At 65.0% G+C, this 115,343-nt stretch carries 74 protein-coding genes and 18 pseudogenes (2 of these 92 only partly in view); 52 read left to right on the top strand and 40 right to left on the bottom strand.

Annotation, left to right across the window (positions count from 1 at the left end; translation table 11 throughout):
- The 6 genes from SHTP_RS10660 to SHTP_RS10685 form a co-directional block, all read left to right on the top strand.
- Positions 1-1,974, top strand: partial view of a type I restriction endonuclease subunit R gene (locus SHTP_RS10660; protein WP_231991367.1) — the 3' portion only. Its footprint begins 807 nt before the window's first position; 1,974 of the gene's 2,781 nt are visible here — the last part of the coding sequence; its start codon lies off the left edge, out of view; the stop codon is at positions 1,972-1,974.
- On the top strand, positions 1,961-2,695 hold the full coding sequence (locus SHTP_RS10665; RefSeq protein ID WP_096370574.1) for a M48 family metallopeptidase: 735 nt from the start codon (positions 1,961-1,963) through the stop codon (positions 2,693-2,695). The genes SHTP_RS10660 and SHTP_RS10665 overlap by 14 nt, the downstream gene beginning before the upstream one ends.
- A 74-nt stretch (positions 2,696-2,769) precedes the next feature.
- Positions 2,770-4,497, top strand: coding sequence for a KAP family P-loop NTPase fold protein (locus tag SHTP_RS10670; RefSeq protein WP_096370575.1), 1,728 nt, complete (start codon positions 2,770-2,772; stop codon positions 4,495-4,497).
- On the top strand, positions 4,497-5,369 hold the full coding sequence (locus SHTP_RS10675) for a Qat anti-phage system associated protein QatB (RefSeq protein WP_096370576.1): 873 nt from the start codon (positions 4,497-4,499) through the stop codon (positions 5,367-5,369). The genes SHTP_RS10670 and SHTP_RS10675 overlap by 1 nt, the downstream gene beginning before the upstream one ends.
- A gap of 224 nt (positions 5,370-5,593) precedes the next feature.
- Complete coding sequence (locus tag SHTP_RS10680; RefSeq protein WP_231991369.1) at positions 5,594-6,598, top strand: hypothetical protein; 1,005 nt, start codon at positions 5,594-5,596, stop codon at positions 6,596-6,598.
- Positions 6,599-6,627: 29 nt separating this feature from the next.
- Entirely contained in the window at positions 6,628-7,377 is a 750-nt protein-coding gene (locus tag SHTP_RS10685; protein WP_036426643.1) for a TatD family hydrolase, read from the top strand.
- Positions 7,378-7,576: 199 nt separating this feature from the next.
- Here SHTP_RS10685 and SHTP_RS10690 read toward each other — a convergent pair whose 3' ends face one another.
- Complete coding sequence (locus tag SHTP_RS10690) at positions 7,577-8,062, bottom strand: helix-turn-helix domain-containing protein (RefSeq protein ID WP_036426641.1); 486 nt, start codon at positions 8,060-8,062, stop codon at positions 7,577-7,579.
- Positions 8,063-8,130: 68 nt separating this feature from the next.
- Between SHTP_RS10690 and SHTP_RS28805 the strand changes: the two genes are divergently transcribed.
- A complete protein-coding gene (locus SHTP_RS28805) occupies positions 8,131-8,565 on the top strand; it encodes a hypothetical protein (RefSeq protein ID WP_231991760.1) in 435 nt (144 codons plus the stop codon).
- Positions 8,566-8,653: 88 nt separating this feature from the next.
- A complete protein-coding gene (locus tag SHTP_RS10700) occupies positions 8,654-10,186 on the top strand; it encodes an adenylate/guanylate cyclase domain-containing protein (protein ID WP_096370577.1) in 1,533 nt (510 codons plus the stop codon).
- A 721-nt stretch (positions 10,187-10,907) separates the two neighbouring features.
- Here SHTP_RS10700 and SHTP_RS10705 read toward each other — a convergent pair.
- Positions 10,908-11,444 carry a DUF6998 domain-containing protein gene (locus SHTP_RS10705; RefSeq protein ID WP_020787585.1) on the bottom strand — a complete coding sequence of 179 codons (537 nt, stop codon included), beginning with the start codon at positions 11,442-11,444 and terminating at the stop codon, positions 10,908-10,910.
- Positions 11,445-12,034: 590 nt separating this feature from the next.
- Here SHTP_RS10705 and SHTP_RS28810 point away from each other — a divergent pair.
- Together SHTP_RS28810 and SHTP_RS28815 are read left to right on the top strand one after the other, a co-directional pair.
- Positions 12,035-12,751 (top strand): annotated as a pseudogene (locus tag SHTP_RS28810) (PE family protein); the annotation flags it as partial.
- 72 nt (positions 12,752-12,823) lie between these two features.
- Positions 12,824-13,859: pseudogene (locus SHTP_RS28815) on the top strand (glycoside hydrolase family 64 protein); the annotation flags it as partial.
- A gap of 82 nt (positions 13,860-13,941) precedes the next feature.
- Here SHTP_RS28815 and SHTP_RS10720 read toward each other — a convergent pair.
- The 5 genes from SHTP_RS10720 to SHTP_RS10740 form a co-directional block, all read right to left on the bottom strand.
- Positions 13,942-14,694 (bottom strand): phosphatidylethanolamine N-methyltransferase family domain-containing protein, encoded by a 753-nt coding sequence (locus SHTP_RS10720; protein WP_096370578.1) that lies wholly within the window; start codon positions 14,692-14,694, stop codon positions 13,942-13,944.
- 259 nt (positions 14,695-14,953) lie between these two features.
- Positions 14,954-15,223 (bottom strand): hypothetical protein, encoded by a 270-nt coding sequence (locus SHTP_RS10725; protein ID WP_012394282.1) that lies wholly within the window; start codon positions 15,221-15,223, stop codon positions 14,954-14,956.
- A gap of 59 nt (positions 15,224-15,282) precedes the next feature.
- Positions 15,283-15,618, bottom strand: a complete 336-nt coding sequence (locus SHTP_RS10730) for a heme-binding protein (protein WP_096370579.1) — start codon at positions 15,616-15,618, stop codon at positions 15,283-15,285.
- 188 nt (positions 15,619-15,806) lie between these two features.
- Complete coding sequence (locus tag SHTP_RS10735; protein ID WP_096370580.1) at positions 15,807-16,451, bottom strand: hypothetical protein; 645 nt, start codon at positions 16,449-16,451, stop codon at positions 15,807-15,809.
- The gene (locus tag SHTP_RS10740; RefSeq protein WP_020787579.1) at positions 16,448-16,612 is read right to left on the bottom strand and encodes a hypothetical protein; all 165 of its coding nucleotides are present in this window, start codon (positions 16,610-16,612) and stop codon (positions 16,448-16,450) included. Before SHTP_RS10740 ends, SHTP_RS10735 begins: the two co-directional genes overlap by 4 nt.
- Positions 16,613-16,748: 136 nt before the next feature.
- Here SHTP_RS10740 and SHTP_RS10745 point away from each other — a divergent pair, with 136 nt between their 5' ends.
- Positions 16,749-17,702 carry an aldose epimerase family protein gene (locus SHTP_RS10745; RefSeq protein WP_231991375.1) on the top strand — a complete coding sequence of 318 codons (954 nt, stop codon included), beginning with the start codon at positions 16,749-16,751 and terminating at the stop codon, positions 17,700-17,702.
- Here SHTP_RS10745 and SHTP_RS10750 read toward each other — a convergent pair.
- Both SHTP_RS10750 and SHTP_RS10755 read right to left on the bottom strand, forming a co-directional pair.
- Entirely contained in the window at positions 17,699-18,901 is a 1,203-nt protein-coding gene (locus SHTP_RS10750; RefSeq protein WP_420811867.1) for an ISAs1-like element IS2404/ISMul1 family transposase, read from the bottom strand. The two genes, SHTP_RS10745 and SHTP_RS10750, sit on opposite strands and share 4 nt — an antisense overlap.
- Positions 18,902-19,020: 119 nt before the next feature.
- A complete protein-coding gene (locus tag SHTP_RS10755; protein ID WP_231991376.1) occupies positions 19,021-19,293 on the bottom strand; it encodes a RidA family protein in 273 nt (90 codons plus the stop codon).
- A 631-nt stretch (positions 19,294-19,924) separates the two neighbouring features.
- Between SHTP_RS10755 and SHTP_RS10760 the strand changes: the two genes are divergently transcribed.
- Both SHTP_RS10760 and SHTP_RS10765 read left to right on the top strand, forming a co-directional pair.
- Complete coding sequence (locus SHTP_RS10760; protein ID WP_172900534.1) at positions 19,925-20,824, top strand: polyprenyl synthetase family protein; 900 nt, start codon at positions 19,925-19,927, stop codon at positions 20,822-20,824.
- On the top strand, positions 20,824-22,179 hold the full coding sequence (locus SHTP_RS10765; protein ID WP_096370581.1) for a hypothetical protein: 1,356 nt from the start codon (positions 20,824-20,826) through the stop codon (positions 22,177-22,179). Before SHTP_RS10760 ends, SHTP_RS10765 begins: the two co-directional genes overlap by 1 nt.
- A gap of 41 nt (positions 22,180-22,220) precedes the next feature.
- On the opposite strand, the gene SHTP_RS10770 is transcribed toward SHTP_RS10765, so the two are convergent.
- A complete protein-coding gene (locus tag SHTP_RS10770) occupies positions 22,221-23,093 on the bottom strand; it encodes an alpha/beta fold hydrolase (RefSeq protein WP_096370582.1) in 873 nt (290 codons plus the stop codon).
- A 185-nt stretch (positions 23,094-23,278) separates the two neighbouring features.
- On the opposite strand from SHTP_RS10770, the pseudogene SHTP_RS10775 reads away from it, so the two are divergent.
- Positions 23,279-23,591 (top strand): annotated as a pseudogene (locus SHTP_RS10775) (GlsB/YeaQ/YmgE family stress response membrane protein).
- A gap of 204 nt (positions 23,592-23,795) precedes the next feature.
- Here SHTP_RS10775 and SHTP_RS10780 read toward each other — a convergent pair.
- Both SHTP_RS10780 and SHTP_RS10785 read right to left on the bottom strand, forming a co-directional pair.
- Positions 23,796-26,241 (bottom strand): annotated as a pseudogene (locus SHTP_RS10780) (glycogen/starch/alpha-glucan phosphorylase).
- 207 nt (positions 26,242-26,448) lie between these two features.
- On the bottom strand, positions 26,449-27,126 hold the full coding sequence (locus SHTP_RS10785) for a VldE C-terminal domain-containing protein (protein ID WP_096370583.1): 678 nt from the start codon (positions 27,124-27,126) through the stop codon (positions 26,449-26,451).
- A gap of 252 nt (positions 27,127-27,378) precedes the next feature.
- Between SHTP_RS10785 and SHTP_RS10790 the strand changes: the two genes are divergently transcribed.
- Together SHTP_RS10790 and SHTP_RS10795 are read left to right on the top strand one after the other, a co-directional pair.
- Positions 27,379-28,365 carry a linear amide C-N hydrolase gene (locus SHTP_RS10790; protein ID WP_096370584.1) on the top strand — a complete coding sequence of 329 codons (987 nt, stop codon included), beginning with the start codon at positions 27,379-27,381 and terminating at the stop codon, positions 28,363-28,365.
- A gap of 168 nt (positions 28,366-28,533) precedes the next feature.
- On the top strand, positions 28,534-30,090 hold the full coding sequence (locus tag SHTP_RS10795) for a succinic semialdehyde dehydrogenase (RefSeq protein ID WP_096370585.1): 1,557 nt from the start codon (positions 28,534-28,536) through the stop codon (positions 30,088-30,090).
- A 3-nt stretch (positions 30,091-30,093) separates the two neighbouring features.
- Here the strand turns inward: SHTP_RS10795 and SHTP_RS10800 are convergent, their stop codons facing one another.
- Complete coding sequence (locus SHTP_RS10800; protein WP_231991762.1) at positions 30,094-31,149, bottom strand: TolB-like translocation protein; 1,056 nt, start codon at positions 31,147-31,149, stop codon at positions 30,094-30,096.
- Between the two features lie 433 nt (positions 31,150-31,582).
- On the bottom strand, positions 31,583-32,443 hold the full coding sequence (locus SHTP_RS10805) for an SCO6745 family protein (protein WP_096370586.1): 861 nt from the start codon (positions 32,441-32,443) through the stop codon (positions 31,583-31,585).
- Positions 32,444-32,705: 262 nt separating this feature from the next.
- On the opposite strand from SHTP_RS10805, the gene SHTP_RS10810 reads away from it, so the two are divergent.
- Together SHTP_RS10810 and SHTP_RS29985 are read left to right on the top strand one after the other, a co-directional pair.
- Positions 32,706-34,217, top strand: a complete 1,512-nt coding sequence (locus tag SHTP_RS10810; protein ID WP_096370587.1) for an MFS transporter — start codon at positions 32,706-32,708, stop codon at positions 34,215-34,217.
- Positions 34,218-34,347: 130 nt separating this feature from the next.
- Positions 34,348-35,769, top strand: a complete 1,422-nt coding sequence (locus tag SHTP_RS29985; protein ID WP_096372421.1) for a PE family protein — start codon at positions 34,348-34,350, stop codon at positions 35,767-35,769.
- A 51-nt stretch (positions 35,770-35,820) separates the two neighbouring features.
- On the opposite strand, the pseudogene SHTP_RS30110 reads toward SHTP_RS29985, so the two are convergent.
- Positions 35,821-39,144 (bottom strand): annotated as a pseudogene (locus SHTP_RS30110) (protein kinase domain-containing protein).
- 100 nt (positions 39,145-39,244) lie between these two features.
- Positions 39,245-39,616, bottom strand: a complete 372-nt coding sequence (locus SHTP_RS10825; protein WP_011741014.1) for a SpoIIAA family protein — start codon at positions 39,614-39,616, stop codon at positions 39,245-39,247.
- 344 nt (positions 39,617-39,960) lie between these two features.
- On the opposite strand from SHTP_RS10825, the pseudogene SHTP_RS10830 reads away from it, so the two are divergent.
- The 5 genes and pseudogenes from SHTP_RS10830 (at position 39,961) to SHTP_RS10860 (ending at position 48,088) form a co-directional block, all read left to right on the top strand.
- Positions 39,961-42,416: pseudogene (locus SHTP_RS10830) on the top strand (plasma-membrane proton-efflux P-type ATPase).
- Between the two features lie 103 nt (positions 42,417-42,519).
- On the top strand, positions 42,520-43,779 hold the full coding sequence (locus SHTP_RS10835; RefSeq protein ID WP_096370588.1) for an APC family permease: 1,260 nt from the start codon (positions 42,520-42,522) through the stop codon (positions 43,777-43,779).
- Between the two features lie 92 nt (positions 43,780-43,871).
- Positions 43,872-44,609 (top strand): hypothetical protein, encoded by a 738-nt coding sequence (locus SHTP_RS10840; RefSeq protein WP_096372422.1) that lies wholly within the window; start codon positions 43,872-43,874, stop codon positions 44,607-44,609.
- Positions 44,610-44,837: 228 nt separating this feature from the next.
- The gene (locus tag SHTP_RS10850) at positions 44,838-46,616 is read left to right on the top strand and encodes a serine/threonine protein kinase PknE (protein WP_096370590.1); all 1,779 of its coding nucleotides are present in this window, start codon (positions 44,838-44,840) and stop codon (positions 46,614-46,616) included.
- 117 nt (positions 46,617-46,733) lie between these two features.
- A pseudogene (locus SHTP_RS10860) lies at positions 46,734-48,088 on the top strand (acyltransferase family protein).
- Positions 48,089-48,097: 9 nt separating this feature from the next.
- Here SHTP_RS10860 and SHTP_RS10865 read toward each other — a convergent pair.
- Positions 48,098-49,594 carry a potassium/proton antiporter gene (locus tag SHTP_RS10865; protein ID WP_096370592.1) on the bottom strand — a complete coding sequence of 499 codons (1,497 nt, stop codon included), beginning with the start codon at positions 49,592-49,594 and terminating at the stop codon, positions 48,098-48,100.
- Positions 49,595-49,840: 246 nt separating this feature from the next.
- Here SHTP_RS10865 and SHTP_RS10870 point away from each other — a divergent pair, with 246 nt between their 5' ends.
- The 3 genes from SHTP_RS10870 to SHTP_RS10880 all read left to right on the top strand — a co-directional run bounded on the left by SHTP_RS10870 (position 49,841) and on the right by SHTP_RS10880 (position 54,681).
- Positions 49,841-50,563 carry a potassium channel family protein gene (locus SHTP_RS10870; RefSeq protein WP_012394311.1) on the top strand — a complete coding sequence of 241 codons (723 nt, stop codon included), beginning with the start codon at positions 49,841-49,843 and terminating at the stop codon, positions 50,561-50,563.
- A 69-nt stretch (positions 50,564-50,632) separates the two neighbouring features.
- Positions 50,633-52,996: a Tex family protein gene (locus SHTP_RS10875; RefSeq protein ID WP_096370593.1), complete on the top strand. Its 2,364-nt coding sequence runs from the start codon at positions 50,633-50,635 to the stop codon at positions 52,994-52,996.
- 215 nt (positions 52,997-53,211) lie between these two features.
- Positions 53,212-54,681: a glycoside hydrolase family 183 protein gene (locus SHTP_RS10880; RefSeq protein ID WP_011741005.1), complete on the top strand. Its 1,470-nt coding sequence runs from the start codon at positions 53,212-53,214 to the stop codon at positions 54,679-54,681.
- An 8-nt stretch (positions 54,682-54,689) separates the two neighbouring features.
- On the opposite strand, the pseudogene SHTP_RS10885 reads toward SHTP_RS10880, so the two are convergent.
- The 4 genes and pseudogenes from SHTP_RS10885 to SHTP_RS10900 all read right to left on the bottom strand — a co-directional run bounded on the left by SHTP_RS10885 (position 54,690) and on the right by SHTP_RS10900 (position 59,003).
- A pseudogene (locus SHTP_RS10885) lies at positions 54,690-55,814 on the bottom strand (FAD-dependent oxidoreductase).
- The gene (locus SHTP_RS10890) at positions 55,811-56,698 is read right to left on the bottom strand and encodes a DUF1295 domain-containing protein (RefSeq protein WP_096370594.1); all 888 of its coding nucleotides are present in this window, start codon (positions 56,696-56,698) and stop codon (positions 55,811-55,813) included. Before SHTP_RS10890 ends, SHTP_RS10885 begins: the two are co-directional and overlap by 4 nt.
- A gap of 263 nt (positions 56,699-56,961) precedes the next feature.
- Complete coding sequence (gene uppS, locus SHTP_RS10895) at positions 56,962-57,711, bottom strand: polyprenyl diphosphate synthase (RefSeq protein ID WP_041324632.1); 750 nt, start codon at positions 57,709-57,711, stop codon at positions 56,962-56,964.
- A gap of 425 nt (positions 57,712-58,136) precedes the next feature.
- Positions 58,137-59,003 (bottom strand): NYN domain-containing protein, encoded by an 867-nt coding sequence (locus SHTP_RS10900; protein ID WP_096370595.1) that lies wholly within the window; start codon positions 59,001-59,003, stop codon positions 58,137-58,139.
- A gap of 628 nt (positions 59,004-59,631) precedes the next feature.
- Here SHTP_RS10900 and SHTP_RS10905 point away from each other — a divergent pair.
- Positions 59,632-63,306 (top strand): annotated as a pseudogene (locus tag SHTP_RS10905) (PPE domain-containing protein).
- 20 nt (positions 63,307-63,326) lie between these two features.
- On the opposite strand, the gene SHTP_RS10910 reads toward SHTP_RS10905, so the two are convergent.
- Positions 63,327-64,163 (bottom strand): SDR family NAD(P)-dependent oxidoreductase, encoded by an 837-nt coding sequence (locus SHTP_RS10910; protein WP_096370596.1) that lies wholly within the window; start codon positions 64,161-64,163, stop codon positions 63,327-63,329.
- 225 nt (positions 64,164-64,388) lie between these two features.
- On the opposite strand from SHTP_RS10910, the gene SHTP_RS10915 reads away from it, so the two are divergent.
- Positions 64,389-65,630, top strand: a complete 1,242-nt coding sequence (locus SHTP_RS10915) for an NRAMP family divalent metal transporter (RefSeq protein ID WP_172900662.1) — start codon at positions 64,389-64,391, stop codon at positions 65,628-65,630.
- 15 nt (positions 65,631-65,645) lie between these two features.
- Here SHTP_RS10915 and SHTP_RS10920 read toward each other — a convergent pair whose 3' ends face one another.
- Together SHTP_RS10920 and SHTP_RS10925 are read right to left on the bottom strand one after the other, a co-directional pair.
- Entirely contained in the window at positions 65,646-66,404 is a 759-nt protein-coding gene (locus SHTP_RS10920) for a hypothetical protein (RefSeq protein WP_011740997.1), read from the bottom strand.
- Positions 66,405-66,454: 50 nt separating this feature from the next.
- Positions 66,455-67,441: a zinc ribbon domain-containing protein gene (locus SHTP_RS10925; protein WP_231991390.1), complete on the bottom strand. Its 987-nt coding sequence runs from the start codon at positions 67,439-67,441 to the stop codon at positions 66,455-66,457.
- A gap of 491 nt (positions 67,442-67,932) precedes the next feature.
- On the opposite strand from SHTP_RS10925, the pseudogene SHTP_RS10930 reads away from it, so the two are divergent.
- A pseudogene (locus SHTP_RS10930) lies at positions 67,933-69,370 on the top strand (PE family protein).
- Between the two features lie 22 nt (positions 69,371-69,392).
- Here SHTP_RS10930 and SHTP_RS10935 read toward each other — a convergent pair.
- From SHTP_RS10935 to SHTP_RS10950, 4 genes are read right to left on the bottom strand one after another with little or no spacing between them, the layout of a single operon-like run.
- Complete coding sequence (locus tag SHTP_RS10935; RefSeq protein WP_096370599.1) at positions 69,393-70,883, bottom strand: acyl-CoA synthetase; 1,491 nt, start codon at positions 70,881-70,883, stop codon at positions 69,393-69,395.
- Between the two features lie 56 nt (positions 70,884-70,939).
- Positions 70,940-72,358 (bottom strand): WS/DGAT/MGAT family O-acyltransferase, encoded by a 1,419-nt coding sequence (locus SHTP_RS10940; RefSeq protein WP_096370600.1) that lies wholly within the window; start codon positions 72,356-72,358, stop codon positions 70,940-70,942.
- The gene (locus SHTP_RS10945) at positions 72,355-73,794 is read right to left on the bottom strand and encodes a wax ester/triacylglycerol synthase family O-acyltransferase (protein ID WP_096370601.1); all 1,440 of its coding nucleotides are present in this window, start codon (positions 73,792-73,794) and stop codon (positions 72,355-72,357) included. Before SHTP_RS10945 ends, SHTP_RS10940 begins: the two co-directional genes overlap by 4 nt.
- Complete coding sequence (locus SHTP_RS10950; protein WP_096372424.1) at positions 73,791-74,639, bottom strand: SDR family NAD(P)-dependent oxidoreductase; 849 nt, start codon at positions 74,637-74,639, stop codon at positions 73,791-73,793. Before SHTP_RS10950 ends, SHTP_RS10945 begins: the two co-directional genes overlap by 4 nt.
- Positions 74,640-74,741: 102 nt before the next feature.
- Between SHTP_RS10950 and SHTP_RS10955 the strand changes: the two genes are divergently transcribed.
- From SHTP_RS10955 to SHTP_RS10980, 7 genes and pseudogenes are all read left to right on the top strand, one after another.
- Positions 74,742-76,028 (top strand): PucR family transcriptional regulator, encoded by a 1,287-nt coding sequence (locus SHTP_RS10955; protein WP_096370602.1) that lies wholly within the window; start codon positions 74,742-74,744, stop codon positions 76,026-76,028.
- A 123-nt stretch (positions 76,029-76,151) separates the two neighbouring features.
- Positions 76,152-76,619, top strand: coding sequence for a 2,4'-dihydroxyacetophenone dioxygenase family protein (locus SHTP_RS10960; RefSeq protein ID WP_096370603.1), 468 nt, complete (start codon positions 76,152-76,154; stop codon positions 76,617-76,619).
- Between the two features lie 3 nt (positions 76,620-76,622).
- On the top strand, positions 76,623-77,006 hold the full coding sequence (locus SHTP_RS10965) for a DUF1330 domain-containing protein (protein WP_096370604.1): 384 nt from the start codon (positions 76,623-76,625) through the stop codon (positions 77,004-77,006).
- Positions 77,007-77,225: 219 nt separating this feature from the next.
- A pseudogene (locus tag SHTP_RS29775) lies at positions 77,226-77,567 on the top strand (MFS transporter); the annotation flags it as partial.
- A 22-nt stretch (positions 77,568-77,589) separates the two neighbouring features.
- Entirely contained in the window at positions 77,590-78,558 is a 969-nt protein-coding gene (locus SHTP_RS10970) for an MFS transporter (protein WP_265338816.1), read from the top strand.
- Between the two features lie 139 nt (positions 78,559-78,697).
- Positions 78,698-80,920: pseudogene (locus SHTP_RS10975) on the top strand (molybdopterin-dependent oxidoreductase).
- A 136-nt stretch (positions 80,921-81,056) separates the two neighbouring features.
- A complete protein-coding gene (locus SHTP_RS10980) occupies positions 81,057-82,487 on the top strand; it encodes a serine/threonine-protein kinase (RefSeq protein WP_096370605.1) in 1,431 nt (476 codons plus the stop codon).
- A gap of 28 nt (positions 82,488-82,515) precedes the next feature.
- Here SHTP_RS10980 and SHTP_RS10985 read toward each other — a convergent pair whose 3' ends face one another.
- Positions 82,516-82,821: a hypothetical protein gene (locus tag SHTP_RS10985; RefSeq protein ID WP_020725193.1), complete on the bottom strand. Its 306-nt coding sequence runs from the start codon at positions 82,819-82,821 to the stop codon at positions 82,516-82,518.
- Positions 82,822-83,176: 355 nt separating this feature from the next.
- On the opposite strand from SHTP_RS10985, the gene SHTP_RS10990 reads away from it, so the two are divergent.
- Positions 83,177-85,123, top strand: coding sequence for a primary-amine oxidase (locus tag SHTP_RS10990; RefSeq protein ID WP_096370606.1), 1,947 nt, complete (start codon positions 83,177-83,179; stop codon positions 85,121-85,123).
- A 60-nt stretch (positions 85,124-85,183) separates the two neighbouring features.
- Positions 85,184-85,462, top strand: a pseudogene (locus tag SHTP_RS10995) (amino acid transporter); the annotation flags it as partial.
- 20 nt (positions 85,463-85,482) lie between these two features.
- Here the strand turns inward: SHTP_RS10995 and SHTP_RS11000 are convergent.
- The gene (locus tag SHTP_RS11000) at positions 85,483-86,685 is read right to left on the bottom strand and encodes an ISAs1-like element IS2404/ISMul1 family transposase (protein WP_420872992.1); all 1,203 of its coding nucleotides are present in this window, start codon (positions 86,683-86,685) and stop codon (positions 85,483-85,485) included.
- A 144-nt stretch (positions 86,686-86,829) separates the two neighbouring features.
- Between SHTP_RS11000 and SHTP_RS11005 the strand changes: the two are divergent.
- Positions 86,830-87,513 (top strand): annotated as a pseudogene (locus tag SHTP_RS11005) (APC family permease); the annotation flags it as partial.
- Between the two features lie 12 nt (positions 87,514-87,525).
- On the opposite strand, the gene SHTP_RS11010 reads toward SHTP_RS11005, so the two are convergent.
- Positions 87,526-88,728 carry an ISAs1-like element IS2404/ISMul1 family transposase gene (locus tag SHTP_RS11010; RefSeq protein ID WP_420872993.1) on the bottom strand — a complete coding sequence of 401 codons (1,203 nt, stop codon included), beginning with the start codon at positions 88,726-88,728 and terminating at the stop codon, positions 87,526-87,528.
- A 140-nt stretch (positions 88,729-88,868) separates the two neighbouring features.
- Here SHTP_RS11010 and SHTP_RS11015 point away from each other — a divergent pair.
- Positions 88,869-89,525 (top strand): annotated as a pseudogene (locus SHTP_RS11015) (APC family permease); the annotation flags it as partial.
- Between the two features lie 24 nt (positions 89,526-89,549).
- Positions 89,550-90,995, top strand: a pseudogene (locus SHTP_RS11020) (gamma-aminobutyraldehyde dehydrogenase).
- Positions 90,996-91,052: 57 nt separating this feature from the next.
- Here SHTP_RS11020 and SHTP_RS11025 read toward each other — a convergent pair.
- On the bottom strand, positions 91,053-92,387 hold the full coding sequence (locus tag SHTP_RS11025; protein ID WP_096370609.1) for a DUF1254 domain-containing protein: 1,335 nt from the start codon (positions 92,385-92,387) through the stop codon (positions 91,053-91,055).
- A 140-nt stretch (positions 92,388-92,527) separates the two neighbouring features.
- Here SHTP_RS11025 and SHTP_RS11030 point away from each other — a divergent pair, with 140 nt between their 5' ends.
- The gene (locus SHTP_RS11030) at positions 92,528-95,161 is read left to right on the top strand and encodes an FHA domain-containing protein (protein WP_096370610.1); all 2,634 of its coding nucleotides are present in this window, start codon (positions 92,528-92,530) and stop codon (positions 95,159-95,161) included.
- A gap of 33 nt (positions 95,162-95,194) precedes the next feature.
- Here SHTP_RS11030 and SHTP_RS11035 read toward each other — a convergent pair whose 3' ends face one another.
- The 3 genes and pseudogenes from SHTP_RS11035 to SHTP_RS11045 form a co-directional block, all read right to left on the bottom strand.
- A complete protein-coding gene (locus tag SHTP_RS11035; RefSeq protein ID WP_011740986.1) occupies positions 95,195-95,710 on the bottom strand; it encodes a hypothetical protein in 516 nt (171 codons plus the stop codon).
- Positions 95,711-95,822: 112 nt separating this feature from the next.
- Positions 95,823-96,680: pseudogene (locus tag SHTP_RS11040) on the bottom strand (M48 family metallopeptidase); the annotation flags it as partial.
- Between the two features lie 186 nt (positions 96,681-96,866).
- Positions 96,867-97,388, bottom strand: coding sequence for a GNAT family N-acetyltransferase (locus SHTP_RS11045; protein ID WP_197706265.1), 522 nt, complete (start codon positions 97,386-97,388; stop codon positions 96,867-96,869).
- Between the two features lie 231 nt (positions 97,389-97,619).
- On the opposite strand from SHTP_RS11045, the gene SHTP_RS11050 reads away from it, so the two are divergent.
- Genes SHTP_RS11050 through SHTP_RS11060 form a run of 3 tightly spaced genes read left to right on the top strand, consistent with a single transcriptional unit; the run spans position 97,620 to position 101,342 of the window.
- Positions 97,620-99,266, top strand: coding sequence for a class I adenylate-forming enzyme family protein (locus SHTP_RS11050; protein WP_096370613.1), 1,647 nt, complete (start codon positions 97,620-97,622; stop codon positions 99,264-99,266).
- Positions 99,253-100,026, top strand: coding sequence for a class II aldolase/adducin family protein (locus SHTP_RS11055; protein WP_096370614.1), 774 nt, complete (start codon positions 99,253-99,255; stop codon positions 100,024-100,026). The genes SHTP_RS11050 and SHTP_RS11055 overlap by 14 nt, the downstream gene beginning before the upstream one ends.
- A gap of 47 nt (positions 100,027-100,073) precedes the next feature.
- Positions 100,074-101,342 (top strand): amidohydrolase family protein, encoded by a 1,269-nt coding sequence (locus SHTP_RS11060; RefSeq protein ID WP_015355430.1) that lies wholly within the window; start codon positions 100,074-100,076, stop codon positions 101,340-101,342.
- A 58-nt stretch (positions 101,343-101,400) separates the two neighbouring features.
- Here the strand turns inward: SHTP_RS11060 and SHTP_RS11065 are convergent, their stop codons facing one another.
- Positions 101,401-101,817: a CBS domain-containing protein gene (locus SHTP_RS11065; protein WP_096370615.1), complete on the bottom strand. Its 417-nt coding sequence runs from the start codon at positions 101,815-101,817 to the stop codon at positions 101,401-101,403.
- A 167-nt stretch (positions 101,818-101,984) separates the two neighbouring features.
- Here SHTP_RS11065 and SHTP_RS11070 point away from each other — a divergent pair, with 167 nt between their 5' ends.
- Positions 101,985-102,935 (top strand): alpha/beta hydrolase, encoded by a 951-nt coding sequence (locus tag SHTP_RS11070; RefSeq protein WP_096370616.1) that lies wholly within the window; start codon positions 101,985-101,987, stop codon positions 102,933-102,935.
- 38 nt (positions 102,936-102,973) lie between these two features.
- Here SHTP_RS11070 and SHTP_RS11075 read toward each other — a convergent pair whose 3' ends face one another.
- Positions 102,974-104,905, bottom strand: a complete 1,932-nt coding sequence (locus tag SHTP_RS11075) for a flavin-containing monooxygenase (protein ID WP_096372425.1) — start codon at positions 104,903-104,905, stop codon at positions 102,974-102,976.
- 246 nt (positions 104,906-105,151) lie between these two features.
- Between SHTP_RS11075 and SHTP_RS11080 the strand changes: the two genes are divergently transcribed.
- Both SHTP_RS11080 and SHTP_RS11085 read left to right on the top strand, forming a co-directional pair.
- Positions 105,152-105,949, top strand: coding sequence for an SDR family NAD(P)-dependent oxidoreductase (locus tag SHTP_RS11080; RefSeq protein WP_015355433.1), 798 nt, complete (start codon positions 105,152-105,154; stop codon positions 105,947-105,949).
- A gap of 59 nt (positions 105,950-106,008) precedes the next feature.
- The gene (locus SHTP_RS11085; protein ID WP_096370617.1) at positions 106,009-106,686 is read left to right on the top strand and encodes a hypothetical protein; all 678 of its coding nucleotides are present in this window, start codon (positions 106,009-106,011) and stop codon (positions 106,684-106,686) included.
- A 24-nt stretch (positions 106,687-106,710) separates the two neighbouring features.
- On the opposite strand, the gene fadD1 is transcribed toward SHTP_RS11085, so the two are convergent.
- Positions 106,711-108,303, bottom strand: a complete 1,593-nt coding sequence (fadD1, locus tag SHTP_RS11090; protein WP_096370618.1) for a fatty-acid--CoA ligase FadD1 — start codon at positions 108,301-108,303, stop codon at positions 106,711-106,713.
- 927 nt (positions 108,304-109,230) lie between these two features.
- On the opposite strand from fadD1, the gene SHTP_RS11095 reads away from it, so the two are divergent.
- The 4 genes and pseudogenes from SHTP_RS11095 to SHTP_RS11110 all read left to right on the top strand — a co-directional run bounded on the left by SHTP_RS11095 (position 109,231) and on the right by SHTP_RS11110 (position 113,679).
- A complete protein-coding gene (locus tag SHTP_RS11095) occupies positions 109,231-110,457 on the top strand; it encodes an alpha/beta hydrolase (RefSeq protein ID WP_231991394.1) in 1,227 nt (408 codons plus the stop codon).
- A gap of 444 nt (positions 110,458-110,901) precedes the next feature.
- Positions 110,902-112,131 (top strand): annotated as a pseudogene (locus SHTP_RS11100) (FAD-dependent oxidoreductase).
- Between the two features lie 44 nt (positions 112,132-112,175).
- Positions 112,176-113,174 carry a Gfo/Idh/MocA family protein gene (locus tag SHTP_RS11105; RefSeq protein ID WP_096370619.1) on the top strand — a complete coding sequence of 333 codons (999 nt, stop codon included), beginning with the start codon at positions 112,176-112,178 and terminating at the stop codon, positions 113,172-113,174.
- Between the two features lie 259 nt (positions 113,175-113,433).
- Positions 113,434-113,679 carry a hypothetical protein gene (locus tag SHTP_RS11110; RefSeq protein WP_096370620.1) on the top strand — a complete coding sequence of 82 codons (246 nt, stop codon included), beginning with the start codon at positions 113,434-113,436 and terminating at the stop codon, positions 113,677-113,679.
- 111 nt (positions 113,680-113,790) lie between these two features.
- Here the strand turns inward: SHTP_RS11110 and SHTP_RS11115 are convergent, their stop codons facing one another.
- Entirely contained in the window at positions 113,791-114,942 is a 1,152-nt protein-coding gene (locus SHTP_RS11115; RefSeq protein WP_096370621.1) for a glycosyltransferase, read from the bottom strand.
- Positions 114,943-115,044: 102 nt separating this feature from the next.
- A protein-coding gene (locus tag SHTP_RS11120) for a DUF4344 domain-containing metallopeptidase (RefSeq protein WP_096370622.1) crosses the window boundary here: on the bottom strand, positions 115,045-115,343 show its end. It continues 571 nt past the right edge of the window; the window shows 299 of its 870 coding nt (coding positions 572-870); its start codon lies off the right edge, out of view — the gene reads right to left on this strand; the stop codon is at positions 115,045-115,047.

The following is a 115,343-nucleotide window of genomic DNA, read 5'->3' on the forward strand; positions in this document are numbered from 1 at the left end:
AAGATACCCAAGGGCTTTAGGGCCAAGGGCAATCTGTTCGTGTTTGTCGACGAGGCTCATCGAACACAGTCGGGCAAGATGCACACTGCGATGAAGCAGCTGCTGCCGGCGGCGATGTTCATCGGTTTTACAGGTACGCCACTACTCAAGGCCGACAAGGCGACCAGCATCGAGACCTTTGGCAGCTTCATCCACACCTACAAATTCGATGAGGCTGTCGCGGACGGCGTGGTGCTCGATCTGCAGTATGAGGCACGCAGAATCGACCAGGAACTGACGTCGCCCAAGCAGGTGGACAAGTGGTTCGAACTCAAGACCAAGGGCATGACTGATCTCAGCAAGGCAGAGCTGAAAAAGCGTTGGGGCACAATCCACAAGGTCGTTTCGTCGGAACCGCGCGCCAAGCAGATCGTCCAAGACATCTTGATGGACATGGAGACAAAGCCCCGCCTAATGGATAAGCGTGGCAACGCCTTGCTGGTGTGTGCGAGCATCTATCAAGCGACGAAGTTCTATGAGCTGTTCGTGGCCGCCGGGTTCAAAGGCAAGTGCGCGATCGTCACCAGCTACGAGCCGAATGCGAGCGACATCTCCAAAGAGGATTCCGGCGAGGGCAAGACCGAGAAGATTCGCCAGTACGACACGTACCGCAAGATGCTGGCCGATTACTTTCACGAGTCCGAGGACGCGGCGGTAGGCAAGGTCGAGCAGTTCGAGAAAGAGGTCAAAGAGAAGTTTGTCGAACAGCCGGGGCAGATGCGACTACTCATAGTCGTGGACAAGCTACTGACTGGTTTTGACGCACCGAGTGCGACCTACCTATACATCGACAAGAAGATGCGCGATCACGGTCTGTTCCAAGCGATCTGCCGCGTCAATCGTCTAGACGGTGATGACAAAGATTACGGCTATATCGTCGACTACCAGGATCTCTTCAACTCGCTGGAGTCGGCCATCGATGACTACACATCGGGAGCACTCGACGGCTACGACAAGAAGGATATCGAGGGGCTGCTGACCGACCGTCTTGACCAAGCTCGCGACGACTTGGACGAGGCGCTGGAGCGTATCCGTGCGCTGGTGGAACCAGTTGCACCACCTAAGAACACGCTGCAGTACCAGCAATACTTCTGCGCGATCGAACCGGGGAACGCCGAGCAACTCAAAGACAACGAGCCAAAGCGCGTTGAGCTATACAAGGCCGTCGCCGCAGTTACACGTGCATTCGCCAACCTCGCCAACGATATGAACGCCGCCGGATACAGCGATGCCGAAGTCGAGGCGATCAGAACGGAGATTGACCACTATGTAGCAGTGCGGGCTGAAGTGAAGCTCGGTGCGGGTGAAGATATCGATTTTAAGCAGTATGAAGCCGGCATGCGCTTCCTGCTCGATACCTATATCAACGCCCATGCGTCGGAGGTTGTGTCAAACTTCGAGGATACCGGGCTGGTTGACCTGATCGTCAAACTGGGCGCACAAAACGCACTTGCGAAGTTACCCAAGGGTATTCAGAAAGATCCCGAGGCGGTCGCCGAGACGATCATCAACAACATGCGCAAGGTGATCATCGATGAGCGTCCGACCAATCCGAAGTACTACGATTCTATGAGCAAGCTGTTGGACGACATTATCGCGGAACGCCACCAGCAGGCACTTCAGTACGAGGCCTACCTCGCCAAGATTCTCGAAGCCGCTAATAGGCTTGGCACCAAAGAGCCATTGACTGACTACCCAGGATCGCTGGACACCGACGCCAAACGTGCGCTGTATGACTCTCTTGATCGCGACGAGCAACTTGCCCTCGTGGTCGACAAGGCGGTGCTTGAGAGCAAGCGTGCCTCCTGGATCGGCAACCCCCTTAGGGAGCGCAGAGTCGAAAACTCGAGTATTGAAGTACTACCCGACGACTTCGGTGAGCAGCGGTTAGAAGCACTGATGGAACTACTGAAGGCGCAGCATGACTACAGCTAGCGCCTACCTGACCGTTCGCGGGATCGATGTCGATGTCGTTTACAAGGACATCAAGAACCTGCATATCGGCGTCTACCCGCCGATGGGTCGAGTCCGTGTCGCTGCGCCACGCCGCCTCGATGACGAGCAGGTAAGGCTCGCAGTGATTCAGCGGCTGTCATGGATCAAGCGGCAGCGTGGACGGCTGCAATCGACACAGCGCCAATCCGAGCGGGAAATGGTCACTGGCGAATCACATTATGTCTGGGGTATCCGCCGTCGTCTGAAGGTTATCGAACGGCCAGGTCGCGCTCACTTTGAGACCGAGGGAGACCGGCTAATGCTGTACGCCCCCGAGGGCGCCACGCCGCAGCGTCGCCGTGAATACCTCGACGGTTGGTATCGGGAGCAACTACGCCAGGCGGTGCCGGCACTGATCTCGAAATGGGAGCAAAAGCTCCATCTCAAGGTGCCACGATGGAGCATCCGCCGCATGAAGACTAAGTGGGGATCGTGCAACCGCGAGACCCGACATATCTGGATCAACGTCGAACTCGCCAAGAAGCACCCAGACTGCTTGGAGTACATCCTCGTCCACGAGATGACCCACTACCTTGAACGCAACCACGGCGAGCGCTTTACAACACTCATGGACGGTTTCATGCCCGACTGGCGCAGTCGGCGTGACCAGCTGAACGACGCTCCGCTGGCGGAGGAGGATTGGGAACAGCGCCGTGCTTGAATCAATGAGTGACCATCGGGAGCGCACGCGGCGGTTGGTCCACGTAAACAACTTTCGGGGAGAGCTGCTGCCGCATGACTGACAACGTATTACGCACACCGCTCTGGGACGACAACCCCTCGGAAGTCGATCTGCTGGGCTTCGACGCTGTCGTTGCTCCCATCGTAGATGCCATCGTGGCGGAGGAACTCGATCCACTGACGATTGGGGTTCATGCGAAGTGGGGCGGCGGCAAATCGACCGTGCTGAACCTTATTGACGACGCGCTCTTCGACGTCGACGGTGTCCGCGTAGTCAGTACAAACCCGTGGGAGTTCGATGATCACGAGGATGTCAAGGGCACCATTATCGCGGAAGTGCTCGACGGTTTGCGCGAGCACTTTGATCAAGATGCCGGCCTAACCGAGAAGATCGGAGAGCTGCTCGGGCGGATCAGCTGGTCACGGGTTGGCACAGTCGTGGCGAAAGGAGTTCTCACCCAAACGTTGGACTTCGCGGGCTTGGCGGAGGCCTTGAAGCCGAAGTCGCGCAACTCACCTGAATCGATGGCTGGCTTCAAGACAGAATTTGGCAAGCTGATCGATTCATTGCCGGATACACGACGCATTGTCGTTTTGGTTGATGACCTGGATCGCTGTATGCCCTCCGCGACGGTCGCCACCTTGGAGGCAATCAAGCTCTTTCTCTCCGTGTCTGGCATGGTTTTCGTCATCGCAGCCGATCAGGACATGGTTCGTGATGCCATCGCGATGAACCTCGGGGGGTCGCCGGAGTCCAGCCGATATGCCCAGCGCTACCTCGACAAGATTGTCCAGCTGCCGGTTTCTTTGCCGGTCCTGCCTGCGCATGAGGCAGACGCGTACCTCGGGCTTCTGCTTGCGAAGGCCGGATTGGATGACGACGCATTCACGGCCCTCGTCGCCCACGCGAGCGACCGTCGCAAGGCGAACAAGGTTCCGCTGCTGTCTGAAATGGACGGCCTTGCGGCCAAGCCCGATGACGACACACTCAGACTCGCAAGTCAGCTCGTCCACGGCCTGCGAAGCGACAAGGTCGTCAATCCGCGTGAGATCAAGCGTTTTCTCAACGCTTTTCAAGTCCGAAACCGAATCGCGCAGGCACGCGGCGTAAGCGTTCGTGCGGATGTTCTCGCGAAGCTGCTCTTGCTCGAAGATCGCTTCAGGGTAGATTTCGAGAAGCTGGTCAACACGCCTGATCTGGAGCGAAAAACACTGCTGGACACCTGGCAGAAGTGGGCTTCGGGAGAGGGCAGCGCCAAGCCCGAGGGTGTTTCTGAGGATAGTAGAGAATGGGCTGCGGCTGAGCCCGACCTGTCGTCTGAGAAAATCGGCCCATACCTGACTCTTGCCGCGTCGCTTGCTATTACACGCCAGAGCGGCACGCCGCTTGACGCGGAGCTTGCTGCCCTATTGGCCGAATTGACCGGTGACTCAGAGACTCTGCGACGCACGGCGGTCGACAAACTCGTCGAGCGGTCGGAAGATGATCAGCGCATTGCGATTGAGGCGCTGTTCGCCCAGGCGCGCCGACAAGATGAGGGCGGGTCGACCATCAGCTCGCTTATCGACATCGCGGGAACGGCTCCCGCTCTCGCTCAAGACGTTGCCGCTGGACTGAAAGAGAGCTGCTGGAAGCAGATTGACGTGGGTAATGCCGTCGAGATGGGGAGTTCAAAGGTCCCCGAAATTGCGACCGTGGCGCGACAACTGGCTGAAGACGAGGTGATCGATGCAGAGGTGAGGCAGGCGGCCCTTAACGTGCTCGATGGAGGTACTAATTAATGGGCACTTCAGGCTCGTATGGCGGGAGTGCCAAGCAGGTTTGGAAGGACGCTCGGCAGCAGATTCTTGACCTCCCGCCGGGCGCTGGCAGTGGTGATTCGGGAGGCGGCGAGCAGCCAAGCGAGAAACCTCTGGAAGATCTTTGGGGATCGATCGGTGATGCGCTTGATTCCGACGATCCCTCGCTTCACCGGCCGATAGTCGACGAATCGAAGATCGCGTTACCCGCGCTGATCCCGTGGCTCGGCCGCCCCGGCAGAGGGTCCAGCGGCTCTGATGGCGGTAGCGACGGTGGAGGCAACGGACGGGTCCGCTCGGGAGCGGGACGCCAAGGCTCTGGTTCTCGCCGGCAGGTGACTCGGAGTGCTGCACGTGGCGGCGCCGCGCTCGGTGCCGCATACGCCGTTCGTAGGGGCGACGCCGACTACTTGAAGGAGCTTGGGCTCGACCTCACTCGTTTGCAGGGCCTTAGCCCGATACGGCAGTGTGCCGAGATTCTTGACGCGGTGCTCGGAGAAGGCGCTCATCCGGACGAAATGGCACTACGCAAGGCGTCACTTGAGGCTCTCAAAGATGTTCTGACGAAGGGTGAACCACCGGATGAGATGGTGTCGCTGCGGGCTTTCGTTGTGAGCTATGTCTTTGAGCTATCTCTGGTGGAGCTACAGCGACAGGTAAACGAGGGTGCTCTTTCACCTGATGGCGTGGCGAAGAAAGAGCGCACGATCCGTGTCTATCTCGAAAAGCGGGTCCAGGATCTACCTATTCCTGGCGGAGGAGTCATCCAGCCGCGTGATCTGCGAACGCGAGCGGCCGAGCTGACAAAGGAAGTGATTAAGCTGCTGCGAGCACGCGGCGGAGGCACGCCGTGAACCTGGAGGTCCGCCCGGTCCAGTCGTAGCCGATCCACCACGACTTCACGCAAGTTGGGTGGGGAGAGCCAGGGGAGTCCGATTCGGACGTCGACGCGTCGCTGAACGCGTGGCTGTCACAACTCGGTGATGTCAGTGACCGGGTCATCGATCTTGTTCGACTTGCAGGCGCGGCGTACATTGCCGACCGGCTTCGACCCCGTGGCGCCGGCTTCTCCCGAACGATGCGTGTCCATGTCCATCTCACCGATGTCGCAGCGTGGACGCCGCTACTCGCGCAGTTTGAACGATTGCTGGATTGGGTGTCGGGGGATGCGTGGGAACTGAGCGCATCCGATGCCACCGCGCCGCGACCAGTCCTGGGCCAGCAGCCGTTCATCCCGCCCGATGATGTGCCCGACGCCGTCTCACTTCTCGGCGGCGGGCTCGACTCGTTCAGCGGTGCTGTGCTGAAGGGCGCGCCCGGACTGTTCCTCTCGCACACCGACAATCCAACGGTGACTGGCGCCCAGAGGCGCACATGGAATTGGTTGACTAGCAACGGGGTCGAGGGCGAGTGTGTCCGACTCTCGCTGAATGAAGCCAGTCGCAAGCGTGAGAACACAACACGTACTCGCGCACTCCTCTTCTATGCCCTGGCTGTGGCTCTCGCTGATGCTCGTGGCATAGATCGCGTCGAAGTGTCTGAGAACGGGTTTACAGGGCTCAATCTTTCGCTTGGTAACGACAGAGGGGGCGTGTTGTCAACCCGATCCACGCATCCGTGGACCATGCACCTGATGCAAAGACTGCTCGATGACGCTGGGATCGATATTGAACTCGTGAACCCTTACGAATGGCAGACAAAGGGTGAACTGGTGCGGGCAGCGGCGGATGTCTGCCCGGCATTCGCTGAAGGGTTGGTGACAACACTGTCGTGCGCGAAGCTCGACGGGCGGACGTACAAGGGCGGGAATCCTAACTTGAACTGCGGTCTCTGCGTCGCTTGCCTTACACGTAGGGCTTCGATTCGTGCGGCGGGTCTTGAGGACAAGACTCCTTACCTTGCAACGATATTGACCGGCACGTCACTTGACCAGCTTCGCTCCCGACGTGGACTCGATGTCAGGGCAGTTATGAGCCGGGTGGAGGCCGAGATCGACGAATTCACGCTTCTGGAGAATGGTCCGTACCCTGATGACTTTGACCTCTCGGCAGCCGCTGAGCTCTGCCGTCGCGGATTTGCGTAGCTTGCGGTAGTGCTTGCGGAGCTGACGTAGTGGGCCTGCCTAGCTTGGATTGTCACGCGCATGTATCGCCTAGCGTCACGAACCGTCAGATCGCTCAGCTTGGTACGGCAATCGTCTTTGCCATGACCCGGGAGCCCGCGGAGGCAGTCGAGGCCGCGCAACGCCGCGACCACAACATCCTCTGGGGCTGCGGAGCACACCCCTCATACGTCGCGCGTGGCGGAGCTGTCGACCTCGACGAGTTCGCCCGTTGTGCAACGGGCTTCGCCATCGTCGGAGAGATCGGCATGGACCGTCGAAGCGGTAACCTGCATCATCAGGCGGAAGTGTTCGATGCACTACTCGATCGACTCAAGGACGAGCCAGTGCTCTTGTCAGTACACAGCGCAGGCTGCACGGCGGAAGTCGCCAAGATCGTCCGCCTACGCCGGACTCAAGGTGTAATCATGCACTGGTTTTCCGGCCGGCCCGAAGAGGTCGACGAGCTGCTATCGCTTGGGTGCTATTTCTCAGTGAACACAGCCATGCGCCGTGAAATCCTCACCGCTCTGCCGCTAGACCGGCTTCTACCGGAGACCGACTTCCCAGTTGCTCGAAGGCGTACTGGGAGCAAGCCTGGTGACACTGACCAGCTTGAGAAGCTTCTCGCCGAGATCCACGACTCTGATCCAATGCACGTGCGGCGTCAGTTCTACCGAAACCTCAGACGGATGTCTGTCGGCACAGGGGCGATCGATCGAATGCCGATGCACGTAGCGGACTTGCTGCTCGCCGCATAAAGGCGTGCTTCCGATCGGACGTGGCTGGAACCAATTCGCTCATGCGGCGGGGTTAACGATTGCGCCATCGACAGCCGCTACAACGACAAGCGTCCAACTCAGCGCGCCTAAGTTACCAGTATGGAGTGAGATCTGCTGCTGGCTGGTCTCGATCTACAGGTATTCCAAGTGCCAAGCGGGAGATTAATCCGAAAGTCGATCAGTGAGCCGCGCGCATCATAATGCCGCGCTCGTGAAGTGCCTTCCAGACGCTGCCCTTACTCTTGCCAAGCTGGTGCGCGATGGCGCGAATGGATAGGCCTTCTTCGACGTAGAGTGTGATAGCTCGGTCGATCTCCCGTTCCGTCATTGGTTGGTAGCGCATGGCGATGCCATGGTCGGCCAAAATCTTGAGCACTCCGCCCTTCGAAACGCCGTAGCGTCGGCAGAGTTCGTTGGTGGAGGTGCCGGAGCGATAGGTGGCAACTAGATCCGTGATGGCGTCGGGAGAGAGTCGCCGGTCAAGCCGATGTGGCCGTGCTGGCGGGTTTGTGCCGGTCAGAGGGCGTTTTGGTGTTGTATCGATCAGTGCAGCCAGTCGACGAAGACCTACTACGTCATGGTTTGAATAGTTTTGCAACAGGCCGACACAAGTCAGCGTGCATTTTTGGCCGTCTGACCGTCCGTTTCCGGTCGTTTGACCCACATGTTTGACCCAAACCAGCTCTGGAAGGCACCCCTAAACCCGTTTGCTGTGCGGCGGACAATCGACCCATGACGTGCGACGGATCTACCGGGGAGCCTCCCGAACCGGTGCAGGCTCGCGGCATCGTTGACCGGGCGACCGGGATTGAGAAAGCCCGCGCCTCTTGTCAGTGGCTCTTTGACGACGCGAAGGAGGTTCTTGGTCGCACGAACGACATGATTTGCGGCGGGCACCTTCTTGTGATGGGTCTGGCGAGTCGCGCGGCCGGGTTACACGACGGCGCGGTCCATGCCCTCGGCGCCGACAACCCGTTGGTCGCCTACACACTGTTGCGCTCGTACGTGGAGAACGCTGCCGCGGTGCTTTACGCCAAGGACCACCCGGCCCAGCTTCATAGGATTCTCGGATTTGGTCGTTCACGGCCGGTCAAGGTGGGCACCATCACGAACTACGCGGAGCAAGGCACCGACCGACTCGAATGCCTTGCCGAGCAATCAATTTGACTTTTGTCGGCCCTATTAGCCCAAGGTGACCACTTCGTATAGCTGGAAGTATCCGCAGGTCAAGGCGCTCGGCGTTTAGTCTACCGGCATGGACCGCATCTGGCAGTGGGCGTGGGATCGGTACGGTGCGAGGTACTCGTGGGCGATCTTTACAATCAGTATCCTTACGCTGCTCCCGGTCTGGATCGTGGCGTCGATGATCATTACCGCTTACGAGCACTCCAATCATTACTTCGAGACGGCTGCTCTCACCGTTGTGGCCGTGCCAGTGCTGGTGTACGCCATCGTTCTTCCTGGCCTAGGCCGACTCCGCTCCGTTGAGCGGTGGGCGGCGGCCCAGCAGGTCGATCGGGCGACAGCTCTGGCGGACACCTACAGGTACGTTCGGGAAACGTTCTTCCGAGCCATGGTCGTCACCGCCGTTTGGGCCACTATCCTTGCGGTCGTTGTCGGTGCGATCGCCGGAGCGACCTGGTGGCGGGTCGTCCAGTACGGCGTATGGGGTGCCGTCCTCGGAGCCACCACCCAGCTGGCCGCGAGCCACAGCTTCTCGGAAGTATCCCTACGGCCAGCGCGGGCCGCGTTAACCGGTGATACGGGGATCGGTGATTCCCTGCCGCGCTCTCGCCCGACTTTTGCCGCCTGGGCCAACATGTTCATGCTGGGCGTCGCTTTCGTCTTCGCCCTGGCGGGCGCGATGCTGGCGGCTGTGTTCCATCGGGTCGGTGAGGTTCCCCTGCTCGCTGTCGTCATCGCCTTTAGCTTGGCGTTTGGCATGGGGCTGCCGATCACCGTCGGCGCCGGGTTTTCGCCTTCCCTCCAACCGATTCGCGACCTTGCCGAAGGCACCAAACGTGTTGCGGTCGGTGACTACAGCCAACGCTTGCCCGTGGTTCAAGACGATGACCTCGGTGTGCTGGCCGCCTCGTTCAACCGCATGCAGGCCGGTTTGGCCGAGCGGCGACGACTTCACGCCGCGTTCGGCACTTACGTTGATCCAGCTCTGGCGGCCCGACTGCTCGAGCAGGGTGACGATGTGTTCACCGGTGAACGCCGCGAAGTTACCGTGATGTTCATCGACATCCGCGACTTCACCCCATTTGCCGAAGCCAACACCGCCGAGGACACGGTCGCCCGCCTCAACGCGCTGTTCGAGATCGTGGTGCCCGGCGTCGTCGACGTCGGTGGGCACGTGAACAAGTTCCTGGGCGACGGCGCACTGGCTGTTTTCGGGGCACCAAATGACCTTCAGGATCACGCTGACGCCGCAGTACGCGCCGCCGTGAAGATCCACCGTCTTGTTGCTGAGCGATTCGGCCAGGAGCTTCGCATCGGCGTTGGGATCAACACCGGCGTGATCATCGCAGGAACCATCGGCGGCGGGGGCAAGCTGGAGTTCACCCTGATTGGTGATGCCGTCAACGTGGCCGCCCGCGTCGAGCAACTCACCAAGACCACCGGTGACACGATCCTGCTCACCCAACAGTGCGTTGATGCTTTGGTGTCGCAACCCCCTGGACTCATCGATCGGGGATTCCATGTGCTGAAAGGGAAAACAGCCGCTGTCCAGGTCTTCGGCCTAGACCAGAAGACCGAGGCGCGAGTCGAACTGGCCCGCTGAGGGAAGCACTTTGGCTGCGGCTTTCGAGACGCTCACGACGAAAGAAATGCGACAGTCGGCCGCCCGGTTAGGTGCGGCGTTGCTGGCGACAGGCCAACACCATCAACGACGGGCCAACACCGTCAATGGGTCAGGTTGTCGTCCTCCGGTGGGTTCATGAAGCTGTTTCGTAGTTGCCCAATGGAGTTGCGAGAGCTGTCCAGACGATCGAACGAGTTCCAACACCTGGTCGCCATGCTGACTGCGCTTTCTTCCGACGGGGGCCGTCATCGATGAGTCGGTCGAGTTGATGGAGTGCTGCGGGGGTTGCACGGGTGGTGAAGGCGGTCAGGAAGGTGTCGACGAGGTCTGGGCCGGTGATGGTGGGGCAGGCGATGGCAGCGATCGCTAGGCGGGAATGGTCGTCGATGATGTTGAGGATTTCTGCGCCGCTGTGATCGGCGAAATGCCAGTGTGTGACGTCGGGTTGCCAGCGTCGGAGCGGGTCTTGTTTTTCGGGGGAGGGATCAGTCGGGGACCGAGTTGCCGAACAACGTCAGCCGAACACCGACGCGCCTGCCGCTCTGACTCCGTCGGCCTTGGCGTCGGCGGAGGCCTGACGGTCGCCGCCGCATTCCGGGCCAGTAGACCGTCGCGCGCCGCGCGCCGTCGAGGTCGGCCCGTAACCGCGCAAGATCTAATGCTTGGCCCGTCATGGCCCGACATCACAGGACCTCAGGGATTATTCGGGATCCAGAACGAGGGGGCCTCCTTGGCGGCGACGCGCGACACGGTCTCCGTCAGCGACGGATTCGTTGAGGGCGCGCAGCCGATTCAAGCTGATGTGTGCTTGCCCGTTGGACCCGACGGGTCCCGCAGCGGCGGCAGCGATTTCGAACGGGCCGTTGTAGACGACCTCAGGGTGTTCGTCGGACTTGCGCGACAAGCGGAGCACAATCAGGGCCGAGGCATGGTCGTGGGAAGTAGGCCTGATGGCGATGCCGCTGGTGCCGTAGGTGCCCTTGATCTCGACTGCGCGGTGGTCCTCGCTGATCGCATCATGTCCCGGTGTCGACGGCGGCATGAGCGTGATATCGAAGAGCGTCTCGGCCGCAGCTTCTGCCAACGACCCAACGAGGTGTCCGTCGAGGGGAAATTTCCGACCCGGATGCAATAGCTCGAGTTCCTCGACGATCGCGTGCAGGCGGTCGACCAGTGCCGCCGTCCGCTGCATCCGCTCTTCGCGATCCCGCCACTTGCCGCTGGTGGGTGCTGGCATGAGCAGTGTCCTAACTCCAAGGTGCAGTTCGGCCAACACTGCAAACCCTACTGATTTGCCGGTCACCTGAATTGCCCAAGCCTCAGGTTAAAACGACGGGGCGTCCGTCGACCACCACGGCCGTGATGACCAGCTGCGCCATCGACCTGGCTGACCTAGCGAAACGGAGAGATGCTGACGATGTCGCGCGACAGCTGCCAACGATGTCGCGGAATGCGACACGGTCGGCCCGACGAATGAGCGTTTTCGTTTAATGCGTCGCGCTTGAGGTCTGGCCGGTGCGTCACGGTTGTCTGGCCGACCGCACCGAAAACGCGCCCGGCCGCGACGCCACGATTTCCCCACGCCCAATCGTCACCGGACGCCATTGAGCTGCCTTTTCCTCTCGGCAGCGCAGTGCGATCGATTCTTACCGCTGAGATCCGTCTTCCCCGATTCCAGCTTGTCGTCACTGCTCTGGCGTCTGCGTGAGACGAACCCGCGGCGCAGAGCAAAAACGGGCTATCTCAACTTGTGCAACATCGTTGACCTGTGGCCTATCTCTGCAATTGTGGCGGGCAAGCGCACGCGGTTGGTCGGAGGGCACGAGAATGTCATTTGCGATGGTGAGGCCGGAGTGGGTGACCGCGGCAGCATCGGATCTGGCGGGTATCGGGTCATCGGTCGGTGCGGCAAACGCGGCCGCGGCGGGCTCGACCACGGCCGTGCTGGCCGCTGGCGCCGATGAGGTATCGGCGGTGATTGCGGGGTTCTTCGGCACCCACGCACAGGAGTATCAGGCGATCAGTGCGCGGGTGGCGACCTATCACCAGCAGTTTGTGCAAAGCCTCAACGGCTCCGCCGGCGCCTATGCGGCCGCGGAGGCGGCCAGTGCCTCGTCCTTGCAGACCCTCATGCGCGACGCCCTGAACCTCATCAATGCACCCACCAACGCATTGTTGGGACGCCCGCTGATCGGCAACGGCGCCAACGGTGCCCCGGGGACCGGTCAAGCCGGAGGGCCCGGCGGGATCTTGTGGGGTAACGGCGGTGCTGGCGGGTCCGGGGCGCCCGGGCAGTCCGGCGGTGTCGGCGGGGCGGCGGGCTTGTTCGGCAATGGCGGGACCGGCGGCGCCGGCGGTGCGGGCGGCACTGGCGGCGTCGGGGGCCAAGTCAACGCCGAAGGCGTGGTCGGTGCCGGCGGTCCGGGCGGCACTGGCGGCGTCGCGGGCGCGGGCGGCGCGGCCGGACTGTTTGGGAGCCCCGGTCACGCGGGCATTGGCGGGCAGACCGGCACCAATGGCGCTGCCGGCGGCGGCGGTTTCGGATTCCGCGAGGACTTCATCAACAACACCGGTCTGCCCGACAACCAGATCTACGTGACCGAAATCGGCCAGACGACACCCGGCCACTGGGCTTGGATCGACCAGAACGGGGTTGCCCACCCCATCGACCACAACGCCGCCGATGCCCCGGGCCACCTGACGAAGGACGGCGTGAACTACGCCAACATGTCGTTCACTCTCGACCAAGCGGGCAACCTGACGACGCCGTCGGAATTTCAGGGCGGCCGGGTATTCATCTCGATGAAGCAGCCGCTCTACATCGCCATCAGCCCCGGACAACATGGGCTGGGCGGGTCCCGACCCGGCCAACCCGGCCGATCCGAACTACAGCACCGTCTATGACTGGTATGAGATGACCTTCAACAACGGCGCAATCCCGTTCGGCGGCAACACAACACAGGTGGACCAGTTCGGGTTCCCGTTCTCGGTGACGGTGACCCAGGACTCCAGCGGCTTTGCGGGCACCAGCGGCCTGACGCTGTCGCGGGCTCAGGTGTTCCAGCAGTTTGCGACCACGGTCCCCACGGAGTTCCAGTCACTTGTCGTCCACGATGCCACCGGGGACCCGGTGCGGATCCTGTCCCCGCGGACCGCCCAGCCGGGAGGCCTGTCCACCTGCCTTGATCCATCGATCAATGACTTCTGGACGACCTACCAGACCAACCAGTTCAACTACGACGGGCCCGGGTACACGGTGCAGGGCAGCGTCAACGCCAGCGACCAGTTCGTCTACAGCGTGACCCTCACCGGGGGCAGCTCCACGACCTACACGATGGTCAAGCCGACGACGGCGGAAGTCTTCGCCGCCAATGGCCCGTTCGTGGGCACCGCCCAACAGGGTGCGTTCCTCGCCGAACTCGATGCGGCGTTCAACCGGGGTGTCGCGATCTCGCCCGACCAATGGTCCAACGTCGCCGACTACTACCCGACAGGCGGGCGGTGGAACAACTGGGCGGAGTTCTTCCATTCCGACAGCATCAACAACCTGGCCTACGGCTTCCCTTTCGACGACGTGAACAGCCAGAGTTCGGTGCTGATCCTCGACAACTCTCGGCCGCCGACCGAGCTGTCGTTCAACCTTGGGGGCTGATGCCTCCCAAGGCCGGTGCCAATGGGGCCGGGGCATCGGGGGTCTGTGCTGAGACGAAGCCGCGGAACCGAGCCCCGACTGCTCAGATCACCCCGGGTATCAAGGCTTTTCGCTCGGCGGGGTAGTCGGGGAACTTCTCGCGGTACCACTTCTGCGTGGCGAACGCTCGTGGAACCAGATTGCCTGCCGTGATCGCAAAGATGGCACCCCCGGCCAGCGACCAGGTCAGCAGGGCGAACCCGGCCCAGGCGATCAGCTCGCCCAAGTACGCGGGACTGGTGACGAACCGGAACCCGCCGCCGTAGGGGATCTGGTACTCGGTGGCACCCGGGTTTTTCTTGTCCCGCAGATTGCGCACGATCGACTCCGACCAGACCAGCAGGACGAATCCGGCCAGATACACGAGCGTCCCGAGCAGAAACCGCGGATCGGTCAGCCACTTGGTGTCGTACTGATGCCGGTAGTCGTGGCTGAAGAACGCCCCGTTGAGATATCCGTGCATCGAGGTGATCACCATTCCGGCCGCGAGCACCGAGATGTTGAAGCTGCTGCGCTTTCCCGGCACCTGCCTGATCGACAGGGGGAAGAACCAGCCCCGGTTGCCGTAGTGCAGCAGCCAGACGGCCGCAAGCACCAGCGGCGCGGCATCGAATCGTTGTGGGCCGGTGAGATAGAAGATGGCGAACACCACGGTTGCCGGGATCTCCATCAGCCACCAGCCCAGCTTCGGGTTCAGATTCACCCCGCCCGCGGTGGCGCCGAAGCGACCATAGGGACTCTGCATAAACAAGCCGCCGATGATGACCAACGCTGCGACGGCCAGGGCGATCGTCAAGACGGTGTCATAGGTCGTGTTGCCGGTGTTACCAGTTCAATCGAGCTCCTTCCGAGAGCGCCTGGCGCTGCTGAGGACCAACAAGAACACCTTGTACCTCACCGCATCAGCACGGCGCGTGGGGGCCCAGACCCCGCCAGAGGCGCGGGCCTTTGACGGCGCACTCGAGGGTCCATGCCGCACCGGCGCCATCAGGGCGGCCATCAACACCACGGCGTTCGATACCGGTGCGGGCAGCCGCTCGCGAAAAGCTGCGGCGTTACCGTCCGCGCCCCGGCGCACCGACGTGCCCCGGGTTCACCTTGACCTTGGGCAGGTTGATGTTCGGCACCGGGACGTAGGGGATGTTCTCCACCGCGTTGATATTGGGTACGCCAATGTCGACGCTGGTGCAGGCGGACACCCCAACCACGTCGACACAGCCCTCCACGCCGGGGGCGGCGCTGGCGCTGGCGGCGCCCAGCATCGCCGCCGCGGCGGCGGGGGCGGTCGCGAGAATCGCAGCGAGGCTCATCCGTCCGATTCGCATGGCAGTCATCCTTCCGACGGGCCGAGCGGGATCAAAGACCCAACCACTCGGCGCAGGGGTTATTGGCAGCGACCCTTGAAATCAACCAGCGGCTGACGGATGCCCTGCAGGTCGGCTTTCACCGACGGGTTGGCGTCGAGATAGTTCTGCGTGTTCGCGCTCATCGCATCGCGATCCTGGCCCCTGAGACCGGTGAAGAATTCGTTCACGTCGGGATGGTTGAACAGGTAGTCCGTCGTGGCGTTGGAAACACCGGATGCGGTGCGGGCCAGGTCAGCGGCCGTGCAGTTCGCCGGCGGATCCGCAACGGCGATAGCCGCGCTACCGAACAGCAGGGCGGCGCTGAATGCGCCGACTGCGATCCCGCGGTGCACCGCTGGGGCTGAGAGTGACATGGCAACCTCCTTCTGAGGTGTGGCTACGCCAACGACACTTCAGTCGGAAACTGCTGGGCACAAAGCGTCGTCGGTTTGTGTCTCGGGCAAGTCCAACACGGCAACCGTGCAGCTCGGGAGTGCCGAAAGTCCCGTACTGCGACGAAATCCGGGTGGAAGAAGTAGTCACTACCGGTGGATTGCCTCGGTCAGGCCAGTCGGAATAGGTAGGCGAACGCGGTCCGGGTGTAGGCGATCCCTCGCCCCTTGCGGCGAATCGCGTCGGGGTCGGCCGCCGTCGGCGTCTTCGGGGTCAGGTAGCTGTCGAGTGCGTCGGTGTCGAAGCGGTAGTGCTCACCGCGGTGGTGAACGGCGGCCACGAGCTCGAGTCGGGGGTCGAGCGCAGCGAGGCTGGCGTCACCGTGGCTGGTGTTGGCCAGGAAGAGGCCTCGGGGTTTGAGGTAGCGCTGGCGGTGGTCCCACAGTGGGCCTGCGTAGAGCGAGATGAGCAGGTCGAAGTGGGCCTGCGCCAGGCCGAGTGCGGTGGTGTAGTCGGCGTGCAGGAAATTCACATCGGGCTCGACGCCGGGGCGGGTGCGATCCCGCAATTCGGCGACGGCGAATTCGTGACTGGCGAAGTAGCGTGCGGCGCGGCGGTCGGTGTCGACGTAGGTAACCGAGGGGATCGCCGTCGAGGGCGAGATGTCGAGATAGCAGCCCGGATACAGTGCCTTCGCCGGCGCCCAGGCCGCTGCGAAGGTTGCGAACAGCCCGGATCTGTCTCCGATGCTCTGCCGGTAGGTCGCCCACGAGGGACCCGCCAGCGAGCGCTTTCCTTGAGGCGGCGGGTTCATGCGATCTCGTCGGGGCGTTCGACGAGTTCGCCGTTGCCGAACTTTGCCCCAGCGCGGACCAGCGCAACCAGATGCGGTGCGTTGACCGCGCGCCAGCGCGACCGGGTGGCCCCGATCAGCCTGTCGTCCCGGTCGCCGGAATCAGAGATTGCGCTGAGCACCCGACGTGCCTTCCCGACCAGCGTTGGCGCGCCGGTCTAGCTTGGAATCATCAAATCGGTCATCCGGGAAGGTACGCGCCTTCCCCCGGCGATCGACAAGTTTCAAGCATTGCTCGTACGAGTGCGAGGAGCGCCCATGCGCGGCAGACGAGGACTTCAACTGATCGCCATCGCCGGGGTGGCGGGCTTGGCGGCGTGCAGCAACACGGCAACCAACCCGCCCACGGGCCGCGGCAATGCATCGACACCGGCGGGGCCGCCGTCGATCACCAGCGAGCCGTTCGGTGAGGTCGATGCGACCCCGGTGAGCCGCTACACGCTCAACAGCGGGCGCGGAATGCGGGTGCGAATCCTGACTTACGGCGGCATCATCCAGTCGATCGAAGTCCCCGATCGCACCGGACGTATCGGCAATGTGGTGCTGGGCTTTCCGACCCTGGCCGGCTACCTGAACAACACCGGATCCGCCAAGACCTACTTCGGCGCGATCATCGGCCGCTACGGCAACCGGATCGCCGGGGGAGTCTTCGCGCTCGACGGCCACGAGTATCACCTGCCCATCAACGACGGCGGTAACAGCCTGCACGGCGGCACCGCCGGATTCGATACCAAGGTGTGGCAGGCCAGTGTGGAAAAAGGCGGTGACAGCGTGGGCTTGAAGCTCCACTATGTCAGTCCCGCAGGAGAAATGGGCTTTCCCGGGGCACTGAGTACAACGGTCACCTACACCCTGGATCAGAACAATCAACTGCGCATCAACTACCACGCCAGCACCGACGCGCCGACCGTGATCAACCTGACCAATCACAGCTACTTCAACCTGGCCGGTGAGGACGCACTTGACGTCTACGGCCACAAGGTCACCATCCATGCCGACAACTACACGCCATTCGACTCCACCCTGATCCCGACCGGGCAGATCACCGCGGTGCGGGGTACGCCGTTCGATTTCACGTCACCGACCGCGATCGGCGCGCACATCACCGACAATGACCCGCAACTGTTGCTGGCCCACGGCTATGACCACAACTGGGTGATCAACCGCGCCGACAACACCGAATTGATCCAGGGCTCCGGCGTTGTTGATTAGCAGGCTTGTGAGCTGGGGAATTGTGGATTGAGGAGGTCTAGGCGGCGGTTGGCGGTCAAAGCGGTGATCCGGCAGGCTTCGGCGATGTTGTCGGCGCCGTTGAGGCGGTGCAGATTGATCGCGGTGTTGCGTAGCGTTGCTAGGACCTGTGCGCCGTTTCCGGTATGTGCCCTTTGACGGTCTTCGTCGAAGGTGACGTCGCGTATCCAGTGCAGGCTGTTCTCGATTCCCCAGTGTTGACGCATCCAGGTCATGATCGCGGTAGGGCGGGCGTGCTCGAACGGCAGGCTGCAGATGGCATAGACCACCTCCACGCTGCGCTGGTCGGTGGCGGTGATCAAGCGTTCACGAGTGATCCGGATGATTTGTTTTGCGTAGGGGAAGCCGATTCCTCGTGCAGCGGTGATGATTTGCAGGGTGCGGGTCTCGACACGGCCGTGGCCGCGGGAGTCGTCGGTAGCGGCTGCGGGCACCTCGGCCCAGGGCAGCGCGGTGATACGCGCAAGTATTTTGGCTTGGTTGGACTTGACGATCATCAGGTAGTGCGACTTCAAGGTGGCGCAGATCAACTTCGCGGTGACGACCTGGGTATGCATCGCATCCACGGTGACCAGCCACCGCAAGCTACCCGGCAGCAGCGTGAGCAGGGCACGTACGCAGGGAATTTCATTGCTTTTCTCGGCGACAGCGAGTTGACCGAGCACCAATCGGGCACGGTGGGCGAACACCGACACGAGATGCGTGGCTGTCGCTTTGGCGCGTAAAGCACCACGCAGCATCTTGCCGTCCAACGCGATCGGCACCAATCCACTGGGGTCGCTGCTAGCCACGTGTGCAGTGAAGTAACTGCCCATCCTGGCGTTGAGGTCGGCGGGGTCTAGCCGAGACAAAACAGCGCGGAAGGTCTTCTCACTGGGCCGCCGGAACCGGACCCCTAATTGGGCCAACACATCATCGGGAGCGGTGGCCGCCCATGTGGCAAAACCAGCATAGCCGCGCATCCCCGCGGCAGTGGCCAGAACCGCGATCGCCAACAAAGCCATCAGCGAATACCTCCGACCGCGTGGGTCCCTCGGGTCTGGCACCGAGGCCAACACATCGAGAAACTCCGATCCGATGAGCTCGCTGCGCTCACCAGGACTCCAGCGGTCGAACACCTCTGGAACCGACGACACAGGCAATACTGAAACGGTAGGCACGGGCAACTCCAGACCAACGACGAACAGTAACCAACTCGATCGTTCTCCAGATAGCCCGTGCCTACATTCCGGCCCCAATAGCGCGGCACCAAAGATCATCAACCCAGCTCACAAGCCTGCTAATCAACAACGCCGGAGCCCTGGGTGAGGAAGGCGCGTGTCTGCACCACGTTGCCGAAACCGATGCCCAGCTCGCCGAGCACAATCTCGAGGTTGTGCATCACATTGCGGGTCTGGGCCTCGATCCCGTCCGGTAGCGGCTTCGCGTGGTCGTCGGGATAGTTGGGCATCTGCCCGGTGATCCATAACCAGCCGTCGCTTTCGACAACATGGCTATACGGTGCACACGCGTCAGGCGCCGCGTCGAACATCATGAATGTAGGAATACCCATAGCCTTGCCTCCGCTGCGAATTGTTTGAAAGGCGCGCAATTTGTGGTGGGCTTTTCCGAGCGTAACAGGCCGCCGGTACCGGATGGTATGCGTCGATGACGCAATTGCCGACACCGGAAGGCGCCGCGTCGGGTATCTCGCAACCGGTCCGACGTGGTGCTGGGCGGATCGACCACGCGATCTTGTGTTGCAGGCGTGAGACGGATTGCTGGGGCATTCGGCCTGTTCGCCCAGGTTGGACCGAAGTCGTGAGACACGGCAGGGCGGCCGCCGCCCGGAACCCATGTCAGGTTTGCTGATTGGTCGCGGGGATGGGCTGATATCGATTTAAAATGCTTGGTGAAGGCGCCATTAAAGCCGCCGCAACCCGCCGTCGAGAACCAAGGAATGAATTGAGACGTGTTGTGCACCAATCGGATAATTTTGGCAGGATCCGATGTGGTGATCGAGAGTCGAAAGCCGGTTCGCGGCGAACTTACACACTGGTTGTGAGTTTGCTGGCAACGCTGGGATCTGGACGTTCCCGTGGCGTTGGGGAGGCACGTTGACCGCGGACGGGACTTGTGAGAGCGATGTGCCCGCCGAGGTTGTGCAGCTGTTTTTGAGCAGCGCTTGAGCCGCGTGTGATCCGGTGTTGCGCAGGGCCGTCGAGTCGATGCCGGAACCGTTGGCGACGATGGCCGGCTACCACCTTGACTGGTGGGATATCGATAGATCCGCCCTAGCAGGATCGTCGGGCACGTTCGTTCGCGCCGCCCTGGTCTGGGCGGCCGCCGCGGCCTGCGGCGGTGATGCCGGCAACGCGGCGCCGATTGCGGCGGCGGTGGAGTTGGTGCACAACGGCACGTTGCTCCATGACGACGTGATGGCTGGGGAGGTGACCCGCGGCGGCAGGCGCGCGGTGTGGAGTATCTGGGGCATCGACAACGCGATCCTGTTGGGAGATGCGTTGCAGACTGCGGCTATTCGGACCCTGACCGACCTGCCTGACCCGGGCGTGGCGGTCCGGGCGGTCATGCGGTTGGAGACGTCGTGCCTGGACTTGTGTATCGGCCGGTTCGAGGATTGCGCATTCGAATGCGGTCAAGCCGGCCCGGTCGACAGTTACGAGCGGATGGCCGCAGGCAAGACCGCGGCCTTGATCGGTTGTTGTTGCGGTCTAGGCGCTTTGGCCGCCGATGCCGGCGATGCCACGATTGCGGCGTTGGAACGGTTCGGCCGTGAATTGGGTCTGGCGTTCCAATGCGTCAACGACCTTGGCCGCCGTAACGCGACACTGACGGTGGCGGCCGCACTGAACTCACGATCCGAAGCGGCCATCGAACCGGCGGCGCTCTGCCACTCCGGCAGTTTCATGGCAACCGGTGACATCGATCGCGCCGCAACCCTTGTCGACGTTGCCGCGGGACGCCACGCCGTGCAGCGATGCGCCGATCAACGCATTCAAGCGACTGTCGCGGCACTGCCCGATGCCGTGCGATCCCGCGATCTGATCGCGTTGTCGCAACTGATCTGCTGCCGGGAGCGCTGATGGCCGGGGAAAACGCCGTGGACATCGCCAGTTTTCGGCGCAACTCCCACGACGAGGTGCTGGACAACCTCACCAAAGGCATTGTTGGCGTGTTGCAGGATGCATTTGCCGACTCGCCGTGCCGCGACTTCTTCCTGTGGTGCTCGTCGCCGCAGAGTCCGGCGCAGCCCGAATGGCTGCGTCTCAGCGGCAGCGGAGCCACGCATGCGATGACGGAAAAGGTACTTCTGTACTCAATGGAGGACGCCCACGCCGAGCACCTGCTGGGACAAAGCCCCGCCCTAAACACGTACCTGGCTTTCGACGCTGTCGCCAACGATCTGGGCATCGGGCTCGGCATGGATCCTCGCCTCGACGGCCCCCACGAACGGCTGCGGCGCAAACTTGCGATCGATGTCAATCACGCGGCCATCCGTGCGCTATCGAGGCCAAGGCCCGCAGCGCCGATGTTGCTCGCCGATAGCCGCGCGAGCGCTCGTCGCATCGACTTCTTGATTCAGACGCCGAGTGGAGCTGCCTATTCACAGCTGGTCAAGGCCTTCAACGCACAATGCGGCCGGAATGTGCGAGCTGACGTGCGCGCCGCGCTGTGGCCGCTGCTCGTCGGCAACATCATCGCCGCTCGCGGGGTGCTGCGCGCCATCAGGGGACTGCGCTACGCCGAACCGGTGCGGCGCTATCTGCTCGGGCGCTACACCGGCGTCAATCGGATGATCGGCACGGGACTCAGGGGCGGAATCGGCCAGCGGCTGGAAAGCAGCGCCGATGCGATCTTGGCCTCCACCACCCTGGGGTACTACATCGCCTTCCTGCTGGACACACCCGAGTACCGCGACGTGCCGATGGAAGAGATCGATCTGCTCTTGTTCCGCGCACTTTCAGCGTGCAATCGTCTCGTCTGCCTGCTGAGCGACATCGGGCCCGAGTTGTTGAAGAATCAGTCCGGCCGTGAGGATCTGGCGAATCGGATCACCGATGCCACAGCGGCAACGGATTCCAGGTTCGATGAGGTGTTGGCCCGCGTGTGCGCCGACGACCCGATGACCACACGCTTGGAGAAGGACCTCACGCGCCGCCAAACCAATCTGGCTCTCGACTCGCTACATGCCTTGCCGGTGGCCAAGGCGGCGCCGGCCTTCGTCAAGCGATTGAACTATTTTGCCCATGCCTATGGCACGGCGGAGCGGTCGCTGATCGACGCATGTCAGGGTCTGCACCACCTCACTGGGCGTTCCGAGATTTCCAAGCTCGTCCTCAACTTCTTCAGCTTTCACGACTCGGACTACGCGAATTCATACAACTTGGTCGCCGGCGGATACAGCGGGGTTTCGCTGCGCATGGTCCCACCGGCCTAGATCACCGTACCCGCGAAGCGCTTGCCAGAGGCCGGCCGGTCTCAGCCGGGCCGGTGGGCGCAAAGATGCGGCGACATCACGTCGTTGAAGGTCTGCGGGTTTTCCAGGAATGGGAAGTGCGTGCCACCCCGCCGTCCCGGGACCCGGGCAAATTGCGCGCCGGGGATCTGCCGCCACATCCATCGTTGGGAAGCGATCGGCACATTGACCGAGTCGCCGGCCAGCACCAGCGTTGGCAAGCCGATGTGCGCCATCAGCCCGCGCCAGTCATGGGTTGCCACGTCAAAGATCAGGTCGGCGGCGCAGCGGCGGTCCAACGTCTGGCCTTGCTCCACGAGCCAGGCCAATTCATCTGCTCCGATGCCTTCGGAGACAACCTCGGTGACGAAGTCCGGACGCGGGTCATCGCCATCGGCGCACAGCCGATCAGTGAACGCGAACAGTCCGGTGGGGTCCATCGTCGCTCCGGCCTCGAGAGCCTGGGCACCGGTCCACGCGGGATTTCTTAGCGCGCAGGGCATCTGGTCGACCAGCAGCAGCGAGGCGAGCCGTTCGGTACCGAATAGCTCGAGGTAGGACCAGATCACCGCGCACCCCATCGAATGTCCGAGCAGATGGACCTGATCGAGTTGGTGCGTCTGCAATACGGTTCGCAGGTCGGCGGCAAGGCGGTGGATGTGATAGCCGAGCTGGGGGGTTGACGAACGACCGTGCCCGCGATGATCGATCGCCAGCACCCGCCATGTGTGCGACAAACCAGCCAGCTGATGGCGGAAGATCTGCGCGGTGAGCGACCAGCCGGGCAACAACACCAAGGCCGGGCCCTCGCCGGCCGCCGTGTGGCCGATCACGGTGCCGTCGTTGCAGACGGTTTCTCCCACTTCGATCCGGTGGGGCTGCGCAGCGGATTCCATAAGCTTCGACCCTAGGGCCGAGATTCGATCAACCGGGTGAATTTCTTGCGACCGACGTTCACCGCACATCCGGGCCAGTGCCGGCCGATTCGGATAGCGGTGGGCGGTGTGTACATCGCGCCGACGTTTATGTGGCCGGCGCCGAGGGTATTTCAACTGCACCTGCAAACCCCCTTGGAGGACAGATGACTATCACCGGCGTTATCACTGATATTCTCATCGGCACGGTAATCGGCGTGCTCGGCCGACTCGTCGTGCCAGGCCGACAATCCATCGGAGTGCTCGTCACCATCCTGGTCGGCATCGTCTCCGCGTTCATCGGGACCGCGATCGCAACGGCTGTCGGAATCCCGACCGCGACCAGTGGCGTCGACTGGCTCGAACTGCTGGTCTAGGTCATCGTGGCCGCTGTTGGCGTGGCCGCGGTTGCCTCGCTGATGGGCAGGCGGCACTCCGTCCGGCATCACCGGCGGTCGCCGTTCCGGACTGCTGCACTGACAGCCAGCCGACCCGTAATCCCGGCTGATCGTCTACGGCCGGGATTACGGCAGTCCTGCACCGGCTCCGACGACACCGCGGCGGTCAATAGTCGCTAATGGTGATGCCGCCCAAGGTTATTCAAGGGGGTACCTTGGGCGGCATCCAGTGCGGACGGGAGTGCTCGCCGCGCAGGTGTCGGCCACTCGCCGGCGAGCCGGGCAGTCAGTCCGGGCGGGACCCAATGGTCACCGCGGCGATGTTCCAGATATCGTCGCAATATTCGGCGATCGCCCGATCTGAGGAAAACTTCCCGCTGTATGCGGAGTTGAGAATCGACTTGCGAGTCCAGCTTTCGGTGTCTTGCCAGGTGTTGCTGACTTGCTGCTGGGCGCGCAGGTAGTCGGCGTAGTCGGCATTGACCAAGAACGGATCCCGCTCGCTCAGGTTGGCGATCAGCGGCGCAAACACCTCGGGGTCACCGCCGGAGAACGCTCCCGAACCAATCAAACCCAAGAGCCGCCGAGAGTTCCGCGTTTTCGCGGATGTAGTCCCGGGGACGATAGCCCGCGGCCGAAACCCGCTGCACGTCCTGGACGGTCAGGCCGAACAGGAAGAAATCCTGCGCGCCCACCTGCTCGCGGATCTCGACGTTGGCCCCATCGAGGGTGCCGATGGTCAGTGCACCATTCATCATGAACTTCATGTTGCCCGTGCCGGATGCTTCCTTGCCGGCCGTGGAGATCTGCTCGGAGAGATCGGCCGCCGGATAGATCATCTGGCCGCTTTGCGCATTGAAGTTCGGGATGAACGCGACCTTCATCCGGTCGTTGACGTCGGGATCGGAGTTGACGATTTCCGCGACGGAGTTGATCAGTTTGATGATGAGTTTGGCCATGATGTAGCCGGGTGCCGCCTTGCCGCCGAAAATGTATGCGCGCGGAGCGGTTTCCAGATCCGGATTGAGCTTGAGCCGGTGGTAGGCGGTGATGATGTGCAGCACGTTGAGATGCTGGCGCTTGTATTCGTGGATGCGCTTGACCTGGATGTCGAAAAGCCAGTCCGGGTCGAGCTCGATATCGGTGCAGGACCGCACATAATCCGATAGCCGGGCCTTGTTGGTTCGTTTGACGGCCCGCCACCGCTGCTGAAACGCCGGATCACCGGCCAACGGCGCCAGCTCGCTCAAGCGGTCCAGGTTGCGCAACCACCCAGGGCCGAGTGTTTCATCGAGCAGTTTGCGCAGGCCGGGATTGGCCAGGGCAACGAATCGGCGCGGGGTCACCCCGTTGGTCTTGTTGCTGAATCGCTGCGGCCACATCTCGTAGAAGTCTTTGAGCACAGTGGTTTTCAACAGCTCGGAGTGCAGGGCCGCGACACCGTTGACCGCGTGGCTGCCCACGGTCGCCAGATGCGCCATGCGGATGCTGCGGTCGCCGTCCTCGCCGATCAGCGACATCCGCCGGACCCGGTTCTCATCGCCGGGAAACCGTGCCCGTACCTCGTCGAGGAAACGCCGGTTGATCTCGTAGATGATCTCCAGATGTCGCGGCAGGAACCGTTCAAACATCGACAGGGGCCAGGTTTCGAGAGCTTCCGGCAACAGGGTGTGATTGGTGTAGGCCAGCGACGCCACGGTGATCCGCCAGGCCTCCTCCCAATCCAGGTCACGTTCATCGACCAGCAGCCGCATCAGCTCGGCCACGGCGATCGAGGGGTGGGTGTCGTTGAGTTGAATCGCCACGCGGTTGGGCAGCTCCTGCACGGGCAAGCCGGCGAAGTCCTCGAGCAGGTGCAGGATGTCCTGCAGCGAACAGGACACAAAGAAGTACTGCTGGGCCAGCCGCAGTTGTTTGCCGACTTCCGGCTCATCGTTGGGGTAGAGCACCTTGGTGACGGTTTCGGACACCACCTGGTCATCGACCGCCCGGTAGTAGTCGCCGGCGTTGAACGCATCCAGCGCCAGTGACTGGATGGCCCGGGCGCTCCACAGCGTGAGGGTGTTGCAGGTGTTGACTCCGTAGCCCTGAATGGGCGTGCCGTAGTAGACGCCCTTGACCGCGCGCTGGGGAATCCAGCGCACCCGGTATCTGTCCCGCTCATCGATGTAGGACTCGGTGCGGCCGCCCCAGCCGACCCGGTAGTTCAGTTCGGGTTTGACGATCTCCCAGGGATTGCCGTCGGCCAGTCAGTTGTCGGTCTTCTCCACCTGCCAGCCGTCGCGGATCTCCTGGTCGAAGATGCCGAACTCGTAGCGGATCCCGTAGCCGACCGCCGGGCGCTGCAGGGTGGCCAGCGAGTCCAGATAGCAGGCCGCGAGCCGGCCCAACCCTCCATTGCCCAGGCCGGGCTCCTCCTCGCAGGCCAGTACCTCGTCAAAATCTTGCCCCAGCGCGGTCAGCGCGGCGCGCGCCTCCTCCTCGATCTGCAGGTTGAGCAAGTTGTTGCCCAGGTGCGGGCCGAGCAGAAACTCCGCCGACAGGTAACAGGCCACTTTGCGGGAGAGATCCAGATAGGTCTGGGTGGTCTCGATCCAGCGCTGCTGCATCCGATCGCGCACAGCCAGCGCGAGCGCGCGGTAGTAATGCTTGGGCTCCAGCAGGGCCGCGGGACGCCCGAGCGAATAGCGCAGGTGGTCTTCAATCGCCTGACGCAGGGCATCGGAACTCATTCCGGTGCGCACATCGCCGACATTCGTGGCTGCGGTGGCCGCCTGGGCCGCGGGCAGAATGACATCACTCATGGTCGCGCTTCCCCCATTGGTTTCCAGCCGTCCTGATGCCTGCGAGTATCGCACCGGAGCGTGAATCGCTTCATGAATATCTGACGCCGCGACACCGCCGCGGCAGCACGGCGATGGCGGGCAGCGCCGAATCGATCATTCCCGCGGCGTCGGCTTCATCGACCCGATGAAGTAGGTCTTCTGGCCGGTCGGGTATCCGCCGCCGTCGGTGGCGATATGCACGTGGTCGTAGTGGTTGAGCGTTTCGGAGCCGTAGTCCGCCGTCCAGCTCGGCGCTCCGATGCCCGGGTAGATCTTCTGCCTCCAGATCACGTGAAGCACACCCCAGCGCTTGGCGTTGGCCAACGCGTAGCCGGCGATCTGGTTGCCCAGCTCGATTCCCTCGGGGCTGGCGTGGTCGGGGATCATCACGTCGATGGCCAACCCGTTGGGATGCCACTTCAACGGATCCTGCCGGAACCCGCCGATGGTGGTGATCTGGGGAAACAAGACGCTGATGGCGCGGGCCGCCCAGATGGTCTTGACCTGCAACCCACTTTCCGGCGCGACACCGGAGGGCAGGGAGAACTGGAATTCCTGAGCTGCCACCGGCGCGTTCGCCGCCAGCGACTGGGCCTCCACCGGACTGGCGGTGTGCGGCGCGCTGACCGGTGCGGGTGCCGGGGATGCGGGGGACACCGGAGCGGCCGCCGGCGGCTCGACGCAACAGGGAGGCTTGGCGTTCTGGGCGTAGATCATGGCGGCCGACAAGGCCAGCGAGGCCGTGAATGCCAACCACCGGCCCCGGCCATTGCCGAAGACGTTAATGCCCACGAAACAGCACTCTAGTGTCGGGTGGGACGGATGGGACAGTGTTTTGGTCGTTGGTTTTCTGGCTTTGTGCGCCGGCGGATGCTCGACCGGATCGGGCCGGTGCCGCCCGCGGTCTGGTCAGAACTGCGACGGTCCATAATCGGCTTCGACGCCAAAGCATCGGCACCGGTTGGTCGATGACGGCGGTTTGTTCGGGATCAGCTTGAACCAGAACCGGTTTCGGGGTCAGTCGCTTCAGGAACGGGGAGTCGCATGTGTACACGCATTCTCTACAGGACCGGCACGGGGACCTACGTCACCGGACGCGGCATGGACTGGAACGACCTGGACATGCAAACGGACTGCTGGGTGTTTCCCCGCGGCATGCGCCGCGACGGCGGGGTGGGGGCGGGGTCGATCACGTGGACCTCAAAGTACGGCTCGGTGATCCTGAGCATCTACGACCTGGCGACCTCCGACGGCGTCAACGAAGCGGGGATGGTGGGCAACCTGCTCTACCTGACCGAGTCCGATTACGGCGACCAGGGCGCGCGGTCCAAGCCGACGATCTCGGTGGGGGCCTGGGTGCAGTACCTGCTCGACAATTTCGGCACGGTCGCTGAGGCGGTCGAGGCGATGAGTGCCGATCCGATGACGGTGGTCTCGGCCGACGCGCCGAACGGACGTGCCGCCTCGGTGCATGTCGCGTTGTCCGAAGCCGGTGGCGATTCGGCGATCTTCGAGTACCTCGACGCCAAGCTGGTGATCCACCACAGTCGTGACCACACGGTGTTGACGAATTCGCCGGTATTCGAGCAGCAGCTCGCCATCAACACCTACTGGGATCTGATCGGCGGGCACAACATGCTGCCCGGAACCATCACCTCCGCGGACCGCTTTGTGCGCGCCAGCTACGCCCTGAAGGCGTCACCGCAATTCAGTGATCGGCGCCAGGCGGTGGCGGCGGTGTTCTCGCAGATGCGCTCGATCGGAGTACCGCTGGGCATGAGTGACCCCGACAAGCCCAACATCGCGTCCACGTTATGGCGATCGGTGGTCGACCACGACGCTCGGCGCTATTACTTCGACTCGGTGATCAACCCGTCGGTGATCTGGGTCGATCTCGACAAGGTCGATCTGACGCCCGCCGCGCAACCGATGAAGCTCACCGTCGGTGTCCCCGACGATCAGGGCGGCGATGTGTCGCAGAAGTTCGAGCCGGCCGCGCCGTTCCACTTCCTGGCACCGAGTCCGCGCTGAGCGCTGCGCCGCCTCGCGGCCCGACTCGGCGGCGGTGCCCGGCCGGATTCGGGCTACTCGTCGCCATTGGGTTGAGCAAATTCATCGGCGGCTAGTCTGTTGTTATAACTGGCTTACATTTGCCCTATAAATGTCCAACGAATCTGTGCGTCTTCGAGAGGTAGCGATATGCCTGTTCCGTCATCCGCGGTCTTCGAGCGTCTACTGAGCCTTGCCGCGATCAAGGACGTCGATGCTCGTCCGACCCGGACCATCGACGAGGTCTTTACTGGCAAACCGTTGACCACCATCCCGGTCGGCACCGCCGAAGACGTCGAGGCAGCGTTTGCCGAAGCTCGCGCGGCACAGGCCAACTGGGCGAAGCGTCCGGTCAGCGAACGCGCGGAGGTCATCCGCCGCTACCGCGATCTGGTCATCGAGAACCGCGAGTTTCTGATGGACCTGCTGCAGGCCGAGGCGGGCAAGGCGCGCTGGGCGGCGCAGGAGGAAGTCGTCGACCTGGTGGCCAACGCCAACTACTACGCACGCGTGTCCGCGGGCCTGCTAAAGCCCCGCACGGTACAGGCGCTGCTGCCCGGGATCGGCAAGACCACGGTCGGCTACCAGCCCAAAGGCGTGGTCGGGGTGATTTCGCCATGGAATTACCCCATGACGCTCACGGCGTCGGACTCGGTTCCCGCGCTGATCGCGGGTAACGCGGTGGTGCTCAAGCCGGACAGCCAGACGCCGTACTGCGCACTGGCGTGCGCCGAGCTGCTGTACCGGGCCGGCCTGCCGCGCGCGCTGTATGCGATCGTGCCGGGCCCGGGCTCGGTGGTGGGTACCGCGATCGCCGATAACTGCGACTACCTGATGTTCACCGGTTCGTCGGCGACGGGCAGCCGGCTCGCCGAGCACGCCGGCCGTCGGCTCATTGGTTTCTCGGCCGAACTGGGCGGCAAGAACGCGATGATCGTGACGCGCGGCGTCAACCTCGACAAGGTGGCCAAGGTGGCCACCCGCGCCTGCTTCTCCAACGCGGGCCAATTGTGCATCTCGATCGAGCGGATCTACGTCGAGAAAGACATCGCCGACGAGTTCACCCGCAAGTTCGGCGATGCGGTGCGAAGCATGAAGCTCGGTACCGCCTACGACTTCTCGGTCGACATGGGCAGCCTGATCTCCGAGGGACAGCTCAAGACCGTGTCCGGCCACGTGGATGACGCAACGGCCAAGGGCGCCAAGGTGATTGCGGGTGGCAAGGCTCGACCCGATGTCGGGCCGCTGTTTTACGAGCCGACCGTGCTGACCGATGTCACCCACGAAATGGAATGCGCGGACAACGAAACGTTTGGGCCGCTCGTCTCGATCTACCCGGTTGCCGACGTCGAGGAAGCCGTTGAGAAGGCCAACGACACCGAATACGGGCTCAACGCCAGCGTATGGGCGGGCTCGTCCGCCGAGGGGGAGAAGATCGCCGCCCGGTTGCGGTCGGGAACGGTGAACGTCAACGAGGGCTATGCCTTCGCCTGGGGAAGCCTGAGCGCACCGATGGGCGGCATGGGAATCTCTGGGGTCGGCCGCAGGCACGGCCCCGAGGGGCTGCTCAAGTACACCGAATCGCAGACGATCGCCACCGCGCGGGTATTCAACCTCGATCCGCCGATGGGCGTCCCGCCCACCCTCTGGCAGAAGTCGCTCTTGCCGATCGTGCGCACGGTGATGAAGCTGCCCGGGCGGAAGTGACCGCTAGCCGCCGCTGGTTGCCGTCGCGGCTTGGGGTGGCCAGGCGAACGCATCCACCCCGGTGTCGATCTGTTGGCGGGTGCGCTTGTCCAGATCGGTGATGACCAGCGGCTTGCCCGGTGAGCTCTCCAGGTAGGCGACCACGTCGCCGGCTCCCCACCGGGGCCCCTGGACCTCGGCGGCGACGTTGGCGGCAATCGTTTGCGGCGCGCCGCCCGAGACATCGAGAACCTGCAGGCTTTTCGACGATTCGCCTTCGCCGCTTCGGGTTTCGGTGAAAGCCAGCTCGCCGGAGGACAGCGCCGCGAGATCGGAGTAGTAGGAGCCGGCTCTGGCGAACACCGTCCTGGGAGCTCCGGCCGGATCGGTGCCGGTGCCGCCGGGTGCGGCGGCGGAATAGATGCCACCGTCGCGAAGCGCAAACGGGATCTCGGTGAAGTTCGGACCGGAGGCATCGCCGTTGGTGAACAGGATCGACCGACCGTCGCTGCCGTAGGCCACCGAATACGCGTTGGTGTCCATCGCGACCGGAGCCGAGGCCGCGCCGACCTCGAGGGCATTGACGTCGATGGGGGACACGTCGCTGCGCGCGTTCGCCCACGCGATGTGGTTGCCGTCCGGCGCCCACGCATATTGGTCGGCCGCGGCCGGGCGCTGCGGCGGCGACAGCACCGAGCCGGTGTCGGCGGCCGCGACGATCAGCAGGCCGCCGGCCATGGTGCCGTTGCTGTCGTTCTGCAGGAACGCGATCTGCTTGCCGGTTGGTGACCAACGCGGGTTGACGATCTGCCCGAGTCGATGCCCGGGGGGCGGCGGGAGGGCGGCGGGGTCCACGAGTCGGTGGGGCGCCCCCGCCGGCGCATCCTCAGCCAGGTCGAGCACCCACAGCTCACCGCCGTAGTCCGAGGCGCTGTTCTTGTGGACATAGGCCACCCGCGTGCCGTCGGGGGACGGCGCCGGCTGCGTGTCGGCCGGTCCGTCGGTGAGCTTGCGTCCGGGGGTTCCGGCGGGATCGCTCACATACAGCGAACCCGCCTTGGCATAGAACAGCGCCGGCATCGAGGTTCCAGTGTTGGCGGTGGAGCGCTTGCTTGACGGCGGTGACCCCGAATCGGCCGCTGGACTGCAGGCCGCCACCATCAGTACCACAAGGTATGCCACTATCGGGGCGGCTGAGCGACGCCAGGCCATGCATCCCACCTTATCGGTTCCCGGAGGCTGCGCATGCGGTGAACAGCGGCGCGGGCGTCATCGGTGGGTGCTTCGGCCGTACCGCCGTTGCGCGCGTCGGTGTTTGGAACTAGCGTTGACGGGCGAGCCGAAATCATCTGCTGTACAACGGAGTTCCGTCGCGGGAACGGATGCCCGACGAGGCCGCGTGGCAGCGGGTTTCGGCATCGGGCGCGAAAGTTCAACGAGGACAGGGGCCTTGTCGCGGTCCGCTGTTTCGCCCGCGCGAGGTCACCTCGCGACCATACGATCCGAGCAGTAGCTAAAAGTCGCGCCGTATACTCATCGGCGTCACCGAGGGCAGGTCACCCGCGGAAATCACGGTCTTTGCGACCTGTGTCAATGCCTGGAACAACGCGTCCAGCTCGGCGTCGTCGAGACCGTCAAAGGCGCGCAGCGCCAGCGCATCGGTGGTGTTCTCCAGGTGCTCATGCAATTCGCGCCCGGCGGGCGCCAACGATCCTTCTTCGGTGAGCAGGCCGCGGCCGACCAGGCTGTTGACACAGGCTTGCCACTCGGCGTCGTCGTAGTGGCGGGTTAGTTTCATGTAGTCGTTGGGGACTCCGTCGGCCGCGCAGTGGAACACATTTGACTCGCGTCCGGAGACGCCGGCGGCCACCAGCACCGCTACGTGGCTGTCCCCGCGATGCTCGCGCAGCAGGGTCGTTGCGTGCCACAGCGCCGCGACCGGATCCTCTGGCCACGGCAGGGCGCGATTGGCGGCAAACAATGCGCGCCCCTCCAGCGAAGCCCGGCTGGCGGCGCTGCCGGCCAGCCGGCCAGCGCTGCGCACGTTGTCGTCGTCGGTGAGCCCGTAACGCCGTAGGGCAGCCACCGCCGAATCTTGGCGAGCCTGCAGCGCCAGCCGCGGCTCGGCGATGTCCCAGGCCGCGTGCAGGGCCTTGGCCACCCGTGCGGGTGCGAAGTTGTAGAAGGCGGCTGTCACGACCTCCGGCGCCACCTGGCCCAGCGGGGCCGATCGGGCGGCGAAATAGCCCATCCAGAATCCGCGGTACCCAAGGTTGGCCAGGGCTGCCCGGGTCTCCGAAGCAAAATATGTGACGGCGTGGATGGGTTCGAAGCGATCGTATAAACGCCGGGCCAACTCGGGTGTGCGTTGCATTCCCGAAGCTAACCACTTGGTGGCGCCCCGCGGGAGCGCACCCGCCCCGACGGGTCCCGCGGCGGCCGCCAGCACCGTGATCGCCCGGACTCGGGTCGGAAGGTCGCCTACGAGTTTTGCCGATTGATTGGCTAATGTCGCTGGACGGCGCCTTTGGTTCCGGTGAGCCCGCGGTATGTCCCGGCACCGAAGACGTCGCGCTCGAGGCCTGTCGATACGCGCCGGTGCGTACCCGACTGCCCACCCAGAAACGGAGTCAGCGATGAGCGCACGCGCGCAAACCGGGACCATCTCGACGCACGTACCTGCACGGCTGGACCGGTTGCCGTGGGGACGATTCCACTGGCGCGTCGTGATCGGGCTTGGCGGCGTGTGGGTCCTCGACGGGCTCGAAGTCACCATGGTCGGCAACGTGTCGGCGCGGCTGACCGAGCATGGCAGCGGGATCAACCTGACGCCCGCGCAGATCGGCGTGGCGGCGTCGTTCTACATCGCCGGGGCCTGCCTGGGGGCACTGTTCTTCGGCCACCTCACCGACCGCTTCGGGCGGCGCAACCTGTTTCTGTTGACCCTCGCGGTGTACCTGACGGCCACCGTGGCCACCGCATTCGCCTTCGCACCTTGGTATTTCTTCATCGCGCGTTTGTTCACCGGCTCCGGCATCGGGGGAGAGTACGCCGCGATCAACTCGGCGATCGACGAACTGATACCCGCCCGCGTGCGCGGCCGCGTTGACCTGATCATCAACGGCACCTATTGGCTGGGTTCGGCCGCTGGAGCGGCCGGGGCGCTGGTCCTGTTGGACACCTCGAATTTCGCGCCCAACATGGGGTGGCGGCTTGCCTTCGGCTTGGGTGCCATCTTCGGCATCTTTGTGCTGCTGGTCCGGCGCAACGTCCCGGAAAGCCCACGCTGGCTGTTCATTCATGGGCGTGAGCAGGAAGCCGAGCAGATCGTTCGGGAGATCGAGGAGGAAGTAGAACGCGACACCGGCCAGCGGTTACCTGACCCGCCGGGGCGGCCGCTCAAGATACGTCAGCGTCAAAGGATTTCCTTGTGGGAGATCGCCCGGGTCGCGTTTACCCGCTATCCGCGGCGGGCCTTTCTTGGGCTGGCGCTGTTCATCGGTCAAGCGTTCCTCTACAACGGGGTCACGTTCAATCTCGGCACGTTGCTAAGCGGCTTCTACGGTGTCGAATCCGGACACGTGCCGCTGTTTTTCATCGTGTGGGCGCTGAGCAACTTTGTCGGGCCCCTGGTGCTGGGGCGGCTCTTCGATACCGTCGGCCGCAAGCCCATAATCACGATGTCCTACATCGGATCCGCGGTGATAGCCGTGGTGCTCGCGGTGATATTTGTGAACCAGACCGGCGGTGTCTGGACGTTCATCATCGTGTTGGCGGCGGCGTTCTTCCTGGCATCGGCGGGCGCGAGCGCGGCCTACCTGACGGTCAGCGAGATCTTCCCGATGGAGACCCGAGCCCTGGCCATCGCCTTCTTCTACGCGGTGGGCACCGCGATCGGCGGCATCAGCGGCCCGCTGCTGTTCGGTCAGCTGATCGAGTCCGGGCAGCGTAGCCAGGTGTTCTGGTCGTTCATCATCGGTGCCGCGGTGATGGCCGTGGCCGGCCTGGTCGAACTCTGGCTCGGCATCGCCGCCGAACAGCGCCCGCTGGAAGAGTTGGCGCTGCCGCTGACGGTGGCCGACGCCGAGGACGACGACGAACCGGCCGATGGGGCGGGCGCGCGGGGCGCGCAGCACCCCGGGAGCTGAGGCGGCGCCGCCGAAAAGCCGCGGGTGGCCGGCCGTGGGACGTCACGATCGGCGTCTGATCTGCCTTCAGCATCAAGGGCGCTTTCCGGGTGCGAAGCCAGGCCTTGACCGGGCCGACGAGAGGCGCGTGATGTCGTACGTGAGCGCGGTGCCCGAGGCGGTGTCGGCTGCGGCCACCGATCTGGCCGGCATCGGTTCAACGATCGCGGCGGCCAATGCCCTCGCCGCCGTCCCGACAACCGATCTGCTGGCCGCGGCTGCCGATGAGGTGTCGACGGCCATCGCGTCGCTGTTGGGCACGCATGCCCAGACCTATCAGACCCTCAGCGCCCAGGTGGCGGCGTTTCACCGCCAGCTGGTGGCGGGCTTGCACTCGGGCGCGGCCGCCTACACCGCCGCCGAGGCCGTCAACGCCGCGGCCGCGCAGAACCTGGATCTGGCGGTGTCGTTCAGCGGGGTGCAGCTGCTGCAGCGGGGCAGTGCCAATGCCACCACCGCGGGTTTTGGCTCGCTGGCGGTCGCCGTCGGCGAGAACAGCACCGCCCGGGTCGGCGGCGGCGTATTCAACGGTGCCTGCGCCATGGGGGCCGACAGTTTCGCGGCGGTCAACGACGTCACCGGGGGCGCTGCCGCCTCCGGCGGCTTCAACATGGCCGGAGCCTTCGGCGCCAGTGTCGCGTCGGTGAACACCGCGGGCTCCGACAACGGGGCCACCGCGAGCGCGGACGGCAGCTTCAACAACGCCTGGGCCTTCGACGGCAGCACCGCCGAAGTCAACACCGCCCGCGCGGACGGTATGGAGGCCGTCGCGGAGGCCACCGGCAGCTTCAACACGGTCGGAGCCTTCGGCGGCGGCGCCGCGCTGGTCAACGATGTGACCGCCCAGACGTTCACCGGCGCTGCCAACGCCGACGCCACCGGCAGCTTCAACCGGGCCTGGGCCTTTGACCAGTACAGCGACGCCGAGGTCAACCAAGCCATCGCCAACGCCAACCTGAACGGCACCGCCACCGCCAGCATCGTGGGCGACTTCAATGTGGCCGGGGCGGTCGGCAACAGCCTGGGCACCGTCAACTTCGCCGATTCCGCCGCCACCGGCGACACCACCAGCGGCGTAGTGACCGGCAATTTCAACTCGGCCTGGGCCATCAGCGACATCCAGAACGCCGACGTGGCCACCGCCAACCCCGCGCTGGCGATGGACGACGGCACCGCCGTCTCCCACGGCGACTTCAACGCCGTATTCGGCGTCGGTGGTGGCGGCGCTATTGCCAATGGCGCCACGGCGGTGACCGCGGGCACCGCCGCCGTCAGCGGCGGCGTTTTCAACACGGCCGCGGCGATCGGCTCGTCGACCCTAGCCGAAGTCAACCCCGCCAACGGCGGTGTGGCCATCGGTGCCGGAAACAATGCCTGGGTACTGGTCACCGATGCCCAGGCCAGCGCCGGTGCCGGGAACTTCAATCTCGCGCTCGCTCGCGCGTGCAAGGCGGTGGCCGACGCGACCGGCGGCAACGGCATCGTCGATATCCAACCGCCGTTTTTCTGGTGAGCAGCAACCTGGACGGCGCCGGAAACCAGGTCCCGAAACTAGGTCCCGAAACTAGGTAAGGCCGGCTTCGACGGCCAGGAGCACCAGCCCCAGCTCGTTGCAGCGTTGTGCGAGGCCGGCCGACTCCGGATCGGGTTGCAGTCCCGCTGCGCGCAGCGTTTCGGCCAGCAATAGCTGAGCGCGCAACGCCGCCCACGGTCGTAGCGTGGCATCAATACCGGTCAACAGATCGCGAGCGCGTCGGTGGGCGTCAGCGCGGTCCTGCTCCGAACCGCCGGCCGACAGCAACCGAATAGCGGAGGCTTCATCGAGTTCGTAGGTGAGCGTGACGATTCCGTCGTCACTCGAGTTGTGGCGGGTATCGCGCAGCCGGGCAGAAACCGGCGGCGAGAGGCCGATGCCCAGCCTGACCCGCTCGTGGTTGATCGCCGCTGACAGTCGCGGTAGGTGCAGCTGGTCGGCGACCGCCATCCCAGCCTCCAGCCGCTCCGCCGCTGCGGCGCAATCCCCGTGCGCCGCATTGACTCTGGCGCCGGCCACAAACCGCGCCACCAGGTAGTCCACTCCGCCGCCCTCCGGGCCCAGCCGATAGCTCTCGTCGAGCAGGAGCTTGGCTTCGGTCAATTCGCCGACATCGTGCAGCATCTCACCGAGGAAGGCGCCGGCGATCCGCGTCGCGTTGGAGTTCGTTCCGCAACTCTGTGCGATCTCCACGGCTCGCCGGAACTCGGCGACCGCGGTCGCAATATCGAGCGCAAACTTGGCGGCCAAGCCCAGATAGCACCGCGCGTAGACGCTGACGAACGGGCCCATCATCTCTCGGTAGGGTGTTGCCCACGCCAAGAGGCGGCGCACTTGGTCGAACTGGAACCGGTAGAGCGCGGCGAACGCCGATACGTTTCCGGCGACCGCGGGCACCCGCGGATGAAACGTTTGCGGCCTCGAGAGTGCCTCGGCGACAAGCGTGTCCACCCGGTCGATGGTCGGCGAACGTGTCCGCGACCGCCTGTAGCACATCGGCTTCCACCCGCAGGTCGGCTTGGGTGGCCGGGTCCGCGTGATCGAGCGCCTTCGTGAACAGATTGAGCGCGGCGTCGGCGGGCACCTTGCGTTGCAGCAGGATGTTCGCCCAAACGATGGCCAGTTGCAGCCGCTCCCGGGAGACGATCAGCCGTGGCGGCAGCTTCTTGACGATCTCGAGCAAGGTCGTCATCTTGGACTGTTCGAGCAGGTTGGTTTCGTCATCCTCGACGAAGTCGACGGCAAGAGCGGGATCGCCGGCCGCCAACGCGTGCTTGACGGCATCGTGGAGCCGGTCGTGTTCTTTGAGCCACAGCGCCGCGGTGCGATGCAGCTGCGCGACCCGCTGCGGATCGTCGCGCTCGAGCCGGCGGCGCAGAAACTCGGCGAACATCTGGTGGTAGTGAAACCAGCCCGGTTCCCCGTCGACCAGCTGCAGAAACAGGCCACGCTGGGCGACCTGCTCCAGCAACGCTTGGCCCCGGGGCACCTGCGCCAGGGCCGAAGCCAGATCCGCGCATATTCGCTCGGGAATCGAGGTGGCCAGGACGAAATCGACGATCTCGGGTTCCAGGGAGGCCAAGACATTCTCGGCGAGGAACTCACCGATCACCTCGCTGGTGCCGCAGAGCTTGCCGACCAGCGTCGACGCGTCGGCGCCGCCTCGCACGGACAGCCCGGCCAGTTGCAGCCCGGCGGCCCAGCCATCGGTTGACTCGGTCAGGGCGGCCACATCGTTGCCGGTCAGCGATAACCCACCGAGGCTGTCGAAGAATGGCGTCGCCTCGCCGGAGTCGAAACGCAAAGCCGCCGAGTCGATCTCGACCAGCTCATCGGCCAGCCGCAGTCTGCTCAACGGCAGTCCCGTCCGGGACCAGCTGGTGACGATGATCTGCAGGTGATGGCACCCGTGTTCGAGCAGAAAACTCAGGGCGGCGATGGTTTGGCTGTCGGACACGCGCTGCCAATCGTCGACGATCAGGGTGGTCGGCTCGTCGACGTCGTGCAGGGCGTCGATGATCGACGTCAGTAGGTAGCGGCTCCCGTCGTCGCCGTGCTCCTCGAGTACGTGGTCCAGTGACTCGGCCACCCCGGGATGCACCCGCCGGATCGACTCCAGCAGATGCGCCAGAAACCAGACGGGGTTGTCGTCATCGTCGATCGTCAGCCACGCGACCGCGACGCCCGCGCGCACCAGTTCCTCGCGCCACTGGGCGGCCAGCGTGCTCTTGCCGTACCCCGAGGGCGCGTAGATCAGAATGAACCGGCGCCGGCCGGCCGCGCTGAGCGCGTCGGTCAGCCGCCGGCGGCTGACCCGCGACCGGGCGGGAACCTGGGGACGATACTTGGTCGCGGGGGTGGGCGGTGCCGGGGTGCATGGGTGTCGTGTCCGTACGTCGACCGGGCGGTGGCCAGATCGCTGCGGGGCGCCCCCAACTCGACCGGGTGCGCCATCTCGTCGACGGCGACGCCATGTTCACGCTGAACTTGGCGAAGTTGCTCACCAAAAGCGGCGGCACTGTCGGGACGATCCGCGGGATCGCGCGCCATCGCCTTTTCGATCACCGAGGCCACGTCGGCCGGCAGGCCTTCCCCACGCAGATTCGGGATCGGTTGCGAGGTGATCCGCAGAAACTGGGCCACCACCTTTTCACCGCGGCGGCGCTCGAAGGTGGCATGACCGGTGATGGCGGAAAACAGTGTCGCACCAAGTGAATACACATCCGACTGCGGCGTCGGCGGTGCACCCTCGAGCACCTCGGGGGCGGTGAAGGCCGGGGAACCCGTGATCACCCCCGTCGAGGTCTGGAAACCTCCGGCGATCCTGGCGATGCCGAAGTCGGTGAGTTGCGGCTCGCCGTAATCGGAGATCAGGATGTTTCCCGGTTTGACGTCACGATGCAGCGTGCCTACCCGGTGCGCGGCCTCCAAGGCGCCGGCCACCTTGACCCCGAGCCGCACCACCTCGCCCCAGTCCAGCGGCCCGTTGCGCCGGACCAGCGCTTCTAGCGAGTCGTTCTGGTGATACGGCATCACCAGGAACGGACGGCCGGTCGCGGTGGTACCGACTTCGAGGATGGTGACGATGTGCGGGTGCCCGGACAATCGGCCCATCGCGCGTTGTTCACGCAGGAACCGATCGAGGTTGTCTGGATCGAGGTCAGCGGTCAAGACCTTGACCGCGACGGTGCGATCCAGGGACGGCTGGAAGGCGCGATAGACGATGCCGAAGCCACCGCGTCCGACTTCGGCGACGTTCTCGTATCCGGCATCGATGAGCTCGCCGGGGATACCCGAAATGCCACCCCGCTGGGCAGGGTGTGCCTGCGTTGTGTACGGAGCATCCTCAGCCATCGATGGTCACCATCCCTCGCTGAAACACCACCGTAACGCCCAGTGGCTCGGGTGCACAGGCCCTTTGCTCCAGCGCGCCCGAACGGCGTTGAGCGTGGGTCTAGCCGGATTCTGCGCTGACCCAGGCGCGGGCTTCCTCGGCTTGCGTCGGGGTGAAGGTGCGCAGCTCGCCGGGCATCAGGAACCCGACGAATTTCACTGTCTGCTTGATCCATTCGATGTTGGTGACCACGGCGAACCGCTCCCACCGGAGGAAGTGGCTGAATCCCAGCTTGGTGTCCTCCCACATGGCGCCAGGGTCAAAGCCGCCGAAATCCGAACCGATTTCGTAGTAGATGCGCACCTTGTCGTGGTTGAGCAGCCGCTTCTCGATATCGGGGATGACCACCGTCTCGTAGTCGTCCTTGGTGACATGCCCGTGACACACGAATGCCGCTACCTCGTCAGGAAAATCCGTCAATACCTCAATCATGCTGTCCTCCTCGTCGAGTGACTCGCACCCGTCCGGCCGGGCGCGCCGGTGGATGCAACCTCGACGCTATCCGGTGCGCGGTAGCCGAGTCAGGAGCAAATAGTCCCGACTTGACGAGGCTCTCTTCCTCCAGGCCGACTTCGAATCCCGCCAAACCGGCACGACGGTCGGCTGTTTGGTGTGTCGAAGCCCAGGCGGGCGCGGCTCGGCGTGACGGATGGCCGACATCGGTGTGGAATGGAGTCATTCGGCCCTGTTGCGGCGCGCAACGGCGATGCGAACGTGGGTTCAACAGATTGTGCGGTCGTGGGGCGGTGTGAAAACCGAGGTGGGAGGTGCGAGGGGTGACGGAGGCCACCGACGAACTGACGACACTGTCATTGGGACAGCTGCTCGATGAATTGGACAGCTCTGCACAAGGTTTGACCGCGACCGAGGCGTCGCAGCGATTGCAGCGATACGGCGCCAACGAGATAGCCGAACAGCGGCGCAACCCGGTGCTGGTTTTCCTCGGATATTTCTGGCCCCGATCCCATGGATGATCGAGGCGGCGCTGGTGCTGTCGCTGGCGGCCCGGCACTGGACCGATGCCGCGATCATCGCGGGGCTGCTGATGATGAACGGCGGGGTGGCCTTCGTCGAAGAACATCAGGCGGCCAACGCAATCGCCGCGCTCAAGCAACGACTCGCCGCTTCGGCTCGGGTGCTGCGGGACCGCGCGTGGGTGACCGTTGCGTTGCGGGAGCTGGTACCGGGCGACGTGGTGCGGGTCCGGCTTGGCGATGTGGTGCCCGCCGACGTGCGGGTACTCGATGACGTGACGCTCGAGGTGGACCAATCGGCCCTGACCGGTGAATCGCTCGCCGTGTCGCGCGGGCAGGGGCAGGTCTTGTATTCGGGCTCGGTACTGGTGCGCGGCGAAGCCGACGCGGTGGTCTATGCGACCGGCGCCGCCTCATATTTCGGGCGCACCACCGCGCTGGTCGGTGAGGCGGGTACGGTCAGCCACTTTCAGCGCGCGGTGCTGCGTATCGGCAACTATCTGATCGTGCTGGCCGCGGCGCTGGTGGCGTTGACGGTGGCGGTCTCGCTGATCCGCGGCAACGCGGTGCTCGAGACACTGGAGTTCGCGCTCGTGGTGACCATCGCCTCGGTGCCGGTGGCATTGCCGGCGGTGCTGTCGGTGACCATGGCGGTCGGTGCCCGCAAGCTGGCCCGGCACCAGGCGGTGGTCAGCCATCTGCCCGCGGTCGAGGAACTCGGCGGTGTCGACCTGCTGTGCTCGGACAAGACCGGCACTCTTACCCAGAACCGGCTGGCGTTGACGGCCCAGTGGACGGCACCAGGTGTCGACAACCACGATCTACTCGGGGTTGCCGCCATGGCTTCGCGCTCCGAGAACAACGACGCCATCGATCTGGCCGTGCTGGCCGCCGCGGGTGCGCCGCCCGAAGTGCACGTGCAGGGGTTCACCCCGTTCGACCCGGTGAGCAAGCGCACCGAAGCCGCCATCGAGGACTCCGACGGGCGGCGATTCCGGGTGAGCAAAGGAGCACCGCAGATCATCGCCGCGTTGTGCGGGCAAGACGGGGTCAGCAGCCAGGTCAGCGATGTGGTTGATGGATTCGCCAGCCGCGGGTACCGCTCTCTTGGCGTGGCCCGCACCGATGGCGACCAGACCTGGCGGCTGCTGGGAGTGCTGGCGCTGGCCGACCCCCCGCGTGCTGACTCCGCCGAGACCATCGCTGCGGCAAGGGAACTGGGTGTCGAGGTCAAAATGGTCACCGGTGATCAGGTGGCGGTCGGCCGCGAAATCGCCGGTCAGGTGGGCCTGGGGGAGCAGCTCCTGGACGCGGGCACGCTCGACAGCGCCGTTGACGACGACGAGTTGACGGTTCGGGTGGAAGCCGCCGACGGGTTCGCCCAGGTGTTTCCCGAACACAAGTACCGCATCGTCCGTCTGCTTCAGGGGCGCGGGCACATCGTGGGCATGACCGGTGACGGTGTCAACGACGCCCCCGCGCTCAAACAGGCCGACGCCGGCATCGCCGTTGCCGGGGCCACCGACGCCGCCCGCGCCGCCGCCGACGTCGTGTTGCTGGCCGAAGGGCTGTCGGTGATCGTGCACGCGATCCGCCAAGCCCGCGAGATCTTCGCCCGGATGACCAACTACGCCACCTACCGCATCGCCGAGACGATCCGGGTGCTGCTGTTGATCACTCTGGCGATCGTCTTCATGAACTTCTTCCCGGTCACCGCGGTCATGATCGTGTTCCTGGCGCTGCTCAACGACGGCGCGATCTTGGCCATCGCCTACGACCACGTCCGGGGCGCGAATCGGCCCGCCGCCTGGGACATGCGCAGCGTGCTCACCATCGCTACCGCGCTGGGCATCATGGGGGTCGCCGAAACCTTCCTGCTCCTGGCGTTGGCCAAGCAGGTCTTTGGGCTGGATCAGGACCTGATCCGCACGCTGATCTTCCTTAAGCTGTCGGTATCGGGCCATCTGACCGTGTTCGTCACCCGTACCCGGCATGCGTTCTGGTCCAAGCCCGCGCCGGCACCCATACTGTTGGTCGCGGTCATCGGCACTCAGACCGTCGCCACCCTGATCGCCGTCTACGGTGCGCTCATGACACCGCTGGGCTGGCGTTGGGCCGCACTGGTGTGGGCATATGCGCTGTTCTGGTTCCTCATCGAAGACCGGGTCAAGCCGGCCACCCACTACTGGCTCGACCGCCACGTGCGTCCCGACCGAACCCCCGGGCGCCCGAATCTTGTTCGAAACGCTGACAAGTGACGGCGCCGGCGTCGCCCCCGGCCAAGGGCAGCAGAGATTCCCCGGCGGGGCGCCAACGCGCGGGTGGACAGCCCGAGGGGGTGAGCTTGGGGTCAGCGCGCTGGTGTCGATCGGTATCGGCGGCATGGTCGGTGGCGGGATCTTCTCGGTTCTGGGGTTGACCGTGCAGATCGCCGACGCGGGCGCCTACCTGTCGTTTGTTGCCGGCGGCGTGATCGCGGCTCTGACCGGACGGTCCTATTCGTTGTTGTCGGTGCGGATTCGCAGCCGCGGTGGCACCGCGTTCTTCCTGGACAAGTGCTTCGGCACCGCGATCGGTGGGCCACTGAACGTGCTGCTGTGGCTGAGCTATTTCGTCATGTTGGGGCTGTACGCGGTGGCCTTCGGCAGCTACGGGGCGGTGTTGCTGGGAGCAGACCCGGACGGGCCCTGGCGCCGCGTCCTGGCCAGCGCAGTGGTGGTGGCGTTCGCCGCGTTGAACCTGGCCGGCGCGCAGATCGTGGGCCGGGCCGAGTCGTTTCTGGTGTACGGCAAGCTCGCGATCCTGCTGCTGTTCTGTGTGGCGGGGCTGGCCTTCGTCGACGGCAGCCGTGTCTCGCCCGCCCACTATCCTTCTTTCGGGGTGATCGTCTACGCCGGTGCATTGATCTTCTTGGGGTACGAGGGTTTTGAGCCGATCGCAAACGCCGCCGAGGACGCCCGGAATCCACGTCGCAGTCTGCCGTTGGCATACCTCATCTCGATCGGCGTGGTGATCGTTCTGTACGTGCTCGTGGCGTTCGTCGCGGTCGGCAATCTCGATGTCGCGCAAATCGATCACGACCGCGACTACGCGCTGGCCGTCGCGGCACGCCCGTTCCTGGGCTCGGCCGGCTTCGAACTGATCGGGATCGCCGCGGTGATTTCCACGGCCAGCGCCATCAACGCAACCCTCTACGGCACAGGAAAATTCACCTACCTGATGGCCCGCAATGGAGAACTGCCGGCCGCCCTGGGAAAGCCGGTGTGGGATCGGCCCATCGGCGGTCTGCTGGCCACGACCGCCGGCACCCTGGTCGTGGTGAATGCCGTTGACATCGAAGGCATTAGCCTGATGGGATCGGCCGGATTTCTGCTCATCTTCGCGGCCGTCAACCTGGCGGTGCTGCGACTGCGCATCACGCGCCTGACCCGCGTGCTGGCCGTCACGGGTGCGGTGGCCTGCGTCGCGTCTTTCGCGGCAATGACGGTCTATGCGGCCGCGACGACGCCCGCTCACCTTTGCGTGCTGGGCGGGTTCTTGGTCGGTGCGATTGTCGTGGAAGGCCTGGTTCGATTGCGCGGGCGGCATGTGAGTCATCCGCCGATGCGGCCCGAGCACTGATCGTCTTTTGCTGACCCGATCCGTGGCCGCCGGAAATGGTGTTCGATTACACCGATGAGCATCGACCAGGCCCCGGCACGGAGTCGCGCGCGATGAGCGCCCTGTTGGACGAGGTGCTAGACGCGCATGGGGGTCTTACCCGGTGGCGCAACGCCGCAACCATCCACGCTCGGGTGCGCACGGGAGGCCTGCTGCTGCGGACCCGTGTCCCCGGAAATCGGCTAGCCGATTACCGCATCACGGTCACCGTTGCGCGGCAGCGGGTGGTCTTGGACCCATTCCCGCGCGCCGGGCAACGCGGTGTCTTCGAGCGCCCGCAGGTGCGGATCGAAAGCGACGACGGGCAGGTCCTGAGTTCACGAACGAACGCGCGCGCGGCGTTCTTCGGTCGCTCGGGCCTGCGGTGGAATATCCGTTGGGATCCGCTGGATTCGGTCTACTTCGCCGGCTACGCCATGTGGAACTACCTCACCACCCCTTACCTTTTGACGTGCGAAGGTGTCGAGGTCAGCGAGGCGCAACCGTGGCAGCAAGGGGGCCAGACGTGGCGCCGGCTCAGGGCCAGCTTCCCGGCCACCATCGACACCCACTCACCGCGGCAGACCTTCTACTTCGATGGTGACGGTCTGCTTCGCCGCCATGACTATGTACCCGAGGTGATCGGACACTGGGCACGGGCCGCCCACTATTGCGTCGAACCGATCGAGGCCGACGGGCTGGTGTTCCCGACGCGTCGGTGGGTCCACCCGATCGGCCCCCGAAATCGCTCGCTGCCCTTCCCGGCGCTGGTCTCGATCCAATTGGCTGATGTGCACGTCGACACCGAGTAGTTCGGGCGTCGGGCACCGCGGTTAGCGCGCAGACGTGTGGGTGCGGGTGCCGGGGGCCATCGCAGGGGTCGGTCTTCTCGCCATTCACCGCGCCCCGGCAATCCCGAAACGATTAGCCTTATGCCTACACACCACCGCGTACTCGTATCCGGCGCGGCCAATGCCCAGGGGGGAGAGGACGCTTCGAATCGGTTTGCGGCGTGCGGAAGGCGGGGTGAGGAGTCGGCGATGAGTGACGCGACCGCGGATTCGCGGGAGGGTTCGCAATTCGGTCCGTATCGGTTGCGGCGGATAGTCGGCCGCGGTGCCATGGGCGACGTCTACGAGGCCGAGGACACCGTGCGCGAGCGGGTTGTGGCGCTCAAACTCATGTCGCAGACGCTGTCGAACGACCCGGTATTCCGTACCCGTATGCAGCGCGAGGCTCGTACCGCGGGGCGGCTGCAGGAACCGCACGTGGTGCCGATCCACGACTACGGCGAGATCGATGGCCAGCTGTACGTGGACATGCGACTGATCGACGGCAAGGACCTGGCGGCCATGCTGAAGCGGTACGGCCCGCTGCCCCCGCCGCGGGCGGTGGCCATCACGCGCCAGATCGGTTCCGCCCTCGACGCCGCGCACGCCGCCGGGGTGACCCACCGTGACGTCAAGCCGGAAAACATCCTGGTCAGCCACGACGATTTCGCCTATCTCGTGGATTTCGGCATCGCCAGCGCTACCTCGGACGAGAAACTCACCCAACTGGGCAGCACCGTGGGAACGCTCTACTACATGGCCCCCGAACGATTCAGCAGCGGGGACGTGACCTACCGGGCCGACATCTATGCGCTGGCGTGTGTGCTGTACGAGTGTTTGACGGGCTCTCCGCCCTATCGAGGTGACCAGCTCAGCGTGATGGGCGCGCACCTCAGCCAGCCGATTCCGCGGCCGAGCGCCGCGCGACCGGGTATTCCGGCGGGTTTCGACAACGTGATCGCCCGTGGCATGGCCAAGGACCCGGCGGACCGGTATGCCACTTGCGGGGACCTGTCCGCGGCCGCCTACTCGGCGCTGGCCACACCCGACCAGGATCGGGCCACCGACATCTGGCAGCGCAGCCAGGTGGCACAGCTGCCGGCCGGATTCGCGAGTACCCCGCCCGGCGGTTTTGCGCCCAGCTCGCCGGCGGTCCCGGTTCCCGGGTCCGCGCCAAGCACCGGATGGCCGGCGCCGTCGGTTCCCGGCGCGCCGGTTGCGCCCAGCGCACCCGTGCCGACGCCGTGGGCCGGCGTCCCAGGCTGGGGCGTGGGACACACCGGAACCACCGGGGCGCCGCCCTGGGGGCAACCGCCGCCGCAGCCCACCGTCGCGGCCAAGACCTGGCCCTGGATCGCCGCGGCCGTCGCCGTGGTGGTGGTCATCGCGGGTGTGCTGGGTGTGGTCATCGCGCACCCTTGGCGCTCGCCGGGTCCGCCGACGGCAAGCGCCCCGCCTCCGCCGCCGCCCGACGCGGTGCAGCTTCGGGTGCTCAATGACGGCGTGTTCATCGGCAGCTCCGCCGCGACAACCACCATCGACATCTTCAATGAGCCCATCTGCCCGCCCTGCGGCGCGTTCATCAGGTCATACGCCAGCGACATCGACGCCGCGGTGGCCAACAAGAAGCTGGCGGTGCGCTATCACCTGCTCAACTTCCTCGACGAACAGTCGCACACCAAGACGTACTCGACTCGGGCGGTGGCGGCCAGCTACTGCGTCGCGGCTCAGGACGATCCCAAGGTCTACACCGACTTTTATGCCGCCCTGTTCGCCAGCGACTTTCAGCCCCAGGAGGCCGCCGCATCAGATCGCACCGACGCCGAACTGGCCCATCTGGCGCAAACCGTCGGCGCCAACGGCACCGCGACCAGCTGCATCAAGGCGGGAAACGACATGGGTACCGCCCGTACCAAGGCGGCGGCCGCTGACGCGACGCTGTCCGAACTGAACGCCAGCGGCACGCCCTTCGTGTGGGACGGGAGCTAGTCCATCGACCTGCAGAATCCGAGCTGGCTGACCAAGCTGATCGGATAGTTCCAGCACCCCGGGAAACGCGTAGTCCTACTCATTCGCGCCGGCCCACGGCTACGCATGCTTGGTTGCATGCGAAAAACGTCGCTTACCCCTGACCCCGCCGCACTCGCCAGATCCACCCCGCCCGGGCGGGACCGCGCTGTCGACGTCGCACGCCTGTGGGCCCTGGTGGTGGTGATGTTCGGGCACCGCGCCCTGCTGCTGGCCACCATCGACTCGCACGGGGTGCGCATCGGCAACCTGCTCGGCGAACTTCCAGCGTGACCCCGTTGACCTGGCTGGTTCAAGTCATGCCGTTGTTCCTCCTGGCCGGCGGCGCGGCGGGCGCATACGGTTGGCATCCGACTGAGCCCGCCGTGCCCTGGGGCGCCTGGCTATTGACTCGGGCGCAGCGGCTGTGCCGGCCGGTGTTCTGGTATCTCGCGGCGTGGACGGGTGCCTTGGTTGTCGTGCGCGCGACGCTGGGTGCGCAGTCCGTGGCCGGACTCGGGCGAGAATGCGTCGCGCTGTTGTGGTTCCTCGGTGTCTATCTGGTGGTCCTTGCCTTCGTGCCCGCCTTGACGCGACTGCGGACGGGGTATGGGATCGCCACCGTCTCGGTGACCCTGCTGGTGCTGGCCGCCGCGGTAGATCAGATTCGTCTCGCGGTGGGAACCGCCGAATCGGGGGCCGCAAATTTCTTGATCGTGTGGCTGATCCCCGTGGCGCTCGGTGTGGGCTACGCGCGCCGGCTGATCGGCCCGCGCGCAGCCCTGGTCGCCGCCGTCGCCGCGTTCGCCGCACAGCTGCGCCTGGCAGGCACCGGCGTCTACGACGTCTCGCTGGTCGTGACCGGAGCCGACCGGATGTCGAACGTGGCGCCACCGACACTGCTGCTCGCGCTGCACTGCACCTGGATGTCCTGCGCGTTTGTTGCGGCCGCGGCAGCCATCCGGCGCTGGGCGGCACGGCCGCGGGTCTGGCAGCTGGTCGCGATGGGCAATGGGGGAGCCATGACGCTGTACTTGTGGCATATCCCGGCCATCGCTGTCGCCGCCTTTGTGTTGCATGCGGTCGGGCTGGACGCTTCCGACGTGCACACACCCTGGTTCTGGTGCCTGCTGGCGCTGCGTGCCGTGGTGTTCACCCTCGTCATGGCGGCGACGTTTTGGCTGCTGTCTCCGCTCGAACATCGTCGGCTGCCTTGGTGGGACGAACCGGTGCCTGTCGTCGGTACCCGTGCCAGCGCCTCCGGTTTGCTGGTGTGTGGCGCCGGTGTCGCCCTGCTGTTGGTGGCCAAGAACGGACTCAGCGGCGCGCCCGGGTGGGTATCGCTGGGGTGTTTCCTGGTGGCGTTGGTGGCGGCGCGGGCCATGACGGGCCCGCCGTCCGGGGCGGGCGAGGCTCAGCGTGCACCGGCGGCGGTGCGGCAGCGGGTCGGCTAGGGCGCGCGGTCAGTCCGGCTCGCCGTATTCGTCGAACCAGTACGCGAGCTTGCCCCGCCGGCTCACGGCACGAAGCCGGGATTCGGCGGCGGCACGGGTGGTGCTGGTCGTCACGATGAGCAGTTCGTCGCCACGCTGGATCCGGGTGTCGGGCATCGGGACGAACGTGTGTCCTTTGCGGATGATCAGCGTGATCACGGCTGGATCGGGGAGCCGCAGTTCGAGCATGGTGACGTTGTGCAGCCGCGACGGCGGCTGCACGGTCATGGTGACCAGCTCCGCGTCGAGCACGTCCAACGGCGCCGCTTCGACCTGGATCTCCCGGGTGGCTTCGCGCGATATCAGCTCTAGCAGATGAGCGATCGGGCGCAGGCTCGGACCCTGTACCAGGGTGAACACCACGACCAGCATGAACACGATGTTGAGCAGGCGGTAGCTGTCAGGAACGCCCGCGACGATCGGAAAGGTGGCCAACACGATCGGAACCGCGCCACGCAGCCCGGCCCAGGATAAAAAGACCTGGTCGCGCCACGGGATGCGAAAGCCGGACAGTGAGAGCAGGACCGAAAGTGGCCTGGCGACCAGCAATAACAGCAGACCGACCACGATCGCCGCGATCAGGTCGTGTATCACCTCGATCGGTTCGACCAGCAGTCCGAGCAGCACAAACAGGCCGATCTGCGCCAGCCAGCCCACTCCTTCGGCGAACGACCGGGTGGCCGCGCGGTGCGGCAGTCCGGTGTTGGCCAGCACCACCGCGGCCAGATAGGCGGCGATGAATCCGCTGGCATGGCTCTCACCGGCGGCCGCGAACGCGACCAGCCCCAGCCCAAACGTGGCAATTGGGTACAGGCCCGAGGCGGGCAGCGCGATGCGCCGCAGCGTGAACGCGCCGAGATATCCGATCGCCAGTCCGATCGCGGCGCCGACGAGTAGTTCGAAGACCAGGGCCTCGAGTGCGGCCGCTGGCCGGAACGCGAAGGGCACCTCACTGAACATGAGCACCAAAATCACCGCGGGTGCGTCGTTGAAGCCGGATTCGGCCTCGAGCAGGCCGGCCACCCGCCGGGGCAGGGGCAGGACCCGCAGGACCGAGAACACCGCCGCGGCGTCGGTCGAGGAAACGATGGCCCCCAACAACAGCGCGGCCTGCCAGCTGACGCCCAGTACCAGGTGCACCCCGACCGCGGTCACGACCATGCTGACCATCACCCCGACGGTGGCCAGCGTGGCCGCGGGTGCCAGGACTTTGCGGATATCGCTGAATCGGGTGGTCAAACCGCCCTCGACCAGGATCACCGCCAGCGCAGCCGTGCCCATGTTCCGGGCGAGTTCCACATCGTCGAACCGCAGCCCGAACCCATCCTCGCCCACGATGACGCCGACCAGCAGGAACAGCAGCATGCTGGGAAAACCCACCCGCGTCGCCAGCCGGGTACCGACGATGCTGGCCAGCAGCACGAAGCCGCCGATCAGCATGGCCAGGTACAGCTGCTGCAAGCTCATTGGATCCCGTCCCGATGTGGTCTCGGCGGCGTGTTGGTTCTGCGTCGGTGTCGTCGTTTTTGCATGGTTATGCGTCGCTGAGCGCACTACGCCCGATGGGGTTGCGAGCAGGCGGCGACCTGGCTGCGACGCAGGTGTGGTGCCAGTACATAGATACCAGCTAGTCGAAGCCGCAGGCCGCTCGGTGTGTACCGGGTGAAGGTCTCGGCCCGGATACGACAAGATGGCTAGGTGCCGGTTGTAAGGATGCGGGTCGGGATCGCGGGTGCGGGAAAAGTCGGTCGTTCGGTTGCCCAGGAGCTGCTCGACGGCGGCCACAAGGTGCTGTTGATAGAACGCGAACGCGACGACTTCGAGCCGAATTCGGTTCCCGCGGCGGATTGGCTCCACGGCGATGCGTGTGAGTTGTCGACCTTGCAGGAGGCGGGCGCGCAGACCTGCGACGTGGTGATCGCCGCCACCGGAGACGACAAGGCAAATCTGGTGGTGGGTTTGCTGGCCAAGACCGAATTCGGAGTGCCCAGAGTGGTGGCGCGGATCAACGACCTCCGCAACGAGTGGTTGTTCGGCCAGTCCTGGGGCATCGACGTGGCGGTGTCGACCCCGGGTGCCATGGTTGCCGGCATCGAGGGTGCCATCGATGTGGGCCACCTGGTTCGCATGATGGGGCTGCGTGAGGGCCGGGCGGCGCTGACCAAACTGACCCTGCCCAGCGACAATCCGCTGGTCGGCAAGCGGGTATCGGAGTTGGAACTGCCCAGCAATACGGCGCTGGTCAGCGTGCTGCGTGGTGATGCGGTGCGGGTGCCGCAGCCCGATGACACGCTCGAACCCGGCGATGAGCTGCTATTCATTGCCGACAGCTTTCTGGAGCGCTCGGTCTGGGCCGCCGTGTACAGCACGATGCCATCGCGCGCGCCGCTCGGGCTGGCGGGGCGACCGTCTGGCCTGCGCAATCGGCGCGGTTGACGGTCGGCGCGCGGCGCGCCATGCCCGGTTGCCGGGCGGTGTCGCACGGCTTCGGTAGGGTCCATCCGCGTGAATCCAAGCGTCGCCACCAAGTCTGTAAACGCCCGTCTCGCTGAGGAACTGGCCATCGCGGAGGCCCAGGTGGTCGCCGCCGTCCGGTTGCTCGACGAAGGCGCAACCGTCCCGTTCATCGCTCGCTATCGCAAGGAGGCGACCGGCAGCCTCGATGATGGGCAACTGCGCACCCTCGAGGAGCGCCTGCGCTACCTGCGGGAGCTTGACGAGCGCCGCGCCGCGGTGCTGGCCTCCATCGAGGAACAAGGCAAGCTGACCGACGAGCTGCGGGCCACCCTGATGGCCGCCGACACCAAGGCGCGGGTCGAGGACATCTACCTGCCCTACAAGCCCAAGCGCCGGACCAAGGCCCAGATCGCTCGGGAGGCCGGTCTGGAGCCCCTGGCGGACCGGCTGCTGTCGGACCCGACGCTGGCCCCGGAGTCCGCGGCCGCGGAGTTCATCAGCGACGACGTCGCCGACGCCGCGGCGGCCCTGGAGGGGGCGCGGCACATTCTGGTCGAGCGGGCCGCCGAGGACGCCGAGCTGGTCGGAGCGATTCGCGAGAAGTTTTGGTCGGACGCGTCGCTACAGACGGCTCCCTGGTCCGCCGACGTCGTCACGACCGCTGCGGCCCAGAAATTTCGGGATTACTTCGAGTTTTCCGAGCCGCTACACACCATGCCGTCACACCGGGTGCTCGCGGTGCTACGCGGCGAAAAGGAAAAGGTCCTTTCCCTCAATTTCGACTGTGGCGAGGACAGCCCGTATGAGGCGATGGTCGCGGCAACCCTGGACATCGACCTATCCGCAAAGGCCGCGGCGACCCCGTGGCTGGCCGCCACGGTGAGTTTCGCGTGGCGCATCCGGCTGATCTCGTCGGCAACCATCGACGCGCGGGTCCGACTGCGACAGCGCGCCGAGGTGGACGCCGTCTCGGTCTTCGCGAAGAACCTCAAGGACCTGCTGCTCGCCGCCCCGGCTGGCGCACGAACGACCCTCGGCCTTGATCCCGGCTTCCGGACGGGCGTGAAAGTGGCCGTCGTCGACGGGACCGGCAAAGTGGTGGACACCTGTGCCATTTATCCGCACCAGCCGCAGCGGCAGTGGGACACGGCCAAGGCGACCCTGGCCGCGCTGATCGCCCGGCACCGGGTCGACCTGATCGCCATCGGCAACGGCACCGCCTCGCGCGAGACCGATGCCCTGGCGACCGAACTGATCAGCGACATCCGTGGTGCCGGGGCGACACCACCGGCCAAGGCCGTGGTGAGTGAGGCCGGGGCGTCGGTGTATTCGGCGTCGGCCTATGCGGCTCACGAGCTACCCGAACTGGATGTCACCCTGCGGGGTGCGGTGTCGATCGCCCGGCGGCTGCAGGACCCGCTGGCCGAATTGGTGAAGATCGAGCCGAAGTCGATCGGGGTGGGCCAGTATCAGCACGACGTGACGCCGGGGATTCTCGCGCGCAGCCTTGACGCCGTGGTCGAGGACGCGGTCAATGCGGTGGGCGTCGACCTCAACACGGCGTCGGTGCCGCTGCTGGCGCGGGTGTCCGGTGTCTCCGAATCCTTGGCCGAGGCCATCGTGGCCTACCGCGACAACACCGGTCCGTTCCATAACCGCCGCGCGCTGCTGGATGTTCCGCGGCTGGGCCCGAAAGCCTTCGAGCAATGCGCCGGCTTTCTTCGGATCCGCGACGGCGAAGATCCCCTCGACGCTTCCGGGGTTCACCCCGAGGCTTACCCCGTCGTCCGGCGCATTCTGGACCGCACCGGGGTTGCGCTGGCCGAGATCATCGGCGACGAACGGTCGTTGCGATCACTGCGGCCCGCGGATTTCGCCGATGACCGATTTGGCGTCCCGACCGTGGCCGACATCCTCGCCGAACTCGAAAAGCCGGGGCGCGATCCGCGACCGGCCTTCATCACCGCCACATTTGCCGCCGGTGTCGAGAAGGTGGCCGATCTCAAGGTGGGCATGGTTCTCGAGGGTGTGGTGACCAACGTCGCCGCGTTCGGGGCTTTTGTGGACGTCGGTGTGCACCAGGATGGCTTGGTGCATGTCTCGGCGATGGCTGAGCGCTTCGTGTCCGATCCGCACGAGGTCGTGCGGTCCGGACAGGTGGTGCGGGTCAAGGTCGTCGACGTGGACGTGGAGCGCCAGCGCATCGGGCTGAGCCTGCGGCTGAACGACGAGCCCCAGCGTGACCGGGCCAACCGCGCCGACCGCGCCCCGAAGCCCCGTGGCGGCGCTGACAGCAAACTCCGGCGCGACCAGCGAAATCCGCACCATGCCAAGGGTGCTGGTCGCCGGGATAGCAGCTCATCCGGAAGCTCCATGGCCCAGGCATTGCGCGACGCCGGCTTCGGGAAGTAGCCGCGACGCCGGCGCCACCGCGACCAGATGGGCCGGGCCGGCCGTGATCGCATCCGACCAGGGCCGGCGCCGGGGAGTGGAACAAATGCGTTGCGACACGGTCACAGACGGGTACCTATCGGGGGATCGATGATCACAAAAGCCCCATCGATCACTATCGTCACATCAGCCTACTGCGGACGTCAACGTGATGTTCGGGCGCTGGAAGGTGTTACATGTCGACGATTCATCGACTCGTGTCGTTATCGGTGGCGTCGGCGGCCGCATTCGGGTTCATCGGTGCGGTGGGTCTCGCGCCCATGGCTTCCGCCGTGCCCTGCAGCGGCGATGCAGCGAATGCTCCGCCACCGGCGAACGCGGTGGTGACCGCGCCGTCATCGAAGACCCTCGGCCCGATGACGCGAGGGCTGCGGCCGCGGGGCGCCAACGAGCGTGCGCCCCTGCCCAAGCTGGGCCCCTTGTCACGACTGCTCAATCCGGGTGCGCGGCGCTCCGCACCGGTGCAACAGCAGGCTGCGGTACCGGCGCCGGCGCCGCCCAACCCGGCCAACCAGGCTCCCAACGCCACCCAGATCGCTCCCGATGCGGCGCCCATCCCCGCCCCGGCCCCGCCGCCACCTCCGGATGGGTCGGATGCCGGTGGGGCACTTGGCGGTGCGACGACGTCGCTGGCGGAATGGGTGACCGGACCGGACAGCCCCAACAAGACCCTCGAGCGATTCGGCATCTCCGGCACCGATCTGGGCATCCTGTGGGATAACGGCGATCCCGCCAACCATCAGGTGCTGATGGCCTTCGGTGACACGTTTGGCTATTGCGCTGTCCGCGAGCATCAATGGCGATACAACACGCTGTTCCGCAGTCAGGACCGTAACCTGGCCGACGGACTGCACGTGACCCCCGGCGATCCAGTCAACCGGTACTCCGGTTCGCCGATCAGCCAGCCGGGCTTTTCCAAGCAGATCATCAGCAGCATCAAGTGGGCGCCAGACGAGACGGGAATCATTCCGACGTCAGGCATTGCCGTGGGCAAGACCCAGTACGTCAGCTTCATGTCCATCCGGGACTGGGGCCGCGACGGTGAGTGGACGACGAACTACTCGGGCATCGCGGTTTCCAAAGACAACGGCCAGAACTGGGGAGTTTTCCCGGGGACCATCCGCGCGTCCGGGCCCGATAGCGGACGAGTGCGGTTCGTCCCGGGCAATGAGAACTTCCAGATGGGGGCATTCGTCAAGGCCAACGATGGCTACCTCTACTCGTTTGGCACCCCACCGGGGCGTGGCGGTTCGGCCTACCTGGCGCGCGTCCCGCAGCGTTTCGTGCCCGATCTCACCAAATACCAATATTGGAACGGTGATTCGAACTCATGGGTGGCAGGAAAGCCGGGTGCGGCCACGCCGGTGATCCCGGGGCCGGTGGGTGAAATGTCGGCTCAATACAACACCTACCTCAAGCAGTACCTGGTGATGTACACCAACGGTGGCAACGACGTGGTGGCTCGCACCGCCCCGACTCCGCAAGGACCCTGGAGTCCGGAGCAGATGCTGGTCTCGTCGTGGCAGATGCCCGGCGGCATCTACGCACCGATGATGCACCCGTGGTCCACCGGCAAGGATGTGTACTTCAACCTGTCGTTGTGGTCGGCATACAACGTGATGTTGATGCACACGGAACTGGCATAGCAGGGGGATCAGGTCAACGGGTGGTTCTTGCGCACTCCCCGGTACATGCCCCAACGGACCACCACCGGCATCACCACCCGGTGCACCGACCAGGACGGAAGGCGCAGCGAATGGCCGGTGGGCAGAAAGACTTCCAGCCCGTCGGGCTGGATGCCCAATAGCGAACCCCAGCGCCGCCGCGGCGCCCGATACGAGCGCAGCGGTTTTCCGGTGAACTCGGCGCGAATGTTGTTCGCCACCAAGGCATCGCCACGATTTCGTGCCGAGCTGCGCAGCGGATCGCTGGCAGCCACGTCGCCGACCGCGAATACGTCGCGCCGGCCGGGGACCCGCAACTGCGGGGTCACGCGGACGAAACCATGATCATCGAGTAGCTGCTCGGGCAGCCAGCCGGTGTTGGGTCGTACCTTCCCGATCGCCCACAGCACGGCATCGGCGTGGGCCGCGGGTTGTCCGGTGGTCCACCGTACCGGTGCATTGGTGATCTCATCGCCGGTGAACGCGTCGGGGGTCACCGCGCGGTGGCCGGGATGAAGGCCCACTCCCAGTCCGGTCAGCCGGCCGCGGATGCGCTGTCAGGCCCGGGGATGATAGGCCGTCAACGGGCGTTCTCCCGGGAAATAGAGGTCAATCCGCTTGTCTGGCCAGGTGGTTGCCATGTTGACGGCGCTGCTCACCGCCGCGGCGCCGCCGCCGATGACGATCACCGATGCGGCGGCGGCCAACCTGTGGTGTGCGGCCTGCAGCTCGGCGCCGATGTCGGCGGGCGACTGCAATGTCGGCCGACGCCAGAAGCCGTTGCTGACCCCGGTCGAGATCACCAGGGCGTCATAGGCTTCGGCGAATGTCGTGCCATCATCGCAGCGGACGAATACGGATCTGGCGGCAAGGTCGACGCCGGTCAGTTCGGCCTGGATCGTGTGTACCCGGTCCAGACGCCGGAACTTGTCGAACGCAATCCAGTAGTCGCGGGCCCAGTCATGCGGGCGGGTGAGCCGCACACCGAGCTCCTGGCCGCTCACCAGGGCGGGTTTGGCCGAGATCCCCACCACGTCACAATGGCGGGACAGCCGGATGGCGATCAGCACTCCCACATCACCCAGCCCGGCGACGACAACGCGCTTGCGGTTCATGTCATCGATCGCCGGGGCGGTCTGGGCACAAAGCGCGGCACTCGGTCGACTACCTCGCGATACTGCGGGCGCCGTTGCAGATTGCGCGTTTCCATCATCGGAATGCTGGCGCCCAGGAACATGGCAAGCATCGCGCCCGCACCGGCGAACAACCACCACGCGTCCGATGGGGAAGCGGACACGCCGAACAAGGCCAAGGCAAACCAAAAGCCGAATTCCCCGAAGTAGTTGGGATGCCTCGACCAACTCCACAACCCATGGTCCATGACCGCACCGGGTCGCCGGTCGCGGACGAATGCGTGCAGTTGACGGTCCGCCAGGAATTCGAAGGCCACCGCTGCCAGACCCACCCCGAAGGCGACGATTGTCAGCCAGCGAACGCCGGGGCCGGCGCGGGTGATGCCGACATAGGCGGGCAACATGCCCGCGAACACTTGCCCGGTGGGTATGAGGTGTATCGCCACCAGATCGACGGCGAATTCCCAGCGGCCAGCACGCTCCCGCAGCAGGGGGTAGCGCCAGTCCTCGTGGTGTAGCCCCGCAAATCCGCGGACCCAGTTCGTCGTCAGGCGCACCGTCCACACCCAGATCACGATGGTGATCAGCCAGCAGCGCAATCGATCAGCCGACGATCCAGCGTGAGCCCACCAATACAGCGCCAGCAGCGGTGGGACGACACTCCAGTACGCGTCATAGAAGCTCGAGTTGTGGTAGGCGCGGCTGAAGGCGAAAACCACCAGGGTGGCGAGCACGTCGGCCGCCAACGTGTCCACCCATAGCCGTCCGGTGGTCGGCCCCCACGCCAGCCAGGCGGCGCCCACCCCGACAGCGACGACGTAGGCGCCGCCGATGATCGTCAATGATCGTCGTTTGGTGGTGGTCATTGGCGGGCGAAGCCGTTGGCGCGCATCACCGCGCGCCTGCATGATGGGCAATTCACTTCGGCTGCTCCACTTTTCACCGACCGCCTGCCGGCGTGTGACGGACTGCGCCGGCCAACCGGCGTCGCGTCACCGCTGGGCGAACTGTAACACGTTCTATTGATGCCCCGGTGAGTCGCACTCGGTGGAACAGCAATCGGCGTCGGGGCGCTTTCCGCCCGCGCGGCCGTGGCGTACGCCTTGATGCGGCGGAAGGCGGCAGGCGGCTACGGGCTCTGCTCGCGGTGTGAGGTTCCTAGGGTGCGGACGCGCTGTCCGAACTCGATGAGCGCGTTCTCGAGGTGCTCGCGAGTGAAGTCCGGCCACAGTTCATCGAGGAACAACAGTTCGGAGTAGGCCGATTCCCAGAGAAAGCCGTTGGACAGGCGCCGGTCGCCCCCGGTACGGATGACGAGATCCGGATCTTGCATCTCGGGCGCGTAGAGCAGCCGGTGGAACGCCTCCGGGCCACCGCCGGTGTAGCGCTCCGCGGCATCTAGCACCTCCTGGCGGCCGCCATAGTTGAGCGCGACGAACAGTGTCATGCGGTCGTTGTGGGCTGTTGCGGCCTCGGCGCGATCGATCGCGTCAAGCACGTTGTGCGGTAGGCCGACGCGCGCGCCTACGACCTTTAGCCGGATGCCGAGAGGTTCCAGTGCCTGGATGCCACGATCGAACAGGGTGCTGAAGATGTCCATCAGTCCGGAAACCTCGGCGGAGGCACGGCCCCAGTTCTCGGTAGAGAAACCGTAGAGCGAGAACTGCGTGAGACCCAGTTCGCAGGCATCGCGGACGCGGTTGAACGCCACCTCGCCTCCGGCTAGGTGGCCTTCCATCGCAGAAAGACCGCGCTGGGCCGCCCAACGCCCGTTGCCGTCGGGACACACAGCCACATTGAGCGGAAATCGTCTAGCTGTCACATCCGAGCGGTCCTTGGTATCTGCATGAATGCCGGTCCGCGGATCCGACAATTGCATGCGAAGCAAGCGATCGATTGTGGCCGGTAATATCTGACACAGCAGCCGACATCGAGCCGGTATCCGGCCCTATTTCCAACATGCGGTCAGGGGTGTATCGCTCGAGATTGAGCGCACTGAAGTTCGGTCCGCGCGGGCAATCGTCGGTCCAGATCTACGGGCGTCCAAGCCTCGCCGGGTCCCCGTCTACCTGGTGCTATTCGGGTCGTCGTGGCGATGACGGAATCCGTCGCGATCAACGCATTGATCCCATTCACCTCGGTGTGCGCAGCGATTTGACGCACGCGTGGGATTGCTGTCGTTGGCAACTTCGGCCCTTCTTCGCCGGCATGATTGCCCCGCGATTTGTCCCGGCCACAACATGCCCGGCGCCGGAGCGGTCTTGCACCCGGAACCCCGCGCGAGGCGTACGCGCTGGGCACCCGTTAGGAATCGGCCTCGGTATGGAGTCGAACCAGTCGGGTGGTGCTGCTTTCATCGAGGTCCACCAGGTCGCTGCGGGAGCGCAGGAAGTCACTGAATGACTTGAAGCCGAGGGACTTTTCGCTGAACGATGGATCCATTCGCTTCATCTGGGCCTTGACCGCGGAGTTGTGCAGCCATTCGGCGTCGTCCTTCTCCTGCCCGATGCGCAGGGCGCGCTTGAGCAACCCGGTGGCGGCGGTTTGCGCGTCCGGTGGCGTCGGCTCGTCGCGATCGCCGGCGGTCGAGCGCCGGCTGCGCTTCTTGGCCGCGGGCGGGGGCAGGGTCGGTATCCCGGGCAGGGCGTCATAGGTGACGAACTCGTCGCAGGCGGCGGCCAACGACCCGCTGCTGGCACCCGCCACGCCGATCCCCACGACGTAACGTCCTAAGCGCTTGCAGCGCTGGGCAAGAGCGATGTAATCGGAGTCGCCGCCGACGATCACCACGTGCGTCAGATCGGGTAGCCGAAACATGTCCTCGACCGAATCGACGGCTAGTCGATTATCGGCCCCGTTCTTGCCATAGGAGGCGGCTGGGAACAATTGGACCAGGTCAACCGCGCGGCCCACCAACTGGCCGTGGTAGCCAGCATTGACGTCGGCGGACCAGTCCGCATAGGCGCGGGTGAGTACCAGTGTGCCGAACGAGGGGGCGAAGTCGATGATCGCACCCAGATCGACGGTCGCCAGCTGCAATCGTTCTTGTTCCAGACCCTTGGATTTGTCCCGGTGGAACGTGTTTCGGCCGTGGACTTGCTCGTAGCGCGAGATGACGATGTTGTCGAAGTCGAAGTAGACCGCCACCCGGGAGGTGCTGGAGTCGGTCATGTAGCGGGTGTCGTCTGTGACTCGGGCAAGTCAGTTGCTGGGAGAAATGCGACCATCCGGTTATCGTGCCCCTCGAAGTGCGACGCCATCAAGCCGGCTGCCGCCGGATCGCGGCCCCAACGCCCCAGACCGGCATGGTCCAGGACGTTTGAGAGAGATATTGGCGGCACAAATTCCCACCAGGGCCCCGGGAGGGCCTCTGACCATATCGAAAGGTGCTGAATGCGAGTAATTTTCGCGTTGCGGGGCAGCGTCCAAACGGATTTCCTGGCCGGGTGCCATCCGGATTACGGTATGCGGAGTTCTCTCGTCATTCAGAATTGATACGGGGATTTCTTCCAAACAGGCATATTTTTCCGCTGTTGCCAGATATGTTTTTGCTGCCAAGTTGCTTGATTCGACCGGATCAGCGGCCTGCCTGTCGCGGGCGGAGGCACGCAATGATGCGGGGTCACGCTCAGCGGCCCATCGGCGATATGACGCCGGTGTGGGTGAAGCCGTGGGTTGGCACGCGAGGCGGGCTCCGGCTAGGTGTGCACGGTTGGCCGGGTGGATCGGGCGATAGCGGTCGTAGGTACGTGGTGGTGGGCGACAGCGCAGGTGCTGTGGACGGGAACGGACGGATGCAATGAATTTTTCAGTGTTGCCGCCAGAGATCAACTCACTACGACTGTTTTCCGGCGCCGGGTCCACATCGATGCTAGAGGCGGCAGCAGCGTGGGGGAGCCTGGCTGACGAGCTGCAGGTCGCGGCGTCTTCGTTCTCGTCGGTCACCGCCGGGCTGGCGAGTGGGGCATGGCAGGGGCCGGCGTCGGCAGCGATGTCAGCCGTAGCCGCACCGTACGCGAGCTGGTTGAGCGCGGCGGCGGCCCAAGCCGCGGGCACGGCGGGGCGGGCGTCGTCGGCGGCGGCGGCGGTGTTCGAGGCCGCACAGGCCGCGATCGTGCATCCAGCAATGGTGGCAGCCAACCGCAACGAGCTGGGGGCGCTGGTGATCTCCAACCTCTTCGGACAGAACGCGCCAGCGATCGCGGCGACCGAGGCCGTCTACGAACAGCTGTGGGCCCAGGATGTGGCCGCGATGGCGGGCTATCACGCAGGAGTCTCGGCGATAGCGCAGCAGTTGGCTCCGTGGCAGCAGGCGCTGGCCCTGCCCGCCGCGGATGCCGACTTCAGCCTTTCTATCTTTGGTCTGCACCTGGTGAAGACCGGTACCGCGAATGCGACCACGACGTTTGGCGGGTTGGCGATCGCCTCGGGCGCGAACAGCTCGGCCGATGCTGGCGTGGCCGATATCGCCTTCGCCTTCGGAAGCGGTAGCAGCGCCTCCGCCACCGGTGGCGTGCTCAACATTGCCGGGGTCGGCGGCGCCAATAGCTCGGCCAGCGCGACCGGCTGAATCAACATCGGCACCGGTGCGCTCGCGTTCGGCGACGGCAACACGGTCAACGCCAGCTCCATCGGCGTCGCCAATATCGGCACGGTGGCCGCGGCGTTCGGCAACAACAACTCGGTGACCGCGATCGCCAACGGGGTGGAGAACAACGCCACCGTTGCGGCCGCGTTCGGCAACAACAACACCGACGTCTCGGCGATCGTCAATGGTGTGGAAAACACCGGTGTGGTGTCGGCCGTGTTCGGCAGCGACAATTCCGGAGTTTCTGCCAACGCGTTCGGTGTGGAAAACAACGCCATAGTTGCCACCGCTGCCGGCTCTGGCAACAGCAATGTGATGGCCAACGCCGGCGGCGTGGGCGCCAATGAAATCCTGGTGGCAGCGGCACTCGGCAACAACAACTCGGCCATAGCCGACGCCACCGGCGTGGGCGGCACTCTCGGTACCGGCGCCATTTCGTTGATCGGGAACAACAACACGCTTTATGCCGACGCCACCGGTGCTGGTCATATCGGCACCGTCGCCAGCGCGTTGTTCGGCGACAACAATGGAGTCAAAGCCACTTCCTTCGGCTTGAACAACATCGCGACGGTGGCCACCGCGGGCGGCAGCGGCAACACCACGGTTGCGGCCGAAGCCAGCGGCGCCGAGAACGTCGCCGTCTTAGCCACCGCGTTCGGCAACAACAACCCCACGGTCACGGCGAACGTCTTGGGTGCGGGCAACCTCGCGACCGCGGCCACCGCGTTGGGTAACAACAACACCATCAATGCCAACGTGGTGGGCTTGGAAAACATCGCCACCGTGGCGACCGCGGGTGGCAACGACAATGGAGTCGGAGCCAGCGGTGTTGGCGTGGGCGGCAATATCGGCAACATTGCGACGGCCTTCGGCAACAGCAACAGTCAGGTCAGCGCCGACGCCAGCGGCGCGGGCGGCAACCTCGGCACCGTCGCCACCGCGTTCGGCAACGAGAACAACGTCACGGCCAGCGCCTTCGGCGCGGGCAATATCGGCAACGTTTCCAGCGCGTTGTTCAGCAATAACAACACGATCTCCGCCAGCTCGATCGGCGTGGAAAACATTGGCACCGTGGCCACCTCGATCGGTGACAACAACACGGTCTCGGCCACCAACGGGTTGGGTCTGGGCGGCAACATCGCCACCGTCGCCACCGCCTTGGGCGGCCAGAACAACACCGTCAGTGCCGAAACCGGCACCGGAGGCGCCAATATCGCGTCGGTGTCGACGGTGTTGTTCGGTGAGAACAACACGTCTTCGGCGAGTGCGATTGGTGCGGGCAATATCGCCAACGTGGCCACGGTGTTGTTCAGCGATAACAACACGTCCAATGCCAGTTCGTTTGGGGTGGAGAACATTGCCGCTGTGGCGACCTCCTACGGTGATGGCAACACTGTGACGGCGACCAACTCGTTGGGGCTGGGTGGCAATATCGCCACGGTGGCCACGGCGTTGGGCGGTCAGGACAACACGGTGAGCGCTCAGGCCGGTGCTGGTGGGGCGAATATCGCGCAGGTGGCCACGGTGTTGTTCGGTGACAACAACACGTCTTCGGCGAGTGCGATTGGTGCGGGCAATATCGCCAACGTGGCGACGGTGTTGTTCAGCAATAACAACACGTCTACTGCCAGTGCGTTGGGTGTGGAGAACTTCGCGACGATCGCTACGTCCTACGGGGACAACAACAATGTCTCTGCGACCGCGCCGGGTATCGGTGCCAACATCGCCACGGTGGCCACTGCGCTTGGGGGGCAAGGCAATACCGTCAGTGCGGAGTCCGGTGGGGCGGGCGCCAATATCGCGTCGGTGTCGACGGTGTTGTTCGGTGAGAACAACACGGCTTCGGCCAGTGGGCTGGGTGCGGGCAATATCGCGGACGTGGCCACGGTGTTGTTCAGCGATAACAACACGTCCACTGTCAGCTCGTTTGGGGTGGAGAACATCGCCACCGTGGCGACCTCCTACGGAGACTTCAACAACGTCTCAGCCAGCACGCCGGGCATCGGTGGCAATATCGCCACCTTCGCCACCGCTTTCGGCGAGGGCAACACCAATGTCCATGCCGAAGCTGGCCCCGGCGGTGCCAACATCGCGACCCTGGCCACTGTCTTCGGCGACGGCAACGCTGTCTCGGTCAAATCGATTGGCGCGGGCAATACCGCCAGCATCGCCACCATGATCGGCAACAACAACACGGCTGACATCAACGTGTTCGGTCTGGAGAATGTCGCCACGGTGGCGACCGCAATCGGTGACAACAACGGTCTGACCGCCAATGCCCCGGGGCTTGGCGCCAACATCGCCATCGCCGCCACGGCCATTGGCGACGGCAACACCGAAGTCACCGCGGATGCCGGCGGCCTGGGCGGCAACATCGGCGTCGCAGCGACTGCCATCGGTGGCGGCAATACGGTCGCGGCCAGCAGCACCGGACTCACCATCGGCAGTGTCGCCACGGCCGTCGGGGATGGCAACACCGGGATCGCGGCGCGCGGACACCAGGCCGGCAATCTGGGCATCGTCTCCACGGCCATCGGTTTCGGTAACACCGATGTCGCCGCCGCCGGCTTTGGTGTGGCCAATATCGGCAACGTGGCCACGGTCATCGGGAGCAACAACCAGAACGTCTTCGCAGGCGGGACGGGGCTCTCCAATATCGCGACCGTCGGCGGGGACAACAACACGGCCCTGGCCGGAGACCAGTCGGGCGGCCTGGCCAGCGTCAATGTCGCAACCGTGTTCGGTAGTGGGTCGGGGGCCAGTGCCTTCAACGGCTTCCTCAACCTCGCCATTGGTGTGACCGACGGTGTCATGGCTTCAGCGGGTCCCGGCAACTTGAACGTGAGTATCCAGCCGTTCTTCGATGTCCAGCCGCTCTTCGGGTGATCGATGCACCCGAGGCTGCGTCAGGGCGCGATGGGACGGTTCGTCCATTCCCGGTCGGGGCGGCGCGACGAGCGGAACCATCCGCCGGCCGCGGCGGTGCCACCATCGGTCGGGATCGTGTGGCCGGTGACGAACGCCGAGAGTTCGCAGGCCAAGAACAGGATCACCCGGGCTTGATCTTCTGGGACACCCATCCGCCCAACGGGAACCCAACCAGGCCACTGCGTCTGTTCGGCATCGGATAGCCACTGCGAGTAGGGCACCTGTAGCGATTCGGTGACGTCCGGGGCGATCGCATTGATCCGCACCCCGTGGTTGCCTACCTGGACGGCAAGGCTGCGGGTGAAATGGATGACGGCGGCCTTGAAGGCTGCATAGACCGGGCCCTCCGGGTAGCCGCGCAGTCCTTCGACCGACGAGACGTTCACAATCGCGCCGCCGTGTTGCTCGATCATCGCCGGCAGAAAGGCGTGAGTCGCCAGCAAGACGTGATGAAGGTTCACTCGATACAGCTCATCCCACAGTTGTGGGTCGGTGTCGACGAAGTTGCCGGGGTGGCGCAACCAGTGGCCGACATTGTTCACCAGGATGTCGAGGCGGCCGTAGCGATCGAGCACGCGCTGAGCCAGCGCGCTGACCTGATCGGCATCGCGGACGTCGGTGCCGACTACCCAAGCCGCACCGCCGATTTCGTCGACGGTGCGGTGGGCAAGCTCCGCATCGATATCGGCGATGACGACCTGGGCGCCGTGTTGGGCGAATAGCCGCGAGGTCGCCGCGCCGATACCGCCGGCGCCGCCCGTCACCACGGCCACCCGGTCGGTCAGCAGTTGCCGGGCCGGCGTTGCTTCATCCACCTGTCACATACTGGGTCACGGCGCGGGCCGGATCCCAGGGCGGGTCATCCTCCGGGACCAAGTGCCGCACGGACCGGAGGGTTTCGGGTTGTCCTCGGGCCACACTGGCTGGCAGTGTTTCGAAGGCATGGCGTTGTTTGGCTGCTATTGCGACTGAGGGGCTTTCGAGACGTGACCGATAGATCCGACGAGCAGGTCCGGGCTACGACCGGGCCTGAGGCATCGATGCGGGTCCATCGCGGCGGCTGGCTGCGCTGGGGCCTGCTGGCGGTCTGGGGTCCGGGCCTGGTGGTGATGTTGGCCGACACCGATGCGGGCTCGCTGATCACCGCTGCCGAGTCCGGGGCGCAATGGGGCTATCGGATGGTGTTGCCGCAATTGATCTTGATGCCGATCCTCTATGTCGTCCAAGAGATGACCGTGCGGCTGGGGATCGTCACGGGCAAGGGGCACGGTGCGCTGATCCGGGAGCGATTCGGCCGCGGTTGGGCGTGGCTTTCGGCATTCACCCTGTTCGCATCGGCCATCGGCGCGCTGCTGACCGAGTTTGTCGGGGTTGCCGGGGTCGGGGAGCTATTCGGGATCTCGCGCTGGGTCAGCATCCCGATTGCCACAGTGATGTTGCTGGCCTTGGCGCTGACCGGCAGCTACCGGCGCGTCGAACGCATCGGCCTGGCCGTCGGCGCAGCGGAAGTGGCGTTCCTGGTGGCCATGGTCATGGCTCGCCCGCAACTGGACCAGCTGCTGGCGGGCTTGCGGTCGATGCCGCTGGGCAACTCGTCCTACCTGTTGCTGGTCGCGGCGAACGTTGGCGCGGTCATCATGCCGTGGATGATTTTCTACCAGCAAGGAGCCGTGGTCGATAAGCACCTGTCGGTGGCCACGATCCGCCAGGCTCGCCTGGACACCGCCGTCGGTGCGGTGCTGACTCAATTGATCATGATCGCGGTGGTGGTGACCGTTGCGGCGACGATCGGAACCCACCATGGTGCGGCGTCGCTGCAAACCGTCGGGCAGATCGCCGATGCCCTGACCCCATACCTGGGCCGACTCGGTGGAACCGTGTTGTTCGGACTGGGAATGTTGGGTGCCGCCCTGGTCGCCGCCATTGTCGCGTCGCTGGCTGGAGCGTGGGGACTATCCGAGGTCTTCGGCTGGCGACACACTCTCAACCAGCGGCCCAACCGGGCCACCGCCAAGTTCTACACCACTTATGCGCTTGCCCACATCATCGGCGCCGTCCTCGTCCTGGGCGGCGTCGACCTGGTCAATCTGGCCGTCGATGTCGAAGTGATGAACGCACTCTTGCTGCCGATCGTGCTGGGGCTGCTGCTGGTGCTGGAAGCCCACACGCTGCCCGAAGAATGGCGCATGCGCGGAGTGCGCAAGTACATCACTCGGACCCTGTGCCTATTTGTCATCGCCTTCGGGCTCTACATGGTTCCCCAAGCCCTCGGCTGGCTTTGACCAGCTGGCCGAACACTAGAGCATGGAGTCGATCATGGCTCGGGCGTCATCGGGAGCCTGGCTCGGTGCATCGGCGGTGCGCCGGAAGTCGATGAAGGCCGACTGGTGGGTGGAGGTGTTCAGCAATTCGGCGAAGGCGCCGCTGACCGAAAGCTCGCCTTGTTCGGTGAACACGTCGGCGAAGTAGTCCATCAGCGCGGCCTGCTGGAACTTGGCGCTTTCCAGGGTCTTGGTAGTGGCCTTGAACAACACCGGGTTGGCGAGATCGCCCGACGAAGGATCGGTCAACCTGGCGATGTCGGTCCGCAGCGCGGCGACGACATCTGTCTCATCAGTGGTCTTGACGGCGACGTACATCTGGGCGCTGGTGTCGCCGTTTTGCAGCGTCACCCAATTCGGCCCCCGGTTCACCAGGGTCCAGCCCGGCGCGGCCGTGACCGATATGCCCTCGGCGATGTCGATTGACTCGGCCGAGGCCAGCCTCAACCGCATCGTCACGGGGGTGCGTACCGGCGCTTCCGGGTCAGGCAATCGGGCAGTGCCGGGCCCAGCGGCTGCGGCCATGGCAGCATGGCCACCGGGCAGAATCGACGGCGGCTTGGATCGCTCGGCCTTGCCGCTCAGCACAATCGCCGCGGTCACGGCTGCGGCGATCAGGATGACTACGCCGATGATGGCGATGATGACGGCCGAGTGCAATCGGTGTCCGACCCGGCCGCCGCCGTGCGGGTAGTGCGGTGGCGGGGGAGTATCCGGTGGCGGTGCTGCTGACATCGTGGCTCCTTGTTTTGCCGTGGTTTCAGGCCGGCGGTACCGCGGTTCGGTTATCCGTTGATGGGGCGGTTCAGGGCAGGATGGCCGGCTAGTGCGGCCGTGGCTGTTCCGCAGACTTGGCGGAACGCGCTCCCGCTGCCGATTGCCGCGCCGCAGTGAGCGCAGACCTGGTGGGTATCGGGGGCGCGGGTCAAGGTGGCGTCCCCGGTGAGGGCGGCCTGGGCTTCGGCGAGCAGCGCGGTATGCAAACTGGCGCGGGTTGCGACCAGCCCGGCTGCGGCCAGCACCAATGCGGCCAACGCGGTCAGCACAATGCCGCGAGTCCCGTAGGGGGTGAGCAGGGTGGTCGCTAGTTCGTACAGCAGTACCAACGCCACGCCCTCCAGCAGCCCCAGGGCCGTGTTGCCGCCGGTGCCGCGCAACGGCACCACGACCAGGGTGGCAGCGCAGGCCATGATGATCGGCTGCAAAAACCCGAGTGTCAGCGCGATGAAAGCGACGTGTGTCGGGTCGATATGGGTCGTCGGGAGATGGGTGAACGCGCCACGCTCTACCACCACGCTCAGCCCCAAAGACAGCGCCGAACCGCTGAGCGAGCAGGCGACGGTGGCATCGACCGGGTGCCGAAACGCGCTGCGCGCCGTCACCAGCAGCGGCGCAATCAATGCCGCGGCGAAAGCCACAACCGGGATGAGCACGCCCAATTCGAAGATCTGGGACAGCGGTGGTAACTGGCGATCCGGTGCGGCCAATAGCACCGGCTTGGTGAAGTGCTGTTCGACCATCCCCACGCCGACACCGAGCAGCAGGGAAAGCGCAAACGCCACCCCGATGACGGTGAACGGTTCCTGTCGCCACACATCGTGGTCGTGGACATAGGTCAGGACGGCCGCAGGCAGCGCAATCGCCGCCAATACCAATGCGATAGAAAGCATCCCGAACGCCGCGACGATCAGCGACGCCAATAGCGCCAACGCGACCATCGCTCGGTAGATGTGGCGGCGCCCGCCCGCCAGGTGTGGCATCAGCGTGCTCATCACCGCGAGCGCCCGCACCGGCTCTTCGGGATGTGCGGCGAAATGTCGGGACCGATCGATGGCCGGATTCAGTGGACTACCGCACCGGGAGCAGAAACGGGCGGCATCCGCGTGTGGGGTCGAACAATTCGCGCAGTCCATAATTGCCCAAGGATAGCGACAGATCTCATATCTAATACAGATCTTTTCCAAACCGCTTACAAGGCGTGTTCAGATTATTTTGGTCGTGACCGTGCCTGCTGTCGCTGCGGCAAGACGGTGCGTGCCGACCGCATGGTCGGGATGGGGGCTGGCACGTCGGGAGCCGCGGGGACGGCGGGCTGGCTCAGGTTGCCCATTGCCCCCACCCGATCGGTGAAACTACCAGGTCAGCGCCGCCCATCGCGCTACAGTTGGGCACCGATGCGCCCGCATTGGCCGGGTTCGATTACCCCGCCCTGACTCGCGCCACGATCCGCGGCGCTCGTCCGGGTCACGTTGGGAGTGTGGCCATGTCATACCTGACGGTTGCGCCAGAGGCGCTGTCGGCGGCGACCAGCGATGCGGCCGAGATCGGGTCGGCGCTGGCCGCGGCCAACGCGGCAGCGGCAGCGCGTACGGCGCGGCTGCTGTCCGCCGGTGGCGACGAGGTGTCGGCGGCCATCGCGGCGGTGTTCTCCGCGCACGGGGTCCAATATCAGGCGATCAGCACTCAAATGGCGCAATTTCACCGGCAATTCGCCCAAGCACTGAGCGTCGCAAACCGTTCGTATGCACTCGCCGAGGCGGCCAATGTATCCCCGCTTCAGGCCATCGAGCAACAGCTGCTCGCGGCCATCAACGCGCCCACCCAGACACTGTTGGGCCGACCTCTCATCGGCAACGATGCCGATGGGGCGCCTGGACAAAACGGCGCGGCCGGTGGGCTTTTGTGGGGTAACGGCGGAGCCGGCGGGGCCGGCACCGCGCCACACACCGCGGGTGGTAACGGCGGGGATGCCGGCCTGATCGGTAACGGCGGGGCCGGTGGAGCCGGCTTTAATGCCGGCAACGGCGCTGCGGGTGGGGCCGGTGGCGCCGGCGGGCATGGCGGCTGGCTTTACGGCAACGGGGGCGTTGGCGGCGTAGGCGGCACCGGCGGGGCAGGGGTGCCCGCCGTGCCGACCGGTGGTGACGGTGGCGCCGGTGGCGTGGGCGGAGCTGCCGGGCTGTGGGGCGACGGCGGTGCCGGTGGGGCCGGGGGGCAAGGCGGTGCGGGTCGGGTAGGCGCGGCCGGCGGAGCCTCTTCGGGCGGTACCGGCGGGCATGGCGGGGTGGGCGGGATAGGCGGTTCCGGCGGGGCGGGTGGCTGGGTTGCCGGCAACGGCGGTGCGGGTGGGGCCGGCGGTGCCGGGGGGGATGGGCGGCATGGGTGGCACCGGTGCTTCCATCGGCGGCGGCGGTGGCACTGGCGGTGCTGGCGGGACCGGTGCCGCCGGGGGCGATGGGGGTTGGTTGTTCGGTGACGGTGGGTCCGGTGGCACCGGTGGAGCGGGCGGGCAAGGTGGCGCCGGCCGAGGCAGCGAGATCGGGGGCGGCGCCGGCGGCGCCGGGGGCATGGGCGGCAACGGCGGTAATGGCGTTGGCAACCCGGGGGATGGCGGAGACGGCGGCGGTGGCGGTGCCGGGGCCAGCGGTGGGGACGGTGGCTGGCTGTGGGGCAGCGGTGGCAACGGCGGCAGCGGCGGAGCGGGTCGTGACGGTGCAGACGGTGGCGTCGACCCGAAGAGCGGCCGCACCGGCGCCACCGGTGACGGTGGCGATGGCGGCGACGGCGGCGACGGCGGCGACGCCGCACTCGTCGGCAACGGTGGCAATGGCGGGGCCGGCGGCAGTGGCGTCACCGACGGAGCCGGCGGGCGCGGCGGTGCAGGTGGCGGGCTTTATGGAACGCCCGGCATGTCGGGCTAGCCGCGACACCGCGCCGGGGCTCTCACCGATACAGTTCGCGCAGCTCCCGCTTGAGCACCTTGCCTGCCGGATTGCGGGGCAGCGTCGCGGTGAAGATCAACCTTTTCGGCAACTTGTAGCGCGCCAGCCGGGCGGCGCAGAACTCCACGATGCCCGCTTCGCTCACCGCACCCTGGTCGGACACCACGATGGCGCAGGCGATCTCGCCCCATTTCTGGTCGGGCAGCCCGATGACGGCCACTTCGGCGACGCCGGGGATGCCGGTGATGACGTTCTCGATCTCGGCCGGGTAGATGTTCTCACCACCGGAGATGATCATGTCTTTGATGCGGTCTTTGATGTAGAGATAGCCGTCTTTGTCGATCTCGCCGACATCGCCGGTACGGAACCAGTCGCCGTGGAAAGCGTCGCGGGTGGCGTCCGGGCGGTTCCAGTATTCCTTGAGCAGGAAGTCGGACTTGATCACCACCTCGCCCTGCCCGCGTTCGGCGATCATGCCGTCGTCGGTGCGTACGCGAACGTCGGCGAACATGGTGGCGCGTCCGGCCGAGCCGACCTTGGCCAGGGCGTCTTCCCCGAGCAGCAGGGTGCCGCCGCCGCATGATTCGGTGAGTGCGTAGCCCTGAACGACCTGCATCTTCTTGGCGGCATACATCCTGATCAGCGCCTCGGGCATGGGCGCACCGCCGGTGATGAAGCAACGGAACTCGGGTGCATCGAGCTCGGTGAATTCGGGTACCAAACGCATGAAGTTCAAAATCGCCGGTACGGCGCCGGCCAGCGAAACACGCTCGTCGACGATCAGCGACCAGGCCTTGGCCGGGTCGAACTGTGGCATCGAGATAAGGGTGACGCCGCGCATGGCGCACATGATGACCGTCGTCGGCGCCGCGACGTGGAACATCGGCAACGGCAGCAATAGGCGGTCCTGGTAGCGCACGTCTACGGTCAGTGACCATGAGCTGGCCGCCGTGTGCACCGAGTCATGAGTATGCACAACCCCTTTGGGGTTTCCGGTGGTGCCCGAGGTGTACATGATGAACAGGTTGTCCGACCCGCCGCTGTCGCAGACCGGCTCGCCGGCATCGGCGGTTTCGAGGCGTTGCGCCAGGGAGCCTTCGCCGTCCGACAACGGCACCCAGCTGATGACGTTGTGGGACCGCTCGGTTGCGGTTTTGATCGCGGTGACCACCGGCTCCAATGACTGGTGATAGATCAGGACGGTGCTGCCGCTGTCGGCAAGGATGAATCCCAGTTCGGGTGCGGCCAGGCGGGTGTTGAGCGGCACGGCCACCGCCCCGAGCTTGGCTGCGCCGTAGAACAGGCAGCAGAACGCAACACTGTTCGGCATCAACAGCGCGACGCGATCGCCCTTGCCGACCCCGAGCGCCCTCAGCACGCTGGCGCATCGGTTGGTCAGCATATTCAGCTCGGTGTAGTCCATCCGAACGTTGGTCGAGGGCTCTACGTAGGCCTGCGGCCGAGGAGAGATATGCGCGCGTTGTTTGAGCATGGCGCCGATGTTCTTCCTGGTGGTTCCTGTCCGGTCGAGCGGGTTGACGATGTGTCTTATGCGGAATCGGCCTGGTGACCAGCGATTGCCGGTGCTGACCTGCCGATGTCGGCTTGTAGTTGGCCGAGGGCCTGCTCAATCAGTTGGGCAAGCCGGGCGGGCTCGCGTACGGCCTCGGGTGCAGCGCCGATGCCCAGGCACAGTTGCTCGTTCACGCTTGCGACGGTGACGTTCAGCCCGGCTCCCGGCGGCAAGATGGGCAAACCACCGAATGAGACCATCGGTGCACCGGCCAAATACAGGTGTTCGGCAGGGCCTTTCATGTTCGATATCACCAGGTTGGCGCTGGGCGCCTTGCCGAACCCGGGCAGCACATCCGACATGGCCAGACTGGCAAACAGCGAGAGCGTATATGCCTGACGTGACGGCGATTTCATGCCGTTCCCTTTGTCCTTGGCGGCTGTTGTGGCCTGGCTGACCTGCTTGAGGCGCTGCCTGAGGTTTGCCTTGGGCGCACCCATCGCGATGAGTTCGGCGCTCACCTGGTTGCCCGCCCCGGCTTGGGACCGCATCGACATCGGCATCAAGGCCACCAGCGGCCGGTCGGCCGGCGCCCGGTGTTCGTCGAGGTAGTGATGCAAGGCGTCGTCGACGATGGTCATGACGACATCGTTGATGGAGGTATCGGTGGCCTTGGCGACGGCCTTTACCTCGGCGAGCGGCAACTCCATATTCGCGTAGGCGCGTGCCGCCGATTTCGCGGTGTGGTTCAACAGGGTAGGGCTTGCGGCGAAGGGCAGGGCCCCCCGCTGCGGCTTGAGCTGCAGTGCTTGCGCGCCGAGGTCTACCGCGTCACCGACCATGCCGGCCAGATCCGACGGCAGCTTGGCGATGCCGGTGAGGCCGCGTTGCAGCCACTGCCGGCGCGAAACGCGCGGCTGCGGCCGGCGCGGCGCACGAGCGCTCGGTGCCGGCATCCATGAACCGGCCAGCGTCTTGTCGTGCGGGGAAGTGCTCAGGAAACCGCGCATTGCACGCAACCCGCCCTCACCGTCGATGAGCGCGTGGTGCACCTTGAGCATGATGGCGATGCGACCGCGCTCAATCCCATCGATGATGTAGCACTCCCACAGCGGGTGCCCCCGGTCGAGCAGCCCGGTGTTCAGGAATGACACCGTCTCGTAGAACTGGGCCATCGAACCGGGTCCCGGTAACACGATGTGCTGGACATGGTTTCGCATGTCCGGCTCGACGATTTCCCACCGTGCGACATTCCTGCCCAGCCAGCTGAGCCTGTAGTTGAAGGGTTCGATCGCCCTACTGTGCCGATACGCGTCGAACAGGCGTGAGCCGAACGACGAATGTTGTCCTTTTGGCTTCTGGAAGATCGTGAAGGCCGTCATGTGAAACGGCCGGTTGGGCCGCTCGAGTAACAAGAAGGACAGATCGATCGGACTGATTCGGTTGGTGTTCATGCGGCTTCCTTTGTGCTCGGTACTGCGGTAAGGGAATTGAGTTCATCGACGAGGTAGTCGAACATTCGCCAGCCGTCGTCGAGCACCGCGCGGTCGGCCAGAATGCAGATGTTGGCCTGTCCGCAGTAGCTCCACATGGTGATGTTGAGCGCCGTGCCGTCAGCGATCTGACCGGTGGAGAACCAGTTCGATACCTTCCAATGATCCAGGTAGAGAGTTTCTTTGGGGCCGGGGACATTCGATAACACCACGTTGCCGAAGAATCCGAAGCGTCCTCGGCTGCGGTGTATGGCCTTGCGGATGATCTTGATGCCCCACGGTGGCAGCACCTGCATCACGGAGTTGAAATCGGCACCGGCCTCCTTGACCGCCTTGATGTGCTCTTTCATCTGCGTGTTCGCCTCGCGGCTGGCTTGCAGCCGTGCGCTCGGGTCGGCGATGTCGCTGCGCAGCCAGCAGTAGTCCACGGTTGCGTAGTTACCCAAACCCTGCATACCCAAGGGCCGTTCGCCCGCGAACGGGGTAGCGCCGATCAGCGGGTGGGCGTCCGGGTCGTAGTCCAGGTCGACAAGCAGACGTCGCAGGGCACCGGCCGCGCAGCTGCTGAAGACGTCGTTGATGGTGACACCAAGTGCCTTGGCCACGGCCGAGAAGTGCTGCAGCGGGACGCTGTCACAGACAAATGTGCGCGCGGCACTCAGGTTGACGTTGATCGGCGTTCGTTGCATCTGCCGGGCCGACGGGTGCGGTGGCAAGCCGGCCGACTTGCGCTTGCGGTCAAACAGGAATTTTCGCCATAGTCCGGTGGCCACCTTCGATACGTTGCCGATCACGGTCTCCGGCCAGTCCCGGACGGCCCAGCCCAGCCGGGTCGGCCAGGAGGCGAGTGGGGCGGGGCGATAGTCCGGGGCCTCGGCGGCTCCGACACCACGATGGTGCTGGTAGAACTGCTGCATCAGCCACGCGGCGCCGACGCCGTCGACATAGGCATGATGGACCAACATGACCAGCGCTACCTTGCCCTCGGCGAGTCCCTCGACCACCCACATCAGCCACAACGGGCGATCACGCTCGAGTTGCGCCGAATAGATCGTTGTCAGCACCGCACAGAGGCTCTTGTGGTCGCCCGGCGCCGGGCACGCGACGCGGTGAATGTGGTTGTGCAGCTCGAAGTCCGGATCTTCCACCCAATAGGGGTGATTCAGGCCTAGTGGCGACTCGACGCACTTCCACCGCAACATCGGCAGTAGATGTATCCGCCGCGCCGCCTCGGCGTAGAACCTGTCGAATGACCAGCCCTGCGCATCGGTGGACGGATCGATGATCGCGACCTTGAACGTGTGCATGTAGGCGCGCGGAGTCTCCATCCCGAGCATGAACGCGTCCGCGCCGCTGAGCCGTTGGGGTCGCGTGACACCTTTGATCGGCGCGGTCATTTCGCGGCCTTCGCCATCTGTGCGGATACCCAGCGGGCCAGCGGTGGCATGATGCGTGACAACACGTACATGACGTGCGCCTCGGCGGCGACCGGCGCGACCGCCTTGTTGCGCTCGACCGCTCGCAAGATGTTGCGGGCCGCACGCGCTGGCGTGTATCCGCGCCTCTGATACGTCACGGTCAGGCGCTGCCGGCGCCCCTCGGTGTCGCCGGCTCCGCGGATCGGGCTGGCCTTGGTGATTGCGGTGTTGATGACACCGGGGCAGATCGCGGTGACGCCGATGCGATGGGGCTCGAGCTCGATACGCAACGCGTCCGATAGCCCCAACACGGCGAACTTCGTTGCGCTATATGCCGAGAGTGCGGGATTGGCAAGCAGACCCGCGGCCGAGGAAAGGTTGACGACGTGTCCGCCCCGACCCGACTCGATCATGGCCGGGAGAAAGGCCTCACAGCCATGGACGACACCCATCACGTTGATCGACACCAGCCAGTCCCAGTCTTTACGGCTGGTGTCCAGGAACCCCCCGATGAGGCCAACTCCGGCATTGTTGACCAGGAGGTCCACCCCGCCGAAGTGGCCGAGGGTGGCGTCGGCGAAGGCGGTCATCTGCTCGGGATCGGACACGTCCACCCGGCGGGTGATGACGTCATGTCCGAACCCGCGGGCGGTTTGTGCGGTATCGGCCACCGCGGTGTCGTTGATGTCGCAGAGCGCGAGATCGGCTCCGCGTTGCGCGCACAGCAGGGCCAGTTCGCGGCCGATGCCGCTGCCGGCACCGGTTATCGCCACCACTCGGCCAGCGAGATCTGAGGTGTTGGTTCCTGAGTTGAGTTTGAACATGGTGAGCAAAGTACGGTCGGCCCGATGCGGCCGTCTCGTACGCAAATGCCAACGTTGGCTGGGGTGATTGTGACGTCGCGACAGCGGGACTAGATTCCGGCCATGGAGCTACAGTGGCCGCCGGCGTGCGATGCCGAGGCGCAGCGGGTCTGGCAGCGGGTTCTGGTGCCACTCGCGGCCGAGATGGGTACTCAGGCCGCCGACTTGGCCCAGCGCGCGGTCGCCCGGTTGCAAGCCGAAGTGCCGCAATTGTTCCCCGACGAACAGACCGTCAAAGAGAACCTGGTCAGCACCGAAGCCAGCCTTCGCCAGCTGGCCCAGGTGATCGAGGCCGGCGCTGACCCACGCCAAGTGGAGTTGCCGCCGTCGACCCAGGCCATCGCGCGCGCGGCGGTGCCGCGCCAAGTTGCGCTGGCGGACTTGTTGCGGTTTTACCGGCTGGCTCAGGAACTGTTGTGGCAGTGGATGTTCGGCCGCATTACCGCCGATTCCCGAGACGCTGCCGAGCAGGCCAAAGCGGTAGAGCTGGCTACGGGATGGATATTCGGCTACGTCGACGCGGCGTTGATGCGGGCCGAGCGGGCCTATGACGTTGAGCGAGAGGCCTGGCTGCGGGGGGCGACCGTCGCGCGCGCCAGCGCGATCGACGACATCGTCGCCGAGCGCGAGCGCGACCCGCAACGGGCATCAAAACGGTTGCGCTATGACGTCAGCACCCAGCACCTCGCGGTCATCGCCTGGATCGACAGGTTGCCCGAGGACGGCGATGCTCAGCCGCTGCTGGGCCGGGTGGTCGCCGACCTAGCGCGCGCCACCGCCGCGCAGAGCACGCTGGTGCACACGCTGGGATCGCTGGCGGTCGCCGGATGGGTGAGTGGTCGAGGCTCGCTGAGCGTGCGTGACGCCCAAGACGGTGTTGCCGGGGCCCCGGCAGGCGTACGGCTGGTCGTTGGCGATCCGGCGCGGGGACTCAAGGGTTTTAGGCGCAGCTATCTCGAGGCGACGTATGCGCATCGCGTCGCGTCGCTGATGGGGCGACGCGCCGACGCCGTGACGCTGTACCGCGGCGTCGCGGTTGCCGCCCTGGCCAGTGCGGATCGCGACCATGCCGTCTTTTTCGCCACCCGGGTCCTGGGCGGGCTGGCGGCCGCCGACGAAGACACCTATCGGATCGCCACGACCCTAGCGGTCTTTCTGGCCGAAAATCGCAGCCGAACGCGGGCGGCCAAGCGACTCAACGTGCACCCCAACACCGTCAGTTACCGGGTGAATCAAGCCGAGGCGATCCTGGGCCGTGCCGTGGATGCCGACGTCCTCGAGCTGTCGGTGGCGCTGGCGTTATTGCCGGTGCTGCCCGGGCTCGCGCAGGGCCGCTCCGGGGAATTGTGATCTGAGCACAATCAGGGTCGGCGTGGTTGTCGCCGCGCACCGAGCGCGGGGCTGGCTCTTGCTCCTACGTTTTGCCTCAGCCGCACCGCGGCGGCAAACAGGCACCATGAAGGAGCGCGAGAAATGCAGACCCTGCAAGAACTCGACGTCAACTACATGAGCGGCATCGACAACCCATGGATTCCGTTCACCCCGCTCACCGACCAGGTCTTCCTGAAGTACTGGAAGGTCGATCCGGTGCGCGCCGAAATCATCGTGTCGATGAAATTTCCTGCCGGACTGGAACTTCCACCCCATTACCACACCGGCATCGTGGTAGGCCACACCGTCAGCGGGGCGTGGCGGTACCAGGAGAACAACTGGATTTCCCGCGCGGGCGACACCGTCTACGAGGTGGCCGGCTCATCGCACACCCCGGAAAGCCTGGAAGACACCGAGGTGTTCTTCTTCCTGGTCGGCGAGCTGCTTTTTCTCGACGCAGACAACAAGATCCTGTGGCAGGAGAACCACAAGACCTCCATCGAGCGTTACACCAGCTACTGCGCCGCCAACGGGATCGCCTCGCGTGACCTGACCAGATGGGGTGGGTGACCCATGACCGCCATCGAACCCAACGAGAACCAGCTAGCCACCCTGATGGCGGCAGCCGCCGATCTCGACACGCCCGTGGTCATGATCAACCTGCTGCAGTTCAAACCGGACGGGGTAGCCAACTACCAGCGCTACGCCAAAGAGGTCATGCCGTTTCTGGAAGCGGTGGGCGCCACCATCGAGTACGCGGGCGAAGCCAGCCACGTTGTCGCCGGCGGTATCGACCGCCCCTTCTGGGACGCCATCGTCGTGGTGCGCTACCCATCGCGGGCGGCGTTCGTGTCCATGGTGACCAACCCGGGCTATCACGAGAACGCGCACGTGCACCGCGCGGCGGCATTGCAGAGCACTCATCTGGTGGCCACCGACCCCTGGGTGCAAATCTGACCGGAAGGCCGCCCGGCGGGCCCTGGCCACATCGCCGACCGGCTCGTGACCGCAGCTGTTTCTCGCGCGACTATCGGGGCATCCTGGTATAGTGAGGGCTCACCATCGCCAGGGCGTGGCTCCCGAGCCGGAGGGACTCGGGGCGAATGCGCTGAGATGACCACCAACGGTCGCGCCATCAGGGGCGGGCTTGCCGATGCAGTCGGCGGTCCGGCCCGGATGCGGGTGATCGTGCTGCTGGCCTTGGTGGTCGGGTTGGAAGGCGCCAGCAACGGCACCATCGGCGCCCTCGCCGTGGCCTTGAAACAGGCCTTCGGGATCACCAGCTTGCAGGTCGGCCTGCTGGTGACGGCGTCGACCGCGATCGGGATCGTCGTCATGCTGGTGTCGGGGACGCTGGCCGACCGGGTCAACCGCACCCGCGTGCTGTGGATCACCGTCTTGGTCTGGTCGGTGGCCATGGCCCTCGGCGGTATCAGCGCCGGGTACGGCTGGCTGCTGGCCAGCCGGGTCGCACTTGGGGTGGTCGTGGCGGTTGGCGGCCCGGTTGTCGCGTCCCTGATGGGCGATTTCTTCGCTCAGCATGAGCGGGGGCGAATCTACGGCTTCGTCCTGGCGGGTGACGGGAATCTGCACCGCACTGGGGGTGCTGGTTTCGGGCTGGTTGGCCGCCATCACATGGCGGTTGAGTTTCCTGTGGCTGGCGGTGGCCGGATTGCTGCTCACGCTCGCCTTGGCCAGGACGGTGCCCGAACCCGCGCGTGGCGGCGACACATTCGGCGCGAGTGCGGGCAGCGATCGCCGGGACTGCTCGAACGACACGCTGGCGGCAGCGGTGATCGCCCAACGCGTCAGCGCGCACTCACACCTCATTCTGCAGGAGAGCCCGGAAGGCCGGTCCCTGCGCTGGGCGGTGGGCTATGTACTGAAAATTCGGACCAACGTGGCCCTGATAGTCGCGTCGGCGTTCGGATACTTCTTCTACACGGGGCTGGGCACCTTCGCGGTCGCGCTGCTGCGCAGCCGATTCCGGATCAGCCAGACACTGGCGATTTCGTTGATCGCGATCATCGGAGTGGGCGCGCTGATCGGAACGCTGTGTGCCGGGCGCCTCGCGGATTGGTTGATCGGCCGCGGTTACCTCGGCGCCCGGTTGGGCGTCGCCGGTGCGGCATTTCTGGTTGCGGGCGGGTTCTTCGTACCCGCGCTGCTCACCGACAACGTCGTGATCGCCGTGGTGGCGGCCTTTCTCGCGGCGATCGGGCTGGGCGGGGTCAATCCGCCACTGGACGCGGCGCGACTGGACATCATGCACTCCAGGTTGTGGGGGAGGGCCGAGGCGATCCGCACCACCCTACGGTCCGGCTTCACGGCGGCAGCCCCGCTGGTTTTCGCCCTGGTATCCATGCAGTTGGCGCCGCAACGGCGGCGCGCCCGGTCAGGTGGCAACCGCATCGACCGGGCTGACGCAGACGTTTCTGATCATGCTCACCGCGCTGTTCCTGGCGGGCACCCTGATCCTGACGGTGGCCCGGCGCAGCTACCCGCGTGACGTGGCTACCGCGCTGGCCTCCGAGGAGGCTACCGAGCGGCATCGGCGCTCGCAGCAGGGCGCCAAGGCCGCGGTGCTTGACCTCGCCGATCGGCCGGAGCCACTTCCGCGACTGCGCGTAGCGGAATAAGGTGGGTGCATGGCCACGGTCGATGATGGCAGGCACCTGCACACGTGCCCGCTTTGTGAAGCCATGTGCGGCTTGGAGATTCGGGTAGCCGACGGCCTGTCCGGCGGTCGGGTGGTCGGCATCCGGGGCAACCGCGACGACGTGTGGAGCCGCGGACACATCTGCCCCAAAGGCGCGTCGTTGGGCGCCTTGCATGACGACCCGGACCGCATCCGGCACCCGATGATCAAGATCGACGGACAATGGCACGAGGTGAGCTGGGACGCGGCATTTCGCCGCTGCACCGAATTGCTGGCTCCGGTGATCGACACCTACGGCATCGGCGCGGTCACCGCCTACACCGGTAATCCATTGGCGCACTCTTTCTCCCTGGCTCGCTATGCCGGTGTGCTGCTGGGCATGTCCGGCATGCCGGTCACCTATTCGCCGGGCACGGTCGACCAGTGGCCGAAAAACCTCTCGTCGCACCTGATGTACGGGGGCTGGTGGACGTTTCCGGTACCCGACATCGAACGCACCGACCTCCTGGTCATCATGGGCGCCAACCCCGCCGCATCCCAGGGCTCGCTGCTGGCCGCGCCCGACGTAATGGGACTGATCGACGCGATTCGTCAACGAGGCAAGGTCATCGTGATCGACCCGGTCCGCACGGTCACCGCCGCGCGTGCCGATGAGTGGCTGCCCATCGTGCCCGGCGCCGATGCGGCGCTGCTACTGGCGGTCGCACACACGCTGTTTGACGAGGACCTGGTCAACCCCGGGCCGCATGTCGACGGCGTCGACACGATGCGCCGGGTTGCCGCGGACTGGCCGCCGGCCCGGGTGAGCGCGGTCACGGGCATCGAGGAGGAGCGCATCCGGCGGCTGGCTCGCGAGCTCGCCGGTACCCACAAGTCGGTGGTGTACGGCCGAATCGGCCTGTGCAATCAGGAGTTCGGCAGTCTGGCGAGCTGGCTGGTCGACGTGATCAACAAATTGACGGGCCACTTCGACACCCCCGGCGGCGCCATGTTCCCCCGGCCGGCTGCCTGGTCTATCACCACGCAACCGTTGCCGGGTCTAGAAGGTGGCGTCGCCGAATTCGGTCGCTGGCATACCCGGGTGCGCGGTGCGAAGGAAGTCCTGGGCCAGGCGCCGGTGTCCTGTCTAGCCGAAGAGATCGCCACCCCGGGAGATGGGCAGCTCCGGGCGCTCATCACGATCGCCGGCAACCCGGTGCTGTCCACACCCGGCGGTGACAAGCTCGACGAAGCGCTGTCTTCGCTGGAAGCGATGATCTCCGTTGACCTTTGGCTCAATGAGACGACGCGGCACGCGGATGTGATTCTGCCCGGGCTGTCGCCGCTCGAACAGCCCCATCACGATGATCTGGTGCTGCAATTCGCGATCCGCAGCTTTGCGAACTACTCCGCGCCGGTCTTCGATCCGAGCGATCGCCCGCACGAGTGGGAGATCCTGATTCGGCTGACCGGGCTGTGCACCGGCACGCCGGCCGAGGACGTCGACGTCGCCGCGATCGATGACGGATTCTTTGATTAGCTGGCTTTTACCAAGGGATTTGACGGCGCGGCGATCCGCAAACGCTACGAGCATGACGGCTGGGCGGGCGGGCCAGAGCGGATTTTGGATCTGACGTTGCGGACCGGTCCGTTCGGCGATCGCTACGGCCAGAATCCCGGCGGACTGACGCTGGACATGCTCAAGGCCAATCCGAACGGCATCGACTTCGGACCCATGGTGTCGCAGTTACCGGACATTTTGGGGACCCCGGAGAAAAAGATCCGGCTGGCCCCGCAGTACCTCCTGGACGATCTGCCCCGGCTGGCATCCAGAATGGATCGGCCGGCCGAGCAGTTGGTCCTGGTCAATCGCAGACACCTGCGATCGAACAACTCGTGGCTGCACAACGTGCCGGCGCTGATGAAGGGCAAGGATCGCTGCACGCTGCTGATGCATCCGGACGACGCAGCCCGTAACGGCATCACCGACAACGACACCGTGACGGTGAAATCGTCGGCCGGCGAGATCACGGTGCCCGTCGAACTCACCTCGGCGATCAAACCGGGCGTGGTCTCGATGCCCCACGGTTGGGGGCACGGCAAACCGGGCACCCGGCTGGCGGTGGCCAACAGCGCACCTGGAGTCAACACCAACGTGCTGTCCCCGCCCACCTTGCTCGACGAGCCCTCCGGCAACGGTGTCCTCAACGGCATCCCGGTGACCGTGAGCTGACGCCCCGACCTCATCGGCAGGGCCCGCCAGATGGGCAACGCGGCTCGCCCGGTGCAGACCCAATCGACAGTCGCGTCGGGCTGAGCGGCCAACCCGCTCTTCGACCTGTTGCGCCCGGGCGGGCTACGATGCGGCCATGCCGCTCGCCGCAGGTTCGACGTTCGCCGGCTACACCATCGTCCGACAGCTGGGTATCGGCGGGATGGGCGAGGTCTATCTGGCCCAGCATCCCCGATTGCCCCGGCAAGACGCGCTCAAAGTCCTTCGGCCCGAGGTGTCCGCAGACAACGAGTACCGCCAACGCTTCCACCGCGAGGCAGACGCCGCCGCAGCCCTGTGGCATCCGCACATCGTTGCCGTGCATGACCGCGGGGAAACCGACGGCCAGCTGTGGATCGACATGGACTACGTCGACGGCACCGATGCTGTGACGCTGCTTCGCGATCGGTACCCCAACGGGATGCCCGGCTCGGAGGTCAGCGAGATCATCACCGCGGTAGCCGAGGCGCTCGACTACGCGCACGACCACAAGCTGCTGCACCGCGACGTCAAGCCCGCCAACATTCTCATCGCGGCGCCGGCCTCGCAGGCCAAGCGGATCATGTTGGCCGACTTCGGGATCGCCGGCTGGGTCGGCGAAGCCAATGGGCTCACAGCGACGAACATGACCGTCGGCACCGTGTCTTACGCGCCGCCCGAGCAGCTGATGGGCCACGACCTGGACGGAAAGGCCGATCAGTACGCCCTGGCGGCGACGGCATACCACCTGCTGACGGGCTCACCGCCGTTTCAGCACTCCAATCCCGCCGTGGTGATCAGCCAGCATCTCAGCGCCGCACCCCCGGCGATCGGCCAGCGCCTGCCGGCATTGGCAGAGCTGGACCCGGTTTTCGCCAAGGCGCTGGCCAAAGACCCCAAGGACCGTTACCAACGCTGCATCGATTTCGCGCGGGCATTGAGCCATCGGCTGGGCGGAGTCGGCGATCCCGACGACACGCGCATCTCCCGGCTGGTGGCGATGGCGGTGCCTGCGGCCAAGAAGTCCCTGGCGCGAGCCTCGGTCATCGTCCCCGCCGTGCTGGCGATCCTGCTGGTCGTAGCGATCCCCGTGGCGCTGCGCGAGTTCGAGCGCGCCGACGATGAGCGCGTCGCACCGCCTGCGGCGACCAGTTCCAGCCGGCCCAGCCCCACGGCCGCCAAGACCTCGACAACCACGGCCACCACGACCGCGCCGACGAGCACGTCTACCAGTACGGCGGCCGCGACGACGGAATCGGTGACTCCCGCGCCCGCGGTCGTCATTGGCGCCATGTGTTCCCCGCTCGGCAGCACCGGAACCACAAAAACAGGCGCCACCGCCTACTGTTCGACCCTGCAGGGCACCAACACGACAATCTGGTCGCTCACCGAAGGCACGGTGGCCAGTCCGACGGTGAGCGCCACGCCCGATCCGATCGAGCCGCCGTTAACCATCGATCAGGATTCGCCGATACGCATCTGCATGCAGCAGACCGGCCAGACCCGCCACGAATGCCGAGAGGACATTCGCCGCAGCAACGGCTACTGAGCGGGCTGGTCCGCCGCGGCCACCCGGCCTATACGCAGCCGCTGACGCTGATTCGCCTGCCGACATTGGCGCACACATTCACGTTGGGGGGCGGCGGCGGGGGCGGCGGGTAGTCCTCGGGCAGCGGGGCATATTCGGCGGGCGGCGGAACGTAGGGGGCGATCGCGTCTGCAATGTTGGCGCACCCGCTGACCGATACCCGCCGGCCGGCGTTGACGCACACGTCGGCCTGTGCCGCGCCGGACGGAGCCATGACGGCCAACACCTGTGGAAGGGCGGTAAAGGCCAGCGCCGCGATCGCTGCCGTGGCCGACGGCCGCTTCCAGGGACTCATCGAGATCTCCTTCGCCAATGCCTCGTTAGATTCGCTGCCCACTCTAATGACCCGGCTGCGGGCTCCGGTGCGGTTGTGGCTCAGGCAACATCGGAATCGCGCGGGCCGGAGCTTACCGACACGCGGGGCGCTCGGTGTATTGCGTGCGGCGTCAATTACCGGCTATCCGCGGCACTTGTAAGTGGTGAATTTGCGCTGAATTTCGCGTGGTACTTCTTTTCGAGCCATGCCGACAACCCTTGTTCCACAGACTCGGCAGGCCCAGTGTTAACTTGCGGGAAATTGTTGCCGTCTTTGTGAAGATGGCCGCGAACCACAGGTACGTTTTGGGGCCGGGTTTGACACAGGAGAAGCCATGACCGAGACGATCGTCCAGACTTTCCATCCGCTCGATCCGCTGACCGAGAGCGAGTTCCAGCAGGCCGTCTCCGTTGTGCGCCGTGACCGGAATATCACTGAACGTTGGCGATTCGCCTCGATGGAGCTCGCGGAACCGGGCAAACGAGAAATCGCTGATTTCGAAAACAACGCAGTGGTGCCGGATCGACGGGCTGTCATCGTGTGCTTCGACCGTGACACAAACGGCACCTACAAGGCGCTCGTTTCCCTCTCGGGCGACCGCATTCTCTCGTGGACTTGCCTGCCGGGGGTGCAGCCCAATATCACCCATGATGAATGGCTAGAGGCGGGCGAGGTGCTCCGCAGCCATCCGGCCGTTATCGCGGCCTTGTGCCGACGCGGCATTACCGACTTGGAGAACATGCTGGTCGATGTGTGGGCCTACGGCGACGCCCTGATTCCGGAAGCGTATCGCGGCCGACGGCTCGCATGGTCGGACAGCTGGCTGACGTCGCCAGGTGGCGGGAACCTCTATGCGCGACACATCAAGGGATTTCATTGCGTTATCGACTTGAACACCATGGAATTGCTCGACATCGAGGAAGGCAGTCCGCTCGAGTTCCCGGCCGTCATGGCCGAATATGTGCCTCGGCACATCCCGGAGAATCTGCGTGATTCCAGCGTGCGGGGCGCCCTGCGGCCATTGGAAATCATTCAACCCGACGGTCCGTCGTTCACCCTGCGGGGCAATCATCTGGAATGGCAAAACTGGTCGCTGCGCGTCGGTTTCAACTATCGCGAAGGCATGACACTGCACACCGTTACCTACAACGACCACGGTCGGGTTCGCCCGATTGCCTACCGGATGTCTTTCGCCGAGATGGCGGTGCCCTACCGCGATCATTGCGCTGATCACTATCGTCGGACGGCCTTCGACATCGGCGAATGGGGGCTCGGATTCATGACAACCTCGCTGGAGAAGGGGTGCGACTGCCTGGGCGAGATCCGATATCTCGATGCGGTCTTACACAACAGCAAGGGGGAGCCATACACGATCAAGAATGCCATCTGCATCCATGAAGAAGACAACGCGGTGCTGTGGAAGCACGTCGTATGCGATGGCAGCGCCGAGGTGCGGCGCATGCGCCGGCTTACCGTCTCTTTCCACGTGACGGTGGCCAACTACGAGTACTTGGTTTACTGGCGCTTCTACCAGGATGGCAACATCGAATGCGAAATTCGTGCAACCGGTTTGATGGTGACCACGAACTTCGACAATGGTCAGGCGCACGCATCGGGCACGTTGGTCGACGAACGAACTTATGCCCCGTATCACCAACATTTTCTTACCGCGCGGCTGGATCTGGACATCGACGGCACGGACAACACCGTGTACACGAGCGAGACGGAGATGGTGCCTACGGGACCGGATAACCCCTACGGTTTGTCGTTGCGCCAGAGGAACATCCCGCTGCGCACCGAGGAAGAGGGCAAACAGGACTACTGCTGGGAGACCCAGCGGGCGTGGCGGGTGGTCAACGAGAACGTCACCAATGGGCTGGGCACCCACGCGTCGTACAAGCTCGTCGGGGGTGCGGCCATTCCGCCGATGTTTGATCTCAGGTCGCCGGTACTACGCCGGGCGGAGGCCATCACCCATACCGTATGGGTTACGCCCAATCATCCCGACGAGCGTTGGCCAGCGGGGGAGTTCGTGAACCAGAGCGGTCCGGGACTGGGGTTGCCCGCGTGGACTGCTGCCAACCGGTCGATCGAGAATACCGACGTGGTGGTGTGGTACACGTTCGGCATCCACCACATAACGCGCCCGGAGGACTGGCCGGTGATGCCAGCCGACACCGTGTCTTTCTGGCTCAAGCCTGTTGGATTTTTCGACCGCAACCCGTCGTTGGATGTCGCGCCCACGGCAGCCGCAACGTGTCATGGCGAAGGTGGTTGCTGAATGACAGACACCCCGGCGCCGCCGCTCTTCGCCCGTGGTCCCAAAGGCAACAAGCTGAAGATGCAGCCGATCGTGCCGCAGCTCAGCAACACCGCGGCTGAGGGCGTGGTATCCAAGGGCCTGGCCAAGGGGGCCGTTGGCACCGTCTCGGGGGCAATCCTCGGTATCGCGTGTGTGGCACCCGGCTACACGTTGACGGCCAGCATCGGCTTGATCGTTGCCGCGGTCGGGCTCAAGATGCCGGCGATATTTGTATTCGGATTTATTCCGATGTTTTTGACCGCGTTCGCCTATCGCGAATTGAACGCCGACACTCCGGACTGTGGAGCGTCGTTCACCCAGGGCTCCGGCGTTGTTGATTAGCAGGCTTGTGAGCTGGGGAATTGTGGATTGAGGAGGTCTAGGCGGCGGTTGGCGGTCAAAGCGGTGATCCGGCAGGCTTCGGCGATGTTGTCGGCGCCGTTGAGGCGGTGCAGATTGATCGCGGTGTTGCGTAGCGTTGCTAGGACCTGTGCGCCGTTTCCGGTATGTGCCCTTTGACGGTCTTCGTCGAAGGTGACGTCGCGTATCCAGTGCAGGCTGTTCTCGATTCCCCAGTGTTGACGCATCCAGGTCATGATCGCGGTAGGGCGGGCGTGCTCGAACGGCAGGCTGCAGATGGCATAGACCACCTTCACGCTGCGCTGGTCGGTGGCGGTGATCAAGCGTTCACGAGTGATCCGGATGATTTGTTTTGCGTAGGGGAAGCCGATTCCTCGTGCAGCGGTGATGATTTGCAGGGTGCGGGTCTCGACACGGCCGTGGCCGCGGGAGTCGTCGGTAGCGGCTGCGGGCACCTCGGCCCAGGGCAGCGCGGTGATACGCGCAAGTATTTTGGCTTGGTTGGACTTGACGATCATCAGGTAGTGCGACTTCAAGGTGGCGCAGATCAACTTCGCGGTGACGACCTGGGTATGCATCGCATCCACGGTGACCAGCCACCGCAAGCTACCCGGCAGCAGCGTGAGCAGGGCACGTACGCAGGGAATTTCATTGCTTTTCTCGGCGACAGCGAGTTGACCGAGCACCAATCGGGCACGGTGGGCGAACACCGACACGAGATGCGTGGCTGTCGCTTTGGCGCGTAAAGCACCACGCAGCATCTTGCCGTCCAACGCGATCGGCACCAATCCACTGGGGTCGCTGCTGGCCACGTGTGCAGTGAAGTAACTGCCCATCCTGGCGTTGAGGTCGGCGGGGTCTAGCCGAGACAAAACAGCGCGGAAGGTCTTCTCACTGGGCCGCCGGAACCGGACCCCTAATTGGGCCAACACATCATCGGGAGCGGTGGCCGCCCATGTGGCAAAACCAGCATAGCCGCGCATCCCCGCGGCAGTGGCCAGAACCGCGATCGCCAACAAAGCCATCAGCGAATACCTCCGACCGCGTGGGTCCCTCGGGTCTGGCACCGAGGCCAACACATCGAAAAACTCCGATCCGATGAGCTCGCTGCGCTCACCAGGACTCCAGCGGTCGAACACCTCTGGAACCGACGACACAGGCAATACTGAAACGGTAGGCACGGGCAACTCCAGACCAACGACGAACAGTAACCAACTCGGTCGTTCTCCAGATAGCCCGTGCCTACACTCCGGCCCCAATAGCGCGGCACCAAAGATCATCAACCCAGCTCACAAGCCTGCTAATCAACAACGCCGGAGCCCTGGTCGTTCACCTGGTCCACCAAAGCCTTCGGACCCTACGTGGGATGGATGTGCGGCTGGGGCATGGTGATCGCGACGGTCATTGTGTTGTCGAACCTGGCTGCGGTCGCGGTGCAGTTTTTCTATCTGCTGATCGCCGGCCTGTTCGATAGCCCAGGGATCGCGTCCGTGGCCGCAAACCGATGGGTCGATATCGCTTCCACGCTGGTGTTTATCGCCGGGGCGACTTGGGTTTCCAGTCGTGGCATCCAAACCAGCGAGCGGGTGCAGGGACTATTGGTCATCTTCCAGATGACGGTGATTTTGGGTTTCGGGGTGGTGGCCATCATCGGCGCGGTGCGGGGCCATGGCCCGGCGAATCTGAGCTTCGATTTCAATTGGTTCGACCCGTTCAGCGGGCTCGCGATGGGTGCGTTCGTCATTGGGGTGACCGGTTCGATCTTCTCGTTCTGGGGCTGGGATACGTGCCTGACCCTGGGTGAGGAATGCACCGACCCAAAGAAGGTTCCCGGACGCGCCGGTGTGCTGTGTGTGGTCAGCATTCTGCTGACATACCTGCTGGTGAGTGTGGCGATGATGATGTACGCCGGTGTCGGTTCGCAGGGACTGGGGTTGGGCAACCCGGATAATTCCGAGAACGTGTTCGGCGCACTGGCACGACCGGTGCTCGGTCCGTGGGCAGGGCTCCGGCGTTGTTGATTAGCAGGCTTGTGAGCTGGGGAATTGTGGATTGAGGAGGTCTAGGCGGCGGTTGGCGGTCAAAGCGGTGATCCGGCAGGCTTCGGCGATGTTGTCGGCGCCGTTGAGGCGGTGCAGATTGATCGCGGTGTTGCGTAGCGTTGCTAGGACCTGTGCGCCGTTTCCGGTATGTGCCCTTTGACGGTCTTCGTCGAAGGTGACGTCGCGTATCCAGTGCAGGCTGTTCTCGATTCCCCAGTGTTGACGCATCCAGGTCATGATCGCGGTAGGGCGGGCGTGCTCGAACGGCAGGCTGCAGATGGCATAGACCACCTCCACGCTGCGCTGGTCGGTGGCGGTGATCAAGCGTTCACGAGTGATCCGGATGATTTGTTTTGCGTAGGGGAAGCCGATTCCTCGTGCAGCGGCGATGATTTGCAGGGTGCGGGTCTCGACACGGCCGTGGCCGCGGGAGTCGTCGGTAGCGGCTGCGGGCACCTCGGCCCAGGGCAGCGCGGTGATACGCGCAAGTATTTTGGCTTGGTTGGACTTGACGATCATCAGATAGTGCGACTTCAAGGTGGCGCAGATCAACTTCGCGGTGACGACCTGGGTATGCATCGCATCCACGGTGACCAGCCACCGCAAGCTACCCGGCAGCAGCGTGAGCAGGGCACGTACGCAGGGAATTTCATTGCTTTTCTCGGCGACAGCGAGTTGACCGAGCACCAATCGGGCACGGTGGGCGAACACCGACACGAGATGCGTGGCTGTCGCTTTGGCGCGTAAAGCACCACGCAGCATCTTGCCGTCCAACGCAATCGGCACCAATCCACTGGGATCGCTGCTGGCCACGTGTGCAGTGAAGTAACTGCCCATCCTGGCGTTGAGGTCGGCGGGGTCTAGCCGAGACAAAACAGCGCGGAAGGTCTTCTCACTGGGCCGCCGGAACCGGACCCCTAATTGGGCCAACACATCATCGGGAGCGGTGGCCGCCCATGTGGCAAAACCAGCATAGCCGCGCATCCCCGCGGCAGTGGCCAGAACCGCGATCGCCAACAAAGCCATCAGCGAATACCTCCGACCGCGTGGGTCCCTCGGGTCTGGCATCGAGGCCAACACATCGAGAAACTCCGATCCGATGAGCTCGCTGCGCTCACCAGGACTCCAGCGGTCGAACACCTCTGGAACCGACGACACAGGCAATACTGAAACGGTAGGCACGGGCAACTCCAGACCAACGACGAACAGTAACCAACTCGATCGTTCTCCAGATAGCCCGTGCCTACACTCCGGCCCCAATAGCGCGGCACCAAAGATCATCAACCCAGCTCACAAGCCTGCTAATCAACAACGCCGGAGCCCTGGGTCCGTGGGGTAGCCAGTTGCTGTTTCTGGGCATCCTGGCGTCCACCCTGTCGAGTTTGCAGACGACGTTCCTCCCGGCGTCGCGTTGCATGCTCGCCATGGGCGCTTATCGGGCATTTCCCCAGCGGTTCTCGGCGGTCAGCTCACGTTTCCAGGTGCCGCTGTTCAGCACCATCGCGGCAGCCATTGCTTCGGGTGCCTTCTACACCCTCGCCAGGTTGCTATCGGAGCGAACCCTGTTGGACACCATTGCGGCCCTCGGCATGCTGGTTTGCTGGTATTACGGAATTACCGCCTTCGCCTGCATGTGGTATTTCCGCAAGGAACTCTTCACGTCTTTGCGCAACGTCGTTTTCATATTCCTTTGTCCGCTGCTCGGCGGGATGATGCTGTTGCTGGTCTTTGTTGTTTCGGTCCGCGAAAGCATGGACCCGCGACATGGCAGCGGCGCGTCGATCGCAGGCGTCGGGCTAGTCTTCTACCTTGGCTTCGGCATCCTCTCGCTCGGTGCGGTGCTGATGGTGGTCATGCGAGTGCGCCAACCCGGCTTCTTTTTGGGTCACACGCTGACGCCGTCAACCCCTGCCCTCACCGACGACGCCACCATCGCCACCGCTAGCCATCCGGACGCCGGTCCGGACCAACATCATTGAGCGCTACTCGTAGAACGGGACACCATGGTGGAAAAGAAGGTTTTTCACAACATCATTGGCGGAGAAATTCAGGCAACGCCGGACGGAAACACGATGGATATCGTCAACCCGTCGACGGGCGAAGTCTATGCATCGGCGCCGAATTCCTCTGGCAAAGATGTCGATGACGCGTTTACCGCGGCGGCCAAGGCGTTCGAGTCGTGGCGTTGGTCCACCCCCAGCGAACGGCAGCGTGCGCTGCTGCGGCTCGCCGACCTCATCGAGGACAACGCCGAGGAACTTGTCGCGCTCGAGTGCGAGAACACGGGCAAGCCAATCTCGTTGACCATGTCGGAGGAAATTCCGCCGATGGTTGATCAGATCCGGTTCTTCGCCGGCGCGGCGCGCGTTCTGGAAGGCCGCTCACAGGGCGAATACATGCGTGGGCACACGTCGTCGATTCGACGGGAGCCGGTGGGCCCGGTTGCCCAGGTAGCGCCCTGGAATTACCCGATGATGATGGCGGTGTGGTAGTTTGCCCCGGCGCTGGCCGCCGGCTGCACCGTGGTACTCAAGCCTTCGGACACCACGCCCGCGTCGTCCTACTGGATGGTCGAGAAGATGCAGGAGATCTTCCCGCCCGGGGTGTGCAACCTGGTGTGCGGCGACCGCGACACCGGTGCGGCACTGGTGGCGCACCCGGTGCCACAGCTGGTGTCGATCACCGGCTCCACCAGGGCAGGTATGGCGGTGGCGGCCAGCGCGGCCAACGACCTCAAACGTGCGCATCTCGAGCTGGGCGGCAAGGCGCCGGTAGTCATCTTCAATGACGCCGACATCGCGGCGGCGGTGGAGGGACTTACCGCGGCAGGCTATTTCAACGCGGGCCAGGATTGCACCGCCGCCACTCGGCTGATCATCCAGGACGGCATCTACGACGAGTTCCTGTCGGCGATGGCCGAGTCGGTGGCCGGTACCAGGACGGGCTATGACCCCGCGGATGAGGACATCTTGTTTGGTCCCATCAACAACAGCAACCAGATGCGCCACATCGATGGCCTGGTGTCCCGTGCGCCGGCGCACGCTCGAATTCTTGCCGGCGGCAAGCAGAAAGACTGCGCGGGCTTCTTCTACGAGCCCACGTTGATTGTCGACCTGCAACAGGACGACGAATTGATTCAGACCGAGATCTTCGGCCCGGTCGTCACCGCGCAGCGTTTCAGCGACGAGCAGCAGGCCCTGTCTTTCGCCAACGGCACCGAATACGGTCTCGCATCCTCGGTGTGGACCAAGGACGTCGACACCGCCGCACGCATGGGAGCACGGCTGGACTTCGGGAGTGTGTGGATCAACACCCATATTCCGCTGGTTGCCGAGATGCCGCACGGCGGTTTCAAGCACTCCGGCTACGGCAAGGACCTGTCCATGTACGGGTTCGAGGACTACACCCGGATCAAGCACGTGATGCACTATCACGGATTCGAGGGCTAGACACCGCCGCAGCCGCGGCGGCACCTCCGGGCGCCAAGGCCACGGCCGATGTTTGAGTCAGGCCTTGCGCACCGGGGGTGGCGACCATTCGCCGGCGACCACCTCGGGCCTCGGCGCGTACAGCCGCATGGTCACGCCCAGCGGGCCCAACGGGGCCGGGAGCCAGTTCGACTGGCGCTCGGGACCGGGGTCGGTGTGCGCGAGATAGAGGTCCAATGAGCCGTCGTCGTTGTAGCGCAGCTCGTCACGGTCGCCGATGGCGAATCGGTTCAGCTCGTTGGCCACTTGAAAGCCTTCGGCGTCATACATCGTGACCGACCAGAATGCGTCCACCGGGGGCAGCTTGTCCGCGTCGAAGTGGATGACGTAGTCGTGTTCGCCGGCCAGCGGATCTCCGTGCTCGTCGGTGGCGAGGAACGGATATACGGCGTCCTCGGCGGGGTTGGCTCCCAGACCGATGAGGGCCACCACCGCGCGCCGTAGGTAGTTGTTGCCGTAGACGCCCATGCTCTCGGTCAGGCTGATCCAGCCGTCGACGTTGGCCCCAAGCTTGGTGGCGCTCTTGAGGATGTCGTTGAGCGCATCGCTTCTGCCGCGCTCGAGCTCTGCCACTTGGTCCGCGTCGAACCGGCTCGCATCGAACGGGCTTCCCGCTTCGATGCCGAGGTTGGCCAGCCGGGCAAGCACGGAGTAGTCGGTCGGGTGTGGTGAATTGACGCACAGCAGATCGGCCGCATAGGAGAGGTAGTCCAGCGCGGCCATGCCGTTGACGATTCTGGGCGGCTCGGTAGTCAGGTCAAAGTCTGGTCGCTTGTCTCCCGCACTGGCCTGCGCACCGCTGCCGAGCTCAGTGAGGGAGTAGCCGTCTTGTACCCGGTGAACGGCCGGGTAGTCGGCTGGCCCGTTGGTCTGGGTGCGGCCGATGATCCAGACAAACGGTGTCGGCGCGGCCACGACCGTGGTTGGGCGCGGTTGTTCGCCGCTTTCGCCGCTTTCGCCCTGGTAGCCAGGGCCGGCGATCACGAGATCAAGTGGACCCGTCCCGCTGGTGCGCTTGCCGGGATTGGCGAAAACGTCTGTCCACATGTCCAGCATCGGCAGCATGTAGTAGCGATCGTCGGTGTCCGCCGACTGCAGGCGGACCGGACCGTTGCGCAGGTCCAGCCAGGCCGAGGAGTACAGCGTGTCGAAGTTGGGCCGCACCACCGCGCGGAATTCGGCCGACGGGAACGCCCGCATGTGCGAGAAGTGATTGGGCGGGCCGGCGCCGGGGCCGGTGCCGGGTGCCGCGTTGAGGGCCTGCAGTCGCGTCACATCCATCATGACCAACGGATAGAAGTAGATGAATGCTTCGTAGCTGAGCGTTCGCAGGCCACTGGACAAGGTGCTCACGATCTCTCCTCCGGGAGGCTCCGTAGACCGACCATATGACGTGCCGTGTGAAATGTCAGTGGCCGCGGCGGATCGGCGCGGCTAACACATATCCGCGCCCTGTTCTGCCCGGAGCGCCGGTGCCATTACAGTTGGTCCCGATGACCCAAACAGCCGCCCCGCCGGTGCTGACCGTGCGGTACAACGGAGCTGAGCGCACCTTCGCCGCAGGCCACGACGTAGTCATTGGCCGTGATTTGCGGGCAGACGTCCGCGTCGCGGACCCGCTGATCTCACGGGTGCATCTGCTGCTGCGCTTCGATCAAGGCCGATGGATCGCCATTGACAATGGCAGTCTCAACGGGCTCTACATCAACAACCGGCGAGTACCGGTTGTCGACATCCAAGATGGCCAGCGGGTCAACATCGGCAACCCGGATGGTCCGGCGCTGGACTTTGGAGTCGGCCGCCGTCAGCAAGGTTCGGTCGGGCGCCCACCGCCAACCGCGGTCATGCAGGTGCCCCCGCCCATGCCCGGCGGGGCATGGCCCAGCCAGGCACCCCCGCAAACCGGCTCGCACCGGCCCGTTCCGCCGCAGCCGGCCCCGCCGACCACGCGGATGCCGGCTCAACCTCCCAGCGGACCGCAGCACGTGCAGCCGTCGGACCAGCAACCGCAATACCCCAGCGGCCCGCAGACGTCGCGGTCGCAAACCGGCGCTCAGCCGGCCCCGCAGATATACCGGCCGCCGGCCGCGAGCCCGGCGCCCCCGGCCCCCCTCGTGGTCGGGCGCGCGCCCGGCGAAACCGGCAACATCGCCACCTCGATGATGAAGATTCTGCGTCCGGGCAGGGCGGCGGGCGAATTACCGCCGGGCGCGGTGACGATCGGCCGCGCCGACGACAACGACATCGTCATTCCCGAGGTGCTGGCGTCGCGTCACCACGCCACCCTGATCCCGACACCGCAGGGCACCGAGATCCGGGACAACCGCAGCATCAACGGCACATTCGTCAACGGTGCCAGGGTCGAGGCGGCACTGCTGCACGACGGCGACGTCGTCACGATCGGCAACATCGACCTCATTTTCGCCAATGGTGCGCTGGCCCGCCGCGAAGAGAGCCTGCTCGAGACGCGCACCGGGGGCCTTGACGTGCACGGGGTGACGTGGACGATCGAGGGCAACAAGACACTGCTGGACAACATCTCGTTGGCGGCACGCCCGGGGATGCTCACCGCGGTCATCGGCCCGTCCGGTGCTGGCAAATCAACTTTCGCCAGGCTGGTCGCCGGGTACACGCACCCGACCAACGGCACGGTGACTTTTGAAGGCCACAACATTCATGCCGAATACGCCTCCCTGCGCAGCAGGATCGGCATGGTGCCGCAAGACGACGTGGTCCACGGTCAACTGACGGTCCGGCAGGCGTTGATGTATGCGGCCGAACTGCGGCTGCCGCCGGACACCACCAAGGAGGACCGCGAACAGGTGGTCGCCCGGGTCCTCGAAGAGCTGGAGATGTCCAAGCACCTCGAGACGCGGGTCGACAAACTGTCGGGAGGTCAGCGCAAACGTGCATCGGTGGCCCTCGAACTGCTGACGGGACCGTCGCTGCTGATCCTGGATGAGCCCACATCCGGTCTGGATCCGGCGTTGGACCGGCAGGTCATGACCATGCTGCGGCAGTTGGCCGACGCCGGTCGTGTGGTGCTGGTTGTCACTCACTCACTGACCTACCTCGATGTCTGCGATCAGGTTCTGTTGCTGGCACCGGGCGGCAAGACAGCGTTCTGCGGGCCGCCCAGCCAGATCGGTCCGGCCATGGGGACGACCAACTGGGCCGACATCTTCAGCACGGTCGCCGACGACCCGGAGGGGGCCCAGGCGCGCTACTTGGCGCAAACGGGGCCACCCCCGCCAGCGCCGCCGGTGGAGCGTCCAGGGGAGCTGGGTGGCGACCCGTCGCAGACCAGCCTGTTCCGCCAGTTCTCCACCATCGCCAGACGCCAGATGCGGCTGATCATCTCGGACCGGGGCTATTTCATCTTCCTGGCGATATTGCCGTTCGTCATGGGCTCGCTGTCGATGTCGGTACCCGGGGACGTCGGCTTCGGCATGCCCAATCCGATGGGGAACGCACCCAACGAGCCGGGCCAGATTCTGGTGTTGCTCAATGTCGGTGCGGTCTTCATGGGGACCGCGCTGACAATCCGAGATCTCATCGGCGAGCGGGCCATCTTCCGGCGCGAACAGGCAGTCGGCCTGTCCACCACCGCGTACCTGCTGGCGAAGATCTGCGTCTACACGGTGTTTGCGGTCGTTCAATCGGCGATCGTCACCATCATCGTGCTGATCGGCAAGGGCGGTCCCACCCAGGGCGCCGTGGCGCTGGGCAAACCTGGGCTCGAACTGTTGGCCGACGTTGCCGCCACCTGCGTCGCTTCAGCGATGCTCGGACTGGCGCTATCGGCGGTGGCCAAGTCGAACGAACAGATCATGCCGCTGCTGGTGGTCGCGGTGATGTCGCAGCTGGTGTTCTCCGGCGGCATGATTCCCGTCACCGACCGCCTGGGGTTGGACCAGATGTCCTGGGCCACACCGGCACGATGGGGATTTGCCACCTCGGCCTCGACCGTCGACCTGATCAAACTCGTGCCCGGTCCGCTGACTCCGAAGGATTCGCACTGGCATCACACGGCTAGTGCCTGGTGGTTTGACATGGCCATGCTCGCGTTCATCAGCTTGTGCTACGTCAGCTTCGTGCGGTGGAAGATTCGCCTCAAGGGCGGGTGATCGGCCGCGGGGTCGGGTTCCTGGCGAACCCGCCTAGCGTGGATCCAGTGGTTGGTGGCGCTTGCACAACGCCGTGTAATGCAAGACCAGCGCGGTGACCACGCCATATCCGAGGTGCGGGACCAGATCACTGATCCAGCCGACGAGGCCCCAGGTCCTGGGGTCGGTCACCCCGAGCAGGGTCATCGGTCCGTTGGTACCCACCAGGGCGAGGGCCGTTGCGACCAGCATGGCCACCAGCAACCGCGGCCGCCAACCCAGGCCGTAGGCAAGCCCAAGAACCAGGCCCATCCCAATCCCGGCCGCGTAGCCGGTCAGCGCGCCGAGACCGGCGACGCGGTTGGCCAGCACGTCCCCAGTACCCGGAACCGTCAGGTGCAGCAATCGCGCCATGGCATTGACGGTGTCTTCCGGGGTCGTACTGGTGGAGCGGCCCCGCACCGCGATGTCCAGATAGGCGATCACATTGAGCGCGGTGGTGCCGGCGGCGCCGGCGATCGCTCCGCTGGCCAGTCCCGCCCCCACCTGGCCCATCGATATGGATCGCACTGCCGCTGCCTCCTGCGTCGCCGGACCGGATGATTCCCGTGCCCAGGCTATTGAACGCGAGGCTGGGGGACTACCTGGCCCATCCGCCGTCGCCGGGGGCCGCCCAGGCCGTCGGCGGCACCGGGGCCGGCTGTTTGGGCCGGAAGAACAGCGAACCCGCAACCATGCGGTTGCGCAGCGCGGCTGCGCGCCAGGTGTTCACCGGATGCGAGGACACCATGTTGGCCAGCCAGACGAAGAACCCGGTCTCGGACCCGGCCCGGTCGGCCATGCCGTCGAAATCCACCGACCGGGGCAGATACTTTCCGGCACTGAGCACACCGATGGCCTTGCGGGCACCTGCGGGACGGAACGCGTAGCCGTAGTTGTCGGCGGTGTACTCCATCGACCGTGACAGCGTCGGCCCCAACAGCGGAACGCGCATCGCAAGTTGCATCAGCGGGCGCCAGTACGAGGCATGCCCGGCCGCGAGATGGCCGACCTCATGGCCGATGATGAAGGCGAGCGCCTCGGGGTCGCGGGCTTGACCGCCGATTTCGAACAGGTCGCTGTACACCACGACGTAGCGGCGAAAGCCGTGCCCGCTGGAGAAGGCGTTGATCAGCCCGTTGCCCAGCACCACGTAGGCGTCGGGAACCTCGCTGAGCCCGAACCGGCGGGCCGCCTCGACGACGAGCCAGTAGCCTTCGGCGAACTGGGTCGGTGACATCTTGACGCCGTTGGCGCGCTGCTTGCCGTAGGTCAGCCCGCGCAGCGCGAACAGCACGATCGGCGTGGCCACGATGGAAATCCAGAGCAGGCTGGACTTGCCCGACAGCACCACGGCGGCCGCGACCAGGTAGAGCAGCACGCTGGAGACGATGACCAGCACCAGTAGCCCGATTTCCCACGGGTGGCGTCTGGGGTGCTCTAGGTACCCGGTGGGACCCGGGGGCGATCCCGATGGGGTGCCGTAGAACGAGGCGGGCAAGTGCGGGTAGGGGTGGCCTGGTGGCGATTCCACAATGGCCATGGGTGGTCTCGGGCTCCTCGCTGTGGTCGATCGGTTCTGGTCGACTGCACCTTGCCGCTCGGTCCTTGGAGGATTCTTGGTAACTCCTTGGCGACACGAAACCGCAGATCAGCCACCGGGCGACCGCCACGGTGAGGTCAGGATTCAGCTCTGGGATCTCGAGCGGTGCAGCGTGAAGCCAATCTGCGGTATGACCAGGACCCCGGGTACCAGCGTCCAGGCGAATGAACGGCCATCGAGCTGGAAGCCGTTCTTCTGATAGAACCGTCGCGCTCGATAGTTCTTCTCGGCACACCACAAGACCGCGTCATGTGACGGCGCCGAGTTGAGCGAATTGGCAAGCAGCAGGCCGCCGATGCCCCGGCGGTCATTGCCGGCGGCGACGTAGAGCGAGTCGATCTCCAGCTGATCCGGATTGTCGGGCTCCGGCCCGAAAATGCTCATCCCGACGATCTGGCCGCCCGACTCGGCTAGCCACATGGACCAGCCGGCTCTGGCGAGCCTGCGCGGGTACTCCTCGTCGATCCATTCCTGCCAATCGAACAGATCGAGGGTTTCGGGCGTCATGATGCCGCGATAGGAAAGCCGCCAGCTCGGATAGTGCATCTGCGCGACGTTGAGGTAGTCCGCCGGCTCAGCTTGCCGGATCGAGATACCGTCGGGCATCTCCGTCACGCTTGCTCCCATGGTTTGTCTGAGCCACGGACAATACTGCCCGCTACCGTCTTCGACCCGACTTTCGCGCGCAGTTGCACGATTACGGGTTTGGGGGATAGTAGCGCAGCGTCCGAGGGACACCTGGCGAACGGGGTATCTCGATTGTCTCCTGGGTGCGGGGCCGACACCAACCGTCGCGGGTCGGTGTGGAGCGGCACGTTATTTTCCTATCATTTGGTTATGGCTGCCGGTCGGCGCGATATGGCGGGATCTCCGGCATTCAGCACCCAGGAGGCGATCCGCTACCACGCCGCAGGCTGGTGGTCCGACTCGACGCTATCGGACGCGGTAAGACGAAACGCCGAAGGCTCGCCGCATCATGCCGCCTATATCGACTACCCGGCGTCACTGCTAACGTGGAGTGAATTCGACTGTGCGGCAACAAGTCTAGCCGAACAGCTGGCCGGAGCTGGCGTGCTGCCCGGCGACCGGGTGGCGGTATGGCACGGCGACTGCGCCGCGCTACATGCGTTGTTCATCGCCATCGAGCGCTGTGGCGCCGTGGTGGTGGGCATCGGTGCACGCGCCGGTGTCCGGGAAGCCACCCAGATATTGCGCGCCGCGCAGGTCAAGCTCCTGGTCAGCGACGCCCCGCGCAGCGCCGCCGCGACCGAGGTGAGCGCACAGCTTCCGGTGCCCTCGGGTGTCTTGGTGCGCGAGGGTAAAACGCTGCGCTTCGACGGTAAGCCGGTGCCGGTGGCGCCCGAAAATGGGCTCGAAAGCGAGCTCGGAAACGAGCGACGCCTCGGTTCCGATGATGTGTTCCTGATCAACTCCACCTCGGGCACCACGGGGGCACCCAAATGTGTGGTGCATACCCAGAACCGTTGGCACTACTTTCATCAGCACGCGGTCGCCAATGGCATGTTGACGCCGCAGGACGTAGTCTTGCCGGTGATTCCCATGCCCTTCGGATTCGGCATCTGGACCAGCCACACCACACCCATTTACCTGGGGGCCAGCGCGGTGATTCTGGATCGGTTCACGACGCTGGCCGCATGTGAGGCAATCGCTCGGCACCGGGTCACGGTGTTGTGCTGTGTCAGTACTCAATTGACGATGCTCATGGCCGACCACTGGTGCCGGGCCTATGATCTGAGTTCGCTGCGGGTCGTCTTCGCCGGCGGCGAGGCGTTGCCGTACCGGCGCGCCACTGAGTTCGAGGATCTCACCGGCGCAGCCATTCTGCAGTTCTATGGCTCCAACGAGACCGGATTGCTCAGTGCGACCACCTTGCGCGACTCGCGGGAGCGTCGCCTCAGGACGGGTGGGCGGGTTGTTCCGGAAATGTCGGTGCGGCTTTTCGACGGGGACCGTGACGTCACCGCGTCGGGCCGGGGCCAGCCCGGGTGCCGCGGACCGGCGACCAGCCTCGGCTATCTGGGCGGAACCGATCACGAGAAGTTGTTCACCCGGGACGGGTGGATGCGCATGGGTGATATCTGCGAGATCGATCCGGACGGCTATCTGACCGTCACCGGCCGGACCTCGGATTTCATCTTGCGCGGCGGAAAGAACATCAGCGCCGGTCAGGTCGAGGATGCGGCGCTGAACCACCCGGCCGTCGCGATCGCTGCGGCGGTGTCGATGCCCGATCCGGTTTTCGGGGAGAAGGTCTGCCTCTACGTCGAGCTCGCCGACTCGCAGCGCCTCGATCGAACCGAACTCGTCGAGCACCTCTTGGCGCTGGGGTATTCCAAAGAACTACTGCCCGAACGACTCGTCGTGGTCGACGAACTGCCTCGATCCTCCGGCGGCAAGATTGCCAAAGGGCAGCTTCGCGACGATATTCGAGCCAGGATGGAGGCCGAGCATGAACGCTCCTGACGCACGCCAAGGTGGCCTGCAGGTATGGGCGCCATCGGTGATTCCGCCGATCGGTGTGGAGCTATCCGATGCGCAGGCGCTCGCCGTTGCCTTCCGCCACCTCGCGGGCATCGGGTTCGCAGAGAACATGGCCGGTCACATCACCTGGCAGCCCGACGGCCAAACCGACACGCTGGTCAATCCATGGGGGCTGTGGTGGCAGGAACTCACCGCCTCGGATATCTGCACGGTGGACGCCGACGCGCGGGTGGTCAAGGGCCGGTGGGACGTCACCCCCGCGATCCATATCCACACTCAGTTGCACCGAGTTCGCGACGATGCTCGCGTGGTCATCCACAACCACCCGTACTACGTGTGTGTCCTGGCGGCCCTGGGCCGGCTGCCGGACCTGGTGCACCAGACCGGATCGCTCTTCCTCGACGACATGTGCCTGGTCGAAAGCTATGACGGCGAAATCGACAGCGCCGCACGTGCGGCCGACCTCGCGGCACATATCGGAAGCGCGAACCTGACGATTCTGGCCAACCACGGCGTCATCGCCACCGGCCGCAATCTCGCCCAAGCCGTCTATCGCGCCGCGTCGATCGAACGAGTATGCAAGCTGGCCTACGACGTGATGCTCACCGGTGCAGAACCCACACGGATGAAATGGTCCGATATGGCCGGCATGCGTTCATCGCTGATCGAACGGGCTGCCGACGTCTATTGGGCGGGGGCGGCACGGATGACCATCAAGGCCGACCCGGCCGTACTGAGCTGAGCCCCGATGACCGCGAATCACCCAGCACTGCAGAGAGATTGCCGACGATGAAATCGATCGACGAACTGGCCAGCGACCTCAGCTTCACCACGGCGAAGACCGGCGCAGATCGCAGCGTCACTTTCTTGACGGATCCGCCCAGGGCGCGGCGCCGCTACACGGTGATTTCGGTGGACGATCACATCGTCGAACCGCCCGACACCTTCACCGGACGTCTGCCGCAGAGGTTCGCCGACCGCGCACCGCGAGTCGTCGAGACCGACGACGGCGGACAGGTGTGGGTCTACGACGGACAGGTACTGCCCAACGTCGGGTTCAACGCGGTGGTAGGGCGACCCGTCTCGGAATATGGCTTCGAGCCGGTGCGCTTTGACGAAATGCGAAGGGGTGCGTGGGATATTCATGAGCGCATCAAGGACATGGATCTCAATGGTGTCTACGCATCGCTGAACTTCCCGTCGTTTCTGCCGGGGTTTGCCGGCCAGCGGCTGCAGCAGGTGACCAAGGATCCCGAACTCGCCTGGGCCGCGGTGCGGGCCTGGAATGACTGGCACCTGGAAGCTTGGGCTGGACCATATCCGGAGCGGATCATTCCCTGCCAGCTGCCCTGGCTGCTGGATCCCAGTGCGGGTGCGCAGCTGATCCATGAGAACGCCGAGCGCGGATTTCGCGCCGTCAGCTTCAGCGAGAACCCCGCGATGCTCGGACTGCCGAGCATTCACTCGGGCCACTGGGACCCGATGATGGCGGCGTGCGCCGAGACCGGCACGGTGGTGAACCTACATATCGGATCGTCGGGTTCGTCCCCGTCGACCACCGATGACGCACCTGCGGATGTCCCGGGCGTGCTGTTCTTCGCCTACGCCATCTCCGCGGCCGTGGACTGGCTGTATTCCGGCCTGCCCAGCAGATTTCCGGATCTCAAGATCTGCCTGTCCGAGGGGGGAATCGGTTGGGTTGCCGGACTGCTCGATCGTCTCGACCACATGCTGAGCTATCACGAGATGTATGGCACTTGGCGGGCCATGGGCGAAAGCTTGACGCCGGCAGAGGTTTTCACGCGAAACTTCTGGTTCTGCGCGGTGGAGGACAAGTCCTCGTTCGTGCAGCATCATCGAATCGGTACGGAAAACATCATGGTGGAATCCGACTATCCGCACTGCGATTCGACCTGGCCGCACACCCAGCAGACCATGCATGAACAACTCGACGGACTGCCCGCCGACGTGATTCGCAAGATCACTTGGGAGAATGCGGCGCGGCTCTACCAGCACCCGGTACCGGTCGCCATCGCGCAGAATCCAGAGGCATTCTGAGGATTGTCACGGCCGATCCGGGCCGGCCGAGAACGACGCAGAGCCGCCGCGCACCGCCCTAGTCCGAGTCCAAAACGGCATCGGAGCAGTAGACGCCGAGCAGGTCACGAGCCGAGACGATCCCCGCCGGTATGCCATCGTGTTCCACCAGAACGTGGCGAATGTAGTGTTCCATCATCTGGTTCGCTACCTGATCGACGGTGGCGTCGGAGTCGCACCACACCAGTTTGGTGCTGGCAACGTCGAGGGCGGGCACCGTATTCGGATCCTTGCCGCTCGCTACTACGCGAACCACATCGCGTTCGCTCACCAGGGCGGCAGGCCGGTCGTCGTCCCCGATCACGATCGCTCCGACGTTGTCGGCGATCATCGCGTTGGCGACGTCGGCGACCGTGGCGTCAGCGACAACTCGCGCGACGGGGTCGCCGGTAACGGTGGAGATCGACAGCGATCCGGCACTAGGAAGGGTAGTCACCCACCTATGCTCACCTAGCCTCGTATGCACACTCAAGTGACTTGAGTCATTAATTCAGATGGCCTTGGGTAGCGGGCATGTCCGCCGATGGCCGCTAGGGTCGCCCGGGCCGCCGCCGGTACCGGTGTAGGCCCATGCGGACACCTCGATGTGCAATCGTATGGTGCATGCAAGCCCGTTCCGATGGTCCGCCGGCCTTCACCAAGCCCGACGCAATCGACCCCGCCTTGCGGGCGATCTCCCGGATCCTGCCGCGAGGCTATGGGTTGCATCGCGGCCTCAAGCTGCCACGTGCGCTGATGAAGCTGGCTGGGATTACTGGACGTCTGCGCGATGTGCCGGTGGTGGCCGTCAACGACGCGGTCAGCGTGCGATTGCACCGGCCAGCCGGATTGCCGGATCCGGGCCCGGCCCTGCTCTGGATCCACGGCGGCGGAACGGTCATGGGCAGCGCCGCTCAGGAGGATCAGTACTGCCGCAAGTTGTCTCATCTGGCGGGCGTCGCGGTGGCCGCGGTGGACTACCGGTTGGCGCCCGAGCACCCCTATCCGACCCCCGTCGAGGACTGTTATGCGGCGTTGCTGTGGCTGCGCCAGCAGCAGTGGGTCGATCCGTCGCGGATCGTGGTGGCCGGTGCCAGTGCCGGCAATCTTTTCGCGGCCACGCTGGTTCAGCTGGCCTGCGACCGTGGTGATGTGGAACCGGTGCTGCAGATGTTGGTGTACCCCATGCTCGACGACCGCACCGGCTCCGGTCCGAACGGCCACAAGCGCATCATGTGGAGCGAGCGGGACAACCAACAGGCGTGGCAGTTGTATCTGGCCGGGGCAGACCCCAGCACGGCCGCACCGGCGCGACGTGCCGACCTGTCGAATCTGCCGCCGGCCTGGATCGGCGTCGGAACGCTGGACCTGTTTCATCAGGAATGCCTCGACTATGCCGCGCGCCTGCGCGACGCGGGTGTCGAGGTCCATGAGCAGATCGCCGACGGTGCCTTCCACGCATTCGATCTGTTGGCGCCGAATGCGCAGGTGTCATTGGGGTTCTTCGCCAGTCAGTGCCAGTTCCTGCGAACGCACCTGCACGCCGCCGTCAGCGACCAGCCTCAGGCCCCCTAGCGCCGAAACTCGTAGTGGTTGCGGTCGGGGCGGTTGGTTCAGTTCCAATAGTCCAGGATGCGCCAGGCGAACAGGGTGGGCACATCACCCGCCGCGTTCTTGTAGTAGCTGCTGCACGCCGCAGGGTGGGTATAGACCATGGTCTCGAGCTGCCGCTGGCTGCGCTGGTTGTAGTCACTACACACCCCGTCTCGCGGCACCGCGTAGCGAGCCCCCTCGGACAGCACCATGTCGATACAGCCCAGGATGTAGCGCATTTGGCACTCGGAGTTGTAGATGATGCTGACGCCGTTGACGGCGTTGGTACCCGGGCCGTACATGCAATAGAAGTTGGGGAAGCCGGGCACGCTGATGCCGAGATAGGCGTAGGCGGCGTCGCCCCACAGGTCGTTGAGCTCAACGCCGTCCAAGCCCCGAACGCGGTTGGGCCCCAGTTGATGGTTGACGTCGAATCCGGTGGCCCAGATCAATACGTCGGCCGGCCGGTACACACCGTCGCGGGTGATCACCCCGTGGGCGGTGATCTCGGCAACGCCCTCGTGGATGAGTTCGACATCGTCACGCTGCAGGGTTTTGAGCCATGCTCCGTTGTCCTGCAGGGTGCGTTTGCCCATCGGCGGATAGTTCGGCGTGACCTTCGCCAGCAGCTGTTCATCATCGGTGAAGGCCCGCATCCAGGCGATAAACAGCTCGCGGACTTGGTGATTGGCGGCACTGACCGACAAGCCGCCGTTCTCCCAGTCCGGGTCGATAACCGTCAGGTGGGCTGCACCGTCGGCGATCGGCCACCAGGTCACGAATCGCAGCCACCTGCCGTAGTAGGGGAGATGGCGCACCGCCCATTTGGCCGGATCGCTGACGGCCGCGTGGTAGTTGATGTTGGGCGCCATCCATTGCGCGGTGCGCTGATAGACGTCGACCCGTGCGGTCATGTCGGCGATGGCGGGCACCAGCTGAAAACCGCTGGCGCCGGCTCCGATCACCGCGACCCGCTTGCCGGCGAGCTCAACGCGCTCGTCCCAATCGGCGGTGTGGAACGACGGACCGGCGAAATCCTTGCCGCCCTTGATGTCCGGGATCACCGGATTGCTGAACTGGCCGACCGCGCAGATGACCGCGCGTGCGCTGAGCACCTCGGCGCTGCCGTCGTGGCCGCGGATCCGCACCGCCCAGCTATCCGATTCGTCTTGCCAAGCGGCGCTGACAACTTCGGTGTTGAATCTGACATGCGGGGTGATCTCGTAGCGCTGGGCCACGTCATTGAGGTAGTTCAGGATCTCGGGCTGCTCGGAGTAGGAATGCGACCAATGGTCGTTGGGCTCGAACGAGTACGCGTAGTAATGGTTCGCGATGTCCACGCGGCAGCCCGGATATCGGTTGGCCCGCCACGTGCCCCCGACCCCAGCCTGCTTCTCGATGATCACAAACGGCAGACCGGCTTGCTTGAGTTTAATTCCGGCCAGTAGCCCCGCTTCGCCACAACCGATGACCAAGACTGGGAAACCACTGCGTTGACTTGGAGTGGATCGCAGCGGCGGGCCATCCTGGTCCGCGTCTGAGATCCGTAGATCCGCGGCAATGTAGTCGATGAACTCGTCGGTAACCTGGCCGGCCGACGCCACGTCGAGCATGGTCTGCAGCTGGACCCGGTTCGGGAGGAACGGCGCCGGGCAGCCACGGTCGCGGTAGTCGCGCACCACCTCGAAGGCACGCTCGCGGACGGTCTGTTTGTCCTCTTCGCTCATGCCGCCCTGGATGTCCATGGCGATCAGCATCGACGGGCCCGGAAGTTCGTCGAGCAAGCCCAAATTGCCGCTCATGTGCACCATCGACATCAGCAGCGCCGGAGCGCTGGCCTCGGCGAGGGCGGCCCGAATGACATCGTCGGAATCGTGGAACGGCATGGCGGTCAACCGCGCGGGCCCCGCGGGTACGGCGGACGGTGCGTGGCCACAATCGGAGAAGGCCATTGACATCAAGATACGTACGGCCAGTCATCCATGGCCAGCCCCGGGCGGGGGTGCGGTCCAATGCCCGATCGGTGAGTGCGCGCGCCGGCGCCCCAGCGCGCCCCAAACCTACTCCCGCAGTGTGGTTCTCGGCTGGTCTCAAAGCGCCGGTCGATGCCCCGGTGCGCGGCGGCTGACCTCGGGCACCGGTGCGGCGGTGTCACGTCGGATCGAAGGCAACGGGCAGCGTCGGCTACCGTCGTCCCCATGGAATTATCCGGCAAGACTGTTCTGGTTACCGGCGCCACGGGCGGTCTCGGACGGGCGATCGCCTCGTCACTGGCCGACCGCGGTGCGGAGCTGATCCTGAGCTCGCGCAAGCCCGCGGAGCTCGACCAGCTCGCGGCATCGCTTCCGGGACGCAACCATCGCTCGATCGTCAGCGACCTCGCCGAACCGGGTGCCGCGCTGGCCCTGCTCGCCGAGGCGGGGGAGATCGACGTTTTGGTCGCCAACGCAGCCCTGCCAGCATCCGGGAAACTGGAAACCTTCACCGCCGAGCAGGTGGATCGCGCGTTGCGGGTCAACCTCGAGATACCGGTCCAGATGACCCGCGAACTGATCCCGGCGTTCACTCAACGAGGGTCCGGGCATTTCGTCTTCGTGTCGTCCATTTCCGGCAAGACGGCCACCGCGCGTGCGTCGCTGTACGCGGCGACGAAATTCGGCATCCGCGGTTTCGCGCTGTGCCTGCGTGACGATCTGCGCCCGGCTGGGGTCGGCGTCTCGGTGGTGAGTCCCGGGGCGATCAGTGGCGCGGGCATGTTCGCGGACTCCGGTGCGACCGCTCCGCCGCTGATCGGTACCGGCAGGCCCGATCAGGTCGGTGCCGCCGTGGTCACCGCGATCGAGCGCAATCGCGGCGAGGTCACCGTGGCGCCGCTACGCCAGCGGGCGCTGGCGCGATTTGCCGCCAATGCCCCCGAGATCGCCTCGCGGCTGGGTGGGGGGATCGCGGCCAAGGCGGCCGACGAGATCGCCGCCGGCCAGCTGCACAAGCGCTAGCCCGAAGGGGGCGCGCGGCGGCGCTGACTATCCCCGCCGGTGATGGCATCCTGGCTTGGGTGGGGCTGCTGTTTCGGTTGGTCGAGTTGCTGGTGCTGATTGCGCCCATCGTTGGGCTGATCTATGCGGGCATCCGGGCGATCTCGTCGCTCAACAGGAGGTCGGGGGATGGAGCGGTCGACCACGCCCCGCAGGATCGCGCGGCTGGCCAGCCCGACGACGCCCTGCCCGGCAGTAAACCGGCCCAATGGCGGGCGATACGACGCGCGATCGACGCCCACGACGAAACGAACACGCGCTGGTTGGACTATGAACTCGACGTGGCCAAGCTCCTTGATTTCCCGGTGATGACCGACATGCGGGACCCGATCACGACCCGTTTTCACAAGGCGAAGTTGGCGGCGGACTTTCACCGTCCTATGCGGGCCGAAGATCTGCTGGACGACCGCGATGCGGCCAAAGAGTATTTCGATGCGGTGCAGAACTACGTCATCGCGTTCAACGCCGCCGAAGCCGAGGCGATGCGCCGGCGTAGAAGTGATTTCTCCCGAGAAGGTCAACAGCGGCTGGCTCGTGCCCAGAGCCTGCTGCGGGTGGCCGCGGATAGCTCCGCCACCGCCCAAGAACGCTCGCGGGCATACGACTTGGCCTGCAATGAACTCGACGGTCTCATGGTCTTGCCTGGCACTACCAGAGCCAGCATCGAACGCGGCATCGCCGGGGAGATAGATGGCTAGCTACCGGCCGGCCCGGGCGCCGCGCTAGCGGCTCTCGTCGGAGGCTATTCGGTACCGGGTGCCGCGCTGCTCCCGCACCCACAGCGCCTCGTCCGGGCCGATGGCTGTCCCTTCGGCGACCAGCTGTCGCTTGAGCACCTTGTGGGTGGCGGTGCTGGGCAGATCTGCGGCGATCCGGACGTATCGCGGCCAGGCTTTGGCGGACAGGTCGGGTTGCGCGCGCAGAAACGCTTCAAGCGATTCGGGAGTGAACCGCTGGTCCCGGTGCGGCACGACGGCGGCCATCACCTGATCGCCAACCCGGGCATCTGGGACCACATATACCGCGACTGGGTTTACCGAATTGTCCCGCAACAGAATTCGTTCGATCGGGGCTGCCGCAAGGTTTTCGCCGTCTACCCGCATCCAGTCGGCGGTGCGGCCGGCGAGATAGATCCAGCCCTGTGAGTCTCGGTAGGCGAGGTCTCCGGACCAGTACATGCCATGGCGCATACGCTCGGCGTTGGCGCCGGGGTCGTTGTAATAACCGGTGAAAAAGCCCGATCCCATGGTGTTGACCAATTCGCCCACCGCTTCGTCGGCGTTGGCCAGCGCTCCGTGCTCATCGAAGCGTGCCACGGCGCACTCGGTGACGGAGTCGCTGTTGTACACGGCGACACCGTCGACACCCTTGCCGATCGAGCCCGGCGGCGTGCCCGGTTCACGGATCACGATGACGGCATTCTCGGTCGAGCCGAAGCCGTCCTCGACCTGGACTGCGAAACGTCGCGAGAACTCTTCGATATCTTTCGCATTGGCCTCGTTGCCAAAAGCCACGCGCAGCGGATTCTCGGCGTCGTCGTCGCGTTCGGGCGTGGCAAGGATGTAGGCCAGTGGCTTGCCGACGTAGTTCATATAGGTGGCCTGATAGCGGCGAATGTCGTCCAGGAACCCGGTCGCTGAGAACTTCGCCGGGGCGATCGCCGCGCCCGAGACCACCGCGGGTGCCCATCCAGCGACCACCGCATTGGAATGAAAAAGGGGCATGGACACATAGCAGGTGTCGTGAGCCGACAGCCCGAACCGTTCGGTCAGGCTGCGGCCGGCGAATGTGGGCATCAGGTGTGAAACCTGTACCGCCTTAGGGTTGCCGCTGGTACCCGACGTGAAGATCATCATGAACGGATCCATCATTTCGACTTTGCGATGGGGGACCAGCGAACCGGCACCGCCAACCAGCTCTGCCCACCGAGGTGTCGAGGTATCGAAGATCTCTACATCCGCGAGGTCCAAACCATCCAACAGCGAGCGATCCTCGGCATCGGTCACGATGATCTGGCATTCGGCGCGCCTGATGTCCGCGGCCAGCGCCTCGCCGCGCCTGGTGGTGTTCAGGCCGCAGAGCACATAGCCACCCAGCCCGGCCGCGGCCATCTGGGCCAGCATTTCGGGCGTGTTGCCCAGCAAGGACCCGATATGTAGCGGGCGGTCCGGGTCGGCGGCGGCGATCAATCCGGCCGCGCGCGCGGCGGCCTCCGCCAGATACCCGCGCCAAGTCCATTGCAGATCATGATATTTCACGGCAATGCTGGAGTCGGACATGCGCTGTTGCAGCAGGGCCTGAATCGTCTCTGTCATTGATCAGGATCCGTATTCGTTGTGGGTTGGGGCAACTGGCGGGCGTGTCGCTTACCGACGATCAGCTGGGCTGCAATCATCCCGCGCAGGGCGGTCAGCAGGTGTTCGCGATCCCACTGCTGTGAATCGAACGGATCTGCAGCGGGCACAGACGCTTCTTCTCCATCGCCAGGATGGTCCCGGTAGATTTCCCAGGGCGCACCTATTCAGGCAACGCACGACACTTCGCTTCGTGGTGACCAGTCGAACCGAGACCAGCTTGCCACATGGTCGCGACCGCGGACAGGCGCCCTGACGTTGGAGTACCGAGGTGCCGGCGGCCAATCGAGCAAGCCCTGACCTGTTGGTCGGCAACGGCGTCTTGGATGCCGGACACGCGTGGACCGAGGCCTATATTGTGGCAACGGCGGTCGCACAGCTCAAGCGATGTCGTCCGAGGCTCGGTGCGGCGACCGTGATCAGGGTGTGGCCGGCGGGTGCGGCTCGACTGTGCAGAGCACCGCAGGGGCCTACGCAATTGCTGCCACCGGCGGCGGTAACAACAACGATGGAGGGCGCGGTGCGGGGGGCGCGTCGATCGCGATGAGCGGCGGCATCGAAGGCGCTGGCATCGATTGGGCTCGCGAGCAGGGCACCGGCCAGCCGCAAGCCGCGGGGACGGCAGTCCCTGGCAGTTCCCGGCCGCGATGGGTTTTCCACCGCCTCCGAGCTGGCCCACGCAGAACAACTTGGCGCCGCTGGTTTGGTGTGGCTGCGACGGTTCTGTCTGTTGCCGCGGGCACCTGCTGGGCCGCCGCTTGGGCGGGCGGATCTGACCAGTCGGCCGCACTGTCGGAATGGTCTCCATGCGCCGCTGCCAACGGCGCTGCCGGAATGCAATGCGCCATCCTCAACGTGCCGCTGGATTGGAACCTAGCTGAATCTGCCATGGCACAGGTGGCCGTGGCTCGGCTGCCCGCAACCGGAGCGCACAAGCTGGGTGTAATCGTCACCAACCCGGGCGGTCCCGGCATATCGGGCATCGATGATATGGCTTACAGCGGCAATTTTTGGGACCGGCTACGACAAGATTTCGACATCGTCACCTTCGATCCGCGCGGGGTAGGCGCGAGCCGGCCGGCCATCGCGTTGGCCGGCGATGAGCTTGTCGCCGCTGTCCGCAATCAACCCAGCATTCCGCGCACCGAGGCTCAGCGCCGGAGTCGTCTGGAGGGGACAACTCGGCTGGTGGATGCCGCGCAGCGAGGAGGCGTTCTGGGTTTAGTTGGGACGCAAGAGGTTGCACGCGACCTTGAGGCGCTGCGCGTCGCGATGAACGTGGAGAGCATCGACTACTTCGGATTTTCCTACGGTACCTACCTGGGGGTGGTGTATGCCGACATGTTCCCCGGCCGCACTCACCGCATCGTGCTCGATTCGGCCATGAATCCCGCCAACGACTACGCCACACTGCGCCACGATCAGGCTGTTGCTTTTGACCGCGCTATCCGGGCTCAGTTCGACGCCCCAGAAATCCAACGCATCCAGGCGTTGATCGAGAGACTGGATGAAAGCCCCATCGTGGGCGAAGACGGACGTGTGCTGTCGGGTTTGCGGTTGCTCAACTACGTCGAATCAGCGGCCTACGAACCGGAGACGTCGGTGCCGGTACTGAGAGAAGTACTCGCCGAGGCCAGTCGGGGGAACTGGGCTCCGGTCATCGACGCCGTGCACGGACCGGCACTTCTGGTTAACCCCGCTGACCTGCCCTATCTCTCGGTAGCGTGTCATGACCTGTCCACGCCCACCCAGGTCGGTGACGTTGCGGCGTTAGCCCGCGCCTGGACACGTGAAGCCCCATTGACCGGGGCCAGCCGCGCGTGGTCCGTACTGCCCTGCACCGTCTGGCCCACGCGGGCCGCCGCGCCGCCGCACCGGATGACGGCTGCGGGCTCCGGGCCGACGCTGGTGATCGGTGTCGCTGGTGACCCAGCGACACCGCCGCACTGGGGCCGCGAGCTGGCTGCGACGCTCGTACACGGCCAATATCTGCAATGGGCTGGCGCCGGCCACGTCGCCTACGGCCGCGCCGGCGAGCCACTAGGCACAATCGTCAACGATTTCTTCGTCTCGGGCAGGTTGCCGCCTGCCGGCCTCGAGCTACCCGCCGACTAGGACTTCATCTGCGGCGAACCTGGGGCCTGGTCACGTGCGTGCTCCCCAGCGCCGGCCCAGCACCGGAATTGGGTGTAGGTTCTGTTGGTGATCGTGGGCGCCGACCTCTCCTTGCGGGGCTGTGAGCGGGTCTGTTGGGGTTGGCTTGTGGGGCAGGTATGTTCGAGCTCGGCGGTGATCAGCTTGACGGTGTCGCCGGGGTGGCGGGCGTTCCCAGCGTGTCGTCCTTTTGTGGCCCAGCGGCCAGATCGCATGCCGCCAAGACGATTTCGCGTTAGGCAGTATCGAGGATGTCGCCGCTGCGGGCGGCCGTCGGGTACCAGACAGGGCCGCCGTCGCGGGCGTGCACGGTGTCTTGGACTCGAGCATTGGCTCGACCGTAGTGCGCCGATGAATTCCGCCCGGTCCGGCGTGCCATTGGACGCCCCTTATGCTTGTCCGCAAATGGGTGAGAAAACCACGTGCGCGATAATCGGCGGCGGCCCAGCCGGGATGGTTCTCGGGCTTCTGCTGGCCCGGGCGGGTGTAGAAGTCACGTTGCTGGAAAAGCACGGCGACTTTCTGCGCGACTTTCGCGGTGACACAGTGCATCCGACCACGATGCGGCTGCTCGACGAGTTGGGCTTGTGGGAACGCTTTGCTGAGCTGCCCTTCAGCGAAGTTCGCAAAGCGACGCTGGATACGAACGGGCGTTCGGTCACCTATATCGACTTCGGGCGGCTGAACCAACCGCACCCCTACGTCGCGATGGTGCCGCAGTGGGACCTGTTGAACCTGCTGGCCGAGGCCGCCCAAGCCGAGCCGAGCTTCACACTTCGGATGAATACCGAGGTGACCGGTTTGCTGCAGGAAGGCGGCCGCGTCACCGGAGTGCGCTATCAGTGCGCCGAGGGACCCGGTGAATTGCGGGCGGAGCTGACCGTGGCGTGCGATGGGCGGTGGTCCATTGCCCGCCAGGCGGCCGGGCTCAAGGCGCGCGACTACCCGGTGAACTTCGACGTGTGGTGATTCAAGCTGTCGCGCGAAGGTGATGCGGACTTTTCGTTCCTGCCGCGTTTCGGGCCGGGCAAGGGGCTGGGCGTTATCCCACGTGAGGGCTATTTCCAGATCGCCTACATCGGGCCCAAGGGGACAGACGCCAAGCTGCGTGAGCGCGGGATCGAGGAATTCCGGCACGACATCGGCGCACTGCTACCCGAAGCGGCCGAGTCCGTGGCCGGGCTGGCCTCCATGGACGATGTCAAGCATCTCAACGTGAAGGTGAACAGGCTGCGACGCTGGCACATCGATGGGCTGCTGTGTATCGGTGATGCCGCGCATGCGATGTCGCCGCTGGGTGGGGTGGGTATCAATCTTGCCGTTCAGGACGCGGTCGCGGCAGCGACCATCTTGGCCGAACCACTGCTAGGACACCGAGTCACCGGTCGGGACCTGGCGGCAGTGCGCCGCCGTCGCGTCATCCCGACCGTGATAACCCAGGCCGTGCAACGGTTACTGCACCGGCGGCTGCTGGGACCGCTGTTGCGCGGTCAGGACGCGACCCCGCCGGCGGCTCTGCTCGGCTTGGTCGAGCGGGTGCCGTGGCTGTCGGTGATCCCGGCCTACTTTGTCGGGGTCGGGGTCCGGCCCGAGCATGCACCCGCCTTTGCTCGCCGGGGCGGCCGCACCGACTGATCACGCGTCACCGGCGGTGCCGGCGCAAGTGCTAGTGTCGGTCTGTGACAGGACACGGGAGCCCACTGCGGATCGGCATCCTGGGCGCGGCGCGGATAGCGCCGCAGGCGCTCGTCAAACCAGCTCAGGGCAACGTCGAAGCCGTGGTGGCCGCGGTCGCCGCACGCGATGGCGCACGCGCACAGGCCTTTGCCGCCAAACACGGCATCAGCCGGGTGCACAGCAGCTACGAGGCGCTCATCGCCGATCCAACCCTCGATGCCGTCTACATCCCCCTGCCCAACGGCCTGCATGGCAGGTGGACCCAAGCCACGCTGACCGCCGGCAAGCATGTGCTGTGTGAGAAGCCGTTCACCGCCAATGCCGCCGAGGCCGACGAGATCGCCCAGTTGGCCGCGACCACCGATCGCGTGGTGATGGAGGCTTTCCACTACCGCTACCATCCGCTGACTCTGCGGATCGAGCAGATCATCGCCTCCGGGGAGCTGGGCGCGCTGCAGCGGGTGGAGACGTCGATGTGTTTTCCGCTGCCAAAGTTCTCCGACATCCGTTACAACTACGCCCTGGCCGGAGGCGCGACGATGGACGTCGGCTGCTACGCGGTGCACATGGCTCGTACCTTCGGCGGCGGCACTCCGGAAGTGGTTTCAGCGCAAGCAAAACGGCGTGACTCGGAAGTGGACCGTGCGATGACAGCCGAGTTGCGTTTTCCGGCAGGCCATTCCGGTCGAATCGAGTGCTCGATGTGGTCGTCGCACCTGTTGAACATGAGCGCGCGGGTGGTTGGTGACCGCGGCGAGCTCCGGGTGCTGAACCCCGTTGTGCCCCAGCTCTTCCATCGGCTCACCGTCCAGTCGGCCATTGGCAGGAGGGTGGAACGCTTTCCCCGTCGGGCCTCGTATGCGTATCAACTCGACGCCTTTACCGGGGCAATACTGCGCGGCGAAGCGGTCAAGACGACACCGCAGGACGCGGTGCAGAACATGACTGTCATCGATGCCATCTACCGCGCCGCAGGCCTTCCGCTGCGCAATCCGAGCTGAACCTGGAGCGCGGTCGCAGCACGGATCTTGCGCCCGGTCATGTGGTATCTGCGGTTGCTGGGACTGCTGTGGTTTGTGACTGAGCCCACAAACCCCGGTCCCGGTGAAACGGTGAGGTTTGAGCCCCAAAACCGCGGGTATATTCATACTTGCGCAGGTTCTGGGGCCGGATCCAATCGACACGCAGCCGCTGGATACCAGACGCGTGAGTGAATCGATCGGATGATTCACGACAGTCCGGCCGGAAGGAGGCTATGAAATGAACGTGAAGAAGTTTACTGGAACAGTTGCTCTTGCGGGTGCGCTCGGCGCCACCACGCTCGGGTTCGGCGCGGGTATGGCCTCGGCCAACCCGGGACCGCGGATACCGGGCCCGCCGGGACCGCACGTTGACGACTGGGCGAACTGGCACCAGGTACCGCCCGGCCAGATCAAGAAGGTGTGCCCGTGGCAGTCACCTCCTGGCCACTGGGTTGGGGGACCGCACGGCATTCCCTGCACCTGATCAACCAACGCTTCAATTTTCGCAAATGGGCGCCTAGCAATGGGCTAGGCGCCCATTTGCTGTCTGCGATGTGCGTCTGTTTGATTTCGGCACAGCCACGGGCGGCGGGCATCAGCACGCGCGGCTGGCAGCGTCCCCGCCGCCACAGCACCCTGGTGCGTCGGCGTCCAGGGCGGTTAGCATCCCGGCGGCGGCCACCTGCCAAGTGAACATCTCGGCGCGGCGCCTGGCGGAGCTGCGGCGTTGCCGCTCAGGCCAACCGACGATGGTGCGAACCGCGGCTGCGATCGCCGCGGGGTCGTTGTCCGCCGATGCCCCGCTGTCGGTGGTGATGATCTCGCTGAGGGGCGAGGTGCGCGACACCACGGCCGGTGTGCCACAAGCCAAGGACTCGAGTGCGGCAAGCCCGAATGTTTCGTGCGGGCCGGGCGCCAACGCGATATCGGCGGAGGCCAGGAGCTGGGCGACGGTGTCGCGGTGGGTGACAAATCCGGTGAAGTCGACGGGCAGCCCTGCCGCCTGGCGCTGCAGCCTGGCCCGAAGCGGGCCCTCTCCAACGATGACCAACCGTGCATCGACGCCCGCATCACACAGCGCGGCCAGTGCCCCGATGCTGCGATCGACGTGCCTTTCCACTGACAACCGGCCGCAATGGATCAACAGCAGCTGCCGGGGTGTGGCGAAACGCTGGCGCACCAGCGGGCAGCGCCGACGCGGGTGAAAAGTCTGCAGGTCCACGCCCAGGGGCACGGTGAGGGTGTTGGTCGCGCCGATGCGATCGAATTCTTCGCGGGCGAACGCCGTGGTGCACACCACGGTGTCGTAGTTGGCGGCGGTACGCCGGTTTGCGAAGTCGGCGAGCCGCTGCGCGGCGCGGTGCGGAAGCACCTGACCCACCAACCGATCTAGGCGCTCATGGGAAATCATGACCGTCGTGATCCCACGCTCGCGACCCCAGCATCCCAGCGATCGCAGCGTGAGCCGGTCGGAGACCTCCACGGCGTCGGGATCAAACGCGCCCAACAGCTCCCGCGCCCGTCCCGGCATCACCGCGCGGTAGCCGCCAGTAAGCGGAATCAGCTGGGCGGGCGAGCTGATTCGTACGACACCGGTGTCCAAGCGGCGTTGCCCGGTGTGCGCCCCCGGCACGATGAGAAACACCTCGTGCCCGCTGGCGCAGTATTCGGCGCCCAACCGATCGACCGCCGTTCGCAGGCCACCCGAACGTGGTCCGTAGAAGTTGGCGACCTGAACCACACGCATACCCGTGAGAAAAACCGGCCCTTGTGTGCGATCAACAATGCGGAGCCGACGGCCATCTGAATTGTCCGTGAAATCTACTCGGGTCGTGCCGGGGACTACGGATCAGCTGGGCTTCTTCAGGTGCGGGCCCAGCATCTGATGCCACGCTTTCGACATGTTCTGGAACTCGTCCTCGCAATTGCCGGCGCGGTCTTCCGGCAAATCGCCGGAAGTGACGATGCCGGCATTGGCTGGAGTATCCGAGCCGTAGATCCAGCACTCCCAGTTGTACATCCGCGTGATGTCCATCGAATGCCCATCCCAGAACGGGAGATCGTTGGCATCGCCGTCCTCTTTTGCGCTCAGCCGCCAATCCTGCGCCGTGTTGGTCGCGATGCGGACGCCATTGGGATAGGGCGTTC

The organism is Mycobacterium ulcerans subsp. shinshuense (genome assembly GCF_002355775.1).
GTDB classification, from domain to species: domain Bacteria; phylum Actinomycetota; class Actinomycetes; order Mycobacteriales; family Mycobacteriaceae; genus Mycobacterium; species Mycobacterium marinum.

Coding starts and splice junctions, on each gene's coding strand:
- SHTP_RS10745 (WP_231991375.1), top strand. CDS start 16,749: ATGCGCGGCAGACGAGGACTTCAACTGATCGCCATCGCCGGGGTGGCG.
- uppS (WP_041324632.1), bottom strand. CDS start 57,711: ATGCAATTGTCGGATCCGCGGACCGGCATTCATGCAGATACCAAGGAC.
- SHTP_RS10915 (WP_172900662.1), top strand. CDS start 64,389: ATGCGGGTCCATCGCGGCGGCTGGCTGCGCTGGGGCCTGCTGGCGGTC.
- SHTP_RS11095 (WP_231991394.1), top strand. CDS start 109,231: ATGGCACAGGTGGCCGTGGCTCGGCTGCCCGCAACCGGAGCGCACAAG.
- SHTP_RS10935 (WP_096370599.1), bottom strand. CDS start 70,883: ATGCTCAAACAACGCGCGCATATCTCTCCTCGGCCGCAGGCCTACGTA.
- SHTP_RS10755 (WP_231991376.1), bottom strand. CDS start 19,293: ATGGGTATTCCTACATTCATGATGTTCGACGCGGCGCCTGACGCGTGT.
- SHTP_RS10670 (WP_096370575.1), top strand. CDS start 2,770: ATGACTGACAACGTATTACGCACACCGCTCTGGGACGACAACCCCTCG.
- SHTP_RS11070 (WP_096370616.1), top strand. CDS start 101,985: ATGCAAGCCCGTTCCGATGGTCCGCCGGCCTTCACCAAGCCCGACGCA.
- SHTP_RS10795 (WP_096370585.1), top strand. CDS start 28,534: ATGCCTGTTCCGTCATCCGCGGTCTTCGAGCGTCTACTGAGCCTTGCC.
- SHTP_RS10665 (WP_096370574.1), top strand. CDS start 1,961: ATGACTACAGCTAGCGCCTACCTGACCGTTCGCGGGATCGATGTCGAT.
- SHTP_RS11060 (WP_015355430.1), top strand. CDS start 100,074: ATGAAATCGATCGACGAACTGGCCAGCGACCTCAGCTTCACCACGGCG.
- SHTP_RS10700 (WP_096370577.1), top strand. CDS start 8,654: ATGGACCGCATCTGGCAGTGGGCGTGGGATCGGTACGGTGCGAGGTAC.
- SHTP_RS28805 (WP_231991760.1), top strand. CDS start 8,131: ATGACGTGCGACGGATCTACCGGGGAGCCTCCCGAACCGGTGCAGGCT.
- SHTP_RS11030 (WP_096370610.1), top strand. CDS start 92,528: ATGACCCAAACAGCCGCCCCGCCGGTGCTGACCGTGCGGTACAACGGA.
- SHTP_RS10680 (WP_231991369.1), top strand. CDS start 5,594: ATGCGTGTCCATGTCCATCTCACCGATGTCGCAGCGTGGACGCCGCTA.
- SHTP_RS10955 (WP_096370602.1), top strand. CDS start 74,742: ATGGAGCTACAGTGGCCGCCGGCGTGCGATGCCGAGGCGCAGCGGGTC.
- SHTP_RS10790 (WP_096370584.1), top strand. CDS start 27,379: ATGTGTACACGCATTCTCTACAGGACCGGCACGGGGACCTACGTCACC.
- SHTP_RS10730 (WP_096370579.1), bottom strand. CDS start 15,618: ATGTCACTCTCAGCCCCAGCGGTGCACCGCGGGATCGCAGTCGGCGCA.
- SHTP_RS10970 (WP_265338816.1), top strand. CDS start 77,590: ATGAGCGGGGGCGAATCTACGGCTTCGTCCTGGCGGGTGACGGGAATC.
- SHTP_RS10800 (WP_231991762.1), bottom strand. CDS start 31,149: ATGCCGGCGCTGTTCTATGCCAAGGCGGGTTCGCTGTATGTGAGCGAT.
- SHTP_RS11080 (WP_015355433.1), top strand. CDS start 105,152: ATGGAATTATCCGGCAAGACTGTTCTGGTTACCGGCGCCACGGGCGGT.
- SHTP_RS10735 (WP_096370580.1), bottom strand. CDS start 16,451: ATGAACCCGCCGCCTCAAGGAAAGCGCTCGCTGGCGGGTCCCTCGTGG.
- SHTP_RS10950 (WP_096372424.1), bottom strand. CDS start 74,639: ATGTTCAAACTCAACTCAGGAACCAACACCTCAGATCTCGCTGGCCGA.
- SHTP_RS11110 (WP_096370620.1), top strand. CDS start 113,434: ATGAACGTGAAGAAGTTTACTGGAACAGTTGCTCTTGCGGGTGCGCTC.
- SHTP_RS10990 (WP_096370606.1), top strand. CDS start 83,177: ATGACCGAGACGATCGTCCAGACTTTCCATCCGCTCGATCCGCTGACC.
- SHTP_RS10770 (WP_096370582.1), bottom strand. CDS start 23,093: ATGGAATCCGCTGCGCAGCCCCACCGGATCGAAGTGGGAGAAACCGTC.
- SHTP_RS10880 (WP_011741005.1), top strand. CDS start 53,212: ATGTCGACGATTCATCGACTCGTGTCGTTATCGGTGGCGTCGGCGGCC.
- SHTP_RS11055 (WP_096370614.1), top strand. CDS start 99,253: ATGAACGCTCCTGACGCACGCCAAGGTGGCCTGCAGGTATGGGCGCCA.
- SHTP_RS10825 (WP_011741014.1), bottom strand. CDS start 39,616: ATGATTGAGGTATTGACGGATTTTCCTGACGAGGTAGCGGCATTCGTG.
- SHTP_RS10675 (WP_096370576.1), top strand. CDS start 4,497: ATGGGCACTTCAGGCTCGTATGGCGGGAGTGCCAAGCAGGTTTGGAAG.
- SHTP_RS10725 (WP_012394282.1), bottom strand. CDS start 15,223: ATGCGAATCGGACGGATGAGCCTCGCTGCGATTCTCGCGACCGCCCCC.
- SHTP_RS10980 (WP_096370605.1), top strand. CDS start 81,057: ATGCCGCTCGCCGCAGGTTCGACGTTCGCCGGCTACACCATCGTCCGA.
- SHTP_RS10850 (WP_096370590.1), top strand. CDS start 44,838: ATGAGTGACGCGACCGCGGATTCGCGGGAGGGTTCGCAATTCGGTCCG.
- SHTP_RS10985 (WP_020725193.1), bottom strand. CDS start 82,821: ATGAGTCCCTGGAAGCGGCCGTCGGCCACGGCAGCGATCGCGGCGCTG.
- SHTP_RS10870 (WP_012394311.1), top strand. CDS start 49,841: ATGCGGGTCGGGATCGCGGGTGCGGGAAAAGTCGGTCGTTCGGTTGCC.
- SHTP_RS10925 (WP_231991390.1), bottom strand. CDS start 67,441: ATGAGCACGCTGATGCCACACCTGGCGGGCGGGCGCCGCCACATCTAC.
- fadD1 (WP_096370618.1), bottom strand. CDS start 108,303: ATGACAGAGACGATTCAGGCCCTGCTGCAACAGCGCATGTCCGACTCC.
- SHTP_RS10920 (WP_011740997.1), bottom strand. CDS start 66,404: ATGTCAGCAGCACCGCCACCGGATACTCCCCCGCCACCGCACTACCCG.
- SHTP_RS11075 (WP_096372425.1), bottom strand. CDS start 104,905: ATGGCCTTCTCCGATTGTGGCCACGCACCGTCCGCCGTACCCGCGGGG.
- SHTP_RS10840 (WP_096372422.1), top strand. CDS start 43,872: ATGAGCGCCCTGTTGGACGAGGTGCTAGACGCGCATGGGGGTCTTACC.
- SHTP_RS10810 (WP_096370587.1), top strand. CDS start 32,706: ATGAGCGCACGCGCGCAAACCGGGACCATCTCGACGCACGTACCTGCA.
- SHTP_RS29985 (WP_096372421.1), top strand. CDS start 34,348: ATGTCGTACGTGAGCGCGGTGCCCGAGGCGGTGTCGGCTGCGGCCACC.
- SHTP_RS10940 (WP_096370600.1), bottom strand. CDS start 72,358: ATGAACACCAACCGAATCAGTCCGATCGATCTGTCCTTCTTGTTACTC.
- SHTP_RS10705 (WP_020787585.1), bottom strand. CDS start 11,444: ATGCCAGCACCCACCAGCGGCAAGTGGCGGGATCGCGAAGAGCGGATG.
- SHTP_RS10960 (WP_096370603.1), top strand. CDS start 76,152: ATGCAGACCCTGCAAGAACTCGACGTCAACTACATGAGCGGCATCGAC.
- SHTP_RS10865 (WP_096370592.1), bottom strand. CDS start 49,594: ATGAGCTTGCAGCAGCTGTACCTGGCCATGCTGATCGGCGGCTTCGTG.
- SHTP_RS10805 (WP_096370586.1), bottom strand. CDS start 32,443: ATGCAACGCACACCCGAGTTGGCCCGGCGTTTATACGATCGCTTCGAA.
- SHTP_RS10965 (WP_096370604.1), top strand. CDS start 76,623: ATGACCGCCATCGAACCCAACGAGAACCAGCTAGCCACCCTGATGGCG.
- SHTP_RS10890 (WP_096370594.1), bottom strand. CDS start 56,698: ATGACCACCACCAAACGACGATCATTGACGATCATCGGCGGCGCCTAC.
- SHTP_RS10900 (WP_096370595.1), bottom strand. CDS start 59,003: ATGACCGACTCCAGCACCTCCCGGGTGGCGGTCTACTTCGACTTCGAC.
- SHTP_RS10945 (WP_096370601.1), bottom strand. CDS start 73,794: ATGACCGCGCCGATCAAAGGTGTCACGCGACCCCAACGGCTCAGCGGC.
- SHTP_RS11045 (WP_197706265.1), bottom strand. CDS start 97,388: ATGCCCGACGGTATCTCGATCCGGCAAGCTGAGCCGGCGGACTACCTC.
- SHTP_RS11115 (WP_096370621.1), bottom strand. CDS start 114,942: ATGCGTGTGGTTCAGGTCGCCAACTTCTACGGACCACGTTCGGGTGGC.
- SHTP_RS10765 (WP_096370581.1), top strand. CDS start 20,824: ATGGCCGGGGAAAACGCCGTGGACATCGCCAGTTTTCGGCGCAACTCC.
- SHTP_RS11050 (WP_096370613.1), top strand. CDS start 97,620: ATGGCTGCCGGTCGGCGCGATATGGCGGGATCTCCGGCATTCAGCACC.